Source organism: Domibacillus sp. (assembly GCF_031181085.1).
GTDB lineage: Bacteria > Bacillota > Bacilli > Bacillales > Domibacillaceae > Domibacillus.
The window spans coordinates 1-114,787 of record NZ_JAPSLE010000007.1 but is presented as its reverse complement, the minus strand read 5'-3'; the positions used below and the strand labels follow the sequence as shown (position 1 = coordinate 114,787).

Genomic DNA, 114,787 nt, shown 5'->3' with positions numbered 1-114,787 from the left:
CGATTTGAAAGCATCACGAGTGAGTGGTCAGCCGATGAAAAACAACTATTTGGCGATCTGCTTATCCGTATGAACGAAGCTTTTTTTGATTAATAAAGATGAGAAAAGAAAGCCTGGTTTGCACTTTTTTCGGCTGCAGGCAGGCTTTATTTTTTTCTCCATAAAAATGATTTTGCCTATTGCACGGAAGGAATTCCTGTAGTACAATCTAATTGTGAAATGATTCACAATATATCTCAGAGAAACAAATCATATTTTTTATGACTTTATGTGAAATACTTCACATAAAATTAAAGAAAAGAAACGGCTGATCATTTTTCAGATCAACTATTCAAAACAGTGATCATATCATTTTTTATACAAAAACATGTGAAATTTTTCACAAATAATAAAACCGGAGGACGTTATCATGAACTTTACAAAAGGCAATAAAGTCGTTTTAGTTGGAACAGGTGCAGTTGGATCAAGCTATGCATATGCGTTGTTGAATCAAGGCATTTGCGATGAGCTCGTGCTGGTTGATTTAAATGAAGAAAAAGCAAAAGGCGATGTAATGGACCTTGACCACGGTATTGTATACGCGCCTGGGGAAATGGCGATTAAGTTCGGCACATATGAAGACTGCAAAGATGCAGCCCTTGTTGTCATCTGTGCAGGCGCCCCGCAAAAGCCGGGAGAAACAAGATTAGACCTTGTCAGCAAAAACGTGAAAATTTTTGAATCCATCGTTGGCAGTATTATGCAAACGGGTTTTAACGGCATTTTCTTAGTCGCAACAAACCCGGTCGATATTTTGGCTTATGCAACATGGAAAATTTCCGGCCTTCCAAAAGAGCGGGTGATCGGTTCAGGAACAGTGCTGGACTCTGCCCGGTTCCGTTCTGCATTAGGAAAAGAATTTAATACAGCACCAGCAAGCATTCACGGCTGCATTATTGGGGAGCACGGTGATTCCCAGCTTCCAGTTTGGAGCTCAGCAAGTATTGCCGGCACACCGGTGGCACCATTGTTAACAGAAGAAAGAAAAGAAGAAATAGCAGTGGCCGTGCGTGATGCTGCTTATGACATTATCAATGCTAAAGGAGCGACTTACTACGGAATTGCAACAGGGCTTGCCCGGATTACAAAAGCGATTTTGCGAAATGAAAATGTGATTTTGCCAGTCGGTGCGCTGCTAGAAGGCGAGAATGGACACAGCGACGTATATATCGGTATTCCGTCTGTGATTAACCGTGGCGGCGTGAAAAGGGTGGTTGAACTTAACTTGAACGAAAGTGAACGGGAAAAGCTTGCCCGGTCTGTTCAAACATTAAAAGATATTCAAGGAGCTATTTTGCAGGAGAGTAACGTCTAAGTATTTTACACAAGGGAGTCCTTCTTATGTTAGTCAGCACGTTTGATCCGTTTCATAATCTGGCACTTTCCGCTTCTGTTGCTGCGATTCCGATTTTATTGTTTTTACTATGCTTGACCATCTTAAAGATGGAAGGCATTCACGTAGATCTGGTTAATTTATCCATCATTTTATGGAAGCCAAAATATATTTTCCTTCTGAACGGCCGGGAAATGAAAATAGAAAAGCATTCTGCAGGTAAAGTGATTAAAGCGTGGTCGCCATAGTCCATTGCGATCGCAATGGCTGCAGTTGGCGAAACAGGGAATGAAGCTGCGCTGACAAAAATGACGATCAAATACAGCTCCGGCCTGCTGGCATTTGTCTGCATCTGGACATTTGTACTCTCACTGGCTTTTCAAAAATAAGACCAATAAAAAAAGGAGCGGAGCCGCTCCTTTTTTTATTGGTTCTCAAGCAGGGGCCGATCCTGCCGGTACAGGTCTAAATCAGCACTGTGGCCATCCCTTATATCCTCGGCAATCAGTTTAGCGAGCAACTGGCTGTATACAGTTCCGTTGTCGCCGAAGGCGAATAAAAAGTAGCTGTCCGGGTAATCATCGTATCGGCCGACAATCGGCAGACCATCGACAGTTCCTCCGTAAAAAGCCGTGGAATAATACTCGGGCTTTACATTCAGACCCGGGAATAATGTTTCCAGCTCCTCAATCAGCTTTTTCTTTTTATGCACCAGCTTGCTGTCACGGTCTTCGGGATACGTTGTATTGTCATCGAGACCGCCGATCAAAATCCGGTTATCCGCTGTTGTCCGCAGGTACAAGTAGGGACGGGCGGTTTCCCAAATCAGCGTACGGTTATGCCAGTCGGATAAGTCATCGACCGGGCTGGTTGTAACGGTATAGGTACTTACGAAAGAAGCTTTTTTCTCCTTTTTCACGTCTATTCCATCATATCCCGCTGCGAAAATAACGCGGCGTGCCCGGATCGAGTGTCCCGTTTTTGTCGACACAACCATGCGTTTTTGCTCACGGTCGTAATGATGGCCATTCACTTCTGTTTCTTCGTAAACCTCAGCGCCTCTTTTTGCTGCCCACTCAAGCAGGGCATGGGTAAATTTAAATGGGTTTATTTCGCCATCGTCGTAAGAATAAATCGCGGCTTCCCGGCTGAATGGATAGTGAGCTTCAATTTTTTTCTTATCCCAAAAACCCAGTTTAAAGCCTTGCTGCTTCAGCCATTCATATTCCTTCTTTAAGGGTGAAACGTCTTCTTTGGAGCTGGCGGAGTATAAAGTATCCCGCCGTCTGAATTCAAAATCGAGGTCGACCGTTTTGGAGGCTTCCTCGATTTCATCAATGGCCTCCTTCAGCAAGCGGGCGTGCCGGCTGATATATTCTTCTCCGAATGTATGAATCAGGTCTGTAAACATTTTTTCGCCTGAATATTGAATCAAGGCCGTATTCGTAATCGTGCTGCCGAAGCCGGTTTTTCCTTTTTCCACCACCACTACATCCAAACGGTGGGAAGCAAGGTAGTAAGCGCACTGGGCACCAGAACTTCCGCCTCCGATAATTAAGACATCACAGTTAAGATCCTGGTCCAGAGAAGGATAGGACGGGGCATCAGGGAAAGTGGCCGGCCAGTAATACGTTCCAGAATGTAAGTTCATTTGTTTCCTCCTGCATGTAAAAAACGATACTCTTACTATTTCCAACTTGTTCAGGTCCATACAACTTATATGTAATAAAAAATAGAGCGGAAAGCATCTTCTGAGTCTGCTCTATTGACTTGGAGCTCATTATTCGACCTTCACTTTCATTTGATCAATGGCATTGTATCCGCAGCCTTTCCTATTCCAAAACGGGGAGGCCGGCTGTGTTGGTCCGTAGGAGTCAACTGCTCTTGACATGATCGTATATTCTCCTTTCTTATGCTTTCCATTCATATGACCAGGAAACCCATCCATAACCCGTCTGGGCAGGCTCCTTTTTTGCCAGCAGTCAAAGCTGATTTCTCCTTTTTTGATCCGCCTTTGCCAGTTCAGGCGATTCCTCATATCATATGTATTCCGGTGTTTAAGATATCTATATTCAGCGGTTTTTGAATTGTCGAATTGACATTGATATGGGTAACGGGGAATGCACCCTTGTTTGTTCCCTGAGCACTCCAGCACAACCTGAACCGTTTTGGATGGAGGCTGAAGAAGATCCTGCATAGAAAGAAGGGCTGGTTTAGCCACGCATCCGTTTAAAGGGAGCCAGTAGTTAGAGTAGGAAAGGGAAGGATAAGAAAAATGGTTTCTCCGGTAAAACAATGGATGACTTACCGTATCTGCCTGCAAAAAGTGAATAGGTATTTCCTGGTTTTCCGGCTACAGACGATGCGTCCGCAAATAGGGCTTCGCTGTATACTTTTTCGCATTAAACATAAGTTCCTCTTCATGAAAAGTAGTCACTTATCTATATGCGCATGCTTTTTCATTAAGTTATTTAGTGTGACAGGCAAAAGATTAGAGGAAAAACCAAAAACCGAACTCTTAGAAAGAGTTCGGTTATCGTTATGATTTTCGTTTAACAGCCGCTACTGCAAGCGTGCCAAGGCCGGCGGCCGCCACGGAAGAAAGCACCGGATGTTTAACGGCTTTTACGTAAAAGCTGCCGTTTCGAATCCAGCCTTTATTCGTTCCCCGCTCGTGAAGGCCATAGCCTGCATGGTACAGAGCGCTTTGATCTTTCCCCGGATTTCTTGACCGCTCGTCGTGCTGGGTCGCATACAAAGTGCGCTCGACCAGCTTGTCCGTTAATCGCGGTGCCAGCCGTCCGAGCACGGCGAACAGCTTTGCCTGCCCGCCCACATACATATCCCTTTTTGGATGCTCGGCTGCATAAAGAATGGCTTCTGCTACCGCTTCAGGAGGATACACCATGCCGCGGTGAGCGGGCTGTTTATTTAAGTAGCTGCGTGCATGTTCATTATAAGGTGTGTCAATTCGTCCAGGATGAATGAGTGTGACAGAAACGGGTGCTTTTTCTTTCTCCAGCTCCATCCGAATGTTTTCTGTCCAGCCGTGCAGGGCGAACTTGGCAGAAGCATAAGTCGACTGCAGGACGGTCCCGCGATCACCAAACAGGCTTCCCACATTAATTAACGCACCTGGAACGCCTCTTTCTTTGAAATGGCGGACAGCCGCCCGTGTACCATAGACAACGCTCCAAAAGTTCGTATCAAACATTTTTTTCATATCCTCAATGCTTACATCGGTTGCGTGGCCAAAAATCGAAACACCTGCATTGTTTACCCACGTGTCAAAGCGGCCAAATTCCTTGATAGCCGTGTCAGCAATACGATTCACATCTTCCTCATGACCAACATCTGCTCTTACCCATATCGCTTCATGACCTTTCTGGCGAAGCTCTTCTGTCAGCTGCTTTAGAGCATGCCCGTTTCGGGCTGCGAGCACAACCTTCGCGCCTTTAGAAGCAGCCATCCTTGCTGTCACAAGGCCGATCCCGCTTGAAGCGCCTGTAATGACGATCACTTGATCCTTTAACTTTTTCAAGGAAAGCTCGGTGAAGGGGCGCCCGGGCTCAAGTTCATGTGCGAGCACTTTATTTGAGTCGTTGAGCTGACTGCTTTGGCTGGTTTGGTTTTCATTCAAAGTAAGTCCCTCCCTGGAAATAAGGCTTGCTTTTTTATTCTACCCGCTCATTTTGCTTCTAACCATTTCCAGCGGGAGGATGAGAGAGCATAAAAAAACAGCCTGGCCTGCAGCGGTTGAGCGGCAGTGACAGGCTATTTTTGCATAGTCTATATACTTATTTTGTATTCAACGTGCTGTGTTTGCGGCTATAAGCGAAATAAATCAACAGACCGATGACAAACCAGATACCGCATGCGATCCATGTAAGGCCGGAAAGCTGGGTCATAAGGAACAAGCACAAAAAGAAAGAAAGAATCGGCAAGACCGGGTAGAACGGTACTTTAAAGCCGCCGGATGGAATGTTTTTGTTTTTTCTCAAATACAAAATACCGAGTGATACGATCGTGAACGCAACGAGCGTACCCATGTTGACAAGCTCCGCTAATTTAGAAAGCGGGGTGACGCCTGCACAAAACGCGATAACAATGGCGAAAAACCATGTGTTTTTCACTGGTGTTTTGGAAGTCGGATTGACTTCAGAAAGCATTTTTGGCAGCAAGCCGTCGCGGCTGAACGCATAAAGAAGACGCGTTCCGCCATACATCATCACAAGGATAACGGTAATCATCCCGATAACGGCACCGAGTGAAATCACGCCGGCTGCCCAGTCCTGGTTGACAAGCTGCATGGCAAAGCTGACCGGGTCACTTACATTTAACGTCGTATAAGGCGTCATACCTGTCAGGACAAGTGAAACGGATACGTAAAGCAAGGTACAAACGAACAGGGAACCAATAATCCCGATTGGCATGTTCCGCTGCGGATTTTTCACTTCTTCCGCTGCAGATGATACGGCATCGAATCCTAAATACGCAAAGAATACGAGTGCAGCACCGGTCATAATGCCGCCCACGCCAAACGGCATAAACGGCTGCCAGTTGGCAGGTTCTACATAAAATACGCCGACAAAGATAAACAGCAAAATAACTGCCACTTTAACGAATACCATCACCTGATTTAAGCGGGCAGATTCTTTCACACCCCGCGACAGCAGAGTGGCAATAATGAAAATAATCGCCACGGCTGGAACGTTGACGTACGTTCCTTCTGCCGGATTAAAGGAACCTGAAATCGCTTTTGGCAGATGAATATTAAATCCTTCTAAAAGCGCAGAGAAGTAAGCAGACCATCCGGTTGCGACCGCAGCCACAGCCAATCCATACTCCAATACCAATGCCCACCCGACAAGCCAGGCGACCAATTCTCCAAAGACGATATAGCTATATGTGTACGCACTGCCCGTTACCGGTACAGCTGAGGCAAATTCTGAATAACACATAGCTGCCAAAGCACAAACAATTGCAGCAACGACAAAGGAAAAGATGATAGCCGGTCCAGCGTGGGTAGCAGCTACTGTTCCGGGAAGGATAAAGATTCCTGTTCCGACGATAGCACCTATACCCATCAACGTCAGATCAAACGCTCCAAGCGTCTGCTGAAGCTGCCCGGGGCCATTTTTCCCTAACAACGATTCGACACTTTTCTTTCTAAATACTGTATTTTTCACGCTTAACCCTCATTCTTTCTACAAACATGTAAAGATTCTAACGGTTTCTGTCGTACAGGTCAACAGCTTTTTTTAAATAGTAAGATATTTTCAAATAGTAAGCGTTATCAATATTTCAAACAAGTGAAAAAGTCTTTTTTTGTCGAAATTTGTAAAAATTTTATACCCGGCTCAGCCGCATGCCGGAGAGTAGTGCGTGTGGTATAATAGAAGGAAATAAACTGGATATGGCGGGTTGTGAAAAAGTGAAAAAGCTAAGCGCAACATCAAAGGAATTTAACCGCATTTTAAAAAACTTGTCTCTTGAAAATTTAGAGCTGAGCAAACACCTGCAGGAAAGGGCTCTTCAGCTGGTAAATTCAAAAAAAGACATTACAAGTGAAGCGGTCAAGGAACAATTTCATGGGAAAGTACTTTGACGGGCTCAACGACGAGTATCTGCTTCAAAACAATGTAATCGGCGCAAGAACGCTGGAGGAACTGAGCAGCGCCGAAGCTTTTGCGTTTACCGTACGTGCTGCTCAAATGGAAAGAGGCGGCTTCGTCCTGAAGCATTTTACGGAAGAGGAATTTAAACAGCTTCATCATTTTCTGTTTCAAGATGTTTATCCGTTTGCCGGCGTATACCGGAACGTGAACATTTCAAAAGGAACGACGGTTTTTTGCCATGCTTCTTACCTGGGCAGTATGGCCGCTCACCTTTTCAATGAGTTAACGAATGATTCGCTGCAGGGGCTGACGACGGTCCAGGCGGCCAAACGTCTCGCTTATTACAAAGCCGAATTAAACATGCTGCACCCGTTCCGCGAGGGAAATGGGCGGACGACCCGGATTTTTTTATTTCATTATGCAAAGCGTTTCGGCTTCGAATGGGCTTACGAGAAGCTTGACTATGATGAATATATGCAGGCGATGATCCAGTCGGTAACCGATCCATCAGGCCTGGAGGCAATTTTTGGAAAAACACTTGCCCGTCTAAAATAGATGAAAGAATGGAAAAATCCTGCTCTGATTTTCAGAGCAGGATTTTTATGATATTAAAGCGCGTCTTTGATGACTTTTTTGCTATAGAGAACAGAAAGAATACCGAATACTGAATAAAGCACCGTATATAAAAGCATTACAATAAGCATCGGTGTCCACAGCTCGCCGCCGAAGAAAAACCAGCCGGATTGTACAGCAAAGTAGCTGTGCAAAAGGCCAATCAGAAGCGGAATGCCGAAGCTGAAAAACTGCTTGATGCGGATACCCTGCACAAGGTCGCCGCGCGTAAAACCAAGCTTGCGCAAAATGGTATAGCTGCCTCGTTCTTCCTCGCTTTCGTCCATTTGCTTAAAGTATAAAATACAGCCGGAGGTCACGAGAAACGTTAAGCCCAGGAAGCCAACGACAAACATTATCAGCCCCATATTTTGTTTTTGGATCTCGGCTGTCTGTGACTGGGAAAGCTGCGAGCTGCCAAAAGACGGATTGTTAAATACTTGAGAAAATACGTCATTCGCTTTGTCCAGCTGCGATTCGTCGGTGACATCCAGTCCAATATAAAGGGAAGCACCGTTCTGAAGAGCTGGGTCGGCATCCTGCTTTAAGCGGTGAAATACCGTATCATCTACAACGGCAGTCGGCAGGCCGCCGCTTGTAAAGGTGTACGGAAGCAGGAAGTCCCGCTCGAGCCCGATATAGTTTTGCGGAATGGTTTCTGTTTTGCCAAGCAGCTCAATAGTACCTGAATCTTCAAGCGGCATCACCTTGCTGAGCATATCTACATAACCGGAAAAAAGAGTGTCATCTGGCGACAGATTCATGCCTTTGACACTTTTATCGCTAATGATGGGCATTTGCATTTTATCCGCATCAAACGTTGTTTCATCAAGTTTGGTACTGAGAATATCAGACGTATTCACTGCTGCCTGTATAACCTCGATCCGTTTCTCTTCATAGGCAATATTTTCTGCGTTAAACGCCTGCTTCAGCTTTGCGGCATCTTGGTCATTCGGAACGACAAAATCATTCGGCACCTGCTGCTGGGCTGATTTTTCCGCCGAGTAGTACGATATGTAGCTGAGTGACAGGAGGCCAATCGCCAGTGCCGACAACGTTGTAATAACCGTCAGCATGAGGGCGTTTGATTTCATTCGGAACATAATAGAAGAAAGCGACAGCACGTCTTTCAGATGTAAATAGCCATTTTTCCGTTTGCGGACGAGATGAAACAGAAAACGGATAGACCCTTTATAGAATAAATAGGTCCCGATAATGACCGAAGCGAGAATAAACGCCATCGCTGCAAACAGCTCGTTCATCGAACTAAAATCGCCGCCGAACAATTTAGAGGAAACAAAGTAGCCGGCTGCGATGGAAACAATACCAAGAAGCCCAATGAAAATTTCCCAAATTGAAATATGTTTTCCTTTTTCTTCTCTTGTACCTGTCACCCGGAAGAGGGATAAAATATTTTGCCGCTTTAAAAACAGCCCGTTCACGGCCAAAATACATCCATAAATTATCGTAAAGACAATCAAGGTTTGTAAAAGTGCCTGTGATGAAAACGACAGGGAAGCCGCAGCATCCACGCCGGTTACTTTAAATAAAATCATCGTGACGAGCTTTGAAGCGGCAAATCCGACAAACAAGCCGATCACGAGGGAGCCGAAATAAAGCAGCAGGTTTTCGGCACTTAACAGCCTGAAAATCTGCCCTTTCGTCAGCCCAATCAGCTGCAGGAGCCCAATTTCTTTACTGCGGCGCTTAATGAAAATTGCATTGGCATACAAAAGAAAAACCGTCACGATGGCAATCAAAAGAATGGAAGCCGTCCGAATCGATGCAGCTCCTTTCATACTGCCTTTTGCTTCGTCCATCGCCGGATCATACTGAAGCGTAACGAACGCAAAGTAAAGCGCGGCACTGAACACGAGAGCAAACACGTACAAATAATAGTTTTTGGCATTCTTTTTTAAACTTCGGAGAATCAGACCATTAATGCTCATGCTGCACCCCGCTCAGTAAACCCTGCGTTTTCATAATGTCCTGGAAAAAAGCCTGCCTTGACTGCTCTCCTTTATTAAGCTGGGTATACATTTGCCCGTCTTTAATAAAGATAACCCGGCTTCCAAAGCTTGCTGCGGTCGGATCATGCGTAACCATCATAATTGTAGCGGTTCGTTTCTTATTAAGTGTCGTTAATTTATTTAAAAGGTCAGAGGCCGATTTAGAATCAAGGGCACCGGTTGGCTCGTCTGCAAAAATCATGCTCGGTTCATGAATAAATGCCCGTGCTGCGGATGTCCGCTGTTTTTGCCCGCCGGAAATCTCATTCGGATATTTATCCCGGATTTCATAGATGCCAAGCTCATTGGCAATGACATTAAACCGCTCTGTCGCTTCCTTTGGGCCGGTTTTGGCAATCGTCAGCGGCAGCAGGACATTTTCTTTGACCGTCAACGTATCGAGCAGGTTATAGTCTTGAAAAATAAAGCCAAGGTGGTGCTTGCGGAACTCGGCCAGCTTTTTTTCTTTCATCTGAGTCATTTCATGGCCGTCAATCCAGATCGTTCCCCGGCTTGCCTGGTCAATGGAGGACAGGACATTTAAAAGCGTTGTTTTACCAGAACCAGATGCACCCATGATGCTGACGAACTCGCCTTTTTCCACATTCATATCAATGCCTTTTAACACTTCCTGGCGATTGAATTTGTTTCCGTAGCTTTTGCGAAGCTTTGCCGCTTTTAACATACTCATATCGATTCACTCCTTTAATTGATACATTTATTGTAAAAAGATGAGAAGAGAAAGTCCTTTCATTTGGCGAACAAAAAGCAAAAGCATGTGACATTTTCGTCACATGCTTGTCAGGCGGACAAACGCATTCGGTTCAGGAAACGTAAGTGTAAAGGTTGTGCCGGAGCCAGGATTAGAAACGGCTTCCAATTCAATTAATAGAGAATCAGCCGCTTTTTTGGCTAAATAAAGTCCCATCCCTGTGGCAGAATCGTTTTGATGAAAGCTGCCGGTTGCCGTAAATCCTTTATCAAAAATACGTGGAAGATCCTGTGGCGAAATGCCACGGCCAAAGTCGGTAACCGTAACGGCTGTTTGATTGCCTCTTTGAATACTGCGAATCATAATATCGCCTGAATCGCTGTATTTCACCGCGTTTGTCAGCAGCTGCCGAAAAATAAACGCCAGCCATTTCGCATCGCTCAGTACGGGCGGACCGGTTATCTCAACATCAAAGCCGATGCCTTTTTGCAGGCACCAGGACTGGAGAGACCGTATTTCGGTAAATAGGAGCGGCTCCAGCACCACGTGCTCAACATATAAGTCATTTTTAATAAATGGCATCCGTTTTTGATGCAGCTGCCGGTCCAAAAGCAGATGGATGCGCAGCCATTCGTACGTAAGCTGCGCTTTCATCCTCTCGTCCTCTATCCGGTCTATCATTAAATGCATGGCGGTTAAAGGGGTTTTCACTTCATGAACCCAGGACATCAGATCGTCCTTTTCCTGTTCAAGCTCTGTCCAGTGGCGGGAAGCCTCCTGTTTATACTGTTCAACCTGCTTTGTGAAGTACGTGTGAACGATTTTTTGGAACGGGCTATCCGTCTCAGCCAGCGGTTCTCCGTCCAGTGAGGTATCCCGTTCCTGCAGTTCCCCGTAAAAAGCCGATTCTTTTTGAAAGCGGACAAAGAAAAAAACGAGGAAAAGAAGGGCGGACAAGAAGTTTACATATAGAATAGATGAAAAGGGAATGGTCGTATCGACGAATACAACCAGAAATAAAAGCAGCTGCTGAACGAGAAAAAAGCCAATCCAGCTGCGCCGTTCCTTTATATAGGTTCCGATCATACGCTTTCCTCTTCGACTGCCATGTACCCCTGGCCGACTTTCGTTTCAATAAAATGGCCGATCCCGAGTTCATCCAGCTTTTTTCGCAGCCGGTTCACATTAACCGTCAATGTATTGTCGCTGACGAACCGCTCATCGTCCCACAGGCTTTTAATCAGCTTTTCCCGGCTGACAATGTTGTTTTTTTGTTCAATGAGCTGTTTTAAAATAAACATTTCATTTTTCGTTAGTTCGACTGACCCATGCTCATTTTGAAGAAGGTTTTTATCGTAATCGACTGTAGCACCGCACCAGGCTTTAAGAAGGGACGGGGCAGTGCTGTAATTGTAGGCGCGCCGCAGCACGGCTTGTATTTTAGCAACCAGTACGTCAAAATGAAACGGCTTCTGAATAAAATCATCCGCTCCAAGCTGCATTGACATGACCATGTCAGTCGGGTGGTCGCGTGAAGACAGGAATAAAATCGGCACGTTGGAATGGGTACGAATCATTCGGCACCAATGAAAGCCGTCAAATTTCGGCAGCTGGATATCAATAATGACCAAATCAGGCTTTAGAGCTGTGAATTCTTTCATTACCTGTCCAAAATCGGTAACCCCGTGAACATCATATGACCATTGCGTCAGCCGTTCCTTCGTTTCTTTAAACAGCGTTTCATCATCTTCAATCAGCAGCAGTTTAAACAAATAATCACCACACTTTTCCAATTATCTTTCTTTTATTGTATCGAAAAGCGGCGGGCAGTTGAACGTTTTTTTTAACGGAACGAACGGCGTGGGACTCCTTCACCTGTTTTAATTCTGCAACGGTATGGTTTCTCCGTTTCCTTCAATTAGAGATTCACTTGCTTCTATATTTACAAGATAAAAAGTAAAAAAGGGAAAAAAGTCTAATTGATTATATTTATTTTGTAACCTGAAAAGTCATACTTTCTTTTGAGACTCCGTTTACGAGAATAACAAGAGTGTGTTCACCTGCATAGTGCTTGCGAGTTGTCATATCGCGAAAAGATTGGGTACGGACGATTACTTTGGATTGTCCGGCTGCAAGGTGAGTGTCTGAAAGCTGAAATACTTTCTGGCTTGGACGGCCGTTTTTTTTCATATAGTCAATCGCATATTCAACTCGTACTTTTGTATCTAGTTCGGCATGGAGTTCTACTGAAAAATGCAGAGCTTCGCCAATCACAACTGTCCGTTTTTCAAGGGTAAGCCGTTGAACGGAGACGTGCCCACTGTCTGGATAACCGAACAGGCGGAGGACATCCGCATTTCCCTGCTTGAGCAATGTACGGGCGGCATGGCGAAGGATCCAGTCGGTATAAGGGTGCTGTCCATACCGCTGGCGGATAAACTCAATAACAAGGTCCGGGTGTGTTTTTGAAATATCATTTAAATGGTTCGCGACACTTTTTCTTACATACAGTGAATCATCCTGCATAAGCGGCTCCAGCAGCGCAAAAAGCGGAGCGGGGTCTTGTTTAAAAGCTGGAATCGACTGTGCCCATGGCAGCCGCGGGCGGGCGCCTTCACTTGCGAGCCGGCGTATATGTTCGTTGCTGCTTTTTGTCCATTTAATCATCTGAGAAAGCATGCGTTCTTGATCCTGCAGCAGAAAAGGCCGGACGGCAAATTCAGAAGTGGAGTACACGGTTAACTGGGCAAGCGCGTCCATCGATTTCTCCCAGAAGGCAAGCCCATACTGCTCCACATAATCCGGAAATACAAGTCCTGCCAGCTGTTTGAATGAAGGAGCTGCATCCAGCAGCACAGGGAGCGCTTTTGGAAAAGGTTTATTGACCCCCCTATACATCGCAGTCGATAACTGGCGAACGCGTTGTTTAAAAGCCAGAGATTCCCACTCTTCTTGATACACACAGTTTAGGAATGCTTTTCGGTTAAAGGACAAGTCAGCCCGCTCAAGCGCATCGGCTAATGAATCGATAAAGTCATCATTATATATATCTTTTAAATCTGCCATCATTCATCAGCTCCTTTCTGCCAGTATAACATAGATGGAATGTATGTTCGTTTTGTATGCGAATCCTGGAAAACTGTAGTGAATGGCAGTCTTAAGTTTTTTTATGATGAATGATCGCCAGCAGGAAACGGACAAGGTAAACAGGAACAGCTGTAAAGTACGTTTAAGGGTACTTCCCAAAAGGATAAGAATACAGTGGAAAGATTTTTTAGACTATGTTTGTGAAGTATTTTACAATGTAAGAGGAAAGGAGAGAGAATGATGAGTAAAAACAAGATGCCTGCTCGGAAAAAGGGAGAAGTAAGGCTTGGTCTTCTTTTTTTAACGCTTTTAATTGGAGCACTTATTTGGTTTGTTCCTGCACCGTCTGGACTCTCGTCTCAGGCATGGCATTTATTCGCTATTTTTGTAGCCACAATTATTGGGCTTGTAGTTAAGCCCATGCCAATGGGCAGTGTGGCTGTTTTAGCCCTGACCGCAACGGTTTTATCACAGACACTGACCATTGAAGAAGCGCTCAGTGGGTTTCAAAACACGACGATCTGGCTGATTGTCATTGCTTTTTTTATTTCAAGAGGATTTATCAAAACCGGCCTGGGCACCCGGGTTGCGTACATGTTTGTGAAAAAGTTCGGTAAAAAAACACTTGGCTTGTCTTATTCGCTTGTGGCAAGTGATCTTATTCTGTCTCCGGCGATGCCGTCCAACACAGCAAGAGCCGGTGGTATTTTACTTCCAATTGTTCGGTCGCTGTCTGAAGCGTATGGTTCCCGGTCAGGAGATGGAACGGAACGAAAGGTAGGGGCGTTTTTAACAACGGTTTCCTTTCATGGAGATATGGTAACATCCGCCATGTTTTTAACAGCAATGGCAGCCAATCCGCTTGCAGCACAAATTGCTGGAGACATTACCGGCGAACCGATTTCGTGGGTCGGCTGGGCCGCAGCTGCGTCTGTGCCAGGTCTGCTCAGCCTGCTGCTTGTTCCGTATGTGCTGTACAAGCTGTATCCGCCGGAAGTGAAAGAAACACCGGCTGCACCCCAAATGGCCGCCCAAAAATTAAAAGAGATGGGTCCTTTAAAAAGAGAAGAGTGGTTTATGATCGGTGTGTTTGTCCTGATCTTGGCTTTGTGGATTTTCGGAACAAACTTTGGTATCACTGCTACAACAACGGCTTTTATCGGACTTGTCGCGCTGCTGATCACTCAAGTGCTGAGCTGGTCTGATATTAAAAAAGAAGAAGGCGCGTGGGACACGCTCGTCTGGTTTGCGGTTTTGGTTATGATGGCCGGCTTCTTAAACGATCTCGGTATGATTCCATGGTTTACGGATACAATGAGAGGGGCCGTCAGCGGCATGTCCTGGCTATGGACACTGGTCGTTTTGGCTGTCGTTTATTTTTACTCTCATTATCTTTTTGCGAGCAACACGGCTCATGTCAGTGCCATGTACGCCGCTTTTCTGGCTGTGATCGTGGCTGCCGGGGCTCCGCCGGTTGCCTCTGCTCTTTTGCTCGGCGTATTCAGTAATTTGTTCGGCTGCTTAACTCATTACAGCAGCGGGCCGGCACCTGTATTTTTTGGTGCGGGTTATGTAACACAAAGTAAATGGTGGACGCTCGGGCTGATCATTTCCATTGTTCATTTAATTGTCTGGCTTGGAGTCGGCGGTGCCTGGTGGAAGGTGCTTGGTCTTTGGTAATGGATGAGAAGCATCTAGAAAAAGCGTATGATGAGCAGCTGTCCATTCAGACAATGGGTGATCAGCAGGGGTTTCCCCAGCTTGCCCACTATCATCGCTACGAGCCGACACCCTATGCGGGGCTTGATGAGCTTTTTGAACGCTGTACACTGGATGCAAGTGACGGATTTGTTGACGTCGGCTGCGGAAAAGGGCGGGTCGCCTTTTACGTGCATGACCGATTCCGGGCTTCGGTTACGGGGATTGAAATGAATCCTGCTTTTTTTGATGTGTGTCTTCAAAACAAAATAGGGTATATGAGAAAAAGAAAGCGCCGGCACGGATTGATCGAGTTTCAATGTGTGATGGCGCAGGAGTATGAAGTAAAAGCAGAAGATACTGTTTTTTACTTTTTTAATCCGTTCTCAGTGCAAATTTTCATGCGGATCGTACATCGGATTTTGGCGTCAATGGAAGCCTTCCCGCGCCAGGTGACACTCATTTTGTATTATCCATCAGACGAATACCTGTATTATTTGGAGCATCAGACGGTATTTGACTGGCTCGATGAAGTGAAATTGGGCGGGGTGTACGAAAAAAACGAGCATGAACGGTTTGTTCTTTTTCAATACCAATCATAAAGGAGTGCTTGAACATGAGCGAATGCAGCATTGACCATTCACATACAGATGTGATCAAAAAAGTGGAAAGCCAGAAAACATTTCTTCCGTCAGATCTTTATAAAAGCTTATACAATTACCTGCAGGAAGAGCGGACGCAGGATTTGTTAAATGATTTGTTTCATCTCCTGAAAAAATATGATCTTGTATCTGAAGAAGAGCGGGACGTGCGAAACAAGCGGCTTGCGCTTATTGTGAACAACTAACCCGTATAGCAAAAAGCCTCCTGTATAACTTACCACTTGTGCAGGAGGCTTATTTGCGTTATTTTTGAAGGTAGTACATTTTTAATTTAAGCAACGAAAAGAGGCTATAAATACATGAACAAAAAATCCATTTACGGATTGACGCTTGAGCAGCTGGAGGCATGGCTTTTGCCATTTGGACATAAGAAATTCCGGGCGCAGCAAGTGTGGGACTGGCTGTACCGGAAACGGGTAACCGATTTTGACGAGATGACAGACGTAAACGCGGACTGCATCGCACTGCTGAAAGAGCATTTTGTTCTTCATACCCTAACAGAACACGTGAAACAGGAATCAGCAGATGGAACGATTAAATTTTTGTTTAAATTAACAGACGGCAACTTAATTGAAACCGTGATGATGCGTCATAAATTCGGCTTATCTGTTTGTGTAACGACGCAGGTCGGCTGCAACATTGGCTGCAGTTTTTGTGCAAGCGGCTTATTAAAGAAAACGCGTGACTTATCCAGCGGTGAAATCGTGGAGCAGATTATGAATGTGCAGCACGCACTGGATGAAGCAGGCAACGGAGAAAAAGTAAGCCATATTGTCGTGATGGGGATTGGAGAGCCGTTTGATAACTTTGACAATCTGATCGATTTCTTAAAAGTCGTCATCGACCAAAAAGGATTAGGTATTGCAGCCCGCCATATTACCGTTTCAACGAGCGGCCTGGCGAATAAAATTTACGACTTTACCGATACAAAAATTCCGGTTAACCTGGCGATTTCTCTGCATGCACCGAACAACGAGCTGCGGACAAAAATTATGAAAATCAACCGGGCGATTCCGATTGAAAAGCTGATGGAAGCGGTCGACTACTACCTGGAAAACACAAACCGCCGTATCACTTTTGAATATATCCTGTTAAAAGACGTGAATGACCGGGTGGAAGACGCACTTGAGCTGGCAGAATTAATTGGTGATAAAAAACAGTATGTAAATTTAATTCCGTACAATCCAGTGGATGAACACAGCCAGTATCAGCGGAGCACGCCGGAAGCGATTATGGCATTTTATGATACGCTGAAGAAAAAAGGCTTGAACTGTGTTGTACGCCAGGAACACGGAACAGATATTGATGCAGCATGCGGGCAGCTGCGAAGCAAACAAATTCAAAAAGCAGCCCAATAAAAAAACGGCTAAAAAAGCAGTATGATGAATGTTCTCTAGACCTGGTCCCTTTTGTAAAGCTGTTAAGTGCTAAATAAGCACGGGAGACTGTCGACAAAGTCGTCAGTCTTTTTTTTATGAAAGTTTTCACCGCTGAAAACGGGCAGAGACTTTTCGAGAAACATTTTTTCTTAAAAAGAGCCGATAAGTGAAGCCTGCTAGACTTCGCGTTCCGCGGGCAGTGCGGGAGACCCCGCGGCTGCGCCTGCGGGGTCTCCCGACTCCCTGTACTTCCCGCAGGAGTCTTCGTCCGGCAGGCTTCACTAAGTGGTATTGAAGATCCATAAGCAAGGACTGAATAAAAATTTCTTTTTTTCAAACAGAAAGATACCAGCTTACTAGCGCTATACAATCTTGTCGCAAGCCACTAGCGGCGGGAGGGAAGCGCAGACTCCTATGGGCTCAGCGCCTGCCCCATGGAAAGCGGAGCTGCCTGGACGCCGCCGATCTATCCCATTCATGTGCACCGTCATCCATATAATTTGTCAACAGTCTGAGCTGAACCTTTTATTGGGTTCAGCTTTTTTTATGAAATGGCGTGCTTTTTAGCAGCGATGAAGAAAAGAAAGTAAACGTCTATATGAAAAATGACTAAGCAGAGATGTCCAGGCGGCATCTAGATTTATGGTATGATTGGTGGCAGCAAAGCCGTCATTTTGATAAACAAAAAGGAGGTATTGAAATGGAATATGTACAAGTGAACAGCATTGATGATCCAATGTTTGCGCGCCTGCATAAAACAATGCAGGATGTATTTCCACCGGAGGAAGTACTGGAGTATGAATTATGGGCGGAGCCGCTGAAAGACCCGATGATTCGTGTATTTCTGGCAGTTCAGGGCGATGAAGTAGCAGGAATAACGGAGTACCGGTACAACAAAGAATTAAACGTGGCGATGACCGATTTCACGATTATCGTAAAAGAAGGGCTTGGGGTTGGCCCGTTTTTAGCGAAAAAACGCTATGAAGATTTAATGCGCCTGGCAGGAGAAAACGACCTCGATTTAATGGGCATGTTTGCGGAAATTTATGACCCGTACCGTATGAAGGATCATGCCTTTGCCGGTATTAAAGTGATGGACCCATTTGTACGGCGCGAAGTACTTTCCCACCTCGGCTATATGCGTCTTGATTTCCCGTATGTTCATCCTGCGTGGACAAATGAAGGGGAAGCGGTCAGTCATTTGGATCTTTGTTTCCAGCCATTCAAAGAAAATACTGGGTCACTTAAAGCAAGTTTGATCCGCGATTTTATCAGCAGTTATTATTCCGTTTTATCGAATAAGCCTCAGGAATGGCACGATATGGTGGCAAACCTTGAAAAAGAAGACGAAATATTGTTAAAGCCTTTATAAGAATCTAGAAAATGTTTCACGTGAAACACCTGCTGTTTTTGAATCGGTATTTTAATTGAAAGCAAACTTCAAAAATCCCGGGCTGTTATTTGAACAGGCCGGGATTTTCCGTTCTTAGCGTTTGCAGCCGCAGCCGCAACCCCAGCCTTTTCCTGGATAACCAGGATCCACAACTTCGTTTCTTGTGATCGGCTGATAAATGTGGCGTGGTACATTGACGATATGCTGGCGATTAATCGTAACAACTGGATGAATAACTGGAATTTCGCGCTTAATATACGTATCTTTTACAATACACTGCGGCGGGCAGACGATCGGACGAACATGACGACGCATATTTTTCACCTCCACGCTTCTATACAACTAGTAAATGCATCTGCTATCCTCTCCGCAACGGCAAACATCCAATTATTCAAATAAACTTAAATAATATCAAGTGGTACTTTTCGGCCAGGAGCTGAAAATCGCTCGTTCAGCTCGGCCAGTTCCTGTTCTGTTAATACAATTTGGGCAGCTTTTGCGTTATCGGCTGTATGCTCCTCCTGTGCGGATTTAGGGATGGCTATCATGTCGGGAAAGCGAATCGTCCAGGCAAGCATAATTTGAAGGGGAGATGCTCCGTGCGCCTGCGCCATTTTTTGAACAACAGGATCATCCATCAGCTCTTTTCGCAGCGAGCCGCCCTGTGCGAGCGGACTGTAGGCCATAACGGGTATTCCCTGTTTCTTATGCCACGGAAGCAGGTCGAATTCAATACCGCGCGAACCAAGATGATAGAGAACTTGATTAACAGCGCATTCATTTCCGCCCGGTTTTTGCAGAAGCTCCTTCATATCGGCTGTATCAAAGTTTGAAACACCCCAGCGGACGATTTTCCCTTCTTTCTTCAACCGTTCCATTCCTTCAATCGTTTCTTCAAGCGGCACCCGTCCACGCCAGTGAAGCAGATACAAATCGAGCCGATCTGTTTGGAGCCGCTGTAAGCTTTTTTCACATGAAGCAGCAATCTGATCAAGCCCTGCGTTATGCGGATAAACCTTCGATACTAAAAACACTTCATCTCGGATGCCTCGAATGGCTTCGCCGACGACCCGTTCCGCCCGGCCTTCTCCGTACATCTCTGCCGTATCAATCAGTGACATGCCGAGATCAACGCCGAGTCGCAGCGCCCGCACCTCCGCTTTTTTTTTTGCCGGATCATCTCCGATACGCCACGTTCCCTGCCCGAGCGCCGGAACGGCTGCCCCGTCCGGCAGTGTAACAGCCCGTTTTCTTAATGCTTCTTTAACAGATTGGTTTTCCAGAAAATCAAATCCTTTCCTTATTATATAAATATGTTCCCCCTGTAACATGGCACCAAAACAAAAAAGGCTAAGCCTATGACAGGCCAGCCAGTATTGGAAAAAGTGATTAAGCAGATTCTTCTTTTAAAGCATAGGCTTTGCGCCATGAAATTTGCGCCACAGTTAAAAGAATAAGAGCAGCGATACCAATTACTGCATAAACAGTAAATCCAGCCGCATATGTTCCGGTCATTTGCTTGAGTGTACCTAAAATATTTGGAACAAAAAAGCCGCCTACACCGCCGGCTGCACCGACAACCCCCGTCACCATGCCAATTTCTTTTTGAAAACGCTGCGGAACAAGCTGGAATACAGCCCCATTGCCCATGCCAAGGCACATCATGCCGACAAACAGCATCATTGTCACGACTGTTAAAGAAGGCAGCGTGCTAACGCCGAACATCATCAAGGCTACACCAATAAACAAGAACTTAAGAAGTGCCGCTCCGCCAATTTTATCGGCAATCATGCCGCCGACCGGACGGAACAAGCTGCCTGCAATCACGCAGAGTGTCACAAAATCACCTGCACGGACGCTGGTCAGCCCATACTGGTCGACAAAGAAAATGCTTAAAAAACTCGTCAGCCCGACAAATCCGCCGAACGTTACACTATAAAGCAAGCAGAAATACCAGGTGTCACGCTGTTTAAACACTTTAAAATAATTAATCAAAGGCTGTGGTTCCGGCTGTGTAGGAGCGTCTTTGGCAATCAGCACGTACGTAATAAAAACAAGTGTAAGAGGAATAAGGGCAAGACCCATTACGCCATTCCAGCCGAATACTTCTGCCAGGCGCGGACCAAACAGTGTAGCAAGCACTGTACCGCTGTTTCCGGCACCGGCAATTCCCATTGCAAGCCCCTGAAGATGCGGCGGGTACCAGCGGCTTGCCATTGGAAGGGCAACAGAAAAGCTTGCGCCGGCAACGCCAAGCAGAATACCAATGAAGTAAAGCTCTGTCATGGAATTTCCGAAAAGCCATCCCCATAAAAGAGGCACCATAGTGACTATCATGCCGCCTATTGCCGTTTTACGCGGACCAATCCGATCCGTAAAGATTCCGAGAATAATCCGGAATAAAGAACCAGCCAAAATAGGAACTGCTACAATTAATCCCTTTTGAGAAGGAGAAAGACCGAAATCCTGTGTAATATACACACCAAGCGCTCCAAGCATAACCCAAATCATAAAGCTGATGTCAAAATACAAGAATGACGCCAATAGAGACGGCGCATGGCCGCTTTTTCTCAATTCCGCTAGTTTCATGTGTTCCTCTCCTTTGCATTCAATGAGTGATATGTTGCTTATCGTTAGTGTAGGGCGGCGAAAAGATACTTTCCATATACTTGTTAGAAAACCTTACGAACTATTTCGAAAAATCAAAAAAATCTGATTGACTTTCCAAAAAACGTTTTATATTGTGTTATTTAAGCTGACACGAAATAAAAAGGAGTGATCGCTATGAAAATCAAAACAGTTGTACTGGCACGGACAACGAATAGGAGCACCCACAAAGAGCCAGCTAAATCAATGCATGTACCGTTTACGGGGAACGAAGCGGACGAGAACCCGGCCTTCAAAGCGGACTAAAAAGAAGGGAGGGGACTTTTCTATGAATAAACGAAAACTGGTTGTGATCGGAAATGGGATGGCGGGTGTCCGTGCAGTTGAAGAAATCTTAAAGATTCAGCCGAATGAATTTGAGATTACGATATTTGGGAAAGAGCCGCATCCAAACTATAATCGGATTTTACTGTCTAAAGTCCTTCAAGGCGATACAACGGTTGAAAGCATTACGCTAAATGACTGGGCATGGTATGAAGCAAACGGCATTACTCTTTATACGGGAGAGCCGGTTGTTCAAATTCATACAAGCGAAAAATATGTGGTGACCTCTAAAGAACGCATCGTATCGTATGATGAATTGGTAATTGCCACAGGTTCACTGCCGTTTATGCTGCCGCTTCCAGGTGCAAAAAAAGAAGGCGTGACGGCTTTCCGGAACATATACGATTGCGAGAAAATGGTCGAAGCATCCAAAAAACACGAAAAAGCCATTGTCATCGGCGGCGGGCTGCTTGGACTGGAAGCGGCCCGTGGTCTTCTTAATTTAGGAATGAAAGTGGACGTTGTGCATATCGGGGAGTACATTATGGACCGGCAGCTTGATCCTGTCGCGGCTCGCATGCTTCAACGGGACTTAGAAGCACAGGGGATGAATTTTCTGCTGCAAAAAAATTCATCAGAAATTACCGGCCATAAACGGGTAAAAGGCCTTCGCTTCTCAGACGGAAGTTGGCGTGAAGCGGATTTGATCGTCATGGCGGTTGGTGTCCGCCCGAATACACAAGTGGCTGCCGGCACAGACATCGAAGTAAACCGGGCTATTGTCGTAGATGACTATATGCGCACAAGCGTCCCGCATGTATACGCAGTTGGAGAATGTGCAGAGCATCGCGGCTTTGTTTACGGCCTTGTCGCGCCTTTGTATGAACAGGGAAAAGCTTTGGCAGCCGCTTTGTGCAAAGAGGAGCATCCGGGCTATCAAGGCTCGGTACTGTCCACTCAATTGAAAGTGTCCGGCGTGGATGTTTTTTCAGCGGGAGAATTCATGGACAGTGATGAAACGCAGTCCATGCAATGGATAGATGGAATAAACAACACATACAAAAAAATCGTCATAAGAGATGGCAAAATCACAGGCGCCGTGCTATTTGGCAACATTACTGAAGGCGCTAAGCTGTTCGGGATGACTCAAAGGAAAGACCATTATGCCGTCCTGGAAAAAGAAATGGCCCAGGGCAGCGGCAGCAAAGATGAACGCATTGCTTCTATGCCGGATCATGACACAGTGTGCGCGTGCAATGGTGTATCGAAAGGAGCCATTGTAAAAGCGGTTTGCGAGCAGGCGCTCGAAAGCGTGGAGGATGTGAAGGCCTGCACGAAAGCTTCAAGCTCCTGCGGCGGCTGTCGTCCGGTTGTAGCGGATATTTTGGACTTTATTAAAAGAAAAGGAGCCGAAGAGGAAGTGGAAAAAGCATCGATCTGCGCTTGTACAGACGCGGATCACAGAGACATCATCCAAGCGGTTCAATCTCATCCAAATGAGGGTATGGTGCAGCTGATGCACCGGCTTGGATGGAGAACAGAAGGCTGCGCGATATGCCGGCCGGCTCTTTACTATTACATGGGTGTGCACAGCAGCTGCGTGCTGGATATTTTAGAAGAACAGACAGCGGACGGTACGTACATGGCCGCTCCGCGCATGTACGGTGGTATAACAGGCGCAGACCAGCTTCGAACGATTGCGGATGTGGTGGAAAAGTACAGCATTCCACTCGTCAAGCTGGCAGCTGGACCCCGAATGGAGCTGTATGGCATTAAAAAAGAGGAAATTTCTGAGGTGAGAGCAGCTCTTTCTGCTTCCATGCCTTCCTATGGCGCATCTCTTCGCGCTGTCGGTACATGTGCCGGCATCCGATATGCAAAATACGCTTTTCACGATTCGCTGGCTCTTGGCAGGAAGCTAGAAGAACGGCTGGAATCATTCGTTTTCCCGGCAGAGGTAACAGTCGCTGTTTCCTCAGGTCTTGAGGATGAAGCGGGATCACTCGGGGAAAACGTCGGCTTGATCGGGGCACCGGGCGGCTGGGAATTGTACGTGTCGGGTGAGCGGCTTTACGCATCAATGCAGCCGGACGATGCTGTCTGGATGACAGAAGCGCTGCTTGCTTATTATCGTATATCCGCTTTTTATGGAGAAGAGATGGACAGCTGGGCCGGGCGACTTGGCTTAACGTCGATTCGAGAAGAAGTATTAAAAAGAAAACGACAAGGGATATCCATTCAAAATCAACAGGCAGCCGCTGCCTTGTAAAGCAGGTGAAAAAATGGAAACAGCCGTAAAAACAGTGATGGAAACACAGTGCCCTTTTTGCAGTGTTCAATGTAAAATGACGGTTACAGAGACAGAAGAGCAGGGACATACAACCTATCATGTGGCCCCCAAGCAAAATGCAGCCTCAGAGGGCCGTCTTTGTATTAAAGGAATGAACGCTTATCAGCATGCGCTGACCGGCGAAAGAATCACGGAACCTTTAATGAAAAAAAACGGTGAATTTGTACCCGTTTCATGGGAGGAAGCGTACAAGCAAATTGCCGAGCGGTTTACCGCTCTGCAGCATCAATTTGGCCGGGATACGATCGGGGTGTATGGAGGCGGCTCGCTTACAAATGAAACGTCCTATACACTCGGTAAGTTTGCGCGTGTGGCCCTGCAAACAAAGTACATTGATTACAATGGGCGGTTTTGCATGTCTGCGGCTGCAGCGGCCGGCAATCAAGCATTTGGCATTGACCGGGGATTAACAAATCCGCTTTCGGAAGTAAGAGAATCAGACTGTTTAATTCTCGCAGGAACCAACATTGCCGAATGCCAGCCGACACTGATGCCGTACTTTAGAGATGCAAAAGAAAATGGCGCTTTTATCATTGTAATCGACCCGCGCAGCACGGCTACAGCAGAGATGGCCGATATGCATCTGAAAGTCAAGCCGGGTACGGATGCAGCGCTTGCCAATGGACTGCTGAAAGTGATTATAGATAACGGGTATATCGACAAAGCATTTCTGGCGGCACGCACTACAGGATTTGAGAAAGTAAAAGCACATATCGATTCATGTAAAATCGAAGAGATCGCCGTCTTAACAGGTGTGCCCCAAGAAGATATCGAACGAGCAGGGCGGAAATTTGGGCAGGCGGCATCGGGAATGATTTTAACTGCCCGTGGTGTAGAGCAGCAAACAGACGGATCGCTGGCTGTACGGAATTTTATTAATCTATTGCTTGCCACAGGTAAAATCGGCAAGAGAGGAAGCGGCTACGGAGCAGTGACAGGCCAGGCGAACGGACAGGGCGGACGTGAGCATGGCCAAAAAGCAGATCAGCTGCCCGGATACCGGTCGATTGAAAATGAGGAGCATCGTGCGTACATCGCGAAAATATGGGGTGTTGACGCGGAGAGTCTTCCAGGTAAAGGTGTATCTGCATACGAAATGATGGAAAAAGTACATGCACAGGAAATCCGGGGGCTGTTTTTAATGGGATCCAACCCGATCGTTTCCAACCCCAATGCAAACTTCGTAGAAGAAGGTCTGCGGAAGCTGGATTTTCTTGTTGTGGCCGATATGCTTTTTTCGGAGACGGCCCAGCTGGCTGATGTTATTTTGCCTACGGCGGCTTACTTGGAAAATACCGGAACGTTAACGAATCTGGAAGGCCGCGTGTTGCTTCGGGAAGCAGCCCGGCCGGCACCTGGGCTTGCAAAGCAGGATTGGGAGATTTTGTCTGACATTGCTGCTTCTTTAGGAAAAGCCGCTCATTTTTCGTATACAGATGCCGAAGGGATTTTTGAAGAGCTTCGCCTGGCAAGCAAGGGCGGCATTGCGGATTATTACGGAATTACGTACGACCGGCTTCGGAAAGAAGAAGGGGTTTATTGGCCTTGTCCTTCCCCGGAGCATCCAGGTGAGGATCGTTTGTTCGAAGCATCGTTTCCTCGTCCGGATGGAAGAGCCGCCATGGTGCCGGTGCCGAATGAGTTTCCGAAAGAACAGGCGGGAGGAGACTATCCCCTTTATTTAACGACCGGCCGGGTGCTGGGGCACTATTTAACGGGTGTGCAGACACATCAAAGCCCGACGCTTGAAGCCCAGCAGTTTGAATCCTTCGTGGAGATTCACCCGAAAACAGCAAGGCGTTTGAAGATAAAAGATGATTCGCTTGTAAAGGTGCGGTCCCGCCGCGGGGAAGTCGTTGTTCGCAGTAAGCTGACCGCATCCATTCGTGAGGATACAATTTTCATGCCGATGCACTGGGACGGTATTCAAAATGTCAATAAACTGACCAGTGAAGCCTTGGACCCGGCCTGTAAAATGCCCGGCTTCAAAGTTTGTGCCGCAATGGTAACGCCTTTGTCTGCACATTAGTAAGAAGGAGTTTGCCTGGGCATTTTACTATACTTTAAAGCATTCACATCACGTGAGTGCTTCAGTGTGTAGACAAAGTCTTTCACTTTTAAAAAAGAGCCGATAGGTGAAGCCTGCCGGACTTCGCGTTCCAGGGGCAGTGCGGGAGCCTCCTCGGCTGCGCCTGCGGGGTCTCCCGACTCACTGTACTTCCCGCAGGAGTCTTCGTCCGGCAGGCTTCACTAAGTGTTATTAAACGTCAATAAGCACGAAACGAACAGACATTTTCTATTTTTTAAATAGAAAGATATGACCTTATTAGCTTTATACAACCTTGTCGCAAGCCGCTTGGCGGCGGGAGGGCGGCGCAGACTCCTATGGGACTAGCGGGCTCAGCGCCTGCCCCATGGAAAGCGGAGCTGCCTGGACGCCGCCGATTCATCCCATTCATGTGCACGGTCATCCATATAATTTGTCTACAGTCCGAAGCACTCACATTGCGTGAGTGCTCCAGGCTGTCGACAAAGTCGACAGTCCTTTTTAATATTGAATGAGCAATCAAGATTTTGTGTTGTTTTAGTTACAAGTCAACTAAATAAGCTAAAACAAGAAGACGAAAACCCCATTTTCGCAGAAGTTCTTTTCGAAAATAGGGTTTGTCTACACTCTGAAGCACTCACATTGCGTGAGTGCTCTTTTATTCGTTTTCATTATATTTTTGGAAGTCAAGCTGTGTGTTAATGTTGATAAAGGATGGTTCGTTCTCAAATGAAACGGTCTTGAATGGAATCTTGTGTAAAAGCGCCATTAAACTTCTTTTTCCTTCACCGAGCGCTTCGTTCATATAAGGAAGGCAGCGTCTATGGTAAAGAGCGAGAAGCGGCTGCAGTTTTTCTCCTTCTGCCGGCACAACCGCGTTATAATCGGGGTGGCAGTACAGGAGCAGCTGCTCAATAAAAGCTTCTCTTACAAACGGGATATCGGCAGAAAGCACAAAAAACCACTCCGGTTCCCCAAACTGTGAGATGGCGTAATGCAGGGCAAAAAGCGGTCCTTGATGAGGAGTGGGCTCCACAATCAGCTCGACGCCGGATAAATCAAACCCATCAGCAAGAAAGCGGTTTGTCGAAAGAATAATAGGATGCAGCCCATTGGTACTAAGGGCGTCTACGCTATGCTGGTAAAACGGCTTCTTTTTATACTGTTCAAACATTTTAGGGCGGCCGTATCGTGATGACTGGCCGCCGGCAAGTACAATACCGGCTGTTTTCATCTTTATCACTCCTGGAGTTATTATAACGCGGAGGTTGTTGTCATGGAAAATGTATTTCAAGTAGTGGGTTATCAAAACAGCGGCAAAACCACACTAATGGAAAAACTAATACAAGCGGCTGAAGAGCAGGGAGCGCGCGTTGCAGCGATTAAGCACCATGGGCACGGGGGCCCACCGGACGGGCAAAAAGACAGCGACAGACACCGGCAGGCCGGCGCCGTTCTGGCTGGTGTAGAAGGAGACGGGATTCTGCAGGTATCCATTACGCGGAATCAATGGGCGCTGGAGGACATCCTCGCTTTGTACCGATCCTTTTCAGTGGACTGCATATTTGTGGAGGGATACAAACAGGAAGCATACCCAAAAGCAGTTTTAATCCGCACACCGGATGACTTGCCGCTTTTAAAGCTTCAAAATATTCAATGTGTGATCAGCTGGATTGATCTGCCTCGAGAGGATGCCGCTTATCCTGTGTTCCAGCTTGAGGAGGAACAACAGTATACGGTATTTATTCTTCAAAAAGCCGGACTTTTATAAAAAGCCGGCTTTTACTCAGGTAATTCGATCTCCTGCTTGTTTGAGCCGTTACGATCCATTTTAAATAAAGGATAATCCGCCTCTCCATTTCCAAAGTTAGGATCTGTCATAAAGTAAATGGTTTTGCCGGAAGGATGAAAAACAGGAGATCCCGCATACGTGCCAAAAGGTGTCAGCGCCTGTCTTTGTTTGGGCTGATTGTTGTAGCGGAACAGCTCATATTCAAAAATACCGGCGGTTTCTTCGTTTGCTACAGCTTGATAAACCATATCGCCGTTTTGTTCATGGAGAGCATAACCGGTCACTTCAAGGTGTGTTGCAGGCTTTGTATATGGCTTCAGGACGGATTTTCCGTTAAGTGAAACTATGTAAACAGATGCTTTGCCTTGAAACATGTCTGCGGATTCATCCTGCATCAGTATAAAAGCCGATGTTCCGTTTGAACGGACATGAAGGCTGCTCATGCTGTATGAGTTTAATGCAGTCAGCCGTTTTTTCGTTCTGTCAGCCAAGTTGTACCGAAAAATGTCCAAATTGGCTCTTTCACTGGCTAAGCCAATATAGTGAAGGCTGGTTCCATCTTTGGAGAACTGGAGACTTGAAGCAGCTTGGTTTCCTTCCAATAAAAGTTCTCTTCTGCCGCTGGAAAGATTCAGTATACACACCTCGGTTCTAATGTTCCCCGTTTCAATCACATCGCCTTCGCGAATGGAAATAAATGCCACATCTGCCCCGTCGGGTGACACGTCTATATCCGTGATCAGCCGGTCGGCTGGCAAGCTTGTGATTTCCTCGTCTTTTTGGGTGTTTTCTGAAAAGCTTCGCAAGGAAGGAATACCGTTTATATGCTTCACATAAAATATATTTTCAGCAGGTGAAAGATCAAACACATCCGTCAAGCCGTTCTGTTTCTCGTCATCTGTTTTTTGAAAAGCTATGCCAGCCGAAATTAAGGCGGCCCATGCTGTAAAAAAATACCTAAAACCCATCTTGTTTTTTCTTTCAATCCATCGCCTTCTTTCGGGAAAAATAGCCGGGAAACAAAAGCGGTCATTGAGCTGGATATGAAAGACAGCCAACGGAAAGCCGTCAGCCAACTCTTGAACCTTTTCTTTTTTCAAAAGCAGACAGCCTCAATTTATAAAGCGCAGCCCAGAGCAGAAAAGGAATAGGAAACACAATAAGAATAACGGAAGGACCTGCCATGATCCAAAAGCTGAATGCGATAAAAAGTGTGACTGCGCTGCCCAAAAGCCCTGCTGTAATATAAAAAGCATGGATTCGCTTTAATTCCTTTTCCTCTCTTCCAGCCACGTTCAATCGATATAAAAGAAAAATGCCAAACCCAATAAAGATCCAAACGAGGATTGACAGGGCAAGCCTGATGAAATGGTCCAAAAAACAAAGAAAACCACCCATAAAGAAACAAAATGATCTGCATAATCAGTAAAGCATTCACCCATTTCCTCCTTGGGCCTGCAAGCAGAAGGGAAGCAGCACTTAAAAACGAAAGTGTCATCCAATAAAAAAGAGCTTCACTATTCCATAGGAGAATAGCGGTATACAGGACAGCTGTTAAAATTGCAGAGGACAAGCCAAAGAAAACCGTAGTTTTCACAGGAAAGGTATTCATAAGTACCCTTTTCACTAATCCTTATATTTCCATAAGTGAAGTATATATCCAAATGTTTCCTTATGCAAATCCTTTCAAATGTTCTATTTAAAGCAGAGAATAAAGTACTTCTTTTCGGGATATCCTCTTGTTAAAAAGGAGATGGATGAAATGTGGAAATGGATCATTGCGGTTACTCTGCTGGCAGGCTGTATGGCAGATGAAGAACCGGAAGAAATGTCAGCACCTATTAATGAAGCGCAGGATGCTGCTCAAAATCCAACGGACCCGCTTCGTGTCATGAAAAAAGAAGAAACAGGGCAGTACCTGGCAGATTCGGCCGGTATGACACTTTACTATTACATAAAGGATAAAGAAGGAGTGTCCACCTGTACGAATCATTGTCTGGAAGAGTGGCCGCCTTTTTATCTTGGATCGAGTAAAGTGCCGGAAGGGTTCAGCCCGGGTGATTTTGGCGAGATTACACGTGAGGATACAGGGGAAAAGCAGTCCACGTACAAAGGATATCCGCTTTATTACTTTTCGCGTGATCAAGTGGCGGGGCAGACAAATGGATATAGTGCAGACGACAAATGGTATACGGTCAATAACGCGATCGACCGTATGGCGCAGGCTAATTAAAAAACGGCTGTCCTTTAACACTTGGACAGCCGTTTTTCTATTTCTTCAGGAGAAAGCGGCTTTGCATACAAATAGCCCTGTGCCTCGGTACAATTAAGTGCCAGCAGCAGCTTCGCCTGCTCATTTGATTCTACGCCTTCCGCAATTACTTTTAAATTTAAATTTTGCGCCAGATCGATGATGGCTTTCACGATCGCCTGGCGATTCTCGGTTAAATCCCGGACGAAAGACTGGTCAATTTTCAGCTTTGTAATAGGAAAACGGCTTAAATAGCTGAGTGAACTGTAGCCGGTGCCAAAATCATCAATACTCACCTGAATACCGATGCTGCGCAGCCGGTCTAAAATCTGCAGGGCGTGAGCTACATCAGCCGTCATGCTCTCTGTAATTTCAATCGTCAGCCACTCGGGTGAAAGGCCGGTTCGCTCTAAAATCCGCTCCACCTGTTCGGCAAAATCTACCTGCATAAACTGCCGAAGCGACACGTTCACACTAACACAAACAGGCGGAAGGCCTGCTTCCTGCCATGCTTTGTTTTGGGCACAGGCAGTCTCCATCACCCATGTGCCGATCGGAAGAATTAAGCCGGTTTCTTCTGCGAGTGGAATAAATTCCGCTGGAGAAACCGACCCCATTTTAGGATGATTCCAGCGAATCAGCGCTTCCACGCCAATGAGTTGATTTGTTCCCATGTCGATCTGGGGCTGGTAATACAGGTGAAAAAGTTTTTCTTCAAGGGCCCGATGCATTTCCCGCTCAAGCATCATTTTGTTGCTCATATCGCGATGCAGATCAGTTGTAAAAAACCTGTAGGTGTTTTTGCCGCTTTCTTTGGCGAAATACATGGCAGCATCCGCAGCGCGAATCAGTGTTTCTGCGTCCAGCCCATCCTCAGGAAACATACTGATACCGATGCTTGTGCTAATGAAAATATCCAGGTTTTCAATCAGAAAACAGTGGCTCAGCTCTTCTTGTATTCGTTCGGCAATGCGCTGGGCCGATTCACGTGAAATCGCTGGAAGCAAAATCGCATATTCATCACCGCCAAGCCGGGCAGCCGTGTCTGTGCCCCTAATACAATTTTGAAGCCGGGCGGCTACTTTACTGAGTAAAAGATCTCCCGTATTGTGGCCTAAAGTATCGTTTACATTTTTAAATCGGTCCAGGTCAAGAAACATGAGGGCGAAAGACTGATTATATCGGGACGAAGAGGAAAGAGCTTCATCTAGTTTTTTTTGAAACTGACGCCGGTTGGCAAGCCCCGTTAAATCATCATAATGAGCCATTTTTTGTACTTGTCTTTCTGTTTCTTTCCGCTCGGTAATATCGGTGGCCGTACCGATTACTTCCGCGACTTTTTCACCTTCAAAAAGAGGAGAAAGGTGAACGAGAAGAGAGAAATGAAGTATATTTACCTCAAAATTAACTTGTTCACCGGTAAAAGCGCGCTCCACATAACCGGATATGTATGTAGATGCCTGTTTTGAAACGATATCTCTAAGCTGGCTTTTGTCGGACCAATCAGCCGCAAGCCCCATTTTCTCTAACAGCTTTCCTTCAAGCATCGTCAACACAATCTGCCCGTCTTCATTTTTTCTATACTTGAATACAGCATTTTGCAAATGTCTGGCTGTCGTTTGAAATTCGTTTTTTAATGCTTGTTTTAAAGCGGATTCTGCTTGAACTTTATCGGTAATATCCACATCAATCGAAAGGAATTTTGCAAGGCGTCCATTTTTATCCTGGATTGGTACAACCGTTGCATGAATGCTGTAAATAGATCCGTCCTTTGCACGGTTATGCAATTCACTCTGCCAAACTTGTCCCCGCTCTAACATATGCCACATCTCATCAAAATAATCGTCCGGATGCATACCTGAGTCAAATAAGGAATGCTTTTGGCCAATAATTTCTTCCTGCTCGTATTTACAGAGCGTGCAAAAACGGTCATTCACATACAAAATAATACCGTCTCGACCGGTAACCGAAATGGAAAAGCGCTGGTCTAGAGCCCGGACGATTGACGAAAAATCATGCAAATGGTTTAACAATGGACTCCAATCCTTTCACTCGCTGCTTTTTATAGGTCTATTGTACCTATTAGTTCCATTTTTTTCAATGATCTTGCCCGTGCCTTTTTGATTTTAAGCTTGTTTTTATCAGTGAAGTCTTTATTTTTTGGACTGAAATGGGTATAGAGCACATAATATATAAAATCGGAGGGATTTACATGAGATGGAAATATTGGAAGGTGGTTTTACGCTATGGTCATGTAGGCAAGCGAAATGAGGTTAGTGTAGCACGATATTTATTAACAGAAGCTCACTACACACCGGTGCTGGTTATGGATCAGGCTGCCCATATGCCGGGTGTGAAGCATAATGGGGTAACATCTGTGACAGAAATTAACCGAGATGCATTTTTAGAGGGAAAAAGAAGGGAACAGGAGAACTTTTTTCTTCAAAAAATGAAAGCGTTCCATAAAGAGCTTCCAGCTTAAACAAGTGGTCTCGTCTGCCTCCTTGTGGCATTTGAGGCCGCTTTCTTTTATGCTTACATAGAGGTGAATAAAATGGGGCAAGTAACCGTAGTAGGCAGTTACGTAACAGATATCATGATCCGGACGCCGCATCTGCCGGCACCGGGAGAAACCGTTCTGGGAGGTCCTTTTCAAATCGGTCCTGGCGGCAAGGGAGGCAATCAAGCAACAGCAGCGGCAAGAAGCGGGTCAAATGTGATGTTTGTAACCAAAATTGGCACAGACATCTTTGGACAGGAAGCGGTCCAGCACTTCGAGCGGGAAGGACTTGATATTCGGTTTACGCAGAGAAGCGAAAAAGAAGCAACAGGCACGGCTCTTATCTCTGTCGATGACGCAGGGGAAAATAGTATTGTCATCGCACCGGGCGCGTGTGGAGCGATGAGCGGTGCAGATGTAGAAAGGGCAGAAGAAGCAATCGAACGAGCGGATCTTTTGGTGCTTCAGCTTGAAATTCATTTTGAGGCGATTGGAGCGGCCATTCAAACAGCTGCCCGATGCGGTGTACCTATTCTACTAAATCCTGCTCCTTATACGGCTTTCCCAATGGAGTGGCTTCAGCATGTTACATATGTAACGCCAAATGAAACAGAAGCCCGCGGTTTAACGGGAATTGCTGTAGAAGATGAAGCATCCGCCCAGCGCGCGGCCGATATCCTGCATGAAAAAGGCGCCAACGTGGTCATGATTACTATGGGCAAAAAAGGGGTGTTTTTATCGCAAGGAACGGGTAAAGGCCGGCACATGGAAGGATTTTCGGTTAAAGCGGTCGATACAACTGGCGCGGGCGACGCTTTTAACGGCGGATTTGCACATGCCATCACCAGCGGTATGAACATCGAAGAAGCCGTTCAATTTGGACAGGCTGCTGCGGCTCTTTCTGTAACAAAAGCAGGAACTGCTGTGTCTATGCCATCTAGTAAAGAAATAAAAGCGTTTTTAAAGACGGTGTTTTAGGGAATACAAAGAAAAAAGGAGGGTTCTGTATGGGTTTTTTAAGCAAGCTTTTTGGCGGTAAAGAAGAAGGCAATACGGCACAAAATACGGGTGAAATCATTCTTGTCTCTCCGATGAGCGGGGATGTGGTTAGTTTGGAAGAGGTACCAGACCCGGTATTCTCACAAAAAATGATGGGTGACGGCATAGCGGTGAATCCATCGGAAGGAAAAGTAGTGGCGCCGGCTGACGCAAAAGTACTGAATGTGTTTCCGACAAAGCATGCAATTGGCCTGGAAACAGCAGGAGGCCTCGAGCTTCTTATTCATGTTGGGCTTGATACGGTTAACATGAAAGGTGAAGGGTTCGATGTAAAAGTGTCGGAAGGAGACCAAGTAAAGAAGGGGGATGTGCTGCTTACATACAGCCTGGAACTCGTTCGTGAAAAAGCAGCAAGCACCATCACCCCGCTAATCATCTCCAATGGAGATCTTGTAAAGCAAATGGAAAAGCATGAACATGTAAAAGCCGTCGCCGGCGAAACGCCTGTGATGACGATCAAGATAAAATAAAAAGGAAGCCCTTGTATACGGGGCTTCTTCAGAGTGTAGACAAACCCTGTTTTCGAAAAGAACTTCTGCGAAAATGGGGTTTTTGTCTTTTTGTTTTAGCTTATTTAACTGACTTGTGACTAAAACAACACAAAATCTTGATTGCGCATTCAATATTAAAAAAGACTGTCGACTTTGTCGACAGCCTGAGGAAGCCCCTTGCATATGGGGCTTCCTTTTTGCATGCAGTCTAAGCCCTAAAAGGAGCAGACCGCATCATGAGGAAGCCAATGCTTTAAAAATGAGTGCGGCCAGCATAATAAAATAAACAATGGTTAAAGCAGAAATGAAGATCAAAGCACGAGAAGACCATTAACAATGGGCACAGAGGCGCCGACCATTGTAGAAAGAATGACGAATAACATGAACGCATATTTTAAAGTAAAGTGGGTCGTATCGCTAAAAATGGATTTTGCACGGACAAAGGAGTGTAAAAGCATAATTGCTGTTCGGACAGCCAAAGAAAGCGTCTGTCTCTGAGCCCAAACTGATTTATTTAAGCCTGGCCTTGAGCGTTTTCGCCAACAGCGCCATCTCCCTCAGACTGCTGCTTGTTTAAAATGTGGCCGGCGAGCGCATATAACACAATAGTCGAAGACAGATGAGCAGAAAGCTGTGAAGGGTCTTGCTGTGGGTATACTTCTACAAAGTCCATGCCGGCAATTCCCTGTTTGGCGATTTCATGAACAAGCGTTAACAATTCATAGGATGTCAGCCCGTTTCCATCAACCGGACCACCTGGATTAAATGCATAGTCCAGAACATCGCTGCAAATGCTCAAATAAACGCAGTCCACTTCTCTAGATGCAAGCTCATGCAGACGGCGTGCCAGTGCCCTTAAGTCTGGATGCTCCCGAATATCGTTAATCGTAATGGTAATGGCACCTGCATCACGGGCATTTCGGCCGCTTTCAGGCTTGTTGCGGGGACCGTGAATACCGGTATGAATAATGCTTTCGTTTCGTACACCTTCCTGTTCATACAGCCGCATAAACGGACTGCACCGTGCATATGGATCGCCTTCATGAGACGGCAGGTTATCGTAATGGGCGTCTAAGTGAATTATGCCCACCTTTTTTCCTTGATTCGTCAGGGACCGCACAATTGGAAATGTGACGCCATGGTCACCGCCAAGCCCGATTAAAAATTTACCGCTTTTCCATAGCGGATCGGTAAACTGCGTGATTCGGTTCATCGTTTCTTCTACATCGGCTGGTACAACATCCACATCTCCTATATCTCCGAGCATCATATGTTCAAACACATCTATATGATCAAGTTCGGGCAAATAGCCGCTATAGCGGCCTGAACTTAACCGCATCACTTTTGGACCAAGTTCACACCCCGTGTAATTGCCCCATGTTACAGCGCCTTCCCAAGGCACCCCGTACACAACAGCGTCAACTTCATCCAAACGGTTTTCAGCCGCTAAATTTTGTGCCCCTAAAAAACAAGGCGTATTTCCGTAAATTGTCTCATTCATCCAAACAGTCCTTTCTTCATAAGATCTGGTTTTCCTTTTCCCTAACGCGGCGGAAGAAAACCGGGAATTTGGAATAACGCAGTGGTAAAATAGAACAGAGATGATAAGGTGAAGCAGTTATTCGATATTTTTCTAACCTTTTTTAAGCTGTCACCCATTACGTTTAGCGGCGTTACGCTTTGATTCCAGTAATTCAACGGGAAATTGTAGAAAAAACTTGCCGGCATGGCTTTTATTCATAAATACAATGCAGCGGTTAAAAAACCGGGCAGACAGCAGGAAAAGGAGAATCTGGCTGTCTGCCCGGTTTTTTTACTGTAAAAAGACCATATCATTTCCTTGCTCAAACCGATCATGGTACTTTAAAAGGAGAGAGCTAGATGCAGCGGAAGGAAGGTTTTTTATGGAAATTGGAATCAGCACATTTGTTGAAACCACCCCGGATGTGGAGACAGGCAGTGTCGTCAGTCACGCTGAGCGGCTGCGCCAGGTAGTAGAGGAAATTGTGTTAGCCGATCAGGTCGGTCTTGATGTGTTTGGCGTAGGGGAGCATCACCGTGAAGATTACGCGGCGTCTTCTCCGGCCGTGGTCCTGGCTGCAGCGGCGCCCCAGACCAAAAAAATCCGGCTGACGAGTGCGGTGACGGTGTTGTCTTCGGCCGACCCGGTACGCGTATTCCAGGACTTTGCTACGCTTGACGCCCTGTCAAACGGACGGGCGGAAATTATGGCCGGGCGGGGGTCATTTATTGAGTCTTTTCCTTTGTTTGGATATGATTTAAAGGATTACAACGAACTGTTTGATGAAAAGCTGGATCTGCTGCTGAACATTCGGAGTACTGAAAAAGTAACGTGGCAGGGAAAACACCGGCCGGCGATTCAAAATCTCGGTATATATCCGCGTCCGGTGCAAAACCCGCTTCCAGTCTGGATCGGCAGCGGCGGCAATTCTGAATCGGTCGTTCGCGCCGGGCTTCTCGGCCTGCCGCTTGTGCTTGCCATTATCGGAGGCAGCCCAGTTCAATTTGCTCCGCTTGTAGAGCTGTATAAAAAGGCGGCGGTGCATGCCGGGCATGATCCGGCTGTTCTGCAAGTAGCGTCGCATTCGCACGGCTTTTTAGCAAAAAGCACAGAGGAGGCGGCTGATTTATTTTTCCCGTCTACACAGGCAGCGATGAATAAGCTGGGCAGGGAGCGCGGATGGGGGCCGTACAATCGGGCAAGCTTTGATGCCGCCCGCCGCTTTGAGGGTGCTTTGTATGTAGGAGATCCGAAAACCGTCGCCCAAAAAATCATTCATCTTCGTAAAAAAGTCGGGATTACCCGCTTTATGCTGCATGTTCCGGTTGGCACAATGCCGCATGATTTAGTAATGAATGCGATCAAACTGCTTGGCAGAGAAGTGGCGCCGGTTGTACGTGAAGAAATCGCTCAATGGGAAGCGGATGGGCAGCCGCAATAAGGAAAGGAGCCTTGAAATGATTGTTCTCGAAAATGAACTGCTGACCGTGCACATTTCTCCATCTGGAGCGGAAGTACGGAAGGTGTTTCACAAAAAAACAGGTCTGGATTATATGTGGAGCGGAGACAGCCAGTACTGGGGACGTGTATCACCGGTTCTGTTTCCGATTGTCGGCCGTCTGAAACGAGACCGGTATGCGCTTGATGGCAGATCTTACAGAATGCCGCAGCATGGTTTTCTGCGGGATGTGGAGTTTACCGTGCAGGATCAGGAAAAAGAGTATGCGGCTTTTTGTTTTGACCCGCTTGATTCATTTTTAGATATTTACCCGTTTCGATTTCAAGTGGTGATTTATTACACGTTAAAAGAGGACTCTTTAAATGTCCGCTGGGAAATTAAGAATGAGCATCAAGAAAAGATGTATTTCTCGATCGGGGCCCACCCAGCTTTTAACGTACCGCTTCAAGCGGAAGAAAAAGCGGAAGACTACACATTAAATTTTACACCGGCCGCGGGCAGACAGGTAACGCAATATGAGCTGGTAAATTCAATGGCAAAGGAAAAAAAGACGGTTCAAACCATCGCGCCGATCTCCATTCAGTCCTCCTTGTTTGAACAGGACGCCTTTATATACAGCTATATTGACCGCGTTTCACTTTGCTCAAACCGGACCGGCCACGGGGTAGAAGTGGACCTGGCTGGATTTCCCTTCGTCGGCATTTGGTCAAGCTACAACAAAAAAACCGGCACGATGGCACCGTTTGTGTGTATCGAACCGTGGTATGGCATTGCTGATACAATTGATGCCAGTGGCAAGCTGGATGAAAAGCTGGGCATAAACGAGCTTGAACCGGGCGGCCGGTTCGAAGCCAACTACACTATTTCATTTATATAAAAAAAACGATCTGGCTGGTCAACAGCCGGATCGTTTTTTTAATCCCAAAAAATTTAAACATTTTACTAAAAATATTCAATTACCAATGATAGCGTTTTCAATTACACTAAGAAAAAATAAATCAGGGAGGATGATTTTATGAGTGCTCCGTCTAATGTCAATACGGCCAGACGTGCCCACCCATTTGAAGTACATGAAAAAAAACGAAAGAAAATCAACTGGGTTCCATATTTGATGATTGCTCCGTCCGTTTTCATTGTCGTAGCGTTTCTGTTTTATCCAATTGGCACGGTGTTTTATTACAGCTTGTTTAATTATGATTTATCAGCGCCTTATTACAATGGATTTATCGGTCTTGAAAATTTTAAAGAAATCTTTACGGCGGACAAAACCTTTCTGCCGAGTCTGCTTATTACATTAAAATGGGTCGTGTCACAAGTGGGCCTTCAACTTGTTTTTGGCATGGCCGTAGCACTTCTTTTAAATCAAACGTTCAAATTCCGCGGTGTGTTTCGGGCAGCAGCTTTTATTCCATGGGCCATTTCAGGCGTTCTGGCATCGGTCATGTGGTCGCTTATGTACAATGAACATATGGGTGTACTGAATGATTTGTTTATGAGGATTGGAATAATCAGTGAAAGCAAGGCATGGTTATCTGATGTCAGTACAGCTTTTGGCTCAATTGTGGTCGCTGAACTATGGCGCGGCATTCCTTTTTTTGCGATAACGCTTTTAGCCGCCCTGCAAAGTATTCCAAATGAGATGTATGAAGCAGCAAAAGTGGACGGAGCGGGAAGACGAAAAACGTTTTTCTTTATTACGCTGCCGCAGTTGAAAAACACAATTATCCTAACCGTGCTGCTCCGTACAATTTGGGAGTTTAATAATGTTGATTTGATTTTTAACTTAACAGGCGGCGGGCCGGCAGAATCTACAACGACGCTGACCATGTACATCGCATCACAGGCGGTACACGGAAGCAATTTTGGCTACGGCTCTGCGCTTACAGTCGTTTCATTCGCTATTCTGCTTATTTTCGCGGTTGTCTTTTTGAAAGTAACGAAGTATGAAAAAGAGGAGGCGGAACGATGAACAAAACGATGGATCGCTGGCTGACACTCCGGCTTCCGCTTGCGATAATGCTTATTTTCACCATGTTTCCGTTTTACTGGACAATCAATACCGCTTTTAAAATGGATGGAGATATTGTCAAACGTCCAGTTGAATACATTCCAACTGCACCCACTATTGATAACTTTGTGATTGCCTGGAGCAATGTTGGCTTTGCGACTTATTTTAAAAACAGTTTAATCGTGGGTGTAAGCACGGTTGCCCTTGTTTTGGTCCTGTCTATTTTATCGGGATACGCACTCAGCCGGTACAAATTCAAAGGAAAACGTGCTTTCATGGTGATGCTTCTTTGTACACAGTTTATTCCAAGAGCAATGCTTATTATCCCATTGTTTATTATTTTTAAAAACCTGGGATTGATCAGCAGCCCGCTTTCATTAATTATTACGTATGCCGCTGTAGAAATTCCATTTACAACTGTCCTCATGAGCGGCTTTATTTCCAACGTGCCGAAAGAGCTGGAAGAAGCGGCTATGATTGACGGATGCAATCGGCTTCAATCACTGCGCCATGTTGTCTTCCCGCTTCTTGTACCGGGCATTGTAGCTACAGGTGTGTTCACTTTGATTTATACATGGAATGAGTTTCTGCTGGCGCTTATGCTGACCAATCAGCAAAGCAAGTTTACGCTCCCGGTTGGGCTCAGCTACATGATGGGTGAATTTAATGTGAACTACGGCGCTCTTGCTGCAGGAAGTGTCATTGCGCTTGTTCCAGCAGTTCTACTGTTCGTTTACGCACAAAAGCATTTGGTCAGCGGCCTGGGCGGCGCGGTCAAAGGCTAACATATACAAGGGGGAATTGAGATGAGAAGAAAATTATTTCACGGTATGTCAACGTCATTTGTGCTGGCTTCTATGCTGCTGGCGGGCTGCAGCAGTGGTGACACAGAAGTTGTCGGCTCATCAAGTCCTGGCACAAAATCTGATCCTAATGAACAAATCACGATTACATTCTGGGATGAAAATGCCGGCCCGCAGCGGACACCGATTTGGGAAGAGCTGATTACACGCTTTGAAGCAGAGCATAAAAACATCGACGTAGAGTATGTAGGACTTCCAAAGGATTCAGCGAAGCAAAAACTGGACGCTGCCATCGCAGCAGACGATATGCCGGATGTCGGCAGTGTGCAGACAAGCTGGCTGCCGGAATTTGCAGCGCGCGAAGCTCTGCTTCCCCTTGATGAGCAGTTTGATAGCTGGGAAGAAGGAAGCGACATCAATAAAAGCGCGATTGACTTTAATAAGGAAATTGTCATGGATGGAAAATTATACGGAGTTCCATATACACAAAACCTGGATATTTTGTGGTACCGGCCAGACTGGTTCGCCGAGAAAAACGTAAAAGCACCAGAAACATGGGATGAGTTTTTCACAGCTGCTGAAAAAATGACTGACAAAGCGAACAATCAGTACGGCTATACGATTCGCGGCGGAGCAGGGGGCTCCTTTCAGTTGCAGCGTCTTATGTATGCTTATTCCGGCATTGAAGAGTATGTAGATAAAGATGGCAAAAGTACAATCAACGATCCGAAACACGTTGAGTTTTTGGAAAAATATTTTGATATGTATCAAAAGTTTACACCAAAAAGTGATATAACAAATGGTTACAAAGAAATGATCGCAGGATTTGATACAGGAGCTGTGGCAATGGTGCAGCACAATGTCGGCTCATACGGGGAGCATAACGAATCACTTGAGCCGGGCCAATTTAAAGCGCTTGCACTTCCGAAATCAGAAGACGGCAAATATGCAGCAGAAGGCGGCAATACGATCGGTATGTCTATTTTTAAATCAACAGAGCATCCGGAAGCGGCCTGGGAATTTACTGCGTTCATTAACTCGGCCGAAAGTCAAAGCTATTGGAATGAAAAGGTCGGACAGATTCCAACTAATTCAGATGTGCTGCAGGAAGACTGGGTGAAAAAGGCTGATCATATTAAAGTAGCATTTGAAGTTTATGAAGACCCAGATCTTGTCCTGTACAAACCGCCGTTTTATCTGCCTGACTATCGATCTATTCTTGATAATACTGTGGATTCCGGCATTCAAAATGTAATGAGCGGCAAGATCACCGTAAAAGAATTTTTAGATGAATGGGCCGGCGCAATTGAAGAATCCCAAAAGCAATATGATGAACACTTTAAAAAATAAAAAAGGAAAGATGCCGGGTCAGGCATCTTTTCCTTCATTTACTGGAGGAATGAAGGTTGATCGGCAAAACATATCCGTCGGAAAAAAGAAGTTATATGGATGAGAAAACCGGCAGAAAAGTATGGCAGCTAACAGCATCTTCATCTAATTTCCACTTCTACTTTACAGATAACTCGTTTACGAAAAACAGCGGAGATATTTATTTTTTATCTGATCGAAGCGGACCGGAAAACTGCTACAACCTGTTTAAAATGGATATTGGCTCAGGACTCATGACACAGCTGACAGATGAGGCGGATGGAATTACACCAAGTTACCATACAAAAACGCCCGACAGCAAAATCATTGTGTATGTAACAGGAAACAAGGTGAAAAAACTGGAGACCGATACGATGGATCTGACGGTTCTGTACGAGGAGCAAGGCGATATACACCTTGGCCACCCGCACATTAACGCGGAGAGCACATATATCGGCCTAGCGCGAAATGAGCGTGCGCCTGTTCAGCGCGGTGCCAATTACAAAGGGTTTAAAGAAACAATGTATGTAACAAAAAAGGGCTGGATCACATTGATTTCAATGGATGGAGAGACAGTCACCAATGTATTTGAAGACACCCACTGGCTTGGTCATTTTCAATTTTCGCCGCATGATAGTGATCTCGCCATGTTTTGTCACGAGGGACCCTGGAATCTTGTTCACCAGCGCATCTGGCTGCTTCAAATAGCCAGCCGGGATGTGAAGCCTTGTTTTCGCCAGTCAGAGGATGATTGTGTTGGACACGAATTTTGGACAGCAGACGGCCGCATTTTTTTCGACAACCGGCGTAAAGGCCATGATGGAACGATCACCGTCCATAAAACACAGGCAACAATCGAACTGGAGCAGACGGATCAAGTTCCTTATGTCGGCTTGGCGGATGCTAAAGGAAATGTAGTTCAGGTTATGGATCTGCCTTATTATTGCAACCACTATCATGCTAACCAGGAAGGTACATTGCTCGTCGGCGATGAAGCAGAGGATCTCGTTTTAATTAATATAAGCAGTAATAAGCCTTCAATTGAAACTCTTTGCACACATAAAACGAGCTGGCAGTCACAAAAAACACACTGTCATCCGACGTTCAGCTGGGATGACCGGCATATTTTATTTACCTCGGATAGAGAAGGCGAATGCCAGATTTATTTACTTTCATTAGAGGAGTGAAACCATGTTTGTTAAGGGAAGCGAAACAAAAACCGTACATGCAGGAGAAGGTGCAGTGAGGAAACTGCTTGGCTGCGGCGGCACGCTGACAATGGCGGAAGTGGAGTTTGAAAAGGGAGCAGTTGGAGAAATGCATTCACATGAACATGAGCAGGTGTGTTATATCGTGCAGGGCCGGTTCCAATTTAACTTAAACGGTGATATTCGCCTGCTTCAAAAAGGAGACAGCGTGTATGTTCCGTCAAATATCCAGCATGGTGTTACAGCACTTGAGGATCATTCCATCCTCTTAGATGTATTTACGCCGCAGCGCGAAGATTTTTATTAAGGGGGCTAAAGAAAATGAAGACAATTTCAATGATTGAAACGGCAGAGCAGGCGTGTCGGGCTGTTATGAATACGTATACGCCGGCTGAGCTGCCGCCGGCGGGTATTTGGCATTATCATCAAGGTGTGTTTTTGGAAGGGATGCGGCGTGTCTATGAGCAAACCGGAAACGAAGAGTATTTCAATTATGTAAAGAGCTATATTGACCTGCTTGTTGACGAAGAAGGAAATTTCTTGTTTGCCAGAGAAGAATTAGACGCTGTACAGGTAGGGATTCTTCTGTTTCCGCTGTATCAGAAAACGGGAGACAAGAGATATATGATTGCGGCGAAAAAACTACGGAGCCTGTATGGATCGTTCAATAAAACAACAGAAGGCGGCTTCTGGCATAAAGACAAATACCCGTATCAAATGTGGCTGGACGGCTTGTATATGGCCGGGCCGTTTGCGCTTATGTACAATGAACATTTCCATGAGCCGGAGCTGGTTCAGCAGGTTCTTTATCAAGAAAAGCTGATGCGTATCCATACAAAAGATCAGAACACAGGACTCTTTTATCATGCATGGGATGAGAAAAAACAGCAGCCGTGGGCAAACCCAGAAACAGGCTGTTCACCGGAGTTTTGGTCACGTTCTATTGGCTGGTACGGGACGGCTCTTATCGATATAGCAGAACGGCTGCCGGACTATCATCCATCCCGCACGGAATTAATAGAAGAACTGCGTGCCCTTATCCCGGCGCTGCTCGCTTTTCAAGACGAACAAACAGGGCTATGGTATCAAGTTACCCATAAGGGGGCACGGGAGGACAACTGGCTGGAGTCATCCGGCACAAGCTTGTTTATTTACACGATTGCCAAAGCGGTTCAAAACGGCTGGGCAGACGCTTCATACTTAAAAGAGGCGGAACGGGCGTTTAACGGCTTGATGGAGCATATGGTAGATATAAGCGGGGGAGAGTGGAAGCTGAACGGCATTTGCATCGGGACCTCTGCCGGCGTATATGATTATTACGTTTCCCGCCCCGCGTCCGCTAATGACCTGCACGGGGTCGGTGCGTTTCTATTAGCAGTCGTGGCTCTTGAACAAGCAAAAAAATAAAATATCCAAACCGGCAGGAAGATGATATCGTTAAAGTATAGTTCACAGCAGAGAAGGGCTTGAATACGCATGCAGTTAAAAAAATGGAAAGCGTTTATTCAAAAACACTTCTTTTTTTCCTTTAAATCAACGATTATCAGCCTTTACCTGCCGGTTATGATTTTGTTTATAGCGATTATGGGCGGGGTATCTTATTTTCTCGCTGCTGACCAGATAAAAGAAAACGCATACAAAAATATCGATGATACTGTATTTCAGACAACGGGCTATTTGGAAAACCGTTTTACCGATGTGTTTGAGCAGCTGGTTTCGCTGGCGAATGATCCAACAATGAATGCAATCATTGCGAATGATCCGGATGATATTGATCCGAAAGATTATATTTCTTTTAACAATCACTTAAACCAAATTTTTATCAATTATAATTCTATGATTGAAGCGATTTTGGTTGACATGCATGATGGGAAATTCCAACTGACGAAAAACGACGGCCAAACGAATTTTGTCCGCTTTCAGTTTGAAGAGTATGCACAAAAGTTTACAGGAAGCAAAGAGGGCTATTACTGGCGGAATTTACATGCAGACGATATTTTTTATGGAACCAACAGCGAACCCAACAATGTGATCAGCGTATTTAAGCTGGTTGGAACGGCCCAGTCAAAAGCACACGGCATCGTTCTTTTTAACTTGCGCGGTGATTATTTTGAACGCATTTTTAATGAATCGCTGCTTGGTGAAAACGGCTACCTCGCCTTGATTAGCGAAGATGGATCGGTTTTATCCAAGCAGGTTGAAGAAGAATATATAATCGATGAAACGGTTGTTCAATATGCACAACGAGCGGATGCTGAACGGGGGCAGTTTGAGTTTCAAAAGCCAGGTGGCAAAGAAATGGTCGTCATTTACGATACGATGGAGTTAAACAACTGGAAAGTGGCCGCTGTATTTCCACAGGAGGATGTACTTCAAAAAGTGAATTACATTAAATATGTAACGATTACGTTGATCCTCTGCTTAATGATTGTCGCTGTTGCCATTTCAAATGTTTTTGCCCGCTATATTACCGGACCCATCCGGTCACTCGTTCAAAACATGAAGCTGGTGAACGAGCAAAATATCGCGATCCCCACTGAGCCTTCCGAACATGTCATGAAAGAAATGAAAATTTTAAACCACGGTATGGAAGAAATGATGCAAAAGCTAAACAAACTCATTGAACAGGTAAAAGTCGAGCAGGAGGAAAAGAGAAGGCTTGAATACGCTATTTTGTACGCGCAAATTACCCCGCACTTTTTATATAACACCTTATACTCGATCAAAAGCTTAAGCGATATGGGCATGAACGAAGAAGCCAGTGCCATGATTAGTGCGCTGTCTAACTTTTTTCGCATCAGCATCAGCAAGGGGCGCGAACTGATTACCGTTGCAGAGGAAATCGAGCATATTCGCAGTTATCTTTTTATACAGGAAATGCGCTACGGTGATGATTTTTCATATGAGATCCAAATAGACGAAGGACTGGGACACTATCAAATCATGAAGCTTACCCTGCAGCCGCTCGTTGAAAATGCGCTTTATCATGGGGTTAAGCAGACAAGAGGAGAAGGAAAGATTTTGGTTTCGGTCCGCGAAGAAAAAGAGCAGTTAATTCTTTCTGTACAGGATAATGGCAAAGGGATACCACCAGAAAAACTGGCGGCTATCCGGCGTGAAATTTACCAGAAGGGGTCAGAAAAGCAGACGACTGGTATCGGGCTAAACAGCGTGCATGAGCGCATTGGCCTGCATTTCGGACTGGACTATGGACTCATTATAGAAAGTGAAGAAGGAAAAGGCACGGCTATTACATTAACGATACCAAAACGTGAACAAGGAGTGAGGCGGGCATGACGTGCAGGATAGTGATTGTAGATGATGACCGGATTATCCGGCGCAGCTTGTCGACAGCAATTCCATGGAAGGAACACGGTTTTGAGCTGGCAGGCGAAGCGGCAGACGGAGAAAAGGGCTTAGCGTTAATTAAGGAAACAAATCCGCAAATTGTGATTTCCGATATTAAAATGCCCTACATGGACGGCCTTGAAATGGCCGGGAAAATCAAAGAAATGAATACGGGTATTAAAGTCATTCTATTAACAGGCTTTGAGGATTTTTCCTTTGCGCAAAAAGCCATATCGGTTCGGGCATTTGACTATTTACTAAAGCCAGTCAACCGGAATTGCCTCCTCCAAAAAGCGAAAGAAGCACGGGCAGAGTGGGAAAAAGAACAAAACGACCGGCGCCAGCTTAATGATCATCTTCCCGTGCGCCGTCAGCATTTTATCCGGGCGCTTCTTTATAAAAAAGTAGATAGTACCGGGCTGGAAGACCAAATAAGGGAGCTGGGGCTGGCCCTGCACAGCCCGGTCCTTGCTGTACTGCTGGTAAAATTGGATGAACCGGTGCATCAGCAGTCTGGAAATAAACGGATTAAGAAGCAAATTTTAGCGTTAGCTGAGCACCACTTTCCGGCAAGTGCGATAACAGAGGTGAGGCCGGATGAGTTTGCTGTAATCTGGCCGATGGCAGCCGATATAGAAAACTGGACAATGCAGATTGAAGCATTTCAATCGACTATTCGCGGGTCTCTGCATACATCTATAACCGTTACGGCGGGAGGGCTTTGCGATGGGCTTCAGCGTATACCGGACGCCTACTCTGAGGCAGCAGCTGCTATGGAATTTCGGCATATTATCGGAAAAGACCGCTTTTTCACAATTGAAGATGTAGGGGAGTCCGTTCAAGAAGCCCAGCCTTTTCTTCAGCAGTTCGTTCAGGAAAAAGTGATCGAAAAAGTTAAAATGGGAATGTTGTCGGAAATAGAACAATTTTTTTCGGAGGACCGGCTTCAGCAGCTGAAAAAAGCTTACCTGCCTTTTCAGGAGGTTCGAATGGCGGCTGTTCACCTGCTTATTATGCTGTCACAGGAAGTAGAGAGCTGGAGAGAAGAGCGTCAAAAAGAAATCGTTCGTTACGTGCAGGAGATAAACGGACTTCAGACGATTCAAGAGGTTTTTGAAAAACTTCACCATACATTTATACAAATGGCACAGTCCGTAGAAGAGCAGCGCAAAAAACGGTCTGTTGTGGATGAGGCAGTCGATTATATTAAAGAGCACTTTTGTGAAGAAGACTTAACACTTCAAAAAACAGCCAGCCATGTTCACATGAATGCAGCTTATTTAAGTGCGCAGTTTAAAGCGGAAAAAGGAATCAACTTTGTCGATTTTCTACTGGATTTGCGAATGAAAAAAGCCATGCAGCTGCTGAGGCAGGAACAGCTGAAGATTTATGAAGTGGCAAGCATGGTCGGCTACAGTAATCCACAGTATTTCAGTATTTGCTTTAAACAGTACACCAATCATTCACCGGGCCAGTTTAAAAAACTGTCCTAAGGTCCATTTGGTTAAAAAAAGAGGAGTGGTCTTGCGTGCAGCAAGACCGCTCCTCTTTGTCATATTTAGGCTTAGTCTTTTCTGCGTGCAGCCGCTTCGTCTTTAATTTCTTCACGCATTCCTTCAATGCTTTCTTCGCGGCGTTCATTTTTCGCTTTGATGGCTGCCCGCTCTTTCCCGTTTGCAAAAACCATTGTTTCTTCCGCTGCCTCGATGTTTCCGATTGTGTTTTGCACCATTTCCTGAAGCTTTTGAACGTTGTCGGAACGGTTATCCGGTTTTGGACGGTTGTTGCGTGTCATGTATATTCCTCCTTTGAAGTCTCGAGCAGTACAGTCCGTAGACTGCCCTTTATTTCTTCTGTCCATTCAAAAAGAAAATATGTACAGCTATTTGATTTAAAAATTCTGACAATATTCCCGACTTGACTTATCGGAATTAAGGAGTTAAAGTAAGAATCTACATTTTAGTTATTAGGGGGCTTTTTTATGGAAAATGGGTTTATCCTTTTAAATATCATCGGCCTTCTGATTCTCGTTGCTCTTTTGTTTTTCATGCAGCGCCGCCACGTTTCGTTTTCGAAACGGGTATTTACCGGACTTGGTCTCGGTATCGTGTATGGACTTATTTTGCACTTTGCATATGGAACAGAATCAGAAACGCTGGCAAGTTCTACAGCCTGGTTTGATTTAATTGGAACAGGCTATGTACGTTTGCTTCAGATGATCGTGATGCCGCTCGTATTTATTTCAATTTTAGGAGCGTTCACAAAAATTACGATCGGAAAGAACTTTGCCAAGATGGCGACGCTTATTCTTGGTATTCTTCTTGGCACAACGGCTGTAGCAGCAGCGGTTGGAATTGCATCTGCTATCGGCTTTAACTTGGATGCATCTCAAATTGTCCAGGGAACGGCAGAAACAGAACGCGGCCAGTCTATTGCAGATCAATCGACTGAAGTGGCAGATAAACCGCTGCCGTCTCAAATTGTAGACCTGCTTCCGCAAAATCCATTTTTGGATTTTACAGGTGCGCGTCCGACTTCGACGATTGCCGTTGTCATTTTCGCTGCCTTTTTGGGCTTTGCATACTTAACGGTAGCCCGGAAAGAGCCTGAGCATGCCGCTTTACTGAAACGAGGCATTGATGCTCTTTATTCGCTTGTGATCAATGTGGTGAAGATCGTGCTTCGTTTGACGCCATACGGCATTTTGGCTATTATGGCCCGGACGGTTGCATTGTCTGACTTTGGAGCTATTTATAACCTTGGCAAGTTTGTCATCGCTTCTTATGCAGCGCTGATTGTGATGTTTATTATTCACTTGTTGATTTTGACTTTATCCGGCTTAAGCCCGGCTACTTACGTGAAAAAAGTAGGGGAAACACTTAGCTTTGCTTTTACGTCACGTTCAAGTGCAGGAACACTGCCAATGACATTAAACACGCAAACGACGCGCCTTGGCGTGCCGGAAGGGGTAGCCAATTTTGCCGGCTCATTTGGTTTGTCCATTGGGCAAAACGGCTGCGCAGGTATTTACCCAGCCATGCTTGCCGTAATGATTGCTCCTTCAGCAGGCATCAATCCGCTTGATCCTGGTTTTATCGTGACGCTAATCGCGGTTGTCGTGATCAGCTCGTTCGGTGTAGCAGGTGTAGGCGGCGGTGCCACATTTGCGGCTATTTTGGTTCTATCTGCGATGAACCTTCCTGTCGCGCTTGCTGGCGTGCTCATTTCAGTTGAACCGCTTATCGATATGGGACGGACAGCTCTTAACGTAAACGGTGCAATTACAGCAGGTGTCACGACTGCACGCGTAACAGGAGAGCTCGACAAAGGGGTATTTAACGAAGACCTGGCTAAACAAACAGCCGATGTATAAACAAAAGCACCTCCACAGATGGAGGTGCTTTTTTGTTATTCAGTGTTTTTAGATTTTTTGGACAAATTAGCATGAAGACTTATTTACGGTTCATAGTATATAATAGAAGTGTCGTATACATAGACAAGAGGAGCGACTTACGAAACGGAGGCACTTTCATGACGATCTATACAGGGTTTGTAGGAACGTACACAAAGCAGGACGGAAAAGGAATTCATACGTTCGAGCTTGATACAGAAAAAGCCGAACTCTTACATGCTGCGGTGGCAGCGGAAGTAAACAATTCAACATACATCACGATTAGTGAAAACGAACAATTTTTATACGCGGTAGAGAAAGGCGGAAAAGGCGGCGGCCTCGCAGCTTTTTCAATTCAGAATGGAAAGCTTCACAAACTGAATGACGTACTCGACAGCGAAGGCGTGCCTTGTCACGTATCCCTGAATAAAAATGGCACACGTGCTTTCACAGCTCAGTACCATACGGGGACAGCGGAAATGTACAGCATCAATGCAGAAACAGGCGAACTAATTGATTTGCTTGATGTGGCGACTCATGAAGGGACAGGCCCGAATCCAGATCGCCAGGAAAAAGCGCATACTCACTTTTTCGGTATGACAAAAGATGAGCGTTTTGTTGTGGCGGTGGATCTTGGAACGGATGAAATTATCACCTATGAAGTGGCTGGAGAAGATCTATTGAAAAAAGCGGTTTTCAAAACAGAGCCGGGAGCAGGTCCGCGCCATATCGTGTTTCACCCAACGGAGTGCATAGCTTACGTGATGACAGAGCTGAGCAATGAAGTACTTGTTCTGGAACTTAACGAGCAGGATGGGACGTTTAAACAATTGTATGCCCACAAAACAATCCCGGCTGATTTTACAGCAAACAGCCAGGGCAGTGCCATCCGTATTTCATCAGACGGCCGTTTTGTTTATGCAGGCAACCGCGGCCATAACAGTATCGCGGTATTTGAAACAATCGAAAATGGACGCCGTCTTCAGCTGGTAGAGATCGTGTCCACAAAAGGCGATTGGCCTCGTGATTTTGATTTAGACCCAACTGAAATGTTTTTAATCGTAGCACACGAGAAAACACATAATGTAGTCCTGTTTAAGCGTGAAGCGAAAACCGGCCGGCTGACGCCTGCACAATCAGAAGTGACCGTACCCGAAGGGGTTTGTGTGACCTTTTTAAAAGGAAACTAATTGAAAGAAGGCCTTCTATTTGAATGCAATCGACCGTATCGTTCAGACGTACGCCTCCTTTTTTGACTGGGACATGTGGGTTCATGTCCTGACAGACCCAGTCAGCTGGGGATTGATTGGGACACTTGTCGTGATGGAAGGGCTTCTCTCAGCGGATAACGCTTTGGTGCTGGCCGTAATGGTTCGTCACCTGCCTGAAAATAAGCGGAAAAAAGCACTGTTTTACGGGCTTTTAGGCGCATATACATTTCGGTTTATGGCGATTGGGCTTGGTGTCTGGCTGATGGAAATTCGATGGGTCAAAATTCTGGGCGCTATTTATTTAGCATGGCTCGTTTGGGATCATTTAAAAGAACCCAATAAAGGAGAACAGCCTGTTGAAACGACGAAAACCGGCGTACTGATTCGGATGTTTGGCCCGTTTTGGGGAACGGTTGCAGCGGTAGAACTGATGGATATTGCTTTTTCCGTCGACAGCGTTCTGGCGGCGTTTGGGATCAGCAAAGAAGTATGGATCCTGCTTTTGGGCGGTATGCTCGGTGTCCTGATGATGCGGACAGTAGCAGGCGTGTTTATGAAGCTGATTGACCGGGTGCCGGAGCTTGAGACGACTGCTTATATTTTAATTGGGATCATCTCTATTAAAATGATGCTGAGCATTGCGCATATAGAAATAAGCCATACCATTTTCTTTGTGATTTTAGCGATGGCGTTTGTAGGAACATTCGTCGTTCATATTTTTCGAAGAAACCCTGTCAATTAGCGGCAGGGTTTTCTTTATGGAGATAAGAAAAGGGGAAAGGAAACAGAAAATGAGCAGTTTAAGAAATGAGATAGAACAACAGCGGTCAAGGACCGGACAGCTTTTGCTGCTGTTCAGTATTATCCTGCTGGCGTTAAATATGCGGTCACCGATCACCTCGGTCGGACCGCTCACAACGATGATTCAAAATGACCTGCAGCTATCAAGTGCAGCAGCAGGGGCGCTGACAACGATTCCGCTGCTCGCTTTTGCCGTATTATCACCGTTTGCGTCAACGTTAGCGCGTGCATTTGGCATAGAGCGGGTGCTGTTTAGCGCATTGCTGCTTTTAACAATCGGCTTGATGCTGAGGCCGGCGGGAAGTGTAACGGGATTGTTTTCCGGTACGATCCTGATCGGGCTGGCGATTGCTCTTTGCAATGTGCTTACACCAGCTGTTGTAAAGCTGAATTTTCCTCATAAAATCGGCGTTATGACAGGCTTTTATGCAATGTCTATGAATTTATCAGGAGCCTTTGCGTCTGGATTTAGTATTCCAATGGCCGCATTCAGTTCTTTTGGCTGGCGGGCTTCATTAGGGGTTTGGATCATACCGGCAGGTGCCGCTATCCTTGTTTGGATGACGCAGTGGCGCTACATTCGGCATCCGTTAAAAGCAGGACGGCGCACAGGCCAAAAAACCGCCCTTAAGCACTCGGCACTGGCCTGGAAAATCACCGCTTTTATGGGCATTCAGTCTCTTCTGTTTTATTCACTTGTAGCCTGGCTGCCTGACATTCTGCATGAACAGGGGCTGAGTGTGGAATCAGCAGGGTGGATGCTGTCCGCCATTCAATTCACACAGCTGCCGTTTACGTTCATTGTTCCGATCATCGCCGATCGAATGCAGAATCAGCAGCCGCTTGTGATCGCGGCCGCTTTCTTTATGGCCGCCGGCTTGAGCGGTATTTTATTCGCCTGGACAGAATGGATCGTTCTGTGGGTTATCTTGATTGGGATTGCTGGAGGGATTTCTTTTAGCCTTGCCATGATGTTTTTTACACTCCGGACGAGAACATCGCTGGAAGCGGCTGACCTGTCCGGAATGGCGCAATCAGCCGGCTACTTACTTGCTGCATTGGGGCCGGCCTTGTTTGGCGCGATTCATGATACATTAAACGGATGGACGGTGCCTCTTCTGCTATTAATAGCGGCTGTGAGCGGCCTTTTTATCGCTGGTATGGGTGCCGGAAAGAACGAGTATGTAACGGGGAAGCTGGACCCTCACTCCATGAAATAAAAGCTGCACGATAAGGAGTCTTGCTCCTTATCGTGCAGCTTTTTTACTTATGATTCGGTTCGTATAATTCCCATGTGTATTTAAGAGAATCAACAATAAAGTCGGCTACTTCTTCTGCGGAACGATGACGAACCGGCAGTGTAGAATGGTGAATGGCGTACGCGCTCTGCCGTTTGTAAAACAGCTCTTTAATCTCATCTATGCTTTTGCTTTGAAGAACAGGACGGGTATCGACCAAAAGATCAAGGCGTTCTTTCCATTCTTCCCAATCGACATCCAGATAAAAAACGATGCAATGATCCAGGCATGCTTTTCGGATTTCCGGGTTTAAAAAAGCACCACCGCCGATAGACAGAACTTTCAGCTTTTCCTGGGCAAGAGAGCATGTTTTCTTCTGTTCATATTCACGAAAAAACGGCTCGCCGTGCTCGGCGAAAATTTGGGGAATAGTCATGCCGAAATCTTTTTCAATTTCCTGATCTACGTCAATAAATGTTCGGTAGAGTTTTTTTGCAACCAGTTCGCCGATCGTCGTTTTGCCGACGCCCATAAAACCGATCAATACAATGGATTTCTGTCTTGCCGGTATCTGTAAATGGTTCAATCGAAACACTCTTTCCTTTGTTTAAATTACTTTTTAGTATAGTACAGCTGTGAAGCGCCGTAAACATGTTTCAGCGCAGGATAGAAGAAGGCTTTCCAATCGTTTCATGCTACACTAGAAGAAAATGTAAAGAAAGGATGATTTAATTGAAGCCAGTTGTTGTGGTGTACAAGCCTTTGTATGAGGAAGCGCTCCAGTATATTCAGTCCCTATGCCAGGTTGAATATTTCCCGGGATATGAACGAACCGATCCAGCTTTCGTGGAAGCGCTCGGCCGCGCGGACGGCTTGATTGGTTCAGGTTTAAAGGTGGATGAGGCACTCTTGGATAAAGCGCCAAATCTAAAAGTAATTGCCAACAAATCAGTAGGCTACGATAATCTCGATATTGGGCTTTTAAAAAAGCGTGGCATACAAGCAGCGAATACGCCGGGTGTTTTAGACGATACAGTCGCAGATACCATTATGGCGCTCGTGCTGGCCGCTGCACGGCGGGTAACCGAATTGGACCGGTTCGTTAAAACAGGCGGCTGGGCTGAAAAGGGATTTCATGAGGGCCAATTTGGTGTGGATGTGCATCATAAAACACTTGGTATTATCGGCATGGGTGGTATCGGGCGGACCGTGGCCAAGCGGGCGCATTTTGGCTTTGAAATGAACATTCTCTATCATAACCGTTCACGCCAGGAAGAAGCAGAGCATACATATAACGCTGTTTATTGCACGATGGATGAGCTGATTGAACAGTCGGATTTCGTTTGTGTGATGACACCACTGACCGAACAAACCAGGGGAATGATCGGCCGGGAAGCGTTTGAGAAAATGAAGGAAACAGCTGTTTTTATCAATGCATCACGCGGCCCGGTCGTAGATGAAGAAGCACTGATCCATGCCTTACAGTCCAAGCAAATCCGGGCTGCCGGACTCGATGTATTCGAACAGGAGCCGGTCCGCTCCGACAACCCGCTTTTACAAATGGACAACGTCGTTACGCTGCCGCATATCGGCTCGGCAACCGAAGAAACACGCAAAAAGATGGCGATGCTTGCGGCCGAAAACGTGGTTGCCGGCGTTACAGGGGAAACATTAAAAACGCCTATTTATTAATATTTTATACTTTACTGTTTTAATTAAGAAAAAAAGCACTTTCTGAACCGCAGGCGGTCCGGAAAGTGCTTTTTTATATTTGACAGCCAAGCTGCCGTGAAATATTTTTGGATGTTTCGCGCATTTTACGGATCAGTTCATCATGAATGCGTTCCATAGTAATGCGGTGAACAGGGCCGGATACACTGAAACTGGCGACGATGCGGCCGCTGAAGTCGCGAATCGGCGCGGCGATACAGCGAATGCCTTCTTCATTTTCAATATTATCTAATGCATAATTCTGCTGTTTGACGAGATCAATTTCTTTCTTTAGTTCCTCAAGTGAATCAATCGTTTTGGCTGTTCTTTTCACAAAATCGATTGACGCTGTTGCCTGTTTAAATTCATCTTCATCCATGCCGGACAGCAGGATTTTTCCTACCCCGGTGCAGTACATCGGATTACGGCTGCCAATTCGGGAATACATGCGGATCGTCTGGCTGCTTTCAATTTTATCGATATACACCACTTCTGCATTATCCTCAACACACAAATGAATCGTTTCGTTAATATCCTCGCATAAAGCTTCAAGAAAGGGCCGGGCAGCGGAAATAAGACCGTTGTTAGCTGTCATATTGCGTGATAAGTACAAAACTTGATAACCGAGCCGGTACTTTTCCGTTTTCGGATCCTGCGTCACATACTTCATATTCAGCAGTGTGCCGAGCAGGCGGTGAATCGTACTTTTGGATAAGCCGGCTTTCTCAGCAAGCCGGCTGATTTGAATGCCGTCTGGATAGTCCGACATGATATTAAGAAGCGTCAATGCGCGTTCAAGTGACTGGACATTGGACATAAAAGTGTCCTCCTTCAAAGAGCTGTTCCATTTATCATAGGGAATCGTTGTTTTTTTGTAAATAGGCCCGTTTTTTTTCTTTTTTCAGAAAATTACTTGCAAACGATGAAAACGCCTTTATAATAAAAGTATAAATAATGAAACGATGTTCCACGATACGGAACAATATGAAAAGGAGTGTTGGATATATGAAAACGATCTATGCTCATCATCCGGATGATGTAAAAAACTACACGACTGACAAGCTGCGTGAACAGTTTTTAATGGAAAAGGTATTTATCGAAGACAGCATTCAGTTAACGTACAGTCACGTCGACCGGATTATTTATGGCGGTGCCATGCCAGTTGGGAAAGCGCTCACAATGGAAGCGGGAAAGGAATTAGCTGCAGAATATTTTCTTGAGCGCCGCGAAATGGGCGTCATCAACGTCGGCGGTGACGGGAAAGTCACACTGGATGGCAAAGAATATGAGATCAATAGCCGTGACGGCCTTTATATCGGCAAAGGAACGAAGGATATCGTGTTCGAATCAAAAGATGCAGGGAACCCGGCTAAGTTTTATATCAATTCATGTCCAGCACATCACTCCTATCCAACGGTTAAAGTCGGCCTTGATAACGCCATTGCGCGTCCAATGGGAGCAGACGAATCAATGAATAAGCGGACGATTTACCAGTTTATCCATCCAGATGTATTAGAGTCGTGCCAGCTGAGCATGGGGATGACCATGCTTGAAAAAGGAAGCGGCTGGAACACAATGCCGTGCCATACACATGAGCGCCGTATGGAAGTTTATTTTTACTTTGATATGGAAGAGGACACACGCGTGTTTCATATGATGGGACAGCCGCAGGAAACACGTCATATTGTCATGGCGAATGAGCAGGCGGTGCTGTCACCAAGCTGGTCGATTCATGCAGGTGCTGGCACGAACAACTATACGTTTATTTGGGGCATGTGCGGCGAGAACATTGACTTTGATGATATGCAATTTGTCGATATGAAAGACTTGCGCTAAGGAGGCGGACCAGGATGGCTTTTCAACAGGAGTTTTTTTCACTAAAAGGAAAAACAGCGCTCGTCACAGGAGCAAGAACAGGAATCGGGCAGGCGATTTCCGTTGGTCTTGCCGCGTCTGGGGCACATGTTTTATTGCTTGGGCACCGGGATAATTTAGAAGAAACAAAAGCGCAGATTGCCGAAGCAGGTGGAACATGTGAAACGGTATTGATTGATTTAAGCCAAACCGGCAGCATTCGAGAGCAGATTAAGCCGGTGCTCGAAAAGCATCAAATTGACATTTTAGTCAACAATGCCGGCGTCATTTACCGCGAGCCGGCAGCCGAATTTGATGAATCAGAATGGAACCGTGTCATGGATGTAAATATAAATGCCGTGTTTATTTTATCGCAGGAAGCAGGGCGGTTTATGATTGAGCGGGGCTCCGGAAAAATCATTAATATTGCTTCGCTTCTTTCTTTCCAGGGCGGCGTCTTCGTTCCTGCTTACACGGCAAGCAAGCATGCGGTAGCCGGTTTAACAAAAGCGCTTGCGAATGAATGGGCTGCTAAAGGCGTCCAAGTGAACGCCATTGCACCTGGCTACATTGAAACGAACAATACGGAAGCACTTCGTAACGATCCAGACCGGAGTAAATCGATTTTGGACCGAATCCCTGCTGGAAGATGGGGAGAGGCGGATGATATTGCCGGTGCAGCTGTTTTTCTTGCTTCCAGAGCAGCAGATTACGTGAACGGTCACGTACTCGTTGTCGATGGCGGCTGGATGGGAAGATAAGGAGGCGAAAGAGATGGATGTGATAACAATCGGCGATGGCATGATCACCTTTGACCCCACTTCGAAAGGGCCGCTTCGCTTCGTCAATCAATTCCAGCGGAAAATTGGCGGGGCTGAATTAAACGTGATGCTGGGCTGTGCCCGCCTCGGTCTTCGCTCAGGCTGGATCAGCCGCCTTGGCAAGGATGAATTTGGCCGGCATATTATAAACACTGTCCGCGGAGAAGGAGTGGATGTTTCCGAGGTAAAGCTGGAGGAAGGATACGCGACGTCACTGAATTTCAAAGAAGTACAGGAATCCGGTGCGGGACGAACCTTTTATTACCGCCTGCCTTCACCGACTGAAACACTGACACCGGAGGCACTGCCGGAGGAATACATCAAAGGAGCCAAAATTCTTCATGTTACCGGCGTATTTCCGGCGATTCAGCCGCAAAACCGCCAGGTGATTCTGCGGGCGCTTCAAATTGCGAAAGAAAATGGTGTGAAAGTGTCCTTTGATCCAAATATCCGGCTTCGTCTTTGGTCAAAGACAGAAGCGCGTGAAACGATTTTATCCTATTTGCCATATGTCGATTATTTATTAACAGGCCGCGAAGAGCTGGAAATCATCTTTGATTCAGCGGATGACAGCTTTCTGCGCCGCGCACTCAGCGGATTTTCATTTGAACAGGTGATTATGAAAGACGGCGAAAAAGGAGCGGCTGTTCTTCACAATGGCTCGTGGCAGCATGTGGCTGGTTTTCCGGTTGCGAAAGTAGTAGACACAGTTGGAGCCGGCGATGGGTTTGATGCCGGTTTTCTATACGGTTTGCTGCAGGGCTGGCCGGTGGAACGGTCACTTGAATTTGCCAATGCCATTGGCGCGATGGTTGTACAGGTGAACGGTGATAACGAAGGCCTTCCGTACTTGGAAGAGGTGGAAGGGTTTTTAGGTCAGCGTGAAACGATAGAAAGGTAGGGAAACAGCATGGTAATTGAACAGTTAATCGAGGCGCCTCTTGTGCCTATTTTACGAAAAGTGCCGTATGACAAAAGCGCTGCTATTGTAAAAGCGCTTGTTGATGGCGGTGTAACCTCAATTGAAGTAACCATGGAAAGTGAACGGGCCGAGGAGATCATAGCGGAAGCCATTCAGACGCACGGCAATCGTGTGCTGGTGGGTGCCGGAACAGTGCTGAATATTGAGGACTGCCGCCGGGCCATTAAAGCTGGTGCCCAATTTATTGTGACGCCGGCATTGGATGAAGAAGTGACGGCATACGCAGTCGAGCAAAACGTTCCGATCATTCCAGGTGTATTTACGCCGGCAGAGATGATGCGGGCAATGAAGCTGGGGGCAGAAGCCATTAAGCTGTTTCCGGCATCCGTGCTCGGTCCTGCTTTTATTAAAGACGTAAAAGGGCCGCTCAGCCATATTCCCATTATGACGACCGGAGGCATTACCCTCCAAACAGCCGCTGACTACATTAAAGCAGGAGCTGCGGCAGTCGGAACGGGCAGCGCTTTGTTGAAAAAAGACTTGATTGCTTCTAATGACTGGGAAGGGTTAAAGAAAGAAACGGAAAAGTGGATTCAAGCTGTAACGATCCATAAAGTAGCAGGGTAAAACACCGTATAGCCGAAATGCAAGGAAAACAGGCCGGAATTTTCCGCCTATGGCCGGATTCTTTATCGTTCCGGCCATAGGCTCACTGATTCCGGCTCCCTTGCGTTTTTTTCGGCCTGCAGAAAAACAGGAGGGAAGCAAATATGAAACTAGGCATTCGTGGACATGATCTGGAAAAAATGCCGGCAGAAGAGCTGGCCCGGACCATTTCTGATAAAGGATTCGATGCGGTGCAGCTGGCGGTCGGAAAATCATTTGATTTTTATACGGAGCCCGGCAGCTTAACGAAAGAGATTTCCCGGGAAATTGGCGAGACGTTCCGCCGGCATGATGTGCAAATTGCGGTGCTCGGCTGCTATATTCAAATGATTCATCCGGACACCGCTGTCCGCCGGCGTGAGCTGGATCGTTTCAAAGAGCACCTGGCTGCTGCAAATGATTTTGGCTGCCTGCTGGTCGGGACAGAGACTGGAAATGTTCAGGCAGAAATCGCGTACACAACGGACAATTTCAAGGAAGAGCCGTTTCTAGCCGTTGTAGAAAGCATGAAAGAACTGGCTGCTGAAGCAGAAGCGCAGAATGCGGTCATTGGAGTAGAGGCCGGTGTGAACCATCCGATCTACTCACCGAAAACAATGAAGCGGCTGCTTGACCTTGTTCAGTCCGATTATGTGCGTGTTATTTTCGATCCAGTTAATTTACTGACGGCCGAAACGTGGGAGAATCAAGCAGCTATATTCCAAGAGGCTTTTCATCTGTTTGGTGATAAAATTGCCGTGCTGCATGCCAAAGACGTTGAGCTGAAAAACGGTTCGCTTCAAGCCGTGCCGGTAGGGAAAGGCTTAATTGATTACGAGACTGTTTTTCGGCTGATTAGAGAAACAGGCCGGTCGATCCCGGTTTTACTGGAAGATGTACGTGACCCGTTTATTGAAGAGAGTCGCCAATTTCTTGCTGCTCAACATCACTGATTTTTAAACAAACTCCCCGGAAAAGTAATATCGAAATTTTTCCTGATTTCGATAAACTGGATAAAAAGGGGATGGTATAATGGTACAAATGATGACGAATGGTGTGTACCGGTTTTGTGAATGGGTGACCCGCCTTGCTTATTTAAACGTTTTATGGATAGCGTTTTCACTGGCGGGTCTGCTCGTTCTTGGCTTTTTTCCTGCGACGGCTGCCCTGTTTGCAGTCACACGCAAATGGGCCATGGGGGAAACAGATATACCTGTTTTTCGGACATTTTGGCGTACGTATAAGGAATTGTTTTGGCGGTCCAACCGACTTGGCCTTACGCTGACGCTGCCCGCTGTTTTATTTGGTGCGAACTTCATGATCTTTGAGCAATATGGAGCGCCGCTTCCATTTATGCCGTTTCTGTTAACAAGCTTTTTTTTGTTGTATAGTGTGGTTGCATTATTTGTTTTTCCGGTGTATGTTCACTATAACGTTCCGCTCAAACAAGCGGTCAAGTATTCACTTTTGATCGGGCTGCTGCGCCCTGTTCATACCGTGCTGATGATTACGAGTCTGATCGGAATGGCATATGTTATGATGCAGCATATTACGTTTGTGTTGTTCTTTAGTGGAAGCGCTTTCGGATTCGTGCTTATGTGGTTTGCGATGAAGGCATTTCACAAGGTAGCGGAAAAGCAGGAAGAAGCCTCTCTGCAGCAAACGTAAAAAATGCGCCGGAGGAGGATGCGTGTGATTGAAGGCGTTATGGGAATATCTTGTTATCACATTTGAAAATTTAAAAATTAAGTATAAGTTTATTGTGTTTGTTTCCGCCATTATGTGTGTGTTTTTACTTTTTACCATTGCCGGCCTGCAGTATGCCTTTACAACGTACGATCAGCAAATTTATCGAAAATCCTCTCAGGTACTCAGCATGTCATCTGACAGTGTAGAAAATGAACTGCAGCGTATTCAGGATATTTCATTTGAAATTGTCACCGACCCTTCTCTTATTCAGCAGACAGCCCATACAAAGAAAGCGGCAAACCGGTATGAGCAGTATGGCATTCAAACAGCCATCAGCAACCGGTTAAGCGACTACATCAGCTCTGAAAAATATATTCATTCCATTTACTTGATTGATACAAATGGCAAAATGTATTCAGCAGGCAATTCGCTCGCCCCGGCATCGGAAGAAGAAAAAGCGATGCTGATTGAACGGGCAGAGCAGGCGCACGGATCGAATGTATGGGTAACGGCAGACGGCATGAACCGGTTTTTAACCGCTGCCCGTCAGATCCGTTCCTACGAGAATTTAAGTATGGAGAATCTGGGCACAATTGTTATTCGTGTGGATTTAGCCAAAATCGTCGCGTCACTGCCTGAAGAATGGGAAGACACACAGGGCAACACGATGATTTCAAACGGGGATCACGTGTTTTTTTCGGAGGAAGATATACGACCGTTTCGCTCTTTTAATTTTTCTGAACAGACAGCGCAAGGGTACACGATCAAGGAAATCAATGGCAGCCGGTATTTTGTCACCTACGTAAAAACATCGTTTGCAGACTGGACGTATTGGCACTTTATTCCGTTTGACGCGGTATTTTCAAATATCACTAAAGTAAAGTATTCGATTATTGCCGCTTTTGTTGTTTTACTGCTTATTGTCATTATGACAGTGGTTCATTTCACACGAAAAATTACTACACCGATTGAAGAACTGGTCCAAACGATGCACCACATACAGAAAGGGGATTTTGCAATCGCGGAAACGATGCCGCCGCCTCCTCGTCATCAGGATGAGATTGGGATGCTCCACCGCGATTTTACATTTATGGTTCAGCGCATTAATGAACTTATCAAAGAAAACTATGAAAAACAGCTGCTCTTAAAAGAAACGGAATTTAAAGCGCTGCAAGCACAGATGAATCCGCACTTTTTGTATAACACGCTTGAATCCGTCAACTGGCTGGCGAAGGCAAACAAGCAGACGCAGATTTCTAAAATGGTAGAGTCCCTTGCTTATTTGCTGCGGAACTCCGTTAACTTAAAAGAAGATATTGTTACGATTGAGCAGGAAGTCGATTTAGTCAGCCATTATGTGACCATTCAAAAATATCGCTTTGAAGACCGGCTTGATTTTCACCTTGAAGTGGAGCCAGAAGTACTGGAATGCCGTATTCCAAAGCTGACCATTCAGCCGCTGATTGAAAACGCGATTCATTATGCGCTTGAGAAAATGATTGATCCGTGTACGATAACGATCAGGGCGCACAAAAAGCGCGATGCTGTTTTTGTGATAGTCGAAGATAACGGACCTGGCATGGATGCACAGTTTCTGGAAAAGCTGTACAAAGGGGAAGTCAAAACACGTGGGACAGGCATTGGCCTGAAAAATATTGATGAACGGACGAAGCTGTTTTTTGGGGAGAAATACGGAATTACCATTCACAGTGCATCTAGAAGAGGAACGGCTGTGACGGTTTTTTTACCTTTTGAAACGGGGGATGAAAATCATGTACAAAGTGTTGCTGGCGGATGATGAACGCATCATTTTGGAAGGGATTTCAAACGTGATTGACTGGAAATCGCTTGATACGGAACTGGTTGCAACCGCACGAAATGGAATTGAAGCCTACGAAAAAATTGCCGAGCATCACCCGCACATTGTGATCAGCGATATTAAAATGCCGGGTATGGATGGCCTTGAGCTTGCCGGCAAAGTGCGGGCTGATTTTCCTGATATTCAATTTATTGTTCTGTCTGGCTTCAGTGAGTTTGAATATGCGCGGTGCGCCATGCAGCACGGGGTAAAAAACTATTTGCTCAAGCCGTGCAATGAAGCTGATATTATTGAAACGGTCACAGACGCGGTGAAAAACATTAAGCAGAAGGAACAACAGCGGCAGCAGTTTGAAGAAATACAGCCGAAGCAGCCGGCAGCCGAAACACGACAGCCGTGCCGGGAGTATTCGCCGGTGGTTAACGAAGTAGTCGACATCATTTACACTCATTTCAGCGACAAGCATTTGTCCTTAAAATGGGTAGCCGGTCAAATGCTTTATATGAATGCTGACTATCTCGGGAAGCTGTTTAAGCAGGAAACAAATGAGCGCTTCTCCGTTTACTTAACGAAAGTCCGTATTGAAGAAGCGATCAGGCAAATTGGACAAACAGAGGATGTGCGAGTCGCCGACTTGGCGGAGCGGACCGGCTTTGGGGACAATCCTCAGTATTTCAGCCAGGTATTTAAAAAGTACACAGGTGTTACGCCGACGGAATATCGTAAAGCCATATGAACAGATGGGTCCTGACCGAAGTCGGGGTCTTTTTTTTTTGACTTTTCATCGATCACTGTTTTTTAAACATTGTTGTCGGGTTTTTCCATTTAAATAATTCAGAAAATCCATAAAATAAGGATTGTAAGCACTTTCAAAAAAGAAACGAAAGCGGGGGACTGGGATGAAGAAAGTAGTATTGTCGCTAAGCAGCCTCATGCTGGCTGCCGGACTTGCCGGGTGTGGCAATGACAGCAGCAGCGGGACGAGCGGTGAAACAAAAGAAGGCAGTTCAAATGAAGAGATTACACTTCGTGTTGCATGGTGGGGCGGCCAGCCACGCCATGATTATACAATGAAAGTTATCGAAATGTATGAAAAAGAACATCCAAATGTAAACATCGAAGCGGAGTTTGCGAACTGGGATGACTATTGGAAAAAGCTCGCGCCGATGGCGGCAGCCAATCAGCTTCCTGACATTATTCAAATGGATACAGCTTACCTGTCACAATACGGTGAAAAAGGCCAATTAGAAGATTTAACACCATATACAAAAGACGGCACGATCAACGTTGAAAATATTGATGAAACAACTTTAAAGGGCGGCAATATTGGAGACAAAATGTACGGATTTAACATGGGTTCAAACGTACTGTCAGTCATTTCAAACGATGACATGCTGAAGCAGGCAGGCGTTGAATTAAATAGTGAAAACTGGACATGGGATGATTTTGAGAAAGCGGCCATTGACGTACAAAAAGCAACCGGCAAATACGGCACAAACCCGATGAATCCACCGGATGTCTTTTTCCCGTACTACCTGCGCACACAAGGCGAGCGCTTTTATAAAGAAGATGGTACAGGCCTTGCCTACAAGGATGACCAGCTGTTCGTCGATTTCTTTGAACGCCAGGTTCGTTTAATTAAAGCGGAAGCGTTCCCAACGCCAGATGTGTCTGCTCAGGTTAAAGGACTTGAAGATGACTTTATCGTAAAAGGCAACGCAGCCATGACATGGAACTACTCTAACCAATATCTTGGTTTCGCGCAGCTGACAGATGCACCGTTAACACTTAACCTGCCGCCGGAGCAAGCTGAAAACAATGCACTGTTCCTTCGTCCAAGTATGTTCTTCTCCGTGCCGAAAAGCTCTCAGCACAAAGAAGAAGCAGCGAAATTCATTGATTTCTTTACAAATGACGTTGAAGCCAACAAATTAATCAAAGGCGACCGCGGCGTACCAGTTTCATCCGAAATTATTGATGCCCTAAAGCCTGAACTGACAGAAGATGAATTGAAAATCTTTGAATATGTTGAACGTGCCTCTGAAACAGCCAGCCCTGCTGACCCGCCAGATCCGCTTGGCAGTGCTGAAGTAATGAAAACCTTGAAAGACATTTCCGACCAAATCCTGTTTGAGAAAATCTCACCTGAAGAAGGGGCGAAGAAATTCCGTAAGCAGGCAGATGAAATTTTAAGCAGAAACGCCTAATGAGAGGGCAGGAGTATGGCAGAAAGATCGTACTCCTGCTTTTCTAAAATAAGAAAGGACGTGACCCCAAATGAAACTACGCCCGGCAGGAGATAATCTCGCAGGCTATGCTTTTATCTCTCCATTCATTATTGGATTTCTTGCCTTCACCATTATCCCGATGATTGTTTCACTTTACTTGTCTTTTACAAGCTATGACTTGTTTTCCGCTCCGCAGTGGGTTGGGCTTGCCAACTACGTTGAAATGTTTACCGGAGATGAAAAGTACTGGACAACAATTAAAGTTACCTTTACCTACGTGCTGGCCGGTGTGCCGCTTCGCTTAACCTTTGCTCTGATTGTTGCAATGCTGTTAAACCGTGCTTCCCGTATGGTAGGTGTATACCGGACACTGTTTTACCTGCCGTCCATCATTGGCGGAAGTGTTGCGGTAGCAATTATGTGGCGCAACATTTTCGGGAATGAAGGGACCATTAACCAGATCTTGTTCTTTATGGGAATTGACCAAAAAATCTACTGGTATCAGGAACCAACATCGGCACTTTGGACATTGATCCTGCTGTCTGTATGGCAGTTCGGCTCTTCCATGCTTATTTTCCTGGCCGGCTTAAAAAATATTTCGCCGGAATATTACGAAGCAGCGAGTGTAGATGGGGCTAACCCGTTCCAAAAGTTTTTCAAAATTACGCTGCCGCTTCTCAGCCCTATTATTTTCTTTAACCTGGTCATGCAGACGATTTCCGCATTTATGACGTTTACGCCGGCTTACATCATTTCCAAAGGAGAAGGCGGGCCGCTTGATGGAACACTTCTTTACTCGCTTTATTTGTTCCAAAAAGCATTCAACTTCTTCCAGATGGGCTATGCATCTGCAATGGCATGGGTGATGCTCTTGATCGTTGGTCTTTTAACACTGATTTTATTTAAAACATCCAAGTATTGGGTGCATTACGAATCGAAGGAGGGATAAGGAATGAAAGCACTACAAGAAACACCGCAGGCAGAACCGCGCCAGCTGCGTATCGGTAAACCGAAATTCAACTGGAAAAGGTGGCTTTATCATCTTGTGACCGGCGCCTTTGCCCTGCTGATGCTTTACCCGATTCTCTGGCTGCTGATGAGCTCGTTTAAAGAAAGTTCACAAGTGTTTGTTACAGCGCACTCCCTGATTCCAGACCCATTCATTATCAGCAACTATGCGCAGGGATGGGAAGGCATCGCCGGCCAGTCGTTTGGCACCTTTATTAAAAACTCGCTTATCATCGTCGGGTTTTCCACAATCGGCGCCGTTATTTCTTCGTCCTTAATCGCGTACGGATTTGCCCGCATTTCGTTTAAAGGAAAAGCATTCTGGTTCGCCTGCATGATGGTATCGATGATGCTTCCGCACGAAGTCGTTATGATTCCACAGTACATCATTTTCGCGAAAATCGGCTGGCTGAACTCGTTTTTGCCGATTATTGTCCCGCAGTTTTTCGGCCATGCGTTTTTCATTTTCCTGATGGTGCAATTTATCCGCAACATTCCAATTGAGCTTGATGAAGCAGCGCGAATTGATGGCTGCGGCCGTTTCGGCATTTTCTACAAAGTGATTTTGCCGCTGATCGTGCCGGCTATGGCAACGGCCGCGATCTTCTCGTTTTACTGGAAGTGGGAGGACTTAATCAACCCGGTGCTCTACTTAAACAGCCCGGAAAAATATCCGGTTTCACTGGCATTGAAGCTGTTCCTTGATTCTGAGACTGCCTCTAACTGGGGAGCGATGTTCGCCATGTCGGTTGTTTCACTTCTGCCAGTTGTCTTAATTTTCTTCTTGTTCCAGAGATATATCGTAGAAGGAATCAGCACAAGCGGATTGAAATAAGAAACGAAAAGGAGCGGCTTTATGGGAAAGAAACTGTGTTTGTTTATTGCCGGTGATTCTACTGCAGCGAACTGTCCCCCTCATGAAGCTCCCATGATGGGATGGGGACAGGTGGCCGCTGAGTGCTTCACCGATAAGGTAAAAGTCGTAAACGCCGCTAAAGGCGGGCGAAGCTCAAACAGCTTCATTGAGGAAGGACTGCTGGATGGCATATGGGACAGCATTTTGCCGGGTGACTACTTGTTTATTCAGTTCGGCCACAACGATCAAAAAGATTTTGGCACAAAACCCTGGACCACATACCCTCAGTATTTAAACCAGTACATTGATGGAGCCAGAGAACGGGGAGCCCTGCCTGTTCTCCTCACTTCGGTTCAGCGCCGTACATTTGGAGAAGATGGCACGATCCAAAACTCGCTTGGTGACTATCCGGCTTCTATGAGAGAGCTGGCAGATAAAAAAGATGTGCCGCTTATTGATATGTGGGCGAAAACAAAACGGCTTTACGAGTCATACGGGCCGGAGCGTTCCACAGAGCTGTTTACTTGGTTTGCCCCTGGAGAAAACAACAATTACCTCGAAGGCATCCAGGATAATACCCACTTTTGCGAAACCGGTGCCCGCCAAGTTGCCGCTCTCGTTGCAGAAGGCATTCAGGAATTAAATCTGCCGCTCAAGGCGTATATAAAGGAGGCCATTCGCAATGGCTGACAAGCTTTACCACGGCGCTTGTTTTTACCCAGAGCTGTGGGATGACAAAACAATCGCCAAAGACATTGAACAAATGAAAGAAACTGGAATTAACGTTGTGCGTATCGGGGAGTTCGCTTGGTCGAAAATGGAGCCGGAAGAAGGAAAGATTGATGTAAGCTTTTTTACAAATATCATTAATCGTCTGTACGAAAACGGCATTGATACGGTTCTTTGTACACCGACCCCAACGCCGCCGATCTGGTTTTCACACGGGCACCCGGAACGGATGCATGTGGATCAGGCCGGCCGTACGATGACTCATGGATCCAGACAGCATGCCTGTACGAACAACGCACACTTCCGCAAGAAAGCGGCCATCATTACAGAAGCACTCGCTAAAGAAGCTGGCCGGCTGCCGGGTGTAATTGCCTGGCAGCTTGATAATGAATTTAAGTGCCACATCGCCGAGTGTATGTGTGCTTCTTGTAAAAGTCAGTGGCACCAATGGCTTGAAGCACGATACGGCACAATTGAGCAGCTGAATGAGGATTGGGGCACTCACATTTGGAGTGAATATTACCAGTCATTCGAGCAAATTCCCCAGCCGGCCGCTACCCCGTTTCTTCATCACTCATCGTTGCAGACGATGTACCGGCTGTTTGAATCAGAAAAAATTGCCGAGTTTGCGGATGAACAGGCGTCTATTATACGCCGGTATTCCGAAGCACCCATTACTCACAACAGCACACTCTTTTTTTCGGTTGATAATGAACGTCTGTTTAAACATCTTGATTTTGCTTCCTTTGATACGTATGCCCCTCAGGAAAAAATGGGGTCTTACTTGTTAAACTGCGACGTATGGAGAGGGTTAAAGAAGAACACACCTTTTTGGGTAATGGAAACGAGTACTTCCTATGCTGCATCACTTGAAAGCTATGCAAATCCGCACCAAAACGGCTATTTAAGATCAGAGGCCGTTGCCGCTTATGCGCTCGGCGGCCAAGGCTTTTGCTACTGGCTCTGGCGTCAGCAGCGCACCGGATCTGAACTGCCGCACAGCGCTGTGATCAGTGCGTGGGGCGAGCCGTCTGTCGGGTATGAAAATGTGCTCCAGGTTGAAGAAGTACGCAAAAAAATAGAATCGGCCATGCTTGCGACCAAACCGGTTCAAGCGGATATTGCGATAACGTATTCGGACCGGGCGCGCATGTTTCATTTGACGGAACCGCACAACGGCATTCATTACAAAGATCTCATGACCGACTTATATAACATCATTTTACAGGAAGGGTTTCACCGCGATGTGCTGCCTGAGGGAGGCGATCTTACAGGGTATAAACTGTTGTTTACACCGCTGCTTCCATACGTATCTGATGAGTATTTAGAAAAAGCGAAGGCTTTTGTTGAAGCGGGCGGCATTTGGATTGCCGGGCCAATGACAGGCGGCCGGACAAAGAATCACACCATTCATACAGACCGGGCATTGGGCCGGCTGGAGGAATGGGCAGGCGTCAAAACCCTTTTTACCTTCCCGATGGATGAGCACACCTCGGCTGGAGAAGCATTTGGGCTGGAAGTGCCGCTTGGACTATGGAGTGCTGTATTTGAACCGGCCGGTGCCAGTGTGATAGGAACTGTTACAAAAGGGGTGACGCCGAACAAAGCTTTTTTAACCGAGCAGCATGTTGGCAAAGGAAAAGTCGTGATGCTTGGCTCTATGCCATCTGGAGCGGCAGGAAAGAAATTAATCGCAGAAATCTTTCAGCATTATGCAAAAGAAGCCGGCGCAGCAGTAAAAACAGATGTGACACCTGGCACGATTGTGGCGCCGCGCGAAACGGAGGATGGGCGTGCAATGTGGGTGATTGTCAATATGGATGGTCACGGCGGCACGGTAACTGTGCCATCAGGCGGGCAGGACGAGTTGAAGGCGGAGCCGGTAGAAGCAGGAAAACTTACGATACAGCCATACGAATATAGACTTATCGAATTTAGAAAAGAAGGTGCTTCTTTATGAATCGGAAAGTGGAAAATGTGAAAATTGCTTACATTGGCGGCGGATCTCAAGGTTGGGCCAAACGGCTGATGAATGACCTTGCGCTTGAGTCAAGAATCAGCGGGACCGTTTCTCTTTATGATATTTATCCGGAAGCCGCCCGGCAAAATGCTGTCATTGGCAACAGTGTGTCCGCCCGCGAGGAAGCAGTCGGCAAGTGGGTATACGAAGCAACAGGAGACATAAAGGAAGCCCTGACGGATGCTGATTTTGTGATTATTTCTATCCTTCCGGGATCGTTCGATGAAATGGCGTCTGACGTCCATACGCCGGAGAAATACGGGATTTACCAATCTGTCGGCGATACAGTCGGGCCGGGCGGCATCATTCGCAGCCTGCGGACCATTCCGATTTACAAAGAAATTGCGGAGAATATTAAAGCGTACGCACCGGATGCGTGGGTCATTAACTATACAAACCCGATGACTCTTTGCACGCGCACGCTGTATGAAGTATTTCCAGAAGTAAAAGCGTTCGGCTGCTGCCATGAAGTGTTTGAAGTGCAGCACCTCCTGGCCGATATGGTGGAAGAAATGACCGGCACAGCAGTGGAACAGCGCCAGGATATACAGGTCAATGTAATCGGCATTAACCATTTTACGTGGATTGACCGGGCAAGCTATCAACAGATGGACCTGCTGCCGATGTACAAGGAGTTTGTCGAGAAGCATGCCGAATCAGGCTACGAGAAAAATCCGGGAGACTGGGAGAAAAGTGTTTTTTCCTCCGCGAACCGGGTGAAGTTTGACCTATTTCGCCGGTACGGCCTCATCGCCGCAGCAGGCGACCGCCATTTAGCAGAATTTATGCCGCCGGTTTATCTGGAGAGCCCGGAAACGGTAGCGGAATGGAAGTTTCATTTAACACCGGTTGATTTCCGGAAAAAAGACCACAAAAGCAAAATAGAGCAAAATCAAAAAGTGGCCGCCGGCGAAGCAGATTTTGAACTCGCACCGTCTGGAGAAGAAGGAGTAGCCATCATTGCTGCCCTTCTTGGACTCGAGGAGCTTGTGACAAACGTCAATATGCCGAACCGGGGCCAGATTGCCAACCTGCCGCAAGGAGCTGTTGTAGAAACAAACGCCGTTTTACGCCGTGACAGCGTGCAGCCGGTTTTAGCTGGAAACCTGCCGGCTGATTTGCTTGGCATTATTGGACGGCATGCCGCTAATCAAGAAGCGGTATTGCAGGCAGCGTTAACTGAAAACAGAGAGCTTGCGCTTAACGCGTTTATCAACGACCCGCTTGTAGCGCCGCTCGGTTTTAAGCAGGCGGAAGCACTATTTGATGAAATGATTCAAAACACAAAATCATATGTTGGAGGAGGTTTTGTTCGTGATCGCAACGCGTATGCATCGTCATGATATTGAACAAACCATTGATTTATTAATTGATAATCTTGTGAACTTAAGCGACCCGGACGGAACGTATGCAATTCCGCTTGCAGACGGACGGAAGATTGACAATAAAAGCTTTAATTATTGGGAATGGACAGCAGGCGTTGGCTTGTACGGCATGATGAAATATTACAAGCTGACGAAAAAGCAGGCCGTTCTCGATATTATTGTGAAATGGTTTGAAGACCAGTTTAAAGAGCAGCCTGTTGAGAAAAACGTTAATACGATGGTACAAATGTTAACGATGGCTTATTTGTACGAAGAAACAGGCAACCCAACGTATTTGCCATACCTGGAGTCATGGGGAGATTGGCTGTATCACGACATGCCGCGTACGAAAGACGGCGGCATCCAGCATGTTGTGTTCGGCTCAGAGAACCATCAGCAGCTTTGGGATGACACGCTGATGATGAGCGTGCTGCCGCTGGCGAAAATCGGGCTGCTTTTAGGCAAGCCGGAATATGTAGAAGAAGCCAAAAAACAATTCCTTGTACACATTAAGTATTTATTTGATAAAAAAACCGGCCTTTGGTTCCACGGCTGGACGTTTGAGGGCAATCATAACTTTGCGGAAGCATTGTGGGGGCGCGGCAACTCCTGGATTACGATTGCGATTCCGGAATTTCTGGACCTGGTGGAACTGCCGGCAGGCGACCCGGTCCGCCAGGTGCTGATCGACACGTTAGACCGCCAGCTTGAAGCGCTGCAGGCGTGCCAGAATGAAAATGGGCTTTGGCATACGCTGCTTTTAGACCCGTCTTCTTACGTGGAAGCCTCCTGTACGGCAGGCTTTAGCTTTGGTACATTAAAAGCTGTGCGCAAGCGCTACGTTGGAAAAAAGTACAAAGAAATGGGCTTGAAAGCAGTAGAAGCAGTAATCGAAAATATTGATGAAACAGGCGAACTAAAACATGTATCCGCCGGGACGGCCATGGGAGAAACACTTGATTTTTACAAGCAGATTCCCGTCACAGCCATGCCGTATGGCCAATCGATGGCGATCTTATGCTTAGTTGAATATTTATATGTAAAATTGTAAAAGAGGTGCTTTACGCACCTCTTTTTTATTGGCTGGGCCGGAATTGTTAAATTCGGGCCGGATTCTAAAGCTGTTCGGCCGGATTTTCTTCCATTCCGGCCCGGAAGCGGGAAAAACCGGCTCTATTTTTCTTTTTCCGGCCCAAAGAAGAAGGTTACCGTCCGTTTACACGGGCGCAGGAATGCCGCTCGATTAAAACGGAGTTCATCGTGCGGGTGAGCTGCTCCGTTGACCCGGTTTCCAGCTGTTCAAAAAGAAGCGACGTCATTTGCTCGGCAACAGCTTGAACAGGAACACCGATACTGGTCAGCGGCACTTCAAGCGTAGCCATCTGCGGAATGTTGTCATAACCGATAATCGACATATCTTTTGGAATCACCAGACTCGTTTCGCGGATGGCCCGCACAATGCCCGCGCTAATATCATAGCTCGCACCAATCACAGCAGAAGGAAGAAAAGAAGATCGCAGCATTCTTTTGGTTGCCTGATAGCCGTCATACCATTCAAGGCCGGCTGAATTAATAAACGACTGTTTATGAACCGGCAGGTTAAAATGATGCATCGCCCGTTCAAAGCCGCGGTACTTTTTCTGCTGACGCAAATTAAGGGGAGAAAAATCGCCGATAAAAGAAATATCCCGGTGGCCGAGCTCTTTTAAATATTCGACTGCCTGAAACATCGCTTCTTGATAATGAAGGTCCACAAAGGAAAAAGAATTTTGCGGCCCGGCTCCGTACGAAACAACGGGAAACGGAGCGTTAACATCAGAAGAAAGATTGTTTTCTTCATCAAAAATCAGCACCCCATCTACATGAAACCGTTTGAACAAATCAAGAGAAGCCTGGACAGGATTAACGGATAAAATCATCGAAAACCCCCTTCTTTGAATTTCGTTGTTCAGCTCGGTCACAAGAGTGGAATGAGCGGCGCGATCAAGCGTCGGCCAAATCAAGCCAATGGTCTTCGATTGCTTTGTGACCAGCTGCTTTGCCGCAAAATTAGGCTCATACCCCATTTTGCGTGCCACCTGATGAATCTTTTCTTTTGTTTTCGGCTGAACGAGCGGGCTGTCATTCAATGCTTTTGAGACCGTTGAATAGCTGACACCAGCCGCTTTTGCAATATCTTTTATCGTAATGGCCATATCGATCACCTGAGTTGTTTTTCTTCATGTTACTCTAAAAAAACGTTGTTATCAATAAAGGATTGCAAGAAACAAAACAATAAAGTATGATAATAACAACGTTGTTATTAGGAAAGGGGAGATGGGAAACGTGAAAGCATTTATGGATGATCAATTTTTGTTGACCAATAAGACAGCGGTTACATTGTATGAGGATTACGCTAAAGGAATGCCGATTATCGATTATCACTGCCATTTAAGCCCAAAAGAAATTTATGAAAATAAGCAGTTTGCTAATATAACAGAAGCATGGCTGTATGGGGACCATTACAAATGGCGGCTTATGCGGGCAAATGGGGTAGAGGAGTCACATATTACGGGAGACGCTGATGACTACGATAAGTTTCTTGCCTGGGCAAAGGCGGTTCCTATGACAATCGGCAACCCGCTATACAACTGGACACACCTTGAGCTGCAGCGGTTCTTTGGCATTTATGAGCTATTAAATGAAAAAAGCGCACCGGCCATTTGGGAAAAGGTAAACGGGCAGCTGGCAAGCGGGCGCATGGGCGCGCGTGACTTGATCCGGAACTCCAACGTAAAAGTCGTTTGTACAACAGATGATCCAGCTGATTCACTCGAGTACCATCAAAAGCTGTTAGAAGAAGGTGACTTTGATGTAAAGGTTGTGCCGGGGTTCCGCCCGGATAAAGGCCTTGAACTTAACCGTGACAGCTTTAAGAGTTGGACGGCGGCACTTTCAGAATCAGCAGGTATACACATCGACAGCTACGACGCATTTTTAAAAGCGCTCGAAGCTAGAATTGATTTTTTCCACCAAACGGGCGGACGAGTATCTGACCACGCACTCGATCAGGTGATGTTCGCGGAGACTACGCAGGAAGAAGCCGGTGCCATTTTCAAAAAAGCGTTAAATGGCGAAAAGGTATCCGTTGAAGAAGAAGCAAAGTACAAAACATATACGCTGACATTCCTCGGTGAGCAGTACGCCAAACGAGGCTGGGTGATGCAGTATCATATGCATGCCCACCGCAATAACAATGAGCGCATGTTCACACGCCTCGGTCCTGATACGGGCTATGACAGCATGAATGATGAGCCGCTCGCAAAGCCGCTCGTCGGGCTGCTGGACGTTCTTGAGAGGAAGGGCAGCCTGCCGAAAACGGTGCTGTATTCTTTAAATCCGAAAGACAACTACACGATTGCCAGTGTAACAGGCAGCTTCCAGGGAGGCGGCGTACCGGGCAAAATTCAGTTTGGGACGGCCTGGTGGTTTAATGACCAGAAGGACGGAATGCTTGATCAAATGAAAGCGCTGGCCAATCTTGGCTTGTTCAGCCAGTTTATCGGCATGCTGACAGATTCACGCAGCTTTTTGTCCTACACGCGCCACGAATACTTCCGCCGTCTTGTCTGCGATTTAATCGGCACGTGGGTCGAGCAGGGAGAAGTCCCGAATGATATGGACCTTCTTGGCGGGATTGTCAAAGGGATTTGCTTTGAAAACGCGGCCGCTTATTTTGACTTCGGCTTAGATGAAAAAGGGGGCGGACTTCTTGCAGCGTCTAACCAAAACAGCGCACGGTAAAACAGAATACCCAGAACGGGTGCTTCAATTTGGCACAGGCAATTTTTTAAGAGCATTTACCGACTGGATGGTTCACCGTATGAATAAAGAAACAGGTTTTAACGGCAGTGTGGTAGTTGTCCAATCCACTAAACGCGGTGCCGCTGATGTGATCAATGAGCAGGACGGGCTGTACAGCCTTTTTCTTCAGGGGATGCTGGACGGCAAAGCTGTGCGCCGGCATGAAGTAATCGAATCGATCAGCCGGGCGCTGAATGTACACGACCAATACGACGAGTATATGGCGCTGGCAGCGAGCCCGGATCTCCGGTTTATCGTCTCTAACACAACCGAAGCCGGCATCGCGTTTGACGAGGAAGACGAGCTGGAGAGCCGCCCGCAAAACAGTTTTCCGGGTAAATTAACAGCGTTGTTATGGAAACGGTTTACCCATTTTAATGGAGATTCCGGCAAAGGGCTCGTTATCATTCCATGTGAACTGATTGACCGAAATGGTGCAGTGTTAAAAGAAATGGTGCTGCGCTATGCAAAAGCATGGCAGCTCGGCGAAATCTTCGCGGAATGGGTGGAGACAGCGAATACATTTTGCAACAGCTTGGTCGACCGGATTGTGCCGGGCTATCCCAAAGAGGATGGAGAAGAGCTGGAAAGGGAGCTTGGCTTTGAAGACCAGTTAATGACTGTTGGTGAGCATTATCACTTATGGGCGATCGAAGGACCTGGCTGGCTGGAAGAAGAGTTTCCAGCTCATGCGGCCGGATTGAATGTAAAAGTGGTAGAGGACCTGGCTCCGTACCGGTTAAGCAAAGTGTTTATCTTGAACGGGGCACACACTGCTTTAACGCCGATTGCACTGCTTTCAGGAATCGAAACGGTAAAAGAAACCGTGACGAACAGCGATACAAACGCTTTTGTTGAAGAGCTTGTTTTCAAGGAAATTATCCCGGCGATTGGGCTGCCGGAGAAAGAAACGACCGCTTTTGCACATGAAGTATTAAGCCGGTTTGCCAATCCGTTTGTTCAGCATTATGTGAAAAGCATTGCCTTGAATGCAATACCAAAATTTAAAACGAGAAATGTGCCGGTACTGATCAAGTATACGGAAACATTTGGTGAAGTGCCTCAGCGGATAGCGCTTGCCCTTGCTGCCTGGATTCATGTATACAAAAAAAGCGAAACGGATGAAGCGTATATCATTGACTTTTTCCGCGATCAATGGCGTGCATGTAATGGTACAGATGAAGCCATTGCAGAGCTTGTGAGAAATGTGCTCGGATATGAAGCGCTGTGGGGCCAGGATTTAAACCGTATCTCCGGTCTGGCAGACCAAACAGCCCGTTTTGCGCTCGATATTGAACGCAACGGCGTCATCGATACGTTAAAGAAAGCAGGTGCACATGGTGAAAGATACGCTGACCATCAACGGTCGTGATAATGTCGCTGTAGCGCTTCGGGATTTGCCAAAAGGAACACGCATCGAATCGGGTGTAGAACTCTCAGAGGACGCAGCCCGAGGACATAAAATTGCGCTGCAGGATATCGAAGAAAATAACAACGTTGTTAAATACGGTTTTCCGATTGGTCATGCAACAAAGCCTATTAAAAGGGGAAGCATTGTTCATACGCATAATGTGAAAACCAATTTAAACGATATTCAGACCTATACCTTTACACAAAAATTAAACGATAATCCATTTAAACGATCAACAGCGGTTTTTAAAGGCTACAAGCGTGCCAATGGAAGTGTCGGTATTCGTAACGAGCTCTGGATTGTCCCAACGGTCGGCTGTGTAAACGGTATTGCCGACCTGATCATTGAGCAGTTTAAGCAGGAACGTGGCGGAGATATTACACCTTTTGAAAATGTGCTCGTTTTAAAACACAATTACGGGTGCTCTCAGCTTGGGGATGACCATGCCCAGACAAAACAAATATTAGCAGACGCCATTGTCCATCCAAATGCAGGCGGAGTGCTGGTGCTTGGGCTTGGCTGCGAAAACAACAATATTAATGAGCTGCGTGATTCACTCGGTGAATATGATGGAAGCCGTGTTCAATTTCTGCTTTCACAGGACGTAGAAAATGAAGTGGAGGCAGGAGTGAAATGCCTGCACGCTATCTGGGAAGCCGCAAAGCATGATCACCGGGAGGAAGTACCGCTTTCTGAGCTTAAAATTGGCTTGAAGTGCGGAGGATCAGACGGGTTTTCCGGTATTACCGCCAATCCGCTCCTGGGCCGGTTTTCTGACTTTCTCACTGCCCAGGGCGGCACGACCGTGCTAACAGAAGTGCCAGAAATGTTTGGAGCTGAAACAATTCTGATGGAGCGTGCCGAAAATGAGGAAGTGTTCAAGAAGATTGTCGGGCTGATCAACGATTTTAAGCAGTATTTTATTGATCACAACCAGCCGGTATATGAAAACCCATCGCCGGGCAATAAAGCAGGCGGCATCACAACACTTGAAGATAAGTCACTCGGCTGCACGCAAAAAGCCGGTACATCAACAATCGTGGATGTGCTCCCGTATGGAGGCCGCTTGAAAAAGCAGGGGCTGAATTTATTAAGCGCTCCTGGAAATGACTTGGTGGCGTCTTCCGCTTTAGCGGCATCCGGCTGCCAGATGGTTCTTTTTACAACAGGGCGCGGCACCCCATTTGGCTCATTTGTGCCGACGGTAAAAATCGCTACAAACACGCCGCTTTACAAGAAAAAGCGTCATTGGATTGACTACAATGCCGGAGCGCTGATTGAAGACGTATCAGCAGACCTGGCCCTTGAAGATTTTATTCAATATATTATCCGGGTAGCAAGCGGTGAATGGGTGAATAATGAAAGAAATAATTTCCGCGAGCTCGCTATTTTTAAAACAGGCGTAACGCTGTAAGGGACAGTCCCGAACTTTCTGAATAGGATGGCTTCCACTTCAAAATACTAATCGTGTGCAGACAAGCACACACTATCTACTTTGATGGAGGGATACGATGGGTATTTTAAGTGGAAATCCAAAAGACGAGCCGCTGCATTACGGTGAAGTAGCTGCTGTCTGGGCAGGCTCCCTGGCCGCTAAAAGCGCAGCCGCTTTTTACAGCACAATGTTAAACCATGCCGGTGATGGCGATTTAAAGAGAGTGATCGAGGAAGGCTTAACATTGGCACGCGCGGAAATGGCCGGCCTGGATGAAATCTTAAGAGAAAATGGCGTAGCGATCCCGCCGGAGCCTCCTGAACGTCCGCATGCGGATCTTGAAAGCATTCCGCCGGGGGCGCGTATTCAAGATCCGGAAATTGCGTCGATGATCGGAAAGGATATCGGCATGGGCTTAACATCGCACAGCCAGGCAATGGCGCAGTGTATTCGTGAGGACATTGCGATGATGTTCGGAGAGTTTCACACAGCCAAAGCGAAACTTGGCCAGACCAACTTACGGCTTTTAAAAGAAAAAGGCTGGCTTGTCGTGCCGCCCCTTCATATGAGCCATATAAATGCATAGTGAAAAAGCAGGACTGTTATCCAGACAGTCCTGCTTTTTTTCTGAAAATAGAACCAATTGTGCCAGCATCAATTGACGCTTTTTAAGCCTGTCCGATAAGATAAGGACAACACATTCAGGAGGGGCCGAATGAGCGGAACATCGATGCTGGAAAAAATAAAACTTCAAAGCAGTGAAATGAGCACAGCCGAACAAAAAGTAGCGTCCTTTATTTTAAGCAATGCCCACCTTGTACCGAACATGACGACAGGGGAGTTATCGAAAAGGGCAGAAGTCAGTGAAGCAACGGTCATCCGGTTTTGCAAAACGATTGGGGTTGGAAGCTACAAAACGTTTAAATTAACACTTGTCAAAGAATTGTCGAATACATCCATGAGTGTCAATGACTTTTCATTGCTGCAGTCTAAAGATTCGCCCTATGAGCTGTTTAACAAAGTCACCCACGTGAACCGGGGTGCGCTTGACGCCGCCCTTTCAGCATTGGATAAGCGGGAGCTGTCTAAAGCTGTCCAGGCACTGCTTCAATCGAAAATGATCCTATTTTATGGAGTAGGCGGTTCTGCTGCTGCGGCCGTTGACGGACACTATAAATTTGCGAAGCTTGGCTTCCATGCGGTCATGACGCCGGATTTTCATTTTTCACTTTCGATGGCTGCCCATATGCAGGAGGGAGATGTGTTTATCGCAATCAGTACATCAGGCAAAACAAAAGACGTTACTGAGCTCGCTCGTTTTGCCCAATCAAGAGGCGCCACCGTCATCGCTATTACGACTGTTGGCAAATCGGTTCTGTACAAAGAAGCGGATATTGTCCTTGGAACGCCAATGGTGGAGCATGAAAAGCGGATTGGGAGCATTGCTTCTAGAACCGTTCAGATGAATATGATTGATGCTCTTTACGTAGCGGTTTTTCATCAAATTGGTTCTTATGTAGAGGAGCCATATGCAAAAGCATCTGAGGCTGTTTCAAAATTAAAAAATAATAAAAAATAAAATTTCACAAAATACGCTGAAAAAATTGTCTTTTTATTTCTCGGGCGTATAATAGAAGTTGGGACGCTTCAAGAGAAATGAGTGATAGAATGCAAACCGTACAAGATGTTAAGCAAGTGGCAGATGAAGACACATTTGACTGTTTCCGTCACATCAACGAACTGTTACACTCAGGTCAAATAAACGGTTCCATCATGTTCAAAAGCATAAAAGAAGAAATGGGTTCGATTCACAAATTGGTGATCGCGGCCATTCAAACGATTCAAAAAAACGGACGATTAATTTATCTGACTCCTCGGGCAAGTGAGCGTATTCATATAACCGATTTAAACGGACCAGTGAGACTGCAAAATTATAGTATTGGAAAAAAATACTGCCCAAAATCGGGCAAAAATGAGCTTTTAGCACGAATGGACTTAAACGAGCTTCAGGCTGGGCCTCGTGATATGGTCATTTGCTTTGCGGCAGAGGCACCATCTTATACGGAGAGCAGCTTAAGATACGCACGGAAAAGCGGTGCGATGACAGCAAGTATTCTGCTTGGCCAAGAACCAGAGGAGAAAATGCCGGCCAATATCAATATAAAGCTGGATTTGGATCAACATTCAACCGCCTTCCAGCGGGCATGGCTGCAAAACCTGTTTATCCGTCTTGTGTCGCAGGCAGCGTCAACTTATATTCTCCAATACGAGTTAAAAGAAATTTCCTTTTAATTCTCTGTTTTTTCAATGAGACAAGAAAAAGCAGGTATTTTTGTTTTACGCTAAAATGCGACAGCACTTTAGTGGTATTTGTGTGTAGTTTATTTTATAATAGGAACAGCGTACAATTTTAACGACAAAGGAGTTTTCTTAACATGGCACAAAAAACATTTACAATTACAGATGAAACAGGTATCCACGCTCGTCCGGCAACAGTACTTGTTCAAACAGCTTCAAAATTCAGCTCAGATGTAAACCTTGAGTACAACGGCAAAACAGTAAACCTAAAATCAATCATGGGCGTTATGTCTCTTGGTATTCCAAAAGGCGCGTCTATCACAGTAACAGCTGCTGGTTCTGATGAAGATCAAGCAATCGAAGCTGTAGGCGAAACAATTAAAACTCAAGGTCTTGGCGAATAATTTTTGCCCAAGTCTTCTCTTAAAACGGAAAGAAGAGTCCCTTCTTTCCGTTTTTTCATACATAAAAATCGAAATGTGGAGGGAATGAAATGGCTTATTCACTGATCGCGATTGATTTGGATGGGACACTTTTAAATGAAGAAAAAGAAATTGATCAGCGATCAATCCGGGCGATCCGTTCCTTTGAAGAGCAGGGAGGCCAGGTCGTCATTTGCAGCGGACGGACGCCGCTGGCCACACGCTGGATTGGTGAGACACTCGGTCTGAAAACACCTATTATTTCATTGAATGGTGCAGTTCTTCATGATGAAAAGAGCGAATTGCTCAATCAAAAAACCTTTTCTTATGCAGGTTTAAAGCAATTTGTTTCATTTTGCGAGGAGGAAAACATATGCGTTCACTTATATGAAGGAAACGACTTGATTGTACCAGAGAAGAACCGCTGGAATGAGAAATGGGTAGATCAAAATATTCTTCCGCTCGTTCAAGCAGGCGGCTTGCCGGAACGGCGAAACGCATATTTAGAGGAATGCCGGGTGCGGGTGACACCGAACATCAGTCAGTGGCTCGAAAACCATCCGGATGTTTCAAAAATGGCCATTTTCAGTGAAACGGGCGATTTTCGGGAGATTGAACAAAAAATCAAAACAAGCCTGCCGGATGTGGAAGCAGCCAGCAGCTCCAATTATGTGAATTTAGAAATTTCGCCTCGTGGTGCAACGAAAGGCAGTGCTTTAAAGGAGCTTGCCCTGCGGCTTGGCGTGCCGCTTTCCCAAACAGCCGCCATCGGTGATAACTTCAATGACATTTCGATGTTTCAATGTGCGGGCATCGGTATTGCCATGGGGAATGCGCCGGCAGCCGTTAGGGCCGCAGCACAGCACGTAACCGCTTCAAATGATGAAAATGGAATTGGAGAAGCGATCGATTTTTTAATGCAGTAAAGGTTCAAGCTGGAGAGCCGATGAGCCGGCGGACTTTTCTATAGGACAGGCGCTGAATCCATCTGCCTATCTTCATCAGCGAAAGCTTTCATCAAAAAGACATAAAACCTTTGTGGATATTCTCAAAGGTTTTATGTCTTTTTTAAAATATTATTTCATAATTATTAAAAAATGTTGAAATATAAAATCAAGGCAGTTACAATGATGGCATTATTCAAGAGGGGGGAATTTGGTTGGAAAAAAAGCTGATGCAGCTGACGACCGAGTCAAGAAACAGCCGTACCATGCAGATAGACACAGCAGATACAAAAACAATCTTGACGATGATGAACGAGGAAGACCATGGCGTGGCAGAAGCTGTCAAGGAAGTGCTTCCTGACATCGAACAGGTCGTTGGCTTTGTGCTTCACTCGTTTCAAAAAGGAGGCCGTCTTTTTTATATAGGCGCTGGAACGAGCGGCCGTCTAGGTGTGCTCGATGCGGTTGAGTGCCCGCCAACGTTCAGCACACCGCCTGAAATGGTGCAGGGCCTGATCGCGGGAGGTGAACACGCCTTTGTAAAAGCGGTTGAAGGGGCAGAAGATGATGAAGCCGCCGGCCGGCAGGACCTCCAAAGCCGCGGATTAACAGAAAGAGATACAGTCGTTGGATTAGCGGCAAGCGGCAGGACGCCTTACGTAAAGGGCGGGCTCGCGTACGCCCGGGAAATTGGTGCCAAAACGGCTGCTATTTCCTGCAATAAAAATGCTCAAATCAGCACGTATGCTGATCAGCCAATTGAAGTCGTGGTCGGACCGGAAGTGTTAACGGGATCTACACGCTTAAAAGCAGCCACAGCACAAAAAATGATTTTAAATATGATTTCGACCGCCTCCATGCTGCAAATGGGCAAAGCATTTGAAAATTTAATGATCGATGTGCGCGTGAGCAATGTAAAGCTGAGACAAAGAGCGGTTCACACAATTGTCCGGGTAACAGGCGTCTCCAAAAAGCGGGCAGAAGAAACACTCGATGCAGCCGGAAACGAAGTGAAAACAGCGATTGTGATGCTCGAATGCGGCGTGCCATTCGAAGAAGCTAAAGAGCTGTTAACAAAAGCGGAAGGATATGTGCGCCGAGCTGTTAAAATGGGGGGCGCACGCGGAGGAAGCAGCCGATGACCACCGGGGGATTAAATAGGCTGCGGAGCATTTTGCCCCAGCTGCCTCCTTCGGAAAAAAAAGTCGCCCAGTTTATTTTGGAGCAGCCAGAAAAACTACTCCATGCTACAGCAAGCGAAATCAGCCAAATGGCTGGCTCAAGCAGCGCGGCAGTGATTCGCTTATGCAAATCAATGGGGGTTAAAGGGTTTCAGGAGTTAAAAGTCCGGGTCGCCGGTGATTTAGTGAAAGTACCGGAAGCAGGATACCGGGACATTGAAAGCGGCGAAACGCTTGATGGCATTACACAGAAAACATTGAGCAATGGGATTCAAAGCTTAACGGATACAGCCGAATTGATGGATTACGGGCAAATGGAGGCGGCAGTCGAGGCGCTGGCGGGTGCGAAAACGGTTCACTGTTTTGGCATCGGCGCTTCGAGCTTAATTGCGATGGATGCCCAGCAAAAACTGCTGCGCATTCACAAAAACGCAACGGCTTTTACCGATACACATTTAGTGGCATCCCTGATTGCCAACGCGGAAGCGGATGATGTGCTTTTGGGCATTTCGTTTTCAGGAGAAACGCAGGAAGTCGCACGTCTCCTGTCTCTCGCCCAAAAGCGGGGAGTCAAAACGATCAGCTTAACCAAGTATGGATCATCTACCGCTGCGTCTCTGGCAGATATCAACTTATTTACATCTGCATCAAGCGAAGCACCGCTTAGAAGCGCTGCTACCGCTTCACGCTTTGCTCAATTGTTTGTGATTGATGTGTTATTTATGGGTGTGGCAACAAAAGAATTTGATCAAACGGTACAGTATATTGATCGTTCAAGGGAAGCGATCGGCTTTTTAAAAGAATCAAAATAAAAAAGGGGAAACAAAGGGTTGAAATACGGGGAAAGGGTGAGCGGGGATGACAAACGAAAATAAAATGATCGCACAGCAAATTTCCGACTGTTTAGGCGGGCCGGATAATGTCGAATCTTTTACCCACTGCATGACGCGGCTGAGAGTAACACCAGTAGATTACGCGCGCGTAAATACAGAGGCGATTAAAAAAATTGATGGAGTTTTCGGAGTGGTCGAAGAAGAAACGATTCAAGTGATTCTAGGGCCGGGGAAAGTCAATAAAGTCGCAGAAGAGTTTAGCAAAATCATGGATGCGTCAGATGGAAAGGTACTGAGAGACCGTGCAGCTGCCGTAAAAGCAGAATTAAAAGAAAAAAATGCCACGCCGTTTAAGCTGTTTTTGCGTAAAATATCGAGCATCTTTATTCCGCTTATTCCGGCACTCGTTGCATCCGGACTGATTACAGGTATATCGAAAGCGATTATTCAAGCAGGCTGGCTGGCGGCTGATTCACAAACGGCTCTTCTTTTAACAGCGATTGGCAGCGGCTTGTTTGCTTACCTTGGCATTTTAGTCGGCTTAAATGCGGCAAAAGAGTTTGGGGGATCACCTGCTTTGGGTGCACTGGCCGGCATTTTGGTCATCAATCCGGCGATTGAAGGCGTTACATTGTTTGGGGAAGCATTGGTGCCGGGCCGCGGCGGCTTGATTGGAATTTTGTTTGCGGCTACTTTCATCGCTTACGTAGAGCGCTGGATTCGTAAAGGGGTGCCGCAGTCGCTCGATATTATCGTGACGCCGACGATTGCGCTGCTGATTACCGGTATTGTCACGTATGTGATTTTTATGCCAATCGGCGGCTTTATTTCTGAAGTGATTACAAACGGTCTGCTGGCTGTTTTAGATATAGGCGGAATCGTCGCTGGCTTTGTACTTGGCGCAACGTTTCTGCCGCTCGTGGTAACGGGCCTTCATCAAGGGCTGACACCGATTCATCTGGAACTGCTCAATTCCATCGGAGATGATCCGCTTCTTCCTATTTTGGCCATGGGTGGAGCCGGTCAGGTGGGCGCTGCCTTTGCGATTTATATGAAAACAAAGAAAAGACGATTAAAGCGGGCGATAGGGGGATCTCTTCCTTCCGGCATGCTCGGCATCGGTGAGCCGCTTATTTTCGGCGTGACGCTGCCGCTCGGAAGGCCATTTTTGACCGCCTGTCTCGGTGCAGGTGTTGGCGGCGCGTTTCAAGCATACTTCAATGTTGCCACAAGTGCGATCGGGGTTTCCGGCCTGCCGCTTTCGTTTATTGTTCTTCCGCATCAAATTCTATTGTATTTAGCCGGACTTGTTATCGCGTATGCGGCTGGTTTTGCATTTACGTATTTGTTCGGCTTTAAAGATGAAATGGCCACAGAGTTTGATGAATGAAGAAAGCAAAGCGCAGAGACTCTTTTCTGCGCTTTTTACATAAGGAGGATGCGCATGTTTGGAATTTCGGTTTATTTAAATGAAGACATCGGAGAAAAGCAAGAGCAATATGTAAAGAAAGCAAAGCAGCATGGCTTTAAGTGGGTATTTACATCGCTGCATATTCCCGAAGATGATGCCTCGAAGCTTAGCAGCCGGTTTCGCCAGCTTGCCAGGCTCGCCCGGGAAACAGGGATGGCGCTTTTTGCGGATGTTTCTCCCGCATCACTTGAGAAAATCGGCTTGTCTATGGACCGGGCCAAAGAGCTGCTTGAATGGGGCGTTGCCGGGCTGCGCGTAGATTACGGTATTGCCGGAAAAACGATTGCGGATCTTTCTAAAAGGATGAACATAGCACTCAATGCCAGTACGCTGACCGAGCGTGAATACGAAGACATTCTTTCGGCTGGAGCAGATATCAGCCGCATTGAAGCGTGGCATAATTTTTATCCGCGTCCGGAAACAGGACTTGGAGAAGCCTACATGGAAGAAAAAAATAAATGGCTCCTTTCACTCGGTTTGAGCACCATGGCGTTTGTTCCGGGGGACCGCCATAAGCGCGGCCCGCTGTTTCAGGGACTGCCCACATTAGAGAAGCACCGGAACCGGGCGCCTTTTGGGACGGCGCTTGAGCTGATCCGTCAGCTGCATACGCAAAAAGTATTGATTGGTGATCCGGACTTGTCGGATGAAGCCTTCCGGCAGTTTAAGTGTTTCGAGGAGGACGCATGTATTCCGCTGCGGGCAAAATCATTTACGGATGTCACTCTTTATGCGGACGTTCAAACGAACCGGCCGGACCCGGCAAGAGATTGTATTCGTTCCGTTGAATCAAGAGGGTTTGCCCAAGTCGGTGACAAAACAGTAGAGCCTTTTCAGACGGTTGAGAGGCCGAGAGGAACGATTACCGTCGACAACAAACGGTATTTACGCTATGCCGGGGAAATGCAAATTACGCTGAATGACCTGCCAGCCGATGAAAGAGTAAACGTGATTGGCAGAATCAGTGCGGAAGACTTGCCGCTTCTTTCGTTTATCGGGCCGGGCGGGCGCTTTATCATTCACTGGGACCAGTAAGCAGTTCTTGCCCCGCCATCTATGATTTTTTCTTTTTGTTTTGGGGAAAAGAAAAGAGAGGTGATGGGTATGAATATTAATGTAAAGCCGGCCGCTGTGGCAGAACTGAAAAAGTATGAGTTTGGAGAAAGCGAAGGAGTCCGGATCGAATCGATTTTTATCGGCAGCTGTTCGATTGTATCCGAATACCATTTGCGAATCGATCGTAAAAAAGAAGGCGATGATTTGTTTACCGTCTCAGGCATTCCGTTTCTTGTTTCAAAAGAAAGCCAGGAAAATCTCCACGACCATATTGCACTCGATTTTAACCCGGCGATGGGTTACAAGCTGACATCAGCTGAAGAAACCTACCGTTACAATTTAAAATTAGAGCGGGCATAGCAAGATCTTTCTCTGAGAAACTTTTAAGACTGTCGACAAAGCCGGCAGTCTTTTTTTTGTAAAGACTTCCACTGCTAAAAACGGAAAGAGGGCTTATCAGGGAGTACCGCTTGTTTGAAAGAACCCGCCAGGGAAAGTCGGCCAGATTTCACACCTTAGAGCAGTACGAGGGCTTTCTTGGCTCACATCCAAAAAGTTCCTGCTCCTTGCGTGCGAAAGAAATAAAAGGATATGCGGGCAGCCGGTTTTATTTGTCTGCTATTTGGAGTCTTTCTTTTGAAAGATCTTTTTTGGTACATAATCTAACAAAAGTTCAGACAAATAGTCTGAAAAGTACGAATATATAGTTAGACTTTTCATGGAATTATATGTTTTTTATTCCTATTTGAAACATTGATGGAAACCAATTTTGGGGGAGGAGATAAAAGAAGTTGATTTTAAATCCATACATAACAGATTTATCCGCTGTCCTTCTTGGATAAAAAGCTGTGTATATCATTGTTAAGGGGTGGTTATATGAAAGGGATGAAAAGATTCTGGGGCAAACAAACTGTTATCGCAGCCGTTTCGGCAGCTGCACTTGCATTAAGTGGCTGTGCAGCTTCAAGTGCTTTAAATGAAGAAAAAGAAAAGCCTGCTGCTAATACAGAAGGGGATACAGTAAAAGTAGGTGTGCTTCATTCGTTAAGCGGAACAATGGCAATCAGTGAAGTGTCACTTCGGGATGCGGAATTAATGGCTATTGAGGAAATTAACGCAAACGGCGGTGTTCTTGGCAAGCAGATTGAGCCAGTCGTTGAAGATGGGGCCTCAGACTGGCCGACATTCGCTGAAAAAGCAAAAAAGCTTTTGCAGAAAGATGAAGTCGCAACCGTTTTCGGCGGCTGGACATCTGCAAGCCGAAAAGCGATGCTGCCTGTATTCGAGCAAAATAACGGCCTGCTCTGGTATCCGGTACAGTATGAGGGAATGGAGTCTTCACCGAATATTTTCTATACAGGAGCCACAACGAATCAGCAAATTGTTCCGTCTGTGACATGGCTTCTTGAAAATAAAGGAAAATCCTTTTTCTTAATCGGTTCTGATTACGTATTTCCGCGCACAGCAAACAAAGAAATCAAAGCACAGCTTAAAGCAGAAGGCGGCACTCTAGCCGGTGAAGAATATACACCACTTGGCCATACCGATTACAGCACACTGATCAGTAAAATCAAAGAGAAAAAACCAGAAGTCATCTATAACACGCTGAATGGGGACAGCAACGTTGCCTTTTTTAAACAGCTGAAGGATGCGGGAATTACAGAGGATGATATTACAGTTCTGTCTGTCAGTATTGCGGAGGAGGAAATTCGCGGCATTGGGACGGATATTTTAACAGGCCATTATGCAGCGTGGAATTATTTCCAAACAACGGATACGCCGGAAAATAAAAAGTTCGTTGCGGCTTACAAGAAAGCATATGGGGATGATCGTGTAACCGGCGATCCAATTGAAGCAGCGTATAATGCCGTTTATTTATGGGCAGCTGCCGTTGAAAAAGCCGGATCCTTTGATGTTGATGCAGTGAAAAAAGCGGCAGGCGGCATTGAATTTAAAGCGCCGGGCGGAACAGTCACCATTGACGGAGATAACCAGCATACGTACAAAACTGCCCGCATTGGTGAAATTCAAGCAGATGGCCAGTTTAAAGAAGTATGGAACTCAGGCGAGCCTGTTAAACCGGATCCGTATTTAGAAACGTATTCATGGGCAGAAGGACTAAATTAATCGGTACAAATAAGGGAGGGAAACTTCTCCCTTATTTGTTTTTTAAAAAGGAGTGAACTACATGGCAGTCGTGGCTGCACAGCTGTTTAACGGGATTAGTCTTGGCTCTATTTTGCTTTTAATTGCCCTTGGGCTGGCCATTACATTTGGGTTAATGAATGTGATTAATATGGCGCACGGAGAGTTTATTATGGCCGGGGCATATACAACTTATGTGGTCCAGCAGGCATTTTCACATTATGTTCCAGCGGCGCTATTTAATTATTACTATATCGCAGCAATTCCGCTCTCATTTTTAATTGGTGCCCTGCTTGGCTTTGTTCTTGAAAAAACGCTTATCCGTTTTTTATATCACAGGCCGCTTGACAGCCTGCTGGCCACGTGGGGGGTCAGCTTAATTTTACAGCAGATGGCACGTTCCATCTTCGGCGCACCAAATGTCGCAGTTACGGCACCGGCCTGGCTTGACGGCGGGTTGACAATCGCGGGTGCTGTTTTTCCCTATAAGCGTTTATTTATCATTGCGCTTGCTGTGATTTGTATGGTTGCCCTTTATTTATACCTTGATAAAACAGCGGCGGGCCGGAAAATGCGCGCGGTTACAATGAATCGCAGCATGGCGTCAAGCCTGGGGGTATCTACTCAAAAAGTGGATGCGGCGGCATTTGCAATCGGTTCAGGACTTGCCGGCATTGCAGGATGTGCCTTAACGGTTCTGGGTCCGATTGGCTCAACAATTGGCACCTATTATATAGTAGATGCTTTTATGATTGTTATTCTGGGCGGAATTGGAAGCTTGGCCGGCACTGTTTTTGGTGCACTTAGCATCGGTATGCTTGGCACAGTGGCTGAGTTCTGGACGGGTGCCTCCATGGCAAAGGTCATCGTATTTGCGGCTATTGTCGCCTTTTTACAATTTAAACCGGCCGGGCTGCTGTCAGCACGCACGCGGTCATTAGAATAGGAGGGAACAAAATGGATAAGAAAAAACTGGGCTATTGGCTTTTTTTTATCGCACTATTTTTAGGCCCTCTTTATTTAACTGAATTTCGCCTGGCGCTTTTAGGAAAGTTTTTGTGTTTTGCACTTGTCGCTCTTGGCATCTGTCTCATCTGGGGATACACCGGCATTTTAAGCCTTGGGCATGGTGTTTATTTCGGCCTCGGTGCTTATTGCACGGCGATGTACTTAAAGCTTGAAGCGGCGGGCGGCACACTGCCAGACTTTATGGAATGGAGCGGAGTAACAGCTCTTCCGGCATTTTGGCAGCCATTTTCAAACCCCGTTTTTGCTCTTAGTGCATCTTTGCTGATTCCAGCGCTGCTCGCGGCAATGCTTGGTTTTTTAACGTTTAAAAATCGAATTAAGGGAGTGTATTTTTCCCTAATCAGCCAGGCTGTCGTTGTTGTGTTTGTGACGCTTTTTGTGGCGAAGCAGGACTGGACCGGCGGTACAAACGGATTAACGAATTTTACTACATTTCTTGGTTTTTCATTAGCGTCCCCGCTTGTGCAGATTGTCCTTTACTTGATGACAGTTTTGATTTTGGGTGCCTCGTTTGCTCTTGCTGCTGCCTTGACAAAAAGCCGGGCAGGGCGGGTGTTGTCGGCCGTACGGGACGGCGAAAACAGAGTGCGCTTTTTAGGATTTAACCCAACATCTTATAAAGTATTCGTTTACAGCTTATCTGCGGCACTGGCAGGCCTTGCTGGCACATTATTCGTCCTGCAGGTTGGCCTTATCTCCCCGGCTATGATGGGGATTATCCCATCGATTGAAATGGTGCTGTGGGTGGCGGTAGGCGGCCGCCATTCATTGATTGGCGCTATTTTAGGTGCCATTATCGTTAACAGCGCCAAAAGCTTTTTTAGCGAGTCTTACCCAGACATATGGTCGATCTTTTTAGGTCTTCTGTTTATTATTGTGGTGATGTTTTTACCGAATGGTATTGTGGGCGCGGTGAATTCGTGGAATGAAAAGCGGGTCAAATCCAAGCAAAAGGGAGGAACTGCCGATGCAGCCGATTCTATCGTGTCGTGATGTGAAAGTGTCATTTAACGGATTTCAGGCACTTCGAGGAGTTGATCTAACCGTTTATCCGCAGGAAGTCCGTTTTTTAATCGGGCCAAATGGCGCCGGAAAAACCACACTGCTTGATGTGATTTGCGGAAAAACGAAAGCAAGTGGCGGTGAAGTCGTATATCGGGAAACAGAAAACATTCGCAAACTGCAGGAGCATGAAATTGTGCGTCTTGGCATTACCCGTAAGTTTCAGGCACCTTCTGTTTTTACCAATTTGACTGTGCTGGAAAATCTTGAGCTTTCCCTTAAGCAAAAAAGAAGCCTCTGGGCAGTCATGCGAGCCAAATTAACAAAGGAAGACGAAGAAAAGATGGACTTCATGCTTCACCGTATTGGATTAAGTGAGCAGCGGCACCAGCCGGCCGGGATACTTGCACATGGCCAGAAGCAGTGGCTTGAAATTGGCATGCAGCTTATGCAGGAGCCGGAAATTTTACTGCTGGATGAACCGATTGCCGGGATGAGTGAAACTGAGCGCCATAAAACGGGAGAACTCATTCATGACATTTCAAAGACCTGTGCAGTTTTAATTGTAGAGCATGACATGGAGTTTGTAAGAAACTTTTCGAAACAAGTGACAGTTATGCATGAAGGCCGGGTGCTCTGTGAAGGGACAATGGCTGAGATTCAGCAAAATGAACAAGTGGCCGAAGTTTACCTCGGAAGGAGAGACAGCGCATGTTAAAAGCAGAAGGTATCCGAGCGGGGTACGATGAAAGCATGGTGCTGAATGATGTATCTCTTCAGGCGGAAATTGGAAAAGTAACAGCAGTGCTCGGGCGTAATGGAGTTGGAAAATCCACTTTGATTAAAACGATTGCCGGTCTTATTAAACCGGCAGGCGGTTCCATCAAGTGGATGGATGAAAGAATAGAAAAGAAAGCTCCCGAATTTCGAGCGAGAAGTGGTATTGCGTATGTACCGCAAGGACGAGAAATTTTCTCAGCCTTAACAGTAGAGGAAAATTTACTATTGGGTCTTGAAGCTCTGCCAAGGAAGGAGCGAAAGGAGCTGCCAGGTGAAATATTCGAATGGTTTCCCATTTTGCGTGAAATGATGCATAGAAAAGGCGGCGATCTGAGCGGCGGCCAGCAGCAGCAGCTGGCCATTGCGAGAGCCATCGTTGGCAGGCCTAAAATGCTTCTTTTGGATGAGCCAATGGAAGGAATCCAGCCATCAATCGTGCAGCTTATTCAACAGGTGATTATCGACATTGCCTCGAAGCAAGGAATGGGTGTTGTTTTAGTAGAGCACAGTCTCGATCTTGCTTTTGCCTGCGCTGATTATTATTACATTTTGGATCACAGTACGGTAGTAAGCGAGGGGATCACGGATATGGCGCATAAAGACCTCGTAAAACAACATTTAATTATTTAAATCGAAAGGAGGACAAAGCGTCCTCTTTTTTGTGAATAAAATAAATTTTCTAACAACGTTTATTCCTTTTTGTTGGAAATAAAGTTATAATGATGTTAGAAAATATCACATGAATAACAAAATCTTTATCTTTTAACGTGTAAAATAAAGGATGTGTAGAAAAGGAAGAAGGGGTCTTTTATGAAGCTGACGGCACGTGAGCAGGAAAAGTTAATGATTGTTGTGGCAGCTGATTTGGCACGCCGCCGCAAAGACAGAGGGTTAAAGCTGAATTATCCGGAATCGATTGCTTTCATTACGTATGAAGTGATGGAAGGAGCACGCGATGGAAAATCGGTACCGGAGCTGATGCAGTTTGGCACAACGATTTTATCAAGAGAAGATGTAATGGAAGGTGTTCCGGAGATGGTTCACGATATTCAAGTAGAAGCAACCTTTCCGGACGGAACGAAACTGGTCACCGTTCACGACCCGATACGTTAAGGAGGAGTGCACATGATTCCTGGTGAATACAAGCTTCAAAGTACCGCGATTGTATGCAATGAAGGAAAAGAAGAAACGAAGGTTTTTGTGACAAACCGGGGTGACCGGCCCGTTCAGGTTGGTTCCCACTTTCACTTTGCAGAAGTGAATCAGGCACTCGAATTTGAACGTGACAAGGCACTTGGTAAACGGCTGAATATTCCCGCAGGCACAGCAGTCCGTTTTGAACCGGGAGACGGCAAGCCGGTTGCGCTCGTTCCGTTTTCCGGCGAGCGGCGCGTATACGGGCTAAACAATCGCACGAATGGCGCGCTTGATGGGGAGGAAGAGGCATGAGTTTTCAAATGTCACGCCGGCAGTATGCAGATATGTTCGGACCCACAACTGGTGACTGTATCCGTCTGGCAGATACAGATCTCTTTATTGAAATTGAAAAAGATTACACGGTGTACGGGGATGAAGTGAAATTCGGCGGTGGAAAAGTGATCCGTGACGGGATGGGTCAGCACCCCCTTGCTACGCGCGCAGAAGCGGTTGACCTTGTGCTGACCAATGCCATTATTCTTGATTACACAGGTGTTTATAAAGCGGATATTGGCGTAAAAGACGGAATGATTGCTGCCATCGGAAAAGCGGGCAACCCCCTTTTGATGGACAAAGTAGACATTGTGATCGGTGCTTCTACCGAAGTGATTGCCGCAGAAGGAAAAATTGTTACAGCCGGCGGCATCGATGCGCACATTCATTTTATTTGCCCGCAGCAAATCGAAACAGCGCTTGCCTCCGGTGTTACAACGATGATTGGCGGTGGAACGGGACCGGCTACCGGAACAAATGCGACCACATGCACCCCGGGTGAGTGGAATATCTTCCGTATGCTTGAAGCAGCCGAAGCGTTTCCGATGAATATCGGCTTTCTTGGCAAAGGAAATGCGTCCGGAATCGAGCCGCTTGAAGAACAAATTCAAGCAGGCGTGATTGGCTTAAAGCTGCATGAAGACTGGGGCACAACGGCTGCTACGATTGATACGGCGTTAAAGGCAGCGGACAAGTATGATATTCAAATTGCCATTCATACCGATACATTGAACGAAGGCGGCTTTGTGGAGGATACGATTGCGGCGATCGATGGACGGGTGATTCATACATACCATACAGAAGGAGCAGGAGGCGGGCATGCGCCGGATATTATCAAAGCGGCCGGCTATCCAAATGTTCTTCCTTCTTCCACAAACCCAACCCGTCCTTACACAGTCAATACATTGGACGAGCATTTGGACATGCTGATGGTCTGCCACCACCTTGATCCATCGGTTCCGGAAGATATTGCGTTTGCTGACTCGCGCATTCGGAAAGAAACGATTGCGGCAGAAGATATTTTGCATGATTTAGGTGTGTTCAGTATGATCAGCTCTGATTCCCAGGCAATGGGGCGGATTGGCGAGGTGATTCTGCGCACATGGCAGACGGCCGACAAAATGAAAAAGCAGCGAGGGAAAATGAGTGAAGAAACAGGGGAAGGCGATAATTTCAGAGCGAAAAGATACGTTGCGAAATATACGATCAATCCTGCTTTAACACACGGCATTTCCGACTACGTTGGTTCTATTGAAATAGGCAAGCTTGCAGATCTTGTCCTATGGGAGCCTGCTTTTTTTGGCGTGAAACCAGAGCTTGTCTTAAAAGGCGGCTTGATTGCCCACAGCATCATGGGCGATCCAAACGCGTCCATCCCAACACCGCAGCCGGCTTTGTACCGTCCGATGTTTGCAAGCTTCGGCAGGGCACTTTTCAAAACATCGATGACCTTTATGTCTAAAGCGGCGATCGAGCGCGGTGTTCCAGAAAAACTCGATTTAGAAAAAATGATCCGTCCTGTCGGCGGCATCCGCACTTTGCAAAAAAGCGACATGAAATACAACGGTGAAACACCCAAGATCGAAGTGGACCCGCAGACATATGAAGTAAAAGTAAACGGTGATCTGATAACGTGTGAACCGGCAGAAACCGTGCCAATGGCGCAGCGCTATTTCTTATTTTAAGGTGGGATCGAAGTGATTGTTGAAAAAGTAATTGGAAATGTGGAAACAGATGATATTCGTGCGCCGCATACAGAACGGGTTTTCCTGTCGAGTGACGAGCTTGTTAAACGCATTCAGCGTGTAAAAACAGATCATGGACGTGAGCTCGGTATTCGGCTGCGGGAGCCGAAAGACTTGCAGAACGGGGATATCTTATACTGCGATGATAAAAACATGATCGTCATCCAGGTGCTGGCCGATGATGTTCTAACTATTATGCCGGAGTCAATCGGCCAAATGGGAGACATTGCCCATCAGCTTGGCAACCGGCATCTGCCGGCTCAGTTTGAAGGCGATGAAATGATTGTGCAGTATGACTATTTAGTCGAACAGCTTCTCGAGCAGCTCGGCATTCCTTTTCGCCGTGAAGAGCGCAAGGTGAAAAAAGCATTCCGCCATATAGGCCACAGCCATGATTAATCCAATGCTGTCCTTTATGCAGCTGTGTGATTCCAATTTTCCTTCGGGTGCGTTTTCGCACTCATTTGGACTGGAAACGTACATTTACGAAGGCAGCATTCATAATGCTGAAACATTCGAATCAGCCATGCGAATCTATATGGCCAATCAAATGGCTTATACGGATGCTCTCGCCTGCCGGCTTGCTTATGAGGATGTGGAAGCCGGCCGCTTTGATCATTTAATGGAGCTTGACCACATGCTTTCCGCGCTGGCACTGCCAAAAGAAACAAGGGAAGGCACTCGGAGGATTGGTGAACGAATGGCCAAGCTGTGTATGGACTTATACGAAAGCCCGTTGATCAATATGTACTACAAACAAATCCGCCAAAAGAAAGCGGTCGGCCATCCGTCTGTTGTGTTTGCCCTGGCGGCCCATTATCTTCAGGCTGGCAAAAAAGATGCCATCGCTGCACACCTTTTTTCAGGTGTTCAGTCTTTGGTTCAAAATGCTGTCCGGGCGATTCCGCTTGGGCAGACAGACGGCCAGCGGATCCTGCTGGCGCTGCAGCCGTTGATGAGAGAGATTGCAGACCAAACAGAAGAGATGACGAAAGAAGAACTCGGTATGAATATGCCGGGGCTTGAAATCGCACAAATGCGCCATGAACAGCTGCCTGTTCGGCTTTTTATGTCGTGAAAAACAAAAGGAGTGGTGCAGAATGGAACCAGTACGTATCGGTGTTGGAGGACCAGTTGGTGCCGGCAAAACAATGCTTGTAGAAAAGCTCACACGTGCGATGAACGATGAATTCAGCATGGCCGTTGTGACGAACGACATTTATACGAAAGAAGATGCCCAATTTCTTATTAAAAACGGGGTTCTGCCGGAAAACCGCATTATAGGAGTGGAAACCGGAGGCTGTCCGCACACAGCGATTCGGGAAGATGCCTCCATGAACTTTGCAGCAATTGATGAATTAAGAGAGGCAAATCCGGATTTGGATATTATTTTTATAGAAAGCGGAGGGGACAACCTGGCTGCCACATTCAGCCCGGAGCTTGTGGATTTTTCGATTTACATTATCGATGTGGCGCAGGGTGAGAAAATTCCGCGTAAGGGCGGCCAGGGCATGATTAAATCAGATTTGTTTATTATCAATAAAACGGATCTCGCCCCCTATGTAGGAGCCGATTTGGATGTGATGGCGGAAGATACGAAAAGATCACGTGGAGCAGACAAGCCGTTTTTCTTTACGAACTTAAAAGAGGAAACGGGACTTCAAGACGTGGTGAGATGGATTAAAGAAAATGCACTTTTGATGGGGCTGGAAGCATGAACATGACCGGCACGCTGCGGATGAAAGCAGTCTGCCGGGGCGATAAAACGGTGATAGCTGATACGTATTTTGACGGCGCGTTTAAAGTAGCACGCCCGATCTATTTTAATGAAAGCGAGCCAACGGTATACAGCCTTCATGTCGGCGGCGGATACGTAGGAGGCGATCGCTATCATACAGAGGTGATTCTCGAACCGGATGCGAGAATGATATTGACGACGCAGTCTGCCGCAAAAGTATATAAAACACCGCATGAGCCGGTTTTTCAGTCGATGAATGTATCTCTCGCGGCGGGCAGTGTGTTTATGTATATGCCGGACCCTCTCATTGCGTATGAGCAGGCACGCTTTGAGCAGACAACCACGATCCATATGGAAAAAGGGGCAACGCTGCTTTACAGCGACAGCATAACGCCGGGCTGGTCTGAGAGCGGCCGGCCGTTTCGCTATGAGTGGATTCGGTCGAAGCTCAAAATATATGAAACTGGCCAGCTGCAGGTGTATGACCACCTTTTTTTAAAACCGGACCAGCAGCCTTTATTTTCCCTTATGCAAATGGAGGATTGTACACATGTCGGCTCTCTTTTTATCGTTTCGCCGCTGCTTGAGCCCGGCTGGCAGGAAGAACTGGAGCCGCTTCTGGCTCCGTATAACGATGGAGCGCGAATTGGGTTTTCTACGCTTAAAAATGGCGGCTGTACCGTACGGATTCTGGCCCGCGCCTCTCATGTCATCGAAGAAATCATTCTGCAGTGCACCAACTGGCTGCGCCGGAAACTGGGCCAGGAGCCGCTGCAGCTTAGAAAGTATTGAAAGAGGGAACCATTTATGATTCAAGGCGGACTTTTATCGATTTTATTGCTTGGATTTGCATTAGGGATTAAGCATGCAGCAGAGCCGGATCATATTATTGCGGTTTCGACTATTGCAAGCCGGACAGAAAAGCTGTACCGCTCATCATTAACGGGTGTGTTTTGGGGGCTTGGGCATACGGCCACGCTGCTGATCACCGGTGTCACCGCGATCGCACTGGGCCGGCAGATTCCTGAGAATCTTGCAGCTCTGCTCGAATGTTTTGTCGGAGTCATGCTCGTTTATTTAGGTGTAAACGGAATGCGTGGAAGCTGGAAGGCGGGCGAAACAGTACCCACAAAAAATCATTTGCGATTGGCGTGATCCACGGGCTTGCCGGAAGTGCGGCCATGGTACTGTTAACAGCGACACAAGCTGACAGCAGCTCAGGAGCCTTTCAGTTTATTTTGATTTTTGGAGCGGGAACAGTTGCCGGTATGCTGCTTTTTACAACTTTGCTGGACCTTCCATTTTTAGTTACATCATGTAAAACGATTCCGCTTTTTTTAATGCGGATCACGTCATTAATCAGCGTTTTGTACGGTCTTTCTTACATTATAGAGACTGGTTCAGGACTGATCGCAGGATAAAAAAGAAGCAGCCGGTAAGCCGGCTGCTTTTTTTCTGCCTAGAGGCAATACTTCTGTAAAGATGACACTCTCAGTATACAGAAAGGGAGCGCAGCGGAACAACAAACCGGTTAGATTATCTGACAAAGAAATCGTCCTGCTGCAAGAGTTCCGCTTTCTTCGCCCAAAACCGCTTTTTAATGTTCGGCGCTGTCGTTCGTTGCTATACTAGTAATCAGGTAAAAAAAGAGAGGAAGGATGGAATGGCGACGGAACAAACAAATTTACGGCTTGTCCTGGCGGGGCTGCTGCTGGCCATTTTAATGGCTGCGATGGACAACACGATTGTGGCAACAGCGCTCGGCTCCATTCTGGCTGATTTAGGCGGCGTAGACAGCTATGTATGGATTACCTCCGCATATGCAGTAGCGGTGCTGGCAGGCATGCCGATTTTCGGAAAGCTGTCGGATATGTATGGAAGGAAACGCTTTTTTATATTTGGACTGTTTGTATTCTTAATCGGTTCTGCCCTGTGCGGCATTGCCCATTCGATTCCACAGCTGGCCGTGTATCGGGCCATTCAAGGAATTGGCGGCGGCGCACTGATGCCGATTGCGTTTACGATTGTATTTGACGTGTTTCCGGCCGAACAGCGGGGAAAAATGACCGGTATGCTTGGTGCCGTGTTTGGCGCCTCAAGCGTGATTGGCCCGCTGCTTGGTGCGTTTATTACAGACGCCATCAGCTGGCACTGGGTATTTTATGTCAATGTACCGATCGGAATAATAGCACTGCTGCTGATTTTGCGCTTTTACAAGGAAACGCCGGTGCATACAAAGCAGAAAATTGACTGGGCTGGCGCGGTTACGCTGGTAACAGCCGTTGTCAGCTTAATGTTTGCGCTGGAGCTTGGCGGAAAAGAGTTTGCCTGGACTTCATGGCAGAGCATGTTGCTGTTTGGTTTGTTTACTGTATTTATTGGGCTGTTTTTATGGATCGAAACAAAAGCGGAAGAGCCGATTATTTCGTTTTGGATGTTTCGCAGCCGGTTGTTTGCGTCCTCTCAGGTACTCGCTTTCTCGTACGGGGCTACGTTTGTCGGGCTGACGATTTTTATCCCGATTTTTGTTCAGGCGGTGTACGGGGGATCGGCAACCAATGCCGGAATTATTTTAATGCCGATGCTGCTTGGGTCCGTTGCCGGAAGTGCTTTTGCAGGGATCGCACAGGCCAAAATGCCCTATCGTCGTATTATGTGGATTTCTGTAATTGTCTACGCGGTTGGCATGGCTCTTATGGCAACTATTTCTCCGGAGACAAGCCGTGTGCTGCTGACGGTTTATATGGTGACAGTTGGACTTGGCGTCGGGTTTTCGTTTTCGCTGCTGCCATCCGCGAGTGTACACAAAATGGATTACCGGCACCGCGGCTCGGCGAACTCTACCAACTCCTTTTTCCGATCACTTGGGCTGGCGCTGGGTATTACCGTTTTCGGCTCTATCCAGACGAAGCTGTTAACAAATGAGCTGGAGAATAAATTAGGTGGAGGCGGTACAGGAACGTTTGGCATTGATAACCTTCAGACTATATTTCAGTCCGAGCAGCGCGCTCAAATTCCAGCGGACATTTTGAATGTGATCACCAATGCGATGTCCCATTCGATTGCGGCAACATTCTTATGGTCACTCATCCCAATTACGATTGCGTTTATGGCAGTTTACTTTATGGGAGACGAACAGCTGCAAATAGAAGGGAAAAAACAAACAACTTAAAAAAGAGCCGTTCTTCTCGTTCGAAGAGCAAGTCGTGAACAGGTTTACGATTAAAGCAGAAGGAGATAATGTAAAAGGGATAGTCAGATCGGTAAGCTTTTAGCCAGAAATAAAATAAATGAAGAAAAGCTTCATCATCACTTGGTAAGCAGCCCAAAGAATGAGCTGCTTACAAGAAAAATGATGAGAATCGTTGAAGAGGTGAATGAATATGCAAGCTGTTCATTTTGGTGCAGGAAATATTGGCCGCGGCTTTATCGGAAGCCTTTTATACCAATCAGGATATGAATTGTGCTTTATAGATGTAAATCGTGAAGTGGTCGACCTGCTGAACGAAAAAAAGGAATACCGGGTTGTAATGGCGGATGAATCACGTGAGGAGCATATGGTGAGAAATGTCCGGGCTATTAACAGCGCTGAGGAAGCGGATCGTGTAATACAAGCTGTTGCTGAGGCAGATCTCATTACAGCCGCAGTTGGCCCGGCGATTTTGCCGCATATTTCGCGGCTTGTAGCAGAAGGCCTTCGGAAGCGGACATCAACTGTTAATATAATTGCGTGTGAAAACATGATCGGAGGGAGCACGCTCTTAAAAGAGAAGGTACTTGAGAAAATACCAGAAGAAGAGCGCGATGCTATTTTGTCACGGACTGGATTTCCGGGCGCGGCCGTTGATCGGATTGTGCCTAACCAGTTAAATGAAGATAAATTGACGGTGGTCGTTGAACCATTTTACGAGTGGATAGTGGAAGAACTCAAGCTGATTGGCGATAAGCCGGCAGTAGAAGGCATCACCTGGGTGGCGGACTTAAAGCCATACATTGAACGGAAGCTGTTTACGGTTAATACCGGTCACGCAGCTGCAGCTTATTTTGGCTGGCAGACCGGCGCCCAAACGATTGATGAAGCACTCGAAATAAAGCAAGTTGCAAATGCGCTCCAGGCAGTCTTGAACGAATCCGGGCGTCTTTTAGTAACGAAATACGGATTTGATCAGTCTGAACACGACCAATATAGCCAAAAAATCATTGGCCGGTTTGCTAACCCGCATATTCGCGACCATATTACCCGAGTGGGCCGTGCGCCGATTCGTAAGCTCGGAGGAAACGACCGTCTTCTTAGTCCGGCTAAGCAGTACGAGCAGCTGATTGGTGAAACGCCGGTTTACTTAGCTAAAAGTATTGCAGCGGCGCTTTTATATGACTATGCGCAGGATCCGGAAGCGGTAGAAGTTCAAGGGGAAATTGAACATAGGGGGATTGAATCCGCGCTGAAAAAGTTTACGCAGCTGGATGAGTCAGACCCGCTTTTTGCTGAAGTTATGAGGCAATATGAATCGATGCGGGAAAAAGGGATTTAACAAGAAGCTGGCTCCATCAGCTTCTTTTTTTGTCGTTTCCGGCCCCGGCTGCCAGTCTGGGAAAAACGAGCGTACGTTTTCAAGCGAGCTGGTTTCATGATATGATAAAAGAACTTCAAACGGATAGTGACTTCCATGAGAGTTGGGGGTCAAAAAAAAATAAATTACTAGAGGTGACGTGTTTTTTTATGTTTACACAACTGAAAAAAGAATGGTTCGGCAATGTCCGCGGGGATATTTTGTCGGGGATTGTCGTAGCGCTTGCGCTTATTCCGGAAGCGATCGCTTTTTCGATTATTGCGGGAGTAGATCCAATGGTGGGTCTGTACGCATCATTTTCGATGGCGGTTGTGATTGCCTTTATGGGAGGACGCCCGGCGATGATTTCTGCTGCGACCGGAGCGATGGCGCTTGTGATGGTAACACTTGTGAAAGACCATGGACTTCAGTATTTGTTTGCGGCTACCATTTTAACCGGGGTGCTGCAGCTGATTTTCGGCTGGCTGAAAATCGCGCGCTTGATGAAATTTGTGCCGCGTTCGGTGATGGTTGGATTCGTCAATGCGCTCGCTATTTTAATTTTCACTGCCCAGCTGCCCCAATTCGCAGGCAGTTCAGTGGTTATGTATGTGTTTGTGGCGGCAACGCTCGCTATCATTTACATCCTTCCGCGCTTCGTTAAATCCGTTCCTTCTCCGCTTGTTGCGATCGTTGTCATGACGATCATTGCAGTAGCTGGCGGCTTCGATTTGCGGACAGTCGGTGATCTTGGAAACATTACTCAGTCTTTGCCATCATTTCTGATTCCAGATGTACCATTGAATATGGAGACGTTGTCGATTATTTTCCCGACGGCTTTAGCACTTTCGATGGTCGGCCTTTTAGAGTCACTTCTTACCGCATCCATTGTGGATGATATGACGGATACGACAAGCGATAAAAACCGGGAAGCACGCGGACAGGGAATTGCAAACATTGTAACCGGCTTTTTTGGCGGCATGGCGGGCTGTGCCATGATTGGCCAATCGGTTATTAATGTGAAATCCGGCGGCCGCGGACGGCTGTCTACCTTTGTGGCAGGGGCGTTTCTGCTGTTTTTAATTATGGTGCTCGGCGATGTAGTCGTAAAAATTCCGATGGCGGCATTGGTTGGTGTCATGATTATGGTCTCAATTGGCACATTTGACTGGTCATCTCTTAAAGCCGTCACGAAAATTCCAATCACGGACAGCATCGTCATGGTCGTGACGGTCATAACCGTCGTGCTCACACATGACCTGTCAAAAGGAGTGTTCGCCGGCATTCTGCTGAGTGCGATTTTCTTTACCGCGAAAATTTCAAAGGTAACTGTATCGTTTTTCCACAAGGGGGATACGCTTCACTACAAAGCAGCAGGACAAATCTTTTTCGCATCCGTTACGGATTTTGTGAATGAATTTGACTATCAGCCGGAAGGAATTAAGAATGTGCATATTGATTTTTCTGAGGCACACATTTGGGATGATTCTGGCGTGGCGGCGGTGGATAAAATTGTGTTGAAATACCGTGATAATGACATCAAAGCTGTCCTGACAGGCTTAAATGAAGCAAGTTCATCGATGGTGAAACGGATGGCTGTTCACGATAAGCCGGATGCAAAGCTGTCTGGACATTAACATGTAAATGAGCGCATTGTGTAAAAGCAGTGCGCTTTTTTTAACAAAGGGGGATGTTGATGAACGGTCGTATTTTACTGGCATCAGATGGATCAAGCCACGCACTTCGGGCAGCGGAGGAAGCGATTAAGCTGGCCAAAGTGCTGAACAAAGAGATTGTGATTATATTCGTCGTTGATTTTGATCAATCCAAAAGGGACGTCTTGCACAGTGCGGGCGCTATTGATCTGGAACAAAAGCGAAAAAAACAGCTTCAAAGCACAGAACAGAAAATAAGAGAAGCAGGTGTCTCATATTCGATTCAACTGCTTCACGGCGTGCCGGGACCGGCAATTGTAGAATACGCGAATAAGGAAGCTGTTTCCTATGTAGTGCTGGGCAGCCGTGGCTTGAACAGTCTGCAGGAAATGGTGCTTGGCAGCGTCAGCCATAAAGTGGCAAAGCGTGTAAACTGCCCTGTATTAATTGTGAAATAATGCAAGCCATTCTCTTTTTGAGAATGGCTTTTCTTTATAATAAAGAAAAGGGGGCTTGAACATGATGTATGAAGAGGTAATGGAAAAGCTTGAGCAGTTCGGTTCAGATCAAACGAAAAAAGCACTTGCCCGTCACGGAGCCAAAGAGCCTTTTTTTGGTGTCAAAGTCGGCGATTTAAAAAAACATTTTGTCAAGGAAGTAAAAAAAGATCAGCAGCTCGTCTATGACTTGTACGCATCCGGCAATAGCGATGCTATGTATTTAGCGGGTTTGACAGTGAAGCCGAAAGAAATGACGAAAGAACGGCTGAACGAATGGGTACAGGATGCTTACTGGTATATGATCAGTGAATATACAGTCGCACAAGCTGCAGCGGAATCTCTTTTTGCACTTGAGCTTGCGCGAGAGTGGATGCAGTCGGGTGAAGAAATGATTGCGGCTGCCGGATGGAGCACCTACAGCAATTACCTGTCGATTGCTCCAGATGACGATGTAGACAGGGAAGAAGTCCATAAACTGTTGAACAAAGTAGAAAAAAACATTCATACGGAGCAAAACCGCGTTCGGTACGTCATGAATCAGTTTGTGATTTGCGTGGGTGCTTATTATAAGCCGCTTTCAGAGCGAGCGAAGGAAATTGCAGCACGTATAGGGAGCGTGCACGTTAATGTTGGGGGTACGGCCTGTAAAGTTCCGCTTGCCACAGCGTATATTCAAAAGATAGAAGAACGAAATGCAGTCGGTGAAAAGAGAAAAACGTGTATTTGTTAGATAGAAATTTTTTGTAAGATAATATAACAATGAAAAAGATTTTTTAAAAAGTTCATGGTAAGATTTTTATACGTAATCGAACACCTAAACTAAAAAGCGCTTTGCAAAGACTGGACCCCTGCCAGTACTATTGCAGAGCGTTTTTTACGTGAGATTAAAGATGGCTGGAGAAATGTTCACTGCTGCACTTCATCGAGGAAAAGGTGAAAAAGTTTACGTGGTGCCTCAGTGCTTGCCCAAATGGACCAAACAAAAACAAGTCTCTCGTGTATGAGAGACTTTGTTTTTGTTTGGTGGGAAAAGTAGTTATCTAATAAAGAGCAGTAGTTTTATGCTGCTTTTCGTTCCGCTTTCCGGTCTGCCTTTCGCGCCCAGTAGGTGGCTAAAAGCGGTCCGGAAATATTGTGCCAGAAGCTGAAAATGGCACTTGGCACAGCAGCAAGAGGACTGAAATGAGCGGCTGCAAGAGCAGCGCCAAGTCCGGAATTTTGCATGCCGACTTCGATTGCCATCGCTTTTCGGTCTTCATATGGCATCTTGAAGAGTTTTCCTGCTAAGTATCCAAGCAAATAACCAAGACCGTTATGCAAGATCACAATACCAAAAATAAGCAGTCCGGATTCTACAATTTTTTCTTTGCTATTTGATACTACCGCCGCGACAATCAGCACGATTGCTATAACGGAAATGAGCGGCAAAATCTCCACACTTTTTTGCACCTGCTTTTTAAAGAACCGCTGCACGATAAAGCCAAGGATAATTGGCAGAAGCACGACCTGCACCACTGAAATAAACATGGCAGAAGCGGACACTTCAAGCCATTCGCTCGCTAAAAGATATATAAGCGCCGGCGTTAAAATCGGTGCCAGCAGTGTAGAGACTGATGTAATGGCCACGGATAGAGCAGTGTTTCCTTTTGCCAAGAACGTCATAACGTTAGAGGCAGTACCGCCCGGACAGCAGCCTACTAAAATTACACCGATCGCAATTTCCGGCTCCAGCCGAAGTCCTTTTGCGAGGGCAAAAGCCAAAGAAGGCATAACAATAAATTGGGCTAAAACCCCGATGATCACTTTTACAGGATGCCGGCCGACTTCTTTAAAGTCTTCTCCTGAAATAGTCATCCCCATCCCGAACATAATCACACCAAGTAAAATAGAAATATAGGGCGCAATCCATGTGAACTGTGCGGGAAGAAAAAATGCGAATGCCGCAAACAAAAGCACCCAAATAGCGAATGTTTTGCCGGCAAATTGACTAACTTTTACGAACATATTCAATTCGTATTCACCTCCGTTATAGTAGAATAGCATAAAATAAGTCGAAATAAATCATATTTTCTGATTTTTTGCGTTAATTAATTTTTTTACAATAAAAAAGAACAGCCGTAAAGACTGTTCTTACTTCTTCAAAAGGAAGTGCCGGCACTCCTTTTATGAAAACCGGCTGAATAATGTTCGGTTCCGTTTTCCTTCTTCGACTTTTTTAAGACGGCCGTGGGACTGGGCGTAGCCGGTCCACTCCTGTTCTGCTGAAGAGAGGGGAAGGAAAGCTTTCGTAATCGGAAACAGCACCAGTGTAAAAGCAGCAATTAAGATCGGTGCCATTTCACCGTTAACGCTTTGGCCGCCTGTCCATACCATCATGGTGACAACCGCCGCTCCGACAAGCAGCTGTAGACCGAAGTAACGGCTGCGGGCAACAGCCCGTTTAGCCGATTCAAGCTCTGTCCATTTTTGTTCAGTACGCTGTTTTTTCTGCTTCGCCCGCTTATATTGTAAATTAATTCACAAATTCTAGCTGCTTTATCATTTATTCTCTTTTACTGCCGAAAGATATAGAATTTCAGCATAGAATTTGAATGATTTGTGACATTTTTCACAAAACATTCTTTCACCGTGAAAAGAGAGTAAATTCTGAAATGAAAGGGAAAAGCGTGTATAATCAGGGATAAAAGAACGATGAAAGGGGTTTACGGGGATGATTGAGCGGCTGCATCATGGGGAAGAAGCAACAGCAGCGGAAATTCTGGCACTGCAAATACCTGCTTATAAAGTGGAAGCGTCATTAATTGGGTATGACGGCATTCCGCATTTAAATGAAACGGTAGAGATGATTAAAAACAGTGATGAAATTTTTATCGGATTTTTAACAGAAGGAGAGCTGTGTGGTTTTCTTTCTTATAAAGACGAAGATGGATCGGCCTTTATTCAACGGCTGGTTGTTCACCCGGGACACTTTCATGAAGGGGTTGCTTCAAAGCTCCTGACATATTTTCTGCAGGAAGAATCGGCAGGGCGGACGGTTCTTGTTACAACCGGCGCAAAAAATGAGCCTGCACGCAATTTGTATAAGAAATTTGGATTTGAAGAGCTGGATACGCTGCTGCCGGAGCCGGGTGTAGAACTGGTACTGCTGGAAAAAAAACATCAGTAAACATTTATTGCTCGTATTTTCACAAGAAAATAGTGTAGAATAAGTGCTGTATAAAATTTTTAAGATCAGAAAGGCTGGAAGATAGATGTCATTAACAAACCATGGAACGATTCCTGTAGCGGTTTCGGCCCGCCACATCCACTTATCACAGGAGCACCTTGAAATTTTGTTCGGAAAAGGCCACGAGCTCACAAAGCGCGCGGACTTATCGCAGCCGGGTCAATTCGCGGCGGAAGAAACGGTAACGATTGCCGGTAAGAAAAGTGAAATTGCACGTGTTCGTGTTCTTGGCCCGTGCCGTCCCGCTACACAAGTGGAAGTAAGCTGGACAGATGCTATGAAGCTTGGCGTACGTCCGCCGCTTCGTGAGTCAGGTGATATTAAAGGATCTGAAGCTGTGACGATCACAGGTCCTGCGGGTACAGTGGAGCTTGAAGAAGGCTTAATCATTGCCCAGGCGCACGTTCATATGACACCAGCAGATGCAGAAAAATACAATGTAGAAAACGGCCAGATCGTGACTGTAGAAATCGGCGGCGACCGTCCAATCGCGTTCCGCAATGTCGTGATCCGCGTATCTGAAAGCTATGCGCTTGAAATGCATATCGATACAGACGAAGCGAATGCCGGTTTTATCTCTCAGGGCGCTAAAGGCGACATTTGGGCGTAAGCTTACATAAAAAAGGTTTGATCCTCTCGGGGATCAAGCCTTTTTTTATGCAATCCGTCTTTATATAACTTCAGGTTGCTCTGTTCAATCAATAGGGCTTTATAGGGCAGTAAGAGAATGAAGAAAGTATTGCTGCATAAATAGAGGAAAAATAAGGCGGGTCTTCAGTTTATGATTAAAATGTTATACAAGGGAAGGCAAAAGTTCATACTGATTTTCCAATACAATGGGACGGATACGTTTAAGCGGGCTTACTTCTGCACGGAAACGGGAAAAATAAAAAAAGGAGGTGGATAGATGAATACTGCTCAGAGAATCTTGAGCCGCTTTTTTGCTGAGCGCTTTTACGACCAGGCGGCGCAGACAGCTTACTACCTGCTGCTGTCTGCGATTCCATTTATCATTTTTATGCTTTCATTAATTCGCTTTTTTCCAGTGGATCAGCAGGCCATTCTTGATTTTATCCGTCCGTATGCGCCGGGGGAATCGTTCACCTTAATTGAAGAAAATGTCGCGGCTGTACTCTCTGCTGAACAAGGGCAGGTGCTGTCACTCAGCCTAATTTCTACGTTTTGGCTGTCTTCGATGGCAGTTCAATCATTAGGCCGTTCCCTAAATGACGCCTACAAAATTGAACGGGACCTTCCTTTCTGGAAAGGACTTTTGCGCGATTTTGGCGTTACATTGATTTTTATGTTCATCGTGCCGCTGTCGTTTGTGATTCCCTTGCTGGAAAGAGTGCTGCACTGGCTCGTATCGCAATCGGGCACGCTTGAGCAGCTGTCAAGGCTTTTGGATATATGGCCGGCAGCCCAATGGGGGATTGGAACCCTGTTTTTGGTAGTGTTTTTTATCGCTTTTTATAAAATTATTCCAAACGATCAAGTACCTATTTTATATGTTCTGCCGGGCGCGCTGTTCGCGGCACTCGGCTGGCAGATCGTGTCTTTTCTGTTTGAAAGCTATGCAGCGGCAGTCAGCTATACGCGCTTGTACGGGCAGCTGTCGGGGATCATCGTGCTTGTCCTCTGGTTTTATTTAACGGCTGTTGTGATTTTGCTTGGCGGCCTTTTTAATGCAGAAAAAGAACAAAGATAAAAAAGAGTTCTTTGGACAGAGCTCCTCAGACTGTAGACAAATGATATGGATGACCGTGCACATGAATGAAGTGGATCGGCGGCATCCAGGCAGCTCCGCTTTCCATGGGGTCTGCGCTGCCTCTTGCCGCCAAGATTGTATAGAGCTCATAAGGTCGTATTTTTCTGTTTAAGAAAGAGAACATTTCTACTCAGTCCTTGCTTGTGAATCTTCAATACCACTTACCAGCGCTTTTTTAAAAGCGAAAGACTTTGTCTGCACACTGAGGAGCTCTTTAGGCAGGGCTCCCTTTTTATGGGTTGTCGCTTTGAAAAGACAAACAGGTTAAATAATGATCATTCAAGTATTGCTGCCGGGTTACATTCTTTGTTTCAGAAAAACCGTCCTCAAGCAGTTCCTCAAATCCCTCGTCTGTTTCAAACCAATGAACAAGCAGTGCCTCGTTTTCTCCGAGCGGCAGTGCGATGCCGATGATATACTCGGGACATTCAGTTCTTATATTCCATTTTAGACCGTCTGCCCAATGCTCGTATCTGCCGTTTGGAAGCCGGGAGCCTGCAAACGCAAATGGCTTCTTCCATCTTTCCAATGTGTGTTGAATAACGGGTTTTGCTGTAAGCGCCTGCTTTTCTCCGATATAGTGAAGCCATAAAAAAATGTTTTCGATCATCGCGTACCATTCATCAAGGGCAGATTCAACTGCATCGTGCGTGACGTATGTGCTGAGAAGCGGAATCCATTTGCGATGCAGCCGTTCAAGCTGTTCGGGGTCCGCATGCTCCTCGACATAATCAGAAAAGCCGTTTAAAACCGCTAGCAGTTGGCGTTCGTAAAGAGAGGTCACCGTCAATGTTAAATCCCCTTTTTGATTTTTATTATAAAGGAGAGATGGAGGAATGGGCAGAAGTGTATGGTACATTGCCGTAAGTCTTAATGGCTTTATTGTAAGAGAGGAAGGGTCAGTGTATTGGTTCGATAACGTAAAGGGAGACGGAGGAGACAACGACTGCCTGGCTTTTTGTAAAACCGTTGATATGCTTCTCATGGGCGCGGCACGTATAAGAAAATGCTCCAGCTAACGGATGATTTTCCATGTGCGAGCAAGAAATGCTGCGTGCTGTCACGAGAAGGCGGAAACCCGGCAGCTGGCGACGATAAACTGTACCGACTGGAATATTAAAGATGAATATCCACTCTACCCCTCTATTGCAGGCAGAATAGTTGCGGCTTCTTCTTTTTCCTCCTACTCTAAAGAAAAGGAGTGGAGAAAGATGAAAGTAGAAATTTGGTCTGATTTTGCCTGTCCGTTTTGCTATATCGGCAAACGCCGGTTTGAGGAAGCGGCGGCACAATTTGACGGCAACATAGAGATAGAGTTTCGCAGCTATGAGCTTGACCCGCATGCACCGGTTAAGTCAGAGGAAAGTGTGCACAGCGCACTGGCGAAAAAGTACGGTATGACAGTGGAAAGTGCCAAAGCAATGAATGACCGAATGACTGAGCAGGCAAAGGAAGCCGGCCTTGTTTATAACATGGATACCATTGTTTTAGCAAACACGCACGATGCACACCGCCTGTCCCATTTTGCCAAAGAAAAAGGAAAAATGAATGAATTTACAGAGCGGGTATTAAGGGCTTACTTTACTGAATCCGAACATATTGCAGATGCAGATTTGCTGGCTGGATGGGCAGAAGAGGCAGGTCTGGACCGAGCTGAAGCAAAAGAAGTACTGCAAAGCGGCAAATATAGCGACCGTGTCCGCGCTGATCAAGAAGAAGCGCGCGACATTGGTATCGAAGGTGTCCCATTTTTTATTTTCAATGATAAATACGCTGTTTCCGGCGCGCAGTCTGTTGAGGCGTTTAAGCAGGTGCTTGATCAGGTAGCGGCTGATGAAGAAGTAACAGCAGGAAAAACCGAATGGTGCCAGGATGATGACTGCACGGATGGGGAAAGCAGCCAGGATTGAATGCTTGAAAAATAGACTTCTACAACGGAAGAGAATAAGAAAGCGCCGCTCAGCCATTTGTGAGATGAAGGGAGAGGCCAAAGCCGCTAACGGCTTTGGCCCTTTATAGGATAACGGGAGGCCTAAAGCTCAAACAAGCCGGGCGCAATGAATACGGCTCGCTGTGGCGCCGATTGTGCCGCCGCCTGGAAAAATCGAATCGCTGCACAGCCATAGATTCGGCAGACCGGAGCGGTGAGACAGCGAGCCAAACAGCGCGTGCTTAGTAGTTTGCGGAAAGCCGCCTACATACCCGCTTGGCCGCTTCGTATGCCGTTCCTATGCTTTTGGCGCACCGGCTTCCATATGGATAATCATTTTGCGGAAATTCGGGTACACGGATCCGATCATCGACAGCACCTTCTCGGTCAGCGTTCGTTTGCCTTCCGGTGCCCGCAGGCGGTGGTCTTTGGCAGAAGGAGACATAAATAGGTGGCTGCCCTCACTCATTGAATCTGAAGAAATCTGCCCAAACAGCGGAAATGAATCCGGGATCAGTGCTCCGTCCAGCAGTAAGTAGAGGATATGCGTAACCCAGATTGGCCTGCCGGCAAGCTTTCGATACCGGCTTGAAAGACCGTTTACGAGAGAGGGCGGCTGCTGGATGGCGCTGTTAAAGACAATATGCTTGGCGTGGTATTCGTTGCCGTGCTCGTCAACAGCGGTCCATCCGCTGTTTTTTTCATGGATAAAATCCGTCGGTTTTTCTTCAGGATACCTCCGTTTTTGCGAATCGAGTCTGCCAATGTTTCAGTGACACGGTATAGGCCGCCTCCCACGTAGTACGTGCCTTCGTGATAGATATCAGGTGTCGTCGTTGCCATCAAATAGGAAACATATTTTGAGGTTGTCTGCATACTGTCGATTAACTGGCCGTCAAGCAAATGAACAACTGGGCCTTCTTTGCCGAGGCCATGCTTGTGCAGCCGGTCTTCAAGTGTGGTGTGCAAATGGCGCAAGCTTTGCATGCCAGGGTCGGAGAGACAAAAGCAAATACGCCCATTCGCCGGCTGTTTTAGGCGGAAGAGCAGGAAGGGGTTTCATGAGCTGGCGATGGATGCCGCTGTTTCCTATAATTCTTTGTAAAAAGAGCGGATCCGGCTGGCCGCATGTGGAAAATGGGCACAAATAGCTTCAAGATACTGTGCACGGTCCCATTAATAAGGAATAGACTGTTTGGGAAATGAAGCGTCATAACCGTATCAAGCAGGCGCAGCACCCGCTCGTGAAGACCTCCTCTTTCAAAACCCATGCCAGGTATTGCACCCACCGGGAAAAGAGCATGCCGCCGCTGGAATTTTCAGGCGCATCCGCCCCATACAGAAGAAGTTTCGAGCACTGCCACGTTATGCCTGGTTTGAGCTAAAATAACTGCTGCTGTTGACCCGCCGATAATAAGTGTATGCACAAAATCACCTCTTTTCTTTAGTGTGAAGAAGGAAAAGAAATCTTGCAATGTTAAACTCGTTCAGAAAGGAAGATAGAACATGAGATATGCGATCCTGGGCGACCTGCACTCAAGTGTAGAGGATACAAAAGCAGTGCTGAAGCAGATTGAATGCCGTGCACCAGATGCAGAAATTATGGGACTTGGTGATTTATATGAATGCAGCATCCGCAGGCGAAAAGCAGCTACAACAAGGGGTATTTCAATGGAAAAAGCGGCGCAGATACCGGAAGAGTTTGCACCGCTTCTCACTTTTCCATCTGTCCGGGGAAACCAGGAAGAGCGGATTATGCTTGTGACCGGCTGTCATGATTTCGCTCATCTGCCGGAGGAATTAACAATCGACGGCGCCGTGTTAATGCATGGACATCAATGGAAATGGGCAAAGGGCGGGCTGCCGATCCTGCCCAAAACTGATCCGCCGCTCATTTTTTTCGGGCATAGTCATACAGCCGGACTGTACCGGAAAGGAAAACCGCTGCCATTCGAATATGGAAAGCCAATCCTTTTAAAGAAAAAGCGGTATGGGATTAATGTCGGTGCCGTCTGGCAGTCCCGTGAATGGGTGCTGTACGATTCGACGGCACGGACCGTTACATTTATGAAAGCTTTGTAAGTAAGAAAACACGACAATGGGCTTGTCGTGTTTTTTATTTAAAGCAGCATAAAGAAATGAGCCAAACACATTAAAAAGGGAATCGGTCAATCCATCTAAACAACAGGGTTCATTCCAAAAAACGTTTGAATTGAAAAGAACCCTCCTTCTATAGAAAAAGAAAGAGGGCTCTTTCAGTTAACCGCCAAGAAAAAACAAGACGATCGGAATAGTGAGAATACTCAACAGCGTTGTAATCAATGTTGTAAAGGAAACGAGGTCGGGTTCTGTGCCGAATTGAATCGCAAACATAGTCGTATTCGCTGCAGCCGGCATGGCTGCCAGAAGAATCATCACGTCCTTTAATAAATCATTGGCCGGTATAAAAGAGACGATGGCGGCAGCGAGAAGCGGTGATACAATCATACGGATCACAGAGACCGCGTTTACGTATTTGTATTCGACCCGCTTTGTCGCAATCACTGCCAGTTGCATGCCTAGCACAATCATCACGGTCGGAATCGAAGCATCTGCCACTAAGCTGATCGCGTCCATAAACGATGGCGGAATCGAAACATGCAGCAGCTGAAGCAAGACGCCGAGAAAGGCTCCATACAAAACAGGCATCCGCACGACCCGCTGAAGCGACTGCTTTAAGGTCGTTTCTTCTTCGCCGCCAAGAGACGCCGCAAACAAGCCGATTGTATTCATTAGAAATGATTGGAAGACCATAATAATAACCGCGTATTCGAAGCCTACAGCGCCAAAAGCAAACAGCACAACGGGTGCTCCGTAATTGCCGCTGTTCATAAAAACACCGCCCAATACCATCGCCGCCATTTTTTGGCGGCCAGCTTTCATAAAAAAGCCGGTAATGAGTACGACGACAATAAGGACAAGCGATAAAACGAGGCAGAAAACCGTAATGTACACGTATTCCACCGTTAATTTGTTGGCATAAAAGGTTCGAAAGGCAAGAAAAGGCGACATTAAATACAGTGCAGCCATCGAAATGGAGCGAATTTCAAATCCGATCCATTTTTGTCCGAGATAGCCGGTTAAAAAAATCAGGAATGCTGGCAGCACAATCATAAATAATTCCAAAACGAGGTCATCTCCGTCCCATTTCAACTCTTTCTTTATCATACCAAAATTTTTTGTCGAAAACAGGCGAATTTCCATTCCTTGCTATAGGCGAGCGGAGCTGATTGGTGTACAATACAAGATGTTGTTTTTCAGAAGTAGAGAGAAATTATCTGAAAAAACCGACTAGTCGGTTAAAATATATATTGGAGGAAAGTATGAACGAAACAAAACAAGTAAAAATTGTAACAGCTGATCCGTCAGCAATTGGCTTGTTCGGATTGGCCATTGTCACACTTGTCGCTTCATCCCAAAAACTGGGCTTGACAGATGGATTGTCTCTAGTGATTCCGTGGGCTATTTTTCTCGGCGGTATTGCGCAGTTTTACGCATCTATTTTAGACACAAAGCACAATAACACATTTGGTGCCTCTGCTTTTGCAGCATACGGCCTGTTTTGGATGGGAGTCAGCTTATCATGGCTGATGAATCTCGGTGTATTTGGCCAGATCCTGCAGGAAAATGCGGATATGCATCAGCTTGGTTTTGCATTTATCGGTTATCTTATTTTTACGGTCTTTATGACAATTGGCGCACTAGAAACAAATAAAGTGCTGTTTATCATTTTCTTTTTAATAGATTTCTTATTTATTGGGTTGTCCCTTAGCTCATTTGGCATTATGGAGCATGCGGCGCATCAGCTCGCTGCCTACTCAGAGCTGCTTATTTCACTGTTCTCGTTTTACGGAGCAGGCGCGGCTGTGCTGAACACGCATTTCGGACGAGAGTTTCTTCCGGTTGGCAAGCCGTTTGGCATCATTAAAAAAGGGTAAAGGATGTTCCGTCGGCGATTTGGCCGGCGGGCTTTTTTTTATGAAGTGAAAGGGCTATAATGGTGGCATTGAACACGATTGGGGTGATTCGGTTGGACGCCTTGCTTGAGAAACAATATGACATCATGGACGTCAGCCTGCTGGCGGGAAAAATTATGCTGGAAAACGGCGCCGAGACGTACCGGGTAGAGGATACAATGATGCGGATTGCCCTGTCATACGGTATTGAAGAATCGCACAGCTTTGTAACACCGACAGGCATCATGTTTTCGATTGAAACAGATGAACCGACAAAAACAAAATTAATACGGATTTCAAAGCGAACGACGGATTTATATAAAGTAAGCGCGGTGAATGCTATTTCCCGGCGGATCAGTGCGGGGGAGCTGACCGTTTCCGAAGCATACAAGGAGTTAAAAGCCATTCAGAGAGCGCCCATGTTTTTTTCTTTTTTGGTACAGATTGCAGCGGCGGCTTCAACGAGCGGCTGTTTTGTGATTTTATTGAAAGGGTCATGGGACAATATGATTCCGGCGATGCTGTCTGGAGCACTTGCTTATTTTCTTCTATTAAAAGTAGCCGATATCGTCCCGACGATGTTTTTCTCCGAATTTATTGCGGCTCTTGCCGGCGGCGCGGCTGCGTACGTGTTATTCCGGCTCGGGCTGGGCAGTGATCTTGATCGAATTATTGTCGGTACACTGATTCCGCTCGTTCCCGGGTTGTTAATTACAAATGCGGTCCGTGATTTAATGGCTGGCCACTTTCTTTCCGGACTGGCCAAAGGAGCAGAAGCGCTGTTAACCGCTCTTGCCATCGGAACAGGAATCGCTGTTGTCATGACGTTTATTTAAGGAGGATGCGGGCATGACCGTTTTAACAAATATGTTTTTCAGTTTTGTGGCAGCCGCAAGCTTCGGGATTATGTTTAATGTGCCGAAAAGCCTGCTGTTCAAGTGCGGCACCGTCGGTATGGCCGGCTGGATGGTGTATTATTTTTTATCCGAGTACAGCATTGATTCGCTGCCCGCAACGATTGCTGCTTCCTTTACCATCGCATTGATCGGCCATGTATACGCGAGGGTGTACAAAACGCCGGTTATCATTTTTACGATTGCCGGGATTATTCCGCTCGTTCCTGGAGGCACGGCGTATCGGGCGATGCGTTCGTTTGTACAAAACGATTACAATGCCGGCATTAATCTGGCGGCAAAGGCATTTATGATTTCGGGTTCTATTGCACTCGGACTGATCTTATCCGATGTATTTTACCAGCTGATTTTGAGGAAAAAAGCGCCTGCCGAAAAAAAGCAGGCATAGAAAGAAGGGGCACTTTGCAAAAAATAAAACCATACTTACTGCTCATTTTAGTGATGATGATTTGGGGATTTAACGTGCCGCTTATTAAAATACTGGTCAGCACAGTCCAGCCGGTGACGATCACCGCATTTCGTATTTTCGCGGCATCACTTGTTGTATTTATTATTTTGACCAGAATGGGAAAAGTTCATTGGCCCGCTATTTATCATTGGAAGTACATTTTAGGCGGCGGCTTGTTTAACGTTTTTTTTCATCACTTGTTTTTAGGGCTTGGTGCAGCTGGAACAAGCTCTGTTCATACAGGCATTATATTGGGACTGGGCCCGATTTTAACGGCCTTTATGTCCGTTCTTTTTTTCCAGCGGGGATTGTCCGCGTTGCGGGTGCTTGGCTTTTTAACAGGAACAGCCGGTGTGCTGGTGACAGTACTGGGCGGAGGAGCTGGATTAGGAGGATTTGTGCTGGGCGATTTGTTTATTTTCTTCTCGATTACAGCCCAGGCCTTCAGCTTTATTTTAGTGAGCCGCGCTGCGCGTGATATCGATCCGCTTTTGTTGACCGGTTATATGCAGCTGTTCGGTTCATTAGGACTGTTTATGACGAGCTTTCTTTTAGAGCCGAATGGCCTCGCATCGCTTCAAAACGTCCATTTCCAAACCGTCATTGTGTTCCTTGTCTCTGCAGTCGGAGCAACAGCGGTCGGCCATTTAGTGTACAACAATACGATTACAAAAATCGGCCCGGCCGAAGCGGCGATTTTTTTAAACTTAAATACTTTTTTCTCAATCGTCGGATCTGCGGTAATTCTGGGTGAACCGATTTACTATTATCACTGGCTCGGGCTACTGCTGATTGTACCGGGTGTGTTAATGGGATCAGGCGCACTGGAAGAAATGATTCGCAGGCGCAGGCGTGCTGTAAGGTAAACAAAAAAGCCCGGCTTCCGTGGGACTGACCCCCATTTTTGAGACAGGGATCAAAACACCTTTAAGCAGCCAGCTGCCGGTACTTGACCGGCGGCTGGTTGTTTAGTTTCGCTTGAATACGGATATGGTTATAATAGTGAATATAGT

At 46.3% G+C, this 114,787-nt stretch carries 115 protein-coding genes and 2 pseudogenes (1 of these 117 cut by a window edge); 90 read left to right on the top strand and 27 right to left on the bottom strand.

All coding sequences use genetic code 11. The features are described from left to right. From RIN81_RS12055 to RIN81_RS12040, 4 genes are all read left to right on the top strand, one after another. On the top strand, positions 1-93 hold the final stretch of the coding sequence (locus RIN81_RS12055) for a MarR family winged helix-turn-helix transcriptional regulator (RefSeq protein ID WP_309090484.1). The gene continues 339 nt to the left of window position 1, outside the view; the window shows 93 of its 432 coding nt (coding positions 340-432); the start codon falls outside the window, past its left edge; it ends in the stop codon at positions 91-93. Positions 94-409: 316 nt separating this feature from the next. Next, positions 410-1,354, top strand: coding sequence for an L-lactate dehydrogenase (locus RIN81_RS12050; protein WP_309090482.1), 945 nt, complete (start codon positions 410-412; stop codon positions 1,352-1,354). Between the two features lie 26 nt (positions 1,355-1,380). Continuing rightward, the gene (locus tag RIN81_RS12045) at positions 1,381-1,620 is read left to right on the top strand and encodes a hypothetical protein (protein WP_309090588.1); all 240 of its coding nucleotides are present in this window, start codon (positions 1,381-1,383) and stop codon (positions 1,618-1,620) included. Between the two features lie 15 nt (positions 1,621-1,635). Further along, positions 1,636-1,761 (top strand): hypothetical protein, encoded by a 126-nt coding sequence (locus RIN81_RS12040; RefSeq protein WP_375164539.1) that lies wholly within the window; start codon positions 1,636-1,638, stop codon positions 1,759-1,761. A 35-nt stretch (positions 1,762-1,796) separates the two neighbouring features. On the opposite strand, the gene RIN81_RS12035 is transcribed toward RIN81_RS12040, so the two are convergent. From RIN81_RS12035 to bcaP, 4 genes and pseudogenes are all read right to left on the bottom strand, one after another. Continuing rightward, the gene (locus RIN81_RS12035) at positions 1,797-3,023 is read right to left on the bottom strand and encodes an NAD(P)/FAD-dependent oxidoreductase (RefSeq protein ID WP_309090480.1); all 1,227 of its coding nucleotides are present in this window, start codon (positions 3,021-3,023) and stop codon (positions 1,797-1,799) included. Between the two features lie 477 nt (positions 3,024-3,500). Continuing rightward, positions 3,501-3,668 (bottom strand): annotated as a pseudogene (locus RIN81_RS12030) (molybdopterin-dependent oxidoreductase); the annotation flags it as partial. A 243-nt stretch (positions 3,669-3,911) separates the two neighbouring features. Continuing rightward, complete coding sequence (locus tag RIN81_RS12025; RefSeq protein ID WP_309090583.1) at positions 3,912-4,961, bottom strand: SDR family oxidoreductase; 1,050 nt, start codon at positions 4,959-4,961, stop codon at positions 3,912-3,914. Between the two features lie 208 nt (positions 4,962-5,169). After that, a complete protein-coding gene (gene bcaP / locus RIN81_RS12020) occupies positions 5,170-6,561 on the bottom strand; it encodes a branched-chain amino acid transporter BcaP (protein ID WP_309090479.1) in 1,392 nt (463 codons plus the stop codon). A gap of 245 nt (positions 6,562-6,806) precedes the next feature. Here bcaP and RIN81_RS12015 point away from each other — a divergent pair, with 245 nt between their 5' ends. Both RIN81_RS12015 and RIN81_RS12010 read left to right on the top strand, forming a co-directional pair. Continuing rightward, a complete protein-coding gene (locus tag RIN81_RS12015; RefSeq protein ID WP_242232531.1) occupies positions 6,807-6,980 on the top strand; it encodes a Zn-dependent hydrolase in 174 nt (57 codons plus the stop codon). Continuing rightward, positions 6,964-7,545, top strand: a complete 582-nt coding sequence (locus tag RIN81_RS12010; protein WP_309090476.1) for a Fic/DOC family protein — start codon at positions 6,964-6,966, stop codon at positions 7,543-7,545. The genes RIN81_RS12015 and RIN81_RS12010 overlap by 17 nt, the downstream gene beginning before the upstream one ends. Positions 7,546-7,598: 53 nt before the next feature. Here the strand turns inward: RIN81_RS12010 and RIN81_RS12005 are convergent, their stop codons facing one another. The 5 genes from RIN81_RS12005 to RIN81_RS11985 all read right to left on the bottom strand — a co-directional run bounded on the left by RIN81_RS12005 (position 7,599) and on the right by RIN81_RS11985 (position 13,389). Further along, positions 7,599-9,551, bottom strand: a complete 1,953-nt coding sequence (locus tag RIN81_RS12005; RefSeq protein WP_309090474.1) for an FtsX-like permease family protein — start codon at positions 9,549-9,551, stop codon at positions 7,599-7,601. Next, positions 9,541-10,302, bottom strand: a complete 762-nt coding sequence (locus RIN81_RS12000; RefSeq protein ID WP_309090472.1) for an ABC transporter ATP-binding protein — start codon at positions 10,300-10,302, stop codon at positions 9,541-9,543. The genes RIN81_RS12005 and RIN81_RS12000 overlap by 11 nt, the downstream gene beginning before the upstream one ends. Positions 10,303-10,401: 99 nt before the next feature. Continuing rightward, positions 10,402-11,409, bottom strand: coding sequence for a sensor histidine kinase (locus tag RIN81_RS11995; protein ID WP_309090470.1), 1,008 nt, complete (start codon positions 11,407-11,409; stop codon positions 10,402-10,404). Continuing rightward, positions 11,406-12,095 (bottom strand): response regulator, encoded by a 690-nt coding sequence (locus tag RIN81_RS11990; RefSeq protein ID WP_309090581.1) that lies wholly within the window; start codon positions 12,093-12,095, stop codon positions 11,406-11,408. Before RIN81_RS11990 ends, RIN81_RS11995 begins: the two co-directional genes overlap by 4 nt. 217 nt (positions 12,096-12,312) lie before the next feature. Beyond that, complete coding sequence (locus RIN81_RS11985) at positions 12,313-13,389, bottom strand: DNA alkylation repair protein (RefSeq protein ID WP_309090468.1); 1,077 nt, start codon at positions 13,387-13,389, stop codon at positions 12,313-12,315. Positions 13,390-13,650: 261 nt separating this feature from the next. Between RIN81_RS11985 and RIN81_RS11980 the strand changes: the two genes are divergently transcribed. From RIN81_RS11980 to RIN81_RS11960, 5 genes are all read left to right on the top strand, one after another. Continuing rightward, positions 13,651-15,090, top strand: coding sequence for an anion permease (locus RIN81_RS11980; protein ID WP_309090466.1), 1,440 nt, complete (start codon positions 13,651-13,653; stop codon positions 15,088-15,090). Beyond that, the gene (locus tag RIN81_RS11975) at positions 15,090-15,710 is read left to right on the top strand and encodes a class I SAM-dependent methyltransferase (RefSeq protein ID WP_309090579.1); all 621 of its coding nucleotides are present in this window, start codon (positions 15,090-15,092) and stop codon (positions 15,708-15,710) included. Before RIN81_RS11980 ends, RIN81_RS11975 begins: the two co-directional genes overlap by 1 nt. Before the next feature lie 14 nt (positions 15,711-15,724). Continuing rightward, positions 15,725-15,955, top strand: a complete 231-nt coding sequence (locus tag RIN81_RS11970) for a hypothetical protein (RefSeq protein ID WP_309090463.1) — start codon at positions 15,725-15,727, stop codon at positions 15,953-15,955. A gap of 114 nt (positions 15,956-16,069) precedes the next feature. After that, positions 16,070-17,128, top strand: coding sequence for a dual-specificity RNA methyltransferase RlmN (rlmN, locus tag RIN81_RS11965; protein ID WP_309090461.1), 1,059 nt, complete (start codon positions 16,070-16,072; stop codon positions 17,126-17,128). 721 nt (positions 17,129-17,849) lie between these two features. After that, a complete protein-coding gene (locus RIN81_RS11960; protein ID WP_309090459.1) occupies positions 17,850-18,521 on the top strand; it encodes a GNAT family N-acetyltransferase in 672 nt (223 codons plus the stop codon). A gap of 114 nt (positions 18,522-18,635) precedes the next feature. On the opposite strand, the gene RIN81_RS11955 is transcribed toward RIN81_RS11960, so the two are convergent. The 3 genes from RIN81_RS11955 to RIN81_RS11945 form a co-directional block, all read right to left on the bottom strand. Further along, positions 18,636-18,857 (bottom strand): hypothetical protein, encoded by a 222-nt coding sequence (locus RIN81_RS11955; RefSeq protein ID WP_309090457.1) that lies wholly within the window; start codon positions 18,855-18,857, stop codon positions 18,636-18,638. 86 nt (positions 18,858-18,943) lie between these two features. After that, positions 18,944-19,873 (bottom strand): aldo/keto reductase, encoded by a 930-nt coding sequence (locus RIN81_RS11950; protein ID WP_309090455.1) that lies wholly within the window; start codon positions 19,871-19,873, stop codon positions 18,944-18,946. 58 nt (positions 19,874-19,931) lie between these two features. Beyond that, positions 19,932-21,131 carry an MFS transporter gene (locus tag RIN81_RS11945; protein WP_309090453.1) on the bottom strand — a complete coding sequence of 400 codons (1,200 nt, stop codon included), beginning with the start codon at positions 21,129-21,131 and terminating at the stop codon, positions 19,932-19,934. A gap of 195 nt (positions 21,132-21,326) precedes the next feature. Between RIN81_RS11945 and RIN81_RS11940 the strand changes: the two genes are divergently transcribed. From RIN81_RS11940 to nasC, 3 genes are read left to right on the top strand one after another with little or no spacing between them, the layout of a single operon-like run. Beyond that, a complete protein-coding gene (locus tag RIN81_RS11940) occupies positions 21,327-21,455 on the top strand; it encodes a hypothetical protein (protein ID WP_309090451.1) in 129 nt (42 codons plus the stop codon). Positions 21,456-21,477: 22 nt separating this feature from the next. After that, a complete protein-coding gene (gene nirB, locus RIN81_RS11935) occupies positions 21,478-23,742 on the top strand; it encodes a nitrite reductase large subunit NirB (protein WP_309090449.1) in 2,265 nt (754 codons plus the stop codon). Positions 23,743-23,755: 13 nt separating this feature from the next. Beyond that, a complete protein-coding gene (gene nasC, locus RIN81_RS11930; RefSeq protein WP_309090447.1) occupies positions 23,756-25,852 on the top strand; it encodes an assimilatory nitrate reductase catalytic subunit NasC in 2,097 nt (698 codons plus the stop codon). 676 nt (positions 25,853-26,528) lie between these two features. Here the strand turns inward: nasC and RIN81_RS11925 are convergent. Continuing rightward, positions 26,529-27,104 carry a molybdenum cofactor guanylyltransferase gene (locus tag RIN81_RS11925; RefSeq protein ID WP_309090445.1) on the bottom strand — a complete coding sequence of 192 codons (576 nt, stop codon included), beginning with the start codon at positions 27,102-27,104 and terminating at the stop codon, positions 26,529-26,531. A 42-nt stretch (positions 27,105-27,146) separates the two neighbouring features. On the opposite strand from RIN81_RS11925, the gene mobB reads away from it, so the two are divergent. Continuing rightward, positions 27,147-27,641 (top strand): molybdopterin-guanine dinucleotide biosynthesis protein B, encoded by a 495-nt coding sequence (mobB, locus tag RIN81_RS11920; protein WP_309090443.1) that lies wholly within the window; start codon positions 27,147-27,149, stop codon positions 27,639-27,641. An 11-nt stretch (positions 27,642-27,652) separates the two neighbouring features. On the opposite strand, the gene RIN81_RS11915 is transcribed toward mobB, so the two are convergent. Then, complete coding sequence (locus tag RIN81_RS11915; RefSeq protein WP_309090441.1) at positions 27,653-28,630, bottom strand: TolB-like translocation protein; 978 nt, start codon at positions 28,628-28,630, stop codon at positions 27,653-27,655. A gap of 149 nt (positions 28,631-28,779) precedes the next feature. Next, positions 28,780-29,100, bottom strand: a complete 321-nt coding sequence (locus RIN81_RS11910) for a hypothetical protein (RefSeq protein ID WP_309090439.1) — start codon at positions 29,098-29,100, stop codon at positions 28,780-28,782. 324 nt (positions 29,101-29,424) lie between these two features. On the opposite strand from RIN81_RS11910, the gene RIN81_RS11905 reads away from it, so the two are divergent. Beyond that, positions 29,425-29,895: a COG4315 family predicted lipoprotein gene (locus tag RIN81_RS11905; RefSeq protein ID WP_309090437.1), complete on the top strand. Its 471-nt coding sequence runs from the start codon at positions 29,425-29,427 to the stop codon at positions 29,893-29,895. Between the two features lie 14 nt (positions 29,896-29,909). Here the strand turns inward: RIN81_RS11905 and RIN81_RS11900 are convergent, their stop codons facing one another. After that, positions 29,910-31,946 carry an EAL domain-containing protein gene (locus RIN81_RS11900; protein ID WP_309090435.1) on the bottom strand — a complete coding sequence of 679 codons (2,037 nt, stop codon included), beginning with the start codon at positions 31,944-31,946 and terminating at the stop codon, positions 29,910-29,912. A 179-nt stretch (positions 31,947-32,125) separates the two neighbouring features. On the opposite strand from RIN81_RS11900, the gene RIN81_RS11895 reads away from it, so the two are divergent. The 3 genes from RIN81_RS11895 (at position 32,126) to RIN81_RS11885 (ending at position 33,942) form a co-directional block, all read left to right on the top strand. After that, positions 32,126-32,395, top strand: a complete 270-nt coding sequence (locus RIN81_RS11895; protein WP_309090433.1) for a hypothetical protein — start codon at positions 32,126-32,128, stop codon at positions 32,393-32,395. Between the two features lie 72 nt (positions 32,396-32,467). Continuing rightward, complete coding sequence (rbsK, locus tag RIN81_RS11890; protein ID WP_309090431.1) at positions 32,468-33,391, top strand: ribokinase; 924 nt, start codon at positions 32,468-32,470, stop codon at positions 33,389-33,391. A gap of 29 nt (positions 33,392-33,420) precedes the next feature. Continuing rightward, positions 33,421-33,942: a PTS sugar transporter subunit IIA gene (locus tag RIN81_RS11885; RefSeq protein WP_309090428.1), complete on the top strand. Its 522-nt coding sequence runs from the start codon at positions 33,421-33,423 to the stop codon at positions 33,940-33,942. A gap of 535 nt (positions 33,943-34,477) precedes the next feature. Here RIN81_RS11885 and RIN81_RS11880 read toward each other — a convergent pair. Continuing rightward, the gene (locus RIN81_RS11880) at positions 34,478-35,464 is read right to left on the bottom strand and encodes an agmatinase family protein (RefSeq protein ID WP_309090427.1); all 987 of its coding nucleotides are present in this window, start codon (positions 35,462-35,464) and stop codon (positions 34,478-34,480) included. 403 nt (positions 35,465-35,867) lie between these two features. On the opposite strand from RIN81_RS11880, the gene RIN81_RS11875 reads away from it, so the two are divergent. From RIN81_RS11875 to RIN81_RS11830, 10 genes are all read left to right on the top strand, one after another. After that, positions 35,868-36,926, top strand: a complete 1,059-nt coding sequence (locus RIN81_RS11875; protein ID WP_309090425.1) for an LLM class flavin-dependent oxidoreductase — start codon at positions 35,868-35,870, stop codon at positions 36,924-36,926. A 16-nt stretch (positions 36,927-36,942) separates the two neighbouring features. Next, positions 36,943-37,821, top strand: coding sequence for an aldose 1-epimerase family protein (locus RIN81_RS11870; RefSeq protein ID WP_309090423.1), 879 nt, complete (start codon positions 36,943-36,945; stop codon positions 37,819-37,821). Between the two features lie 138 nt (positions 37,822-37,959). After that, positions 37,960-38,913 carry a carbohydrate ABC transporter permease gene (locus tag RIN81_RS11865; RefSeq protein WP_242232558.1) on the top strand — a complete coding sequence of 318 codons (954 nt, stop codon included), beginning with the start codon at positions 37,960-37,962 and terminating at the stop codon, positions 38,911-38,913. Next, positions 38,910-39,737, top strand: a complete 828-nt coding sequence (locus tag RIN81_RS11860; RefSeq protein ID WP_309090421.1) for a carbohydrate ABC transporter permease — start codon at positions 38,910-38,912, stop codon at positions 39,735-39,737. Before RIN81_RS11865 ends, RIN81_RS11860 begins: the two co-directional genes overlap by 4 nt. A gap of 21 nt (positions 39,738-39,758) precedes the next feature. Next, on the top strand, positions 39,759-41,105 hold the full coding sequence (locus RIN81_RS11855) for an ABC transporter substrate-binding protein (RefSeq protein WP_309090419.1): 1,347 nt from the start codon (positions 39,759-39,761) through the stop codon (positions 41,103-41,105). Positions 41,106-41,161: 56 nt separating this feature from the next. Continuing rightward, positions 41,162-42,310: an oligogalacturonate lyase family protein gene (locus RIN81_RS11850; RefSeq protein ID WP_309090417.1), complete on the top strand. Its 1,149-nt coding sequence runs from the start codon at positions 41,162-41,164 to the stop codon at positions 42,308-42,310. A gap of 4 nt (positions 42,311-42,314) precedes the next feature. After that, positions 42,315-42,638, top strand: coding sequence for a cupin domain-containing protein (locus RIN81_RS11845; protein ID WP_309090415.1), 324 nt, complete (start codon positions 42,315-42,317; stop codon positions 42,636-42,638). 14 nt (positions 42,639-42,652) lie between these two features. After that, complete coding sequence (locus RIN81_RS11840; RefSeq protein WP_309090413.1) at positions 42,653-43,738, top strand: glycoside hydrolase family 88/105 protein; 1,086 nt, start codon at positions 42,653-42,655, stop codon at positions 43,736-43,738. Between the two features lie 69 nt (positions 43,739-43,807). Next, on the top strand, positions 43,808-45,628 hold the full coding sequence (locus RIN81_RS11835) for a cache domain-containing sensor histidine kinase (protein ID WP_309090411.1): 1,821 nt from the start codon (positions 43,808-43,810) through the stop codon (positions 45,626-45,628). Continuing rightward, complete coding sequence (locus tag RIN81_RS11830) at positions 45,625-47,172, top strand: response regulator (protein WP_309090409.1); 1,548 nt, start codon at positions 45,625-45,627, stop codon at positions 47,170-47,172. Before RIN81_RS11835 ends, RIN81_RS11830 begins: the two co-directional genes overlap by 4 nt. 71 nt (positions 47,173-47,243) lie before the next feature. Here the strand turns inward: RIN81_RS11830 and tlp are convergent, their stop codons facing one another. Next, a complete protein-coding gene (gene tlp / locus RIN81_RS11825) occupies positions 47,244-47,474 on the bottom strand; it encodes a small acid-soluble spore protein Tlp (RefSeq protein ID WP_251271273.1) in 231 nt (76 codons plus the stop codon). A gap of 186 nt (positions 47,475-47,660) precedes the next feature. On the opposite strand from tlp, the gene RIN81_RS11820 reads away from it, so the two are divergent. From RIN81_RS11820 to RIN81_RS11805, 4 genes are all read left to right on the top strand, one after another. Then, positions 47,661-49,052, top strand: a complete 1,392-nt coding sequence (locus RIN81_RS11820; protein WP_309090407.1) for an L-cystine transporter — start codon at positions 47,661-47,663, stop codon at positions 49,050-49,052. A 158-nt stretch (positions 49,053-49,210) separates the two neighbouring features. Beyond that, positions 49,211-50,260 (top strand): lactonase family protein, encoded by a 1,050-nt coding sequence (locus RIN81_RS11815; RefSeq protein ID WP_309090405.1) that lies wholly within the window; start codon positions 49,211-49,213, stop codon positions 50,258-50,260. 73 nt (positions 50,261-50,333) lie between these two features. Beyond that, entirely contained in the window at positions 50,334-51,023 is a 690-nt protein-coding gene (locus RIN81_RS11810) for a DUF475 domain-containing protein (RefSeq protein WP_375164542.1), read from the top strand. A 49-nt stretch (positions 51,024-51,072) separates the two neighbouring features. Further along, positions 51,073-52,302, top strand: a complete 1,230-nt coding sequence (locus RIN81_RS11805) for a CynX/NimT family MFS transporter (protein WP_309090401.1) — start codon at positions 51,073-51,075, stop codon at positions 52,300-52,302. A 43-nt stretch (positions 52,303-52,345) separates the two neighbouring features. Here RIN81_RS11805 and RIN81_RS11800 read toward each other — a convergent pair whose 3' ends face one another. Next, positions 52,346-52,852, bottom strand: a complete 507-nt coding sequence (locus RIN81_RS11800) for a shikimate kinase (protein ID WP_251271762.1) — start codon at positions 52,850-52,852, stop codon at positions 52,346-52,348. Between the two features lie 200 nt (positions 52,853-53,052). Between RIN81_RS11800 and RIN81_RS11795 the strand changes: the two genes are divergently transcribed. Beyond that, positions 53,053-54,012 carry a 2-hydroxyacid dehydrogenase gene (locus RIN81_RS11795; RefSeq protein WP_309090399.1) on the top strand — a complete coding sequence of 320 codons (960 nt, stop codon included), beginning with the start codon at positions 53,053-53,055 and terminating at the stop codon, positions 54,010-54,012. A 73-nt stretch (positions 54,013-54,085) separates the two neighbouring features. Here RIN81_RS11795 and RIN81_RS11790 read toward each other — a convergent pair whose 3' ends face one another. After that, positions 54,086-54,847 carry an IclR family transcriptional regulator gene (locus RIN81_RS11790; RefSeq protein WP_251271283.1) on the bottom strand — a complete coding sequence of 254 codons (762 nt, stop codon included), beginning with the start codon at positions 54,845-54,847 and terminating at the stop codon, positions 54,086-54,088. A 188-nt stretch (positions 54,848-55,035) separates the two neighbouring features. Between RIN81_RS11790 and kduI the strand changes: the two genes are divergently transcribed. From kduI to bglB, 15 genes are all read left to right on the top strand, one after another. Beyond that, on the top strand, positions 55,036-55,866 hold the full coding sequence (gene kduI, locus RIN81_RS11785; protein ID WP_309090397.1) for a 5-dehydro-4-deoxy-D-glucuronate isomerase: 831 nt from the start codon (positions 55,036-55,038) through the stop codon (positions 55,864-55,866). A 14-nt stretch (positions 55,867-55,880) separates the two neighbouring features. Continuing rightward, positions 55,881-56,645, top strand: a complete 765-nt coding sequence (gene kduD / locus RIN81_RS11780) for a 2-dehydro-3-deoxy-D-gluconate 5-dehydrogenase KduD (protein WP_251271288.1) — start codon at positions 55,881-55,883, stop codon at positions 56,643-56,645. A gap of 13 nt (positions 56,646-56,658) precedes the next feature. After that, entirely contained in the window at positions 56,659-57,606 is a 948-nt protein-coding gene (locus RIN81_RS11775) for a sugar kinase (RefSeq protein WP_309090395.1), read from the top strand. Positions 57,607-57,615: 9 nt separating this feature from the next. Then, positions 57,616-58,254 carry a bifunctional 4-hydroxy-2-oxoglutarate aldolase/2-dehydro-3-deoxy-phosphogluconate aldolase gene (locus tag RIN81_RS11770; protein WP_309090393.1) on the top strand — a complete coding sequence of 213 codons (639 nt, stop codon included), beginning with the start codon at positions 57,616-57,618 and terminating at the stop codon, positions 58,252-58,254. A gap of 143 nt (positions 58,255-58,397) precedes the next feature. Next, complete coding sequence (locus RIN81_RS11765) at positions 58,398-59,225, top strand: sugar phosphate isomerase/epimerase family protein (protein WP_309090391.1); 828 nt, start codon at positions 58,398-58,400, stop codon at positions 59,223-59,225. 79 nt (positions 59,226-59,304) lie between these two features. Further along, a complete protein-coding gene (locus RIN81_RS11760) occupies positions 59,305-59,940 on the top strand; it encodes a YesL family protein (protein WP_309090389.1) in 636 nt (211 codons plus the stop codon). Positions 59,941-59,968: 28 nt separating this feature from the next. After that, positions 59,969-61,759 carry a cache domain-containing sensor histidine kinase gene (locus RIN81_RS11755; RefSeq protein WP_309090388.1) on the top strand — a complete coding sequence of 597 codons (1,791 nt, stop codon included), beginning with the start codon at positions 59,969-59,971 and terminating at the stop codon, positions 61,757-61,759. Beyond that, the gene (locus RIN81_RS11750) at positions 61,734-62,516 is read left to right on the top strand and encodes a response regulator transcription factor (RefSeq protein ID WP_309090386.1); all 783 of its coding nucleotides are present in this window, start codon (positions 61,734-61,736) and stop codon (positions 62,514-62,516) included. The genes RIN81_RS11755 and RIN81_RS11750 overlap by 26 nt, the downstream gene beginning before the upstream one ends. A gap of 163 nt (positions 62,517-62,679) precedes the next feature. Beyond that, positions 62,680-63,987 (top strand): ABC transporter substrate-binding protein, encoded by a 1,308-nt coding sequence (locus RIN81_RS11745; RefSeq protein ID WP_309090384.1) that lies wholly within the window; start codon positions 62,680-62,682, stop codon positions 63,985-63,987. 70 nt (positions 63,988-64,057) lie between these two features. Next, on the top strand, positions 64,058-64,957 hold the full coding sequence (locus RIN81_RS11740) for a carbohydrate ABC transporter permease (RefSeq protein ID WP_251271303.1): 900 nt from the start codon (positions 64,058-64,060) through the stop codon (positions 64,955-64,957). Positions 64,958-65,077: 120 nt separating this feature from the next. Beyond that, positions 65,078-65,851: a carbohydrate ABC transporter permease gene (locus RIN81_RS11735; RefSeq protein ID WP_375164541.1), complete on the top strand. Its 774-nt coding sequence runs from the start codon at positions 65,078-65,080 to the stop codon at positions 65,849-65,851. Positions 65,852-65,872: 21 nt separating this feature from the next. Next, positions 65,873-66,562 carry a rhamnogalacturonan acetylesterase gene (locus tag RIN81_RS11730; protein ID WP_309090380.1) on the top strand — a complete coding sequence of 230 codons (690 nt, stop codon included), beginning with the start codon at positions 65,873-65,875 and terminating at the stop codon, positions 66,560-66,562. Then, positions 66,555-68,561 carry a beta-galactosidase gene (locus RIN81_RS11725; RefSeq protein ID WP_309090378.1) on the top strand — a complete coding sequence of 669 codons (2,007 nt, stop codon included), beginning with the start codon at positions 66,555-66,557 and terminating at the stop codon, positions 68,559-68,561. The genes RIN81_RS11730 and RIN81_RS11725 overlap by 8 nt, the downstream gene beginning before the upstream one ends. Continuing rightward, positions 68,558-69,964, top strand: a complete 1,407-nt coding sequence (locus tag RIN81_RS11720; RefSeq protein WP_309090376.1) for a family 4 glycosyl hydrolase — start codon at positions 68,558-68,560, stop codon at positions 69,962-69,964. Before RIN81_RS11725 ends, RIN81_RS11720 begins: the two co-directional genes overlap by 4 nt. Continuing rightward, on the top strand, positions 69,936-71,036 hold the full coding sequence (bglB, locus tag RIN81_RS11715) for a beta-galactosidase BglB (protein WP_309090374.1): 1,101 nt from the start codon (positions 69,936-69,938) through the stop codon (positions 71,034-71,036). The genes RIN81_RS11720 and bglB overlap by 29 nt, the downstream gene beginning before the upstream one ends. A gap of 154 nt (positions 71,037-71,190) precedes the next feature. Here bglB and RIN81_RS11710 read toward each other — a convergent pair whose 3' ends face one another. After that, the gene (locus RIN81_RS11710) at positions 71,191-72,180 is read right to left on the bottom strand and encodes a LacI family DNA-binding transcriptional regulator (RefSeq protein WP_309090372.1); all 990 of its coding nucleotides are present in this window, start codon (positions 72,178-72,180) and stop codon (positions 71,191-71,193) included. A gap of 142 nt (positions 72,181-72,322) precedes the next feature. On the opposite strand from RIN81_RS11710, the gene uxaC reads away from it, so the two are divergent. From uxaC to RIN81_RS11555, 31 genes and pseudogenes are all read left to right on the top strand, one after another. Then, positions 72,323-73,768, top strand: a complete 1,446-nt coding sequence (gene uxaC / locus RIN81_RS11705; protein WP_309090576.1) for a glucuronate isomerase — start codon at positions 72,323-72,325, stop codon at positions 73,766-73,768. Then, complete coding sequence (locus RIN81_RS11700; RefSeq protein ID WP_309090370.1) at positions 73,737-75,200, top strand: tagaturonate reductase; 1,464 nt, start codon at positions 73,737-73,739, stop codon at positions 75,198-75,200. The genes uxaC and RIN81_RS11700 overlap by 32 nt, the downstream gene beginning before the upstream one ends. Further along, positions 75,169-76,653: a UxaA family hydrolase gene (locus tag RIN81_RS11695; protein ID WP_309090574.1), complete on the top strand. Its 1,485-nt coding sequence runs from the start codon at positions 75,169-75,171 to the stop codon at positions 76,651-76,653. Before RIN81_RS11700 ends, RIN81_RS11695 begins: the two co-directional genes overlap by 32 nt. A 97-nt stretch (positions 76,654-76,750) precedes the next feature. Further along, positions 76,751-77,260 carry a DUF3231 family protein gene (locus tag RIN81_RS11690; RefSeq protein ID WP_309090368.1) on the top strand — a complete coding sequence of 170 codons (510 nt, stop codon included), beginning with the start codon at positions 76,751-76,753 and terminating at the stop codon, positions 77,258-77,260. A 129-nt stretch (positions 77,261-77,389) separates the two neighbouring features. Further along, on the top strand, positions 77,390-78,253 hold the full coding sequence (locus RIN81_RS11685) for a MurR/RpiR family transcriptional regulator (RefSeq protein ID WP_309090366.1): 864 nt from the start codon (positions 77,390-77,392) through the stop codon (positions 78,251-78,253). Positions 78,254-78,342: 89 nt separating this feature from the next. Next, entirely contained in the window at positions 78,343-78,966 is a 624-nt protein-coding gene (locus RIN81_RS11680) for a phosphoheptose isomerase family protein (RefSeq protein WP_309090364.1), read from the top strand. A gap of 143 nt (positions 78,967-79,109) precedes the next feature. Beyond that, positions 79,110-79,376, top strand: coding sequence for a phosphocarrier protein HPr (locus RIN81_RS11675; protein WP_242232594.1), 267 nt, complete (start codon positions 79,110-79,112; stop codon positions 79,374-79,376). 89 nt (positions 79,377-79,465) lie between these two features. Continuing rightward, on the top strand, positions 79,466-80,320 hold the full coding sequence (locus RIN81_RS11670; RefSeq protein ID WP_309090362.1) for an HAD family hydrolase: 855 nt from the start codon (positions 79,466-79,468) through the stop codon (positions 80,318-80,320). A gap of 248 nt (positions 80,321-80,568) precedes the next feature. Then, positions 80,569-81,480 (top strand): N-acetylmuramic acid 6-phosphate etherase, encoded by a 912-nt coding sequence (gene murQ, locus RIN81_RS11665; protein WP_309090572.1) that lies wholly within the window; start codon positions 80,569-80,571, stop codon positions 81,478-81,480. Continuing rightward, positions 81,477-82,331, top strand: a complete 855-nt coding sequence (locus tag RIN81_RS11660; RefSeq protein WP_309090360.1) for a MurR/RpiR family transcriptional regulator — start codon at positions 81,477-81,479, stop codon at positions 82,329-82,331. Before murQ ends, RIN81_RS11660 begins: the two co-directional genes overlap by 4 nt. Before the next feature lie 46 nt (positions 82,332-82,377). Then, a complete protein-coding gene (locus tag RIN81_RS11655) occupies positions 82,378-83,742 on the top strand; it encodes a PTS transporter subunit EIIC (RefSeq protein ID WP_309090358.1) in 1,365 nt (454 codons plus the stop codon). A gap of 54 nt (positions 83,743-83,796) precedes the next feature. Further along, a complete protein-coding gene (locus RIN81_RS11650; protein WP_309090356.1) occupies positions 83,797-84,858 on the top strand; it encodes a DUF871 domain-containing protein in 1,062 nt (353 codons plus the stop codon). A 69-nt stretch (positions 84,859-84,927) separates the two neighbouring features. Further along, positions 84,928-85,239, top strand: a complete 312-nt coding sequence (locus tag RIN81_RS11645) for an iron-sulfur cluster biosynthesis family protein (protein ID WP_309090353.1) — start codon at positions 84,928-84,930, stop codon at positions 85,237-85,239. A gap of 525 nt (positions 85,240-85,764) precedes the next feature. Continuing rightward, positions 85,765-87,006 (top strand): urea ABC transporter substrate-binding protein, encoded by a 1,242-nt coding sequence (gene urtA, locus RIN81_RS11640; protein ID WP_309090351.1) that lies wholly within the window; start codon positions 85,765-85,767, stop codon positions 87,004-87,006. 61 nt (positions 87,007-87,067) lie between these two features. Beyond that, entirely contained in the window at positions 87,068-87,970 is a 903-nt protein-coding gene (gene urtB / locus RIN81_RS11635; RefSeq protein ID WP_309090349.1) for an urea ABC transporter permease subunit UrtB, read from the top strand. 11 nt (positions 87,971-87,981) lie between these two features. Further along, complete coding sequence (gene urtC, locus RIN81_RS11630; protein ID WP_309090347.1) at positions 87,982-89,046, top strand: urea ABC transporter permease subunit UrtC; 1,065 nt, start codon at positions 87,982-87,984, stop codon at positions 89,044-89,046. After that, complete coding sequence (urtD, locus tag RIN81_RS11625) at positions 89,021-89,773, top strand: urea ABC transporter ATP-binding protein UrtD (protein WP_309090345.1); 753 nt, start codon at positions 89,021-89,023, stop codon at positions 89,771-89,773. The genes urtC and urtD overlap by 26 nt, the downstream gene beginning before the upstream one ends. After that, a complete protein-coding gene (gene urtE / locus RIN81_RS11620; RefSeq protein ID WP_309090343.1) occupies positions 89,767-90,465 on the top strand; it encodes an urea ABC transporter ATP-binding subunit UrtE in 699 nt (232 codons plus the stop codon). The genes urtD and urtE overlap by 7 nt, the downstream gene beginning before the upstream one ends. 180 nt (positions 90,466-90,645) lie before the next feature. Next, entirely contained in the window at positions 90,646-90,948 is a 303-nt protein-coding gene (locus RIN81_RS11615; protein WP_309090341.1) for an urease subunit gamma, read from the top strand. Positions 90,949-90,960: 12 nt separating this feature from the next. Next, on the top strand, positions 90,961-91,284 hold the full coding sequence (locus RIN81_RS11610; protein ID WP_309090339.1) for an urease subunit beta: 324 nt from the start codon (positions 90,961-90,963) through the stop codon (positions 91,282-91,284). Continuing rightward, a complete protein-coding gene (gene ureC / locus RIN81_RS11605; protein ID WP_309090337.1) occupies positions 91,281-92,990 on the top strand; it encodes an urease subunit alpha in 1,710 nt (569 codons plus the stop codon). Before RIN81_RS11610 ends, ureC begins: the two co-directional genes overlap by 4 nt. A 12-nt stretch (positions 92,991-93,002) precedes the next feature. Next, positions 93,003-93,449: an urease accessory protein UreE gene (gene ureE, locus RIN81_RS11600; protein WP_242232607.1), complete on the top strand. Its 447-nt coding sequence runs from the start codon at positions 93,003-93,005 to the stop codon at positions 93,447-93,449. Then, positions 93,442-94,128, top strand: coding sequence for an urease accessory protein UreF (locus tag RIN81_RS11595; protein ID WP_309090335.1), 687 nt, complete (start codon positions 93,442-93,444; stop codon positions 94,126-94,128). The genes ureE and RIN81_RS11595 overlap by 8 nt, the downstream gene beginning before the upstream one ends. 22 nt (positions 94,129-94,150) lie before the next feature. After that, positions 94,151-94,768 carry an urease accessory protein UreG gene (ureG, locus tag RIN81_RS11590; protein WP_309090331.1) on the top strand — a complete coding sequence of 206 codons (618 nt, stop codon included), beginning with the start codon at positions 94,151-94,153 and terminating at the stop codon, positions 94,766-94,768. After that, the gene (locus RIN81_RS11585) at positions 94,765-95,580 is read left to right on the top strand and encodes an urease accessory protein UreD (RefSeq protein ID WP_309090329.1); all 816 of its coding nucleotides are present in this window, start codon (positions 94,765-94,767) and stop codon (positions 95,578-95,580) included. The genes ureG and RIN81_RS11585 overlap by 4 nt, the downstream gene beginning before the upstream one ends. A gap of 15 nt (positions 95,581-95,595) precedes the next feature. Beyond that, positions 95,596-96,209: pseudogene (locus RIN81_RS11580) on the top strand (HoxN/HupN/NixA family nickel/cobalt transporter). A 242-nt stretch (positions 96,210-96,451) separates the two neighbouring features. After that, a complete protein-coding gene (locus tag RIN81_RS11575) occupies positions 96,452-97,960 on the top strand; it encodes an MDR family MFS transporter (RefSeq protein WP_309090327.1) in 1,509 nt (502 codons plus the stop codon). 211 nt (positions 97,961-98,171) lie between these two features. Next, positions 98,172-99,320, top strand: a complete 1,149-nt coding sequence (locus RIN81_RS11570; protein ID WP_309090324.1) for a mannitol-1-phosphate 5-dehydrogenase — start codon at positions 98,172-98,174, stop codon at positions 99,318-99,320. A gap of 188 nt (positions 99,321-99,508) precedes the next feature. Next, the gene (locus RIN81_RS11565; protein ID WP_309090322.1) at positions 99,509-100,975 is read left to right on the top strand and encodes a SulP family inorganic anion transporter; all 1,467 of its coding nucleotides are present in this window, start codon (positions 99,509-99,511) and stop codon (positions 100,973-100,975) included. 59 nt (positions 100,976-101,034) lie between these two features. Beyond that, positions 101,035-101,451 (top strand): universal stress protein, encoded by a 417-nt coding sequence (locus RIN81_RS11560; RefSeq protein WP_309090320.1) that lies wholly within the window; start codon positions 101,035-101,037, stop codon positions 101,449-101,451. Positions 101,452-101,512: 61 nt separating this feature from the next. After that, on the top strand, positions 101,513-102,223 hold the full coding sequence (locus RIN81_RS11555; RefSeq protein ID WP_309090318.1) for a DNA alkylation repair protein: 711 nt from the start codon (positions 101,513-101,515) through the stop codon (positions 102,221-102,223). Positions 102,224-102,552: 329 nt separating this feature from the next. On the opposite strand, the gene RIN81_RS11550 is transcribed toward RIN81_RS11555, so the two are convergent. Continuing rightward, positions 102,553-103,503, bottom strand: coding sequence for a bile acid:sodium symporter family protein (locus tag RIN81_RS11550; RefSeq protein WP_309090316.1), 951 nt, complete (start codon positions 103,501-103,503; stop codon positions 102,553-102,555). A 153-nt stretch (positions 103,504-103,656) separates the two neighbouring features. Beyond that, entirely contained in the window at positions 103,657-103,869 is a 213-nt protein-coding gene (locus RIN81_RS11545; RefSeq protein ID WP_309090314.1) for a hypothetical protein, read from the bottom strand. 334 nt (positions 103,870-104,203) lie between these two features. Between RIN81_RS11545 and RIN81_RS11540 the strand changes: the two genes are divergently transcribed. The 3 genes from RIN81_RS11540 (at position 104,204) to RIN81_RS11530 (ending at position 106,427) form a co-directional block, all read left to right on the top strand. Further along, the gene (locus RIN81_RS11540) at positions 104,204-104,659 is read left to right on the top strand and encodes a GNAT family N-acetyltransferase (RefSeq protein ID WP_251271368.1); all 456 of its coding nucleotides are present in this window, start codon (positions 104,204-104,206) and stop codon (positions 104,657-104,659) included. An 85-nt stretch (positions 104,660-104,744) separates the two neighbouring features. Next, the gene (gene pduL, locus RIN81_RS11535) at positions 104,745-105,329 is read left to right on the top strand and encodes a phosphate propanoyltransferase (RefSeq protein ID WP_242232621.1); all 585 of its coding nucleotides are present in this window, start codon (positions 104,745-104,747) and stop codon (positions 105,327-105,329) included. A gap of 297 nt (positions 105,330-105,626) precedes the next feature. Continuing rightward, complete coding sequence (locus tag RIN81_RS11530) at positions 105,627-106,427, top strand: YihY/virulence factor BrkB family protein (protein ID WP_309090312.1); 801 nt, start codon at positions 105,627-105,629, stop codon at positions 106,425-106,427. A 292-nt stretch (positions 106,428-106,719) separates the two neighbouring features. Here the strand turns inward: RIN81_RS11530 and RIN81_RS11525 are convergent, their stop codons facing one another. Then, positions 106,720-107,277, bottom strand: a complete 558-nt coding sequence (locus RIN81_RS11525) for a hypothetical protein (RefSeq protein WP_309090310.1) — start codon at positions 107,275-107,277, stop codon at positions 106,720-106,722. 46 nt (positions 107,278-107,323) lie between these two features. Between RIN81_RS11525 and RIN81_RS11520 the strand changes: the two genes are divergently transcribed. Both RIN81_RS11520 and RIN81_RS11515 read left to right on the top strand, forming a co-directional pair. Then, a complete protein-coding gene (locus RIN81_RS11520; RefSeq protein WP_309090308.1) occupies positions 107,324-107,506 on the top strand; it encodes a dihydrofolate reductase family protein in 183 nt (60 codons plus the stop codon). A 192-nt stretch (positions 107,507-107,698) separates the two neighbouring features. Beyond that, the gene (locus RIN81_RS11515; RefSeq protein WP_309090306.1) at positions 107,699-108,397 is read left to right on the top strand and encodes a DsbA family oxidoreductase; all 699 of its coding nucleotides are present in this window, start codon (positions 107,699-107,701) and stop codon (positions 108,395-108,397) included. A 318-nt stretch (positions 108,398-108,715) separates the two neighbouring features. On the opposite strand, the gene RIN81_RS11510 is transcribed toward RIN81_RS11515, so the two are convergent. Together RIN81_RS11510 and RIN81_RS11505 are read right to left on the bottom strand one after the other, a co-directional pair. Further along, positions 108,716-108,886, bottom strand: a complete 171-nt coding sequence (locus RIN81_RS11510; protein ID WP_309090304.1) for a hypothetical protein — start codon at positions 108,884-108,886, stop codon at positions 108,716-108,718. Positions 108,887-109,017: 131 nt separating this feature from the next. Then, positions 109,018-109,395, bottom strand: coding sequence for a hypothetical protein (locus RIN81_RS11505; protein ID WP_309090302.1), 378 nt, complete (start codon positions 109,393-109,395; stop codon positions 109,018-109,020). A 528-nt stretch (positions 109,396-109,923) separates the two neighbouring features. Between RIN81_RS11505 and RIN81_RS11500 the strand changes: the two genes are divergently transcribed. Then, positions 109,924-110,499, top strand: a complete 576-nt coding sequence (locus RIN81_RS11500) for a metallophosphoesterase family protein (protein WP_309090300.1) — start codon at positions 109,924-109,926, stop codon at positions 110,497-110,499. Between the two features lie 177 nt (positions 110,500-110,676). Here the strand turns inward: RIN81_RS11500 and RIN81_RS11495 are convergent, their stop codons facing one another. Next, on the bottom strand, positions 110,677-111,582 hold the full coding sequence (locus RIN81_RS11495; protein ID WP_309090298.1) for an AEC family transporter: 906 nt from the start codon (positions 111,580-111,582) through the stop codon (positions 110,677-110,679). Positions 111,583-111,779: 197 nt separating this feature from the next. On the opposite strand from RIN81_RS11495, the gene RIN81_RS11490 reads away from it, so the two are divergent. Genes RIN81_RS11490 through RIN81_RS11475 form a run of 4 tightly spaced genes read left to right on the top strand, consistent with a single transcriptional unit; the run spans position 111,780 to position 114,640 of the window. Beyond that, on the top strand, positions 111,780-112,394 hold the full coding sequence (locus RIN81_RS11490) for an acetate uptake transporter (RefSeq protein ID WP_309090296.1): 615 nt from the start codon (positions 111,780-111,782) through the stop codon (positions 112,392-112,394). Positions 112,395-112,453: 59 nt separating this feature from the next. Further along, positions 112,454-113,248, top strand: a complete 795-nt coding sequence (locus tag RIN81_RS11485; protein ID WP_309090294.1) for a threonine/serine exporter family protein — start codon at positions 112,454-112,456, stop codon at positions 113,246-113,248. A gap of 13 nt (positions 113,249-113,261) precedes the next feature. Further along, positions 113,262-113,714: a threonine/serine exporter family protein gene (locus RIN81_RS11480; RefSeq protein WP_309090292.1), complete on the top strand. Its 453-nt coding sequence runs from the start codon at positions 113,262-113,264 to the stop codon at positions 113,712-113,714. A 14-nt stretch (positions 113,715-113,728) separates the two neighbouring features. Then, complete coding sequence (locus RIN81_RS11475; RefSeq protein WP_309090290.1) at positions 113,729-114,640, top strand: DMT family transporter; 912 nt, start codon at positions 113,729-113,731, stop codon at positions 114,638-114,640. Positions 114,641-114,787: the final 147 nt, after the last annotated feature.

What these genes read in the sequence shown, in the direction of transcription:
- RIN81_RS12050 (WP_309090482.1), top strand. Translation starts at nt 410, where the DNA reads ATGAACTTTACAAAAGGCAATAAAGTCGTTTTAGTTGGAACAGGTGCA.
- RIN81_RS12045 (WP_309090588.1), top strand. Translation starts at nt 1,381, where the DNA reads ATGTTAGTCAGCACGTTTGATCCGTTTCATAATCTGGCACTTTCCGCT.
- RIN81_RS12040 (WP_375164539.1), top strand. Translation starts at nt 1,636, where the DNA reads ATGGCTGCAGTTGGCGAAACAGGGAATGAAGCTGCGCTGACAAAAATG.
- RIN81_RS12035 (WP_309090480.1), bottom strand. Translation starts at nt 3,023, where the DNA reads ATGAACTTACATTCTGGAACGTATTACTGGCCGGCCACTTTCCCTGAT.
- RIN81_RS12010 (WP_309090476.1), top strand. Translation starts at nt 6,964, where the DNA reads ATGGGAAAGTACTTTGACGGGCTCAACGACGAGTATCTGCTTCAAAAC.
- RIN81_RS12005 (WP_309090474.1), bottom strand. Translation starts at nt 9,551, where the DNA reads ATGAGCATTAATGGTCTGATTCTCCGAAGTTTAAAAAAGAATGCCAAA.
- RIN81_RS12000 (WP_309090472.1), bottom strand. Translation starts at nt 10,302, where the DNA reads ATGAGTATGTTAAAAGCGGCAAAGCTTCGCAAAAGCTACGGAAACAAA.
- RIN81_RS11995 (WP_309090470.1), bottom strand. Translation starts at nt 11,409, where the DNA reads ATGATCGGAACCTATATAAAGGAACGGCGCAGCTGGATTGGCTTTTTT.
- RIN81_RS11985 (WP_309090468.1), bottom strand. Translation starts at nt 13,389, where the DNA reads ATGGCAGATTTAAAAGATATATATAATGATGACTTTATCGATTCATTA.
- RIN81_RS11980 (WP_309090466.1), top strand. Translation starts at nt 13,651, where the DNA reads ATGAGTAAAAACAAGATGCCTGCTCGGAAAAAGGGAGAAGTAAGGCTT.
- RIN81_RS11975 (WP_309090579.1), top strand. Translation starts at nt 15,090, where the DNA reads ATGGATGAGAAGCATCTAGAAAAAGCGTATGATGAGCAGCTGTCCATT.
- RIN81_RS11970 (WP_309090463.1), top strand. Translation starts at nt 15,725, where the DNA reads ATGAGCGAATGCAGCATTGACCATTCACATACAGATGTGATCAAAAAA.
- rlmN (WP_309090461.1), top strand. Translation starts at nt 16,070, where the DNA reads ATGAACAAAAAATCCATTTACGGATTGACGCTTGAGCAGCTGGAGGCA.
- RIN81_RS11960 (WP_309090459.1), top strand. Translation starts at nt 17,850, where the DNA reads ATGGAATATGTACAAGTGAACAGCATTGATGATCCAATGTTTGCGCGC.
- RIN81_RS11955 (WP_309090457.1), bottom strand. Translation starts at nt 18,857, where the DNA reads ATGCGTCGTCATGTTCGTCCGATCGTCTGCCCGCCGCAGTGTATTGTA.
- RIN81_RS11950 (WP_309090455.1), bottom strand. Translation starts at nt 19,873, where the DNA reads ATGTTACAGGGGGAACATATTTATATAATAAGGAAAGGATTTGATTTT.
- RIN81_RS11945 (WP_309090453.1), bottom strand. Translation starts at nt 21,131, where the DNA reads ATGAAACTAGCGGAATTGAGAAAAAGCGGCCATGCGCCGTCTCTATTG.
- RIN81_RS11940 (WP_309090451.1), top strand. Translation starts at nt 21,327, where the DNA reads ATGAAAATCAAAACAGTTGTACTGGCACGGACAACGAATAGGAGCACC.
- nirB (WP_309090449.1), top strand. Translation starts at nt 21,478, where the DNA reads ATGAATAAACGAAAACTGGTTGTGATCGGAAATGGGATGGCGGGTGTC.
- nasC (WP_309090447.1), top strand. Translation starts at nt 23,756, where the DNA reads ATGGAAACAGCCGTAAAAACAGTGATGGAAACACAGTGCCCTTTTTGC.
- RIN81_RS11925 (WP_309090445.1), bottom strand. Translation starts at nt 27,104, where the DNA reads ATGAAAACAGCCGGTATTGTACTTGCCGGCGGCCAGTCATCACGATAC.
- mobB (WP_309090443.1), top strand. Translation starts at nt 27,147, where the DNA reads ATGGAAAATGTATTTCAAGTAGTGGGTTATCAAAACAGCGGCAAAACC.
- RIN81_RS11915 (WP_309090441.1), bottom strand. Translation starts at nt 28,630, where the DNA reads ATGGGTTTTAGGTATTTTTTTACAGCATGGGCCGCCTTAATTTCGGCT.
- RIN81_RS11905 (WP_309090437.1), top strand. Translation starts at nt 29,425, where the DNA reads ATGTGGAAATGGATCATTGCGGTTACTCTGCTGGCAGGCTGTATGGCA.
- RIN81_RS11895 (WP_309090433.1), top strand. Translation starts at nt 32,126, where the DNA reads ATGAGATGGAAATATTGGAAGGTGGTTTTACGCTATGGTCATGTAGGC.
- rbsK (WP_309090431.1), top strand. Translation starts at nt 32,468, where the DNA reads ATGGGGCAAGTAACCGTAGTAGGCAGTTACGTAACAGATATCATGATC.
- RIN81_RS11885 (WP_309090428.1), top strand. Translation starts at nt 33,421, where the DNA reads ATGGGTTTTTTAAGCAAGCTTTTTGGCGGTAAAGAAGAAGGCAATACG.
- RIN81_RS11880 (WP_309090427.1), bottom strand. Translation starts at nt 35,464, where the DNA reads ATGAATGAGACAATTTACGGAAATACGCCTTGTTTTTTAGGGGCACAA.
- RIN81_RS11875 (WP_309090425.1), top strand. Translation starts at nt 35,868, where the DNA reads ATGGAAATTGGAATCAGCACATTTGTTGAAACCACCCCGGATGTGGAG.
- RIN81_RS11870 (WP_309090423.1), top strand. Translation starts at nt 36,943, where the DNA reads ATGATTGTTCTCGAAAATGAACTGCTGACCGTGCACATTTCTCCATCT.
- RIN81_RS11865 (WP_242232558.1), top strand. Translation starts at nt 37,960, where the DNA reads ATGAGTGCTCCGTCTAATGTCAATACGGCCAGACGTGCCCACCCATTT.
- RIN81_RS11860 (WP_309090421.1), top strand. Translation starts at nt 38,910, where the DNA reads ATGAACAAAACGATGGATCGCTGGCTGACACTCCGGCTTCCGCTTGCG.
- RIN81_RS11855 (WP_309090419.1), top strand. Translation starts at nt 39,759, where the DNA reads ATGAGAAGAAAATTATTTCACGGTATGTCAACGTCATTTGTGCTGGCT.
- RIN81_RS11845 (WP_309090415.1), top strand. Translation starts at nt 42,315, where the DNA reads ATGTTTGTTAAGGGAAGCGAAACAAAAACCGTACATGCAGGAGAAGGT.
- RIN81_RS11840 (WP_309090413.1), top strand. Translation starts at nt 42,653, where the DNA reads ATGAAGACAATTTCAATGATTGAAACGGCAGAGCAGGCGTGTCGGGCT.
- RIN81_RS11835 (WP_309090411.1), top strand. Translation starts at nt 43,808, where the DNA reads ATGCAGTTAAAAAAATGGAAAGCGTTTATTCAAAAACACTTCTTTTTT.
- RIN81_RS11830 (WP_309090409.1), top strand. Translation starts at nt 45,625, where the DNA reads ATGACGTGCAGGATAGTGATTGTAGATGATGACCGGATTATCCGGCGC.
- tlp (WP_251271273.1), bottom strand. Translation starts at nt 47,474, where the DNA reads ATGACACGCAACAACCGTCCAAAACCGGATAACCGTTCCGACAACGTT.
- RIN81_RS11820 (WP_309090407.1), top strand. Translation starts at nt 47,661, where the DNA reads ATGGAAAATGGGTTTATCCTTTTAAATATCATCGGCCTTCTGATTCTC.
- RIN81_RS11815 (WP_309090405.1), top strand. Translation starts at nt 49,211, where the DNA reads ATGACGATCTATACAGGGTTTGTAGGAACGTACACAAAGCAGGACGGA.
- RIN81_RS11810 (WP_375164542.1), top strand. Translation starts at nt 50,334, where the DNA reads ATGTGGGTTCATGTCCTGACAGACCCAGTCAGCTGGGGATTGATTGGG.
- RIN81_RS11805 (WP_309090401.1), top strand. Translation starts at nt 51,073, where the DNA reads ATGAGCAGTTTAAGAAATGAGATAGAACAACAGCGGTCAAGGACCGGA.
- RIN81_RS11800 (WP_251271762.1), bottom strand. Translation starts at nt 52,852, where the DNA reads ATGGGCGTCGGCAAAACGACGATCGGCGAACTGGTTGCAAAAAAACTC.
- RIN81_RS11790 (WP_251271283.1), bottom strand. Translation starts at nt 54,847, where the DNA reads ATGTCCAATGTCCAGTCACTTGAACGCGCATTGACGCTTCTTAATATC.
- kduI (WP_309090397.1), top strand. Translation starts at nt 55,036, where the DNA reads ATGAAAACGATCTATGCTCATCATCCGGATGATGTAAAAAACTACACG.
- kduD (WP_251271288.1), top strand. Translation starts at nt 55,881, where the DNA reads ATGGCTTTTCAACAGGAGTTTTTTTCACTAAAAGGAAAAACAGCGCTC.
- RIN81_RS11775 (WP_309090395.1), top strand. Translation starts at nt 56,659, where the DNA reads ATGGATGTGATAACAATCGGCGATGGCATGATCACCTTTGACCCCACT.
- RIN81_RS11770 (WP_309090393.1), top strand. Translation starts at nt 57,616, where the DNA reads ATGGTAATTGAACAGTTAATCGAGGCGCCTCTTGTGCCTATTTTACGA.
- RIN81_RS11765 (WP_309090391.1), top strand. Translation starts at nt 58,398, where the DNA reads ATGAAACTAGGCATTCGTGGACATGATCTGGAAAAAATGCCGGCAGAA.
- RIN81_RS11760 (WP_309090389.1), top strand. Translation starts at nt 59,305, where the DNA reads ATGGTACAAATGATGACGAATGGTGTGTACCGGTTTTGTGAATGGGTG.
- RIN81_RS11750 (WP_309090386.1), top strand. Translation starts at nt 61,734, where the DNA reads ATGTACAAAGTGTTGCTGGCGGATGATGAACGCATCATTTTGGAAGGG.
- RIN81_RS11745 (WP_309090384.1), top strand. Translation starts at nt 62,680, where the DNA reads ATGAAGAAAGTAGTATTGTCGCTAAGCAGCCTCATGCTGGCTGCCGGA.
- RIN81_RS11740 (WP_251271303.1), top strand. Translation starts at nt 64,058, where the DNA reads ATGAAACTACGCCCGGCAGGAGATAATCTCGCAGGCTATGCTTTTATC.
- RIN81_RS11735 (WP_375164541.1), top strand. Translation starts at nt 65,078, where the DNA reads ATGCTTTACCCGATTCTCTGGCTGCTGATGAGCTCGTTTAAAGAAAGT.
- RIN81_RS11730 (WP_309090380.1), top strand. Translation starts at nt 65,873, where the DNA reads ATGGGAAAGAAACTGTGTTTGTTTATTGCCGGTGATTCTACTGCAGCG.
- RIN81_RS11725 (WP_309090378.1), top strand. Translation starts at nt 66,555, where the DNA reads ATGGCTGACAAGCTTTACCACGGCGCTTGTTTTTACCCAGAGCTGTGG.
- RIN81_RS11720 (WP_309090376.1), top strand. Translation starts at nt 68,558, where the DNA reads ATGAATCGGAAAGTGGAAAATGTGAAAATTGCTTACATTGGCGGCGGA.
- RIN81_RS11710 (WP_309090372.1), bottom strand. Translation starts at nt 72,180, where the DNA reads ATGGCCATTACGATAAAAGATATTGCAAAAGCGGCTGGTGTCAGCTAT.
- uxaC (WP_309090576.1), top strand. Translation starts at nt 72,323, where the DNA reads ATGGATGATCAATTTTTGTTGACCAATAAGACAGCGGTTACATTGTAT.
- RIN81_RS11690 (WP_309090368.1), top strand. Translation starts at nt 76,751, where the DNA reads ATGGGTATTTTAAGTGGAAATCCAAAAGACGAGCCGCTGCATTACGGT.
- RIN81_RS11685 (WP_309090366.1), top strand. Translation starts at nt 77,390, where the DNA reads ATGAGCGGAACATCGATGCTGGAAAAAATAAAACTTCAAAGCAGTGAA.
- RIN81_RS11680 (WP_309090364.1), top strand. Translation starts at nt 78,343, where the DNA reads ATGCAAACCGTACAAGATGTTAAGCAAGTGGCAGATGAAGACACATTT.
- RIN81_RS11675 (WP_242232594.1), top strand. Translation starts at nt 79,110, where the DNA reads ATGGCACAAAAAACATTTACAATTACAGATGAAACAGGTATCCACGCT.
- RIN81_RS11670 (WP_309090362.1), top strand. Translation starts at nt 79,466, where the DNA reads ATGGCTTATTCACTGATCGCGATTGATTTGGATGGGACACTTTTAAAT.
- murQ (WP_309090572.1), top strand. Translation starts at nt 80,569, where the DNA reads ATGCAGCTGACGACCGAGTCAAGAAACAGCCGTACCATGCAGATAGAC.
- RIN81_RS11660 (WP_309090360.1), top strand. Translation starts at nt 81,477, where the DNA reads ATGACCACCGGGGGATTAAATAGGCTGCGGAGCATTTTGCCCCAGCTG.
- RIN81_RS11655 (WP_309090358.1), top strand. Translation starts at nt 82,378, where the DNA reads ATGACAAACGAAAATAAAATGATCGCACAGCAAATTTCCGACTGTTTA.
- RIN81_RS11650 (WP_309090356.1), top strand. Translation starts at nt 83,797, where the DNA reads ATGTTTGGAATTTCGGTTTATTTAAATGAAGACATCGGAGAAAAGCAA.
- RIN81_RS11645 (WP_309090353.1), top strand. Translation starts at nt 84,928, where the DNA reads ATGAATATTAATGTAAAGCCGGCCGCTGTGGCAGAACTGAAAAAGTAT.
- urtA (WP_309090351.1), top strand. Translation starts at nt 85,765, where the DNA reads ATGAAAAGATTCTGGGGCAAACAAACTGTTATCGCAGCCGTTTCGGCA.
- urtB (WP_309090349.1), top strand. Translation starts at nt 87,068, where the DNA reads ATGGCAGTCGTGGCTGCACAGCTGTTTAACGGGATTAGTCTTGGCTCT.
- urtC (WP_309090347.1), top strand. Translation starts at nt 87,982, where the DNA reads ATGGATAAGAAAAAACTGGGCTATTGGCTTTTTTTTATCGCACTATTT.
- urtD (WP_309090345.1), top strand. Translation starts at nt 89,021, where the DNA reads ATGCAGCCGATTCTATCGTGTCGTGATGTGAAAGTGTCATTTAACGGA.
- urtE (WP_309090343.1), top strand. Translation starts at nt 89,767, where the DNA reads ATGTTAAAAGCAGAAGGTATCCGAGCGGGGTACGATGAAAGCATGGTG.
- RIN81_RS11615 (WP_309090341.1), top strand. Translation starts at nt 90,646, where the DNA reads ATGAAGCTGACGGCACGTGAGCAGGAAAAGTTAATGATTGTTGTGGCA.
- RIN81_RS11610 (WP_309090339.1), top strand. Translation starts at nt 90,961, where the DNA reads ATGATTCCTGGTGAATACAAGCTTCAAAGTACCGCGATTGTATGCAAT.
- ureC (WP_309090337.1), top strand. Translation starts at nt 91,281, where the DNA reads ATGAGTTTTCAAATGTCACGCCGGCAGTATGCAGATATGTTCGGACCC.
- RIN81_RS11595 (WP_309090335.1), top strand. Translation starts at nt 93,442, where the DNA reads ATGATTAATCCAATGCTGTCCTTTATGCAGCTGTGTGATTCCAATTTT.
- ureG (WP_309090331.1), top strand. Translation starts at nt 94,151, where the DNA reads ATGGAACCAGTACGTATCGGTGTTGGAGGACCAGTTGGTGCCGGCAAA.
- RIN81_RS11585 (WP_309090329.1), top strand. Translation starts at nt 94,765, where the DNA reads ATGAACATGACCGGCACGCTGCGGATGAAAGCAGTCTGCCGGGGCGAT.
- RIN81_RS11575 (WP_309090327.1), top strand. Translation starts at nt 96,452, where the DNA reads ATGGCGACGGAACAAACAAATTTACGGCTTGTCCTGGCGGGGCTGCTG.
- RIN81_RS11570 (WP_309090324.1), top strand. Translation starts at nt 98,172, where the DNA reads ATGCAAGCTGTTCATTTTGGTGCAGGAAATATTGGCCGCGGCTTTATC.
- RIN81_RS11565 (WP_309090322.1), top strand. Translation starts at nt 99,509, where the DNA reads ATGTTTACACAACTGAAAAAAGAATGGTTCGGCAATGTCCGCGGGGAT.
- RIN81_RS11560 (WP_309090320.1), top strand. Translation starts at nt 101,035, where the DNA reads ATGAACGGTCGTATTTTACTGGCATCAGATGGATCAAGCCACGCACTT.
- RIN81_RS11555 (WP_309090318.1), top strand. Translation starts at nt 101,513, where the DNA reads ATGATGTATGAAGAGGTAATGGAAAAGCTTGAGCAGTTCGGTTCAGAT.
- RIN81_RS11545 (WP_309090314.1), bottom strand. Translation starts at nt 103,869, where the DNA reads ATGATGGTATGGACAGGCGGCCAAAGCGTTAACGGTGAAATGGCACCG.
- RIN81_RS11540 (WP_251271368.1), top strand. Translation starts at nt 104,204, where the DNA reads ATGATTGAGCGGCTGCATCATGGGGAAGAAGCAACAGCAGCGGAAATT.
- pduL (WP_242232621.1), top strand. Translation starts at nt 104,745, where the DNA reads ATGTCATTAACAAACCATGGAACGATTCCTGTAGCGGTTTCGGCCCGC.
- RIN81_RS11530 (WP_309090312.1), top strand. Translation starts at nt 105,627, where the DNA reads ATGAATACTGCTCAGAGAATCTTGAGCCGCTTTTTTGCTGAGCGCTTT.
- RIN81_RS11520 (WP_309090308.1), top strand. Translation starts at nt 107,324, where the DNA reads ATGGGCAGAAGTGTATGGTACATTGCCGTAAGTCTTAATGGCTTTATT.
- RIN81_RS11515 (WP_309090306.1), top strand. Translation starts at nt 107,699, where the DNA reads ATGAAAGTAGAAATTTGGTCTGATTTTGCCTGTCCGTTTTGCTATATC.
- RIN81_RS11510 (WP_309090304.1), bottom strand. Translation starts at nt 108,886, where the DNA reads ATGAGTGAGGGCAGCCACCTATTTATGTCTCCTTCTGCCAAAGACCAC.
- RIN81_RS11500 (WP_309090300.1), top strand. Translation starts at nt 109,924, where the DNA reads ATGAGATATGCGATCCTGGGCGACCTGCACTCAAGTGTAGAGGATACA.
- RIN81_RS11490 (WP_309090296.1), top strand. Translation starts at nt 111,780, where the DNA reads ATGAACGAAACAAAACAAGTAAAAATTGTAACAGCTGATCCGTCAGCA.
- RIN81_RS11485 (WP_309090294.1), top strand. Translation starts at nt 112,454, where the DNA reads ATGGTGGCATTGAACACGATTGGGGTGATTCGGTTGGACGCCTTGCTT.
- RIN81_RS11480 (WP_309090292.1), top strand. Translation starts at nt 113,262, where the DNA reads ATGACCGTTTTAACAAATATGTTTTTCAGTTTTGTGGCAGCCGCAAGC.